Below are 114,568 nucleotides of genomic sequence, written 5' to 3'. Positions count from 1 at the left end.
CGTGTGCGTGGGCGGCGAGCATCCTGACGGGGCGTGGCTGGCGAACCTGATGTGCGAGCCCGATGCGCCGGCCGAGGCCGGATCCCGCTCGGCGACACGTCGACAGACGATTCAGCTTCTGGCTCGTGTGATCGCTACACACCCCGTCCGCCGCTTCACCCGCGACGTCGGCCATGTGCTCGCTTTCGGTGACTTCCTGACCACCGATGCCGTGACCAGCGGCATCGACGCGGCTGGTGCCTGGCGCGGAGTGGTGCTGCGGAACTACTCCGTCGGAGCGTGGCGCCGCCTGTGGTCCTGGCTCGTGGCGCAGGTCGACGGGCTGCTACCGATCGAGGAAGTGGCCGACCGCTTCGCCGCGGAGCTGCCCGACATGACGGTGGACGCGTTCCTGTCCTCCCTTCCCGCGACGCAGAGCACGACCGGTGCGCCGTTGCCCGCCGAGCACGACCTGCGGTGGGCGGATGATCCCTTGCCCCTCACCGAGCTGCGGGTGCTCGCCACCAGTGCCCGTCGAGTGGACGAACTCAGCGGTCGGGTCCGGGACGCGTTCCTCGGCCAGCGCGGTGTCGAGCTCAGCCCGGAATGGGTCCAAAGGCGGCTTGACGAAGCCCGGCCCATGAAATTGCGCGACGTCGCCCGCCGACTCACCTACGACCTGGTGGCGCGGTCGCAGCGGATCGCGCTGGCCAAGGCCCGCCGACGCGCCGATGGCTCGCTGTGGCTACCGACCCGGCTGCATGAGCGCGGCGGACTATTGTACCGGACCAGCCAGGAAGGGCGCGGTGACGTCGGCCTGCGGCTGGACCAGCTCGGGACCGTCCTGGCCACCTGCGGCGTACTGCACTACCACGACCAACACTGGTCGGTGACCACTATCGGGAGGGCTCTCGTTGAATGAGACCGCACCGGCGCCTGGAGTGGAGCCACTTACCGCGTTCGCCTCGCCGCTGACCCTCATCCTCGACGAGGAGCGCACCAGCGGACACGGCCTGGAAGAAGCGCTCTTCCTCAGCTTCACCGCCGATCTCGGCTTCTTCGAGGATGTCGCCCTCGGCGTCACCCAGGCCACTGGCGCACGCATCACCGTGGCGGGAGATGTCTCCATGGCCCGGAATGATCCCCGGTCCGTCCGGCGGGCCGGTCGCAGCTACCTCGCCGGTCTAGCGTACGCCCACGGTGCCGCGTTCCACCCCAAGCTGATGGTTCTGGCCGGACCGGATCACGCCACCATCGCCCTCGGCTCCGGCAACACCACCCTGGCAGGCTGGCAGGCCAACGCTGAGCTGTGGACGGTACTTCGGGTGGATGGCGACCAGAGTCCCCCCGCGATACCGGACCTCGCGGCATGGCTGCGCGACCTGCCGGAAAGGGTGAGGTTCTCCGCCGGTGTGCCACAGGCACTGGGTCGGGTCGCAGCGCTATTGGACCGGCTCCACCGCAACAGGACACCCACAGAGCCACAGGTCCGCGTCGTCAGCAGCCTGCGTTCACCCATCATCGATCAGCTGCCGCACGGGCCCGTCGACGAACTGGCCGTGTTCGCGCCCTTCTACGACCAGCGCTCCATAGCACTGCGGCAGTTGCTCGAGCGCTTCCGTCCGAGCCGGTTCACCCTCGCCTACCAGCCCGGACTCAGCGATCTCGACGGCCCGTCGGTCGCCGCCCTGGTGAAGGAATACGACGGACGCGTCATCAGCGACAACGACCAGCGGTACCGTCACGGAAAACTCGTCGAGTGGGCTTCTGGCGGGCAGCGGTGGGCTCTGACCGGCAGCCCGAACCTTTCCGCCGCAGCCCTACTGCTTTCCCAGGGCGAGGGCGGCAACTGCGAACTCGGCGTCATCGCCCCCATCACCTCCACCCTCCTTCCTGTCGGCACCGAGGAGCCCGCCGCCCGGCTGCGCACGGCCGTGCCTCTCCCCCGCCCCACCGCCGGCAGTGGACCGCTGTTGCTCGGCGCCATACGCGTATCGGAGGGCCTGGAGATCAGCATGGCCCGGCCCCTCTCCGACACCGCTCACCTGGAGTTGTCTCAGGCGGCAGCACCGCCGGAGGCATGGGAGCGCATTGCCGACATCCCGCACGGCCAGGCCACTCTGACGGTGACGGCTCCGGCGGATGCGGGCAGTCGTGCGCGCCTGGTCGTCGTCGACAGCGACGGCGTACCGAGCTTCGGCAACATCGTGTTCGTCGTCGACCCTGTCCGCGCGCTGCGCCGCATGGTCCCGGCCGAGTCTCAGGCTCCCACGACACAGCCTGCAGAGCTGTTCACAGACCCCAAGCTCGCCGAACGGATCCTGGGCGATCTGGAAACACTCCGTACGGGGCTGATCCCAGTGCCGGCGGGCGCCCCCGCGAGCAGGGGCAGCGACGGTATGACCGCGACGGCGCCGCTGGACGGCGACGAGGACGGCTGGGAGCGTTACCTGGACGAATGCGCAGGGCGCCTCGGGCACCCGCTCACGAGCTTCGCGCTCGGGCTTCCCCTGCCTACGGGCACCGACACACTCTTTCAGGACCTGCTGCCCGTCTCCTGGGACGAGCGGTTCACCGACGACATCGAAGCCGCTCTCGACGAGGACGACGCCGAGGCCGTGGCAGCGGAACACGCCCCCGAGGCAGTTGGTACCGAAACGGACACCGCCACACTGCCCGACCTCCGGCAGGCCGACCAGGAAGTCCGCCGCAGGTACCGGCGCTTGGTGGAACGCCTGGTGGCCTTCGCTCTCGCTCCCGCGCGGGGCCCTGTGGAACGCATGCTCGTCGTCCGGCTGACCCTGTGGTTCGTCGCGGCAGGCGCCTGGTCTCCGACATATACCGGCTGGGTTCCTCTGCTCTCCCGCGCCGTCCGAGCCATGGGCGAGCGTGTGCCCGAGCGTGTTGAGTCCCAGGTCGGCAGCCTCGCCGCAGTCGCCCTCGCCGTGCTCCGAAGCCACGCCCCACGCTACGAGATCACCCCTGAGACGCTCGCCTTCAACGAAGCTTCCCAGGCAGTCGGCCACCTGCTTCCCGCAGTGGATTCCGCGTACGTCACGGAATACACGGTGCTGCTCGACACAGCCTTCGGCCCTTCCGTCGACCAGGCCGCTGTGCTCGATGTCGCGTCGGATGTCGTCCAGGACGATCCCCTCGCCGACGCCGTATGGTCCCTCACCGAGAAGGGACGCGACGTACACCGCCACGGACAGCTCTTGCTCCACATCACCGGCCGCTTCAGCAACCCCGCACTGGTGGCGCTCGAAGCAGTCGGCGCCGCCGAAGACGCGCCCCTGGTCGGAGCCTGGGCCAACTCGGGCTCGGACTCCAGTGGGGGAGCCTGGGCTCTGGTCGTCTGGCGTCGGCCCGACCTCATCGTGGTCGATGCCCGCCGGCCCATTCCCCTCTGGCGGCACTACCGGCTCATTGGCCTGGTCGGGCCCAGAGCTCTCGCAGCACAGCGCAGCTTCGAATCCGCCGCCTCCGTACCCCACGGTCCTCGCAACCAGCCCTTCGAACTGGCTCACCAAGTCCTTTCGGACCTCCGCCTGGCCGGGCCCCGACCACCGCAGTGTGGGCCATAGCCTGGGTAAGTCTTTGCGTGTCCGTCTCGGAAGATCCGTGTCACGAACACCCGATCACCACGCACGCGCGTCCAGTCGTGGGCCAAGGTGCTCGCGGCATCGGCAGCGATGTGCACGTCGGTGCCGCGGCTCAGTAGCCGCGGCACCGCCCGCTTTCAGATCCCGGCGTGCAGGTGGGCCGCCCAGAGGTAGGGGGACGTTGGATATCGATCACGGGCCTTACGCACGGTGTGGTGCAGAGCACGAGCCGCTGCATCCGTGTCGAGGCCACCATGTTGGTCGGTGTCCCCGCCGAGCTCAACATAGAAATCAGCTGCCATATGCGAGGCCACCTCGTCGTTTATCTCCCAGAGGGTGCCGATGACGTGGGGAAAACCCGCGAGCTGAAAGGCCGCTGTGAGATGGATGGCCTCGTCGATCAGCTCCACGGATTCCATGAACGCTGTTCGGCACGCTGACAGGTAGGCCAGTTGGGCCGAGTCCATCCTCATTTCTGCAAGGCTCGCCACCGTGAGCGGATCACGTTCGTGGTCGTGCAGAAGCAACAGGCTCTGGGACGGGTCGTCGGGGTCGTGGGCACCGTGGCACGCGAAATGAACGATGCCGCAATCGGAGAGGGTCTTCAGGACCCGAGCCTTGGTCGGTCGTGTCTCCGGCCCGGGGACGGGCATGCCGTCTTCAGCCTCTGCATCCGGCTCCATAAGGAGCGTCGGCTCAGGCAGCAAGCCGCACAGCAGTGCGGCTTCTTCCGAGACGTGGTCCAGGCGGCCTTGGACGCCCGGGGTTGTGGGCATGGCCACGATCAGTGATCGGCTCACAGTCGGCGCGGTGGTGAGATGACGGCGCGCGTGGTGCAGTGCGCGGATAGTGGTGGTGTACGAGGAGACGACACGGTCCATGACTGTCGGCGGTTCCCTGTCTCTCAAACCCGCCCGGGGCGGCTCGGAGTGACGGCCGGCAGCGTGCAGGGGTAGCAGTGAGAGGAGCCCGCCAGGTGCCCACCAGACGCGGGGCCACGGCTCTCCGGGAGAGGGCTCACCGGTGAAACCGAGGCTACGCAATACCGGTTCGGCCGCCGCGTCCCACAGCCACTCCAAGACAGCGTGAAGCGTCGATTGCGCCTCTTTTCGAGTGAGGGGCGATGTGCGCGGATCCGCAACGGTTTCCAGGGCCCTGTGGAAGGTCTGTATCTGGTCGATGACGAGGTCGTACGTGAGGTCGGGCAGGTTCAGGGACTCGATTCCATCGAACGTCAACAGCAGTGCGTCGCTGCGGTAGTGGCTGACGTTGAAGCTCACCACTGGGCCGGAGGTGGCTTGTGCCAGGAGCTCACTGACGGCGGGGGGACGAGCGAAGCTGGCGAATCCGTCCTGCGTTCGGATGCTGTCCAGCGTGGCCTGAAGTTGGTCGGCGCGGCTGCGTCGTTGCTCCTCGGCATCGACTGCACGTACGGCGGCGCTGGCTTGCCCCTCGGGCTCCGAGGGGGAGGCCATTTCCATCGGCCGGTCGAGCTCGTCCCGAAGTACCTCGAAGCGATGGGCCAGGTCGGGATGGCACTCGCGAAGCTCTGCGAGATCACTCCGCATGTCCAGCGCCTGGCTGTGGAGGACGCCGCGTCCCACCTCGATCAACTGCAGTGCCCGCACTGCCCGATCAGCGGGTGTGCCTTCGTGAGAAGCAAGAGCCAGTGCCGCAGCGTCTCCGGCCAGCCCGGACCACTTGCCCATGGCGTGCTGCTGGTCGCCGCGGCTCAGCCGGCGGTCTGCCACTTCGGGCAGCAGGTGTACGGCACCTGCCAGGAGATCGGCTGCGAGATCAGGATCCTGCTGTCCGGTCATTGAGGCCGCTGCGTGAGCGGCCCGAATCCGAATCGAGGACCTGGCCCCGTCGGCCCGGGCGCCTTCCATGTGGACGGCCACGGCGCGATCGAAGTCGTGTCGCGAGTGAGTCCGCTGATACCGGCGATGCAGGGCCGTACCGAGCTGGAACAGGTAGTCGGCGCGCTCCGGATGTTCCGCGGGCGAGATGTCGAGCGCGGTCTGGCACGCAACCACCGCGTCATCCAGATCCACTACAGACCCGGTCATCTCGAACCTGGCGGTCAGCGCACCTCCCAGCAAGGACAAGTACCTCGGGCGCTCAGGGTGGTGGGACGGAACGGTGGCGGTCGCATCATGTCCCGCCGCGACCGCGCCGTCCAGGTCCTCAAAGCCTCCAGTGCGCTGGAAACGGGCGTACAGGGCGGTGCACAGATTCGCAAGGAAGCGAGGGCGGTCAGGACTGCGTTCATCCACAATGCCGAGGACCTCGCGGTTTCTTCGGATCACCTCGTCGAGGTCTCGAAGGTCCCCGTTCCGTTCGTAACGTTGCAACAACACTGTGCCGAGATTGGACAGCATCGCCGCCAAGGCGGAGTGCTCACGGGGCGCCGTATTCACAGCTTTGTGCGCGAACTCGATCGCGGCATCCAGGTCCGATAATGCCCCGGTGTGCTTGAACCGAGTCCACAGCAGCAGACCGACGTTGGACAGACGGGTCGGCCGGTCGAGGTGACCATCCGCGGTGGCCTGAGCGGAAGCGCGACTGGCAGTGACCGCCTGGTCCAGGTCGGCCATATCACCAGTGCATTCGAAACGCTGCCCGAGGGAGATGGCCAGGTTGTTGAGAACCGCGTTGAACTCGATCTGGTGCGGGGTGACTTCCCGGGAGGCAGCGCGGTTCATTTCTATTGCCGTATCGAGGTCGGATCTGTCGCCGCCAAGACGGTATCGCGCCAGGAGAGCTTGTCCCAGGCCGGAGAGACGAAGCCCACGAGCTCGGTGCCCCGGCGGGAGCATCTCGAGAGCTTCCCGGAAGGCAATGACAGATCGGTCCAAATACGCTGTTTCACCGGTTCGCTGGAATCGAGTCAACGTGACGGTGCCGAGCCCAGACAGGAACATGGAGCGCGCAGGATGTTCATCGGGAGCCGCCTCGACTGCGGCCTGGCAACACTCGATCGCGTTGTCCAGATCCGCCAGCACGCCGGTGCTTTCATATCGGCCGTGCCAGGCGGTCCCCAGATTGTGAAGAACTCCTGCCTTTTCGTGGTCCTCGGTACGGAGGTATGACGCTTCCTGGAAGGCTTCGATCGCCGCGTCCAGGTCCGACAGGATGCCTCTCTCCGTGAACCTGGTCTTCAGCGCGGTGCCCAGGTTGTTGAGTCCGCCAGCCCGGTCGGCAGGGGATCCCACGGAGGCTTGGACTGCCAATCGGCCGGTCTCGATCGCATCGTCCAGGTCCGCCGCCGCGCCTGTATGGGTGAAGCGCTGCATCAGCACACCTGACAGGTTGGACAGCATGACCGGCTGGTTCGGGTGCCCTGTTGCCGTGCTTTCCACTGCGCCCTGGGCAGCCTCGATCGCCGCGTCCAGATCCCCTGATTCGCCACCGGCGTCGAAGTGGGATTTCAGGATGACAGAAAGATTGGACAGCGTTTCCGCGTGCTCACTTGCTCCACGTGGAATAGCTCCTGCGATGCGCCGCAGGAGATCGGTCACTCTTGCGCGCAGCGCCGGGTCCGGCGAAGGGTTCACCCCTTGCTGGATCCTCCAGACGAAGGCGAGCGCGCGCTGGGCCACGTCTGGAAGCAGTTCGTCCGGCAATTCCTCCTCACCGGCACCGAACAGGAAGCAGGGCGTGAACTTGGCGACGGCCTCCTCTCTGTCCCGCTGCCCAGCCTCTTCGGGAAGTGCCCGGTACCTGAAGGCGTGCAACCAGCCGAGGACGTAATGACCTTCCAGGTCGGACTCGTCGTGTCGGAGTATCGCAGCAAGTTGGCGGGCCTCGACCAATGCTTCCGGCTCCAGCACCACAGCGAGATCTTGCTCGCGGGCCATCCGTTCCAGCCGTAAGCCCACTACAGCAATCCGCTTCTCCAGTTCGTCTTCCCTTGCGAAGTCCTGCTCACGACCCTGCATGAATCGCCCTGTCACTTCCCGTTCCTCGGTAGATCTGGTTGCTGCGCCGTTCAGGCCCGACAAGGCGAACCTTTGCATTCGATGGAGCTCACAAAACTGGTTCCGACACGGGCGCCGGACTGTTCAGCCGTCGCATGACCTCGCCACCCAGCAAAGGTCCCATCGGTTGTTCCTCGATGCGCAGCTTGTCGGCCAGGTCCGTCAGGTGAAGGCGCACGGATGCCTCCAGCAGCGCGGCATAGGTGTCCGCGGCCGTACGGAGGCGACGTGCCGAAATGATCAAGAGCGTGGCGCTGAGCGGTGCCGCGGGCCACCACCACCAGGCCAGAGGCAGATAGAGCAGGGCCCACCCACCGAGAACGGCAGCCCGTGTCAGTGCGGCGCGGCCCCTTCCGATCTCACCGCGTATCTCTTCCGACAGCAGGATCCAGAGATGTGGCCAAACGATGAGGAGATTGACGTGCGCGTCTCGGTCCAGCCGGACCGTCGCGGCATGGATTCGGTCACCGCTCCAGGTCGGCCGTTCAGGCCGTTCTACGGAGATGCGGTCGCATTTGCGCGCCGCACGATGACGCTCCCGGATCTTGGGCCGGTCAGCCGGACGCGGAGCGCGTTCCCGAAGCATCAGAGCTTCGTACTCTGCCCGCGCCTCGTCCCAGCGATGCTGTCTGCGTGCCACACGGTACTCGGCCAGCTCGCCGAACGGCCACGGCCAGACGCCCCAGCCAGCGGCCAGGGCGACACGCTCGACAACGGAGCCGAGGGACTGGGCGGCCAGTCCGGCGGCGGCCGCGCCGGCCAGGATGGCAGCTAGCAGCACGACCTGGCCGCCCACCGTGGTGACTTGGGGAGCCTTGGCGGCGTCCGAGATCGCGTGGATGAGCTGGCCAACGTCCAGCGCGGCACTGTGCCCGAGGGTGTGTCCAGCTGCGGCGACCGCCAAGTACAGCGCGCCTGGTAGTACGAGCAGGGTCAGCCACCGCTCGGCCAGCTTCTTGCCGAGTTCGCCGAGAAGCACTCCCACTACGGGAGCCTCTCCCGGATCAGCGCCGTCGCGGCGGGGGCAAACTGGCAGCGTGGCACGTCGTCGTCCACTTCATGACCGGATCGACCGATGCACAGCTGCAAGGGGCACCGGTACACGACGTCCAAATCAGCAACACCGGCCGGCATCGCGCTACGGCCTGATCCCCCATACACCCCCGATGGGTCGCCTGCGCGTCGAACCGCTGCGTGCAACGCGTCCAAAAGGGCAGCGAGCGAGACGTCGTCCGCGGGCGGCCTGCCGACTGCGGCTTCGACAGCACGCAAGGCGGCGGCGTCCTCGTCGAGCAGCGTGGCGAGTTCGTCCCGATGCCCACACACGTACGACAGTGCCTTGGCGATCCTCAAGCCGACTACTTCCGCCTGGCTCGTCATGCAGAACCCCGCCCCCTGTTCCTTGTTGATCCACCAGGCAGCCATTCTTGCTCCACATGTGAAGGTGCACGCCCGGGTTCGGCCAACTCGCTCTGGCAGAGCAGGGAGGCGTCGAGGTCCTTGAAAGGACGGTTCAGCCGATCTCCTCTGCGCGAGCGATGCGTAGGCGGCGGTGCACCCCGCGCCACGCGGCCGCTGACACCGCACGGCGTCGTACAAATTCGCTTGCGTAACGCGGCGTGCTGAAGCGCCCGTCGCGCTGTCACCCCGCCGCTTGGGAGAAATCTGGGAGAAGATCTTCTCCCAGAACCCCCACGGGACCACCCGAGACCAACCACCGCCAAAGTGCTGACCTGCACAAATACCACCCACAGCAGGTGGCCAACGTGATCGATCCTCATTCGGGACGAAGAGGTCGTGGGTTCAAATCCCGCCACCCCGACAGAGAAACACCAGGTCCCCAGCCTCCTCACGTGAGGAGGCTGGGGACCTGCTTCGTTTGGCCATTGCCGCTGCGGACCAGCGTCGAAGATCTCGTCCATGACCGCGGCGCCGGTCTGGATCACGGGCCGGATCTGCTTCCGCCGGGACTCCTCCGCCACGGCCGTCCCGGAGTGCCCGACGAGCCGGGGGATCACTTCCAGCGGGACGCCACGGTCGGGCAGCAGGGACACGAAGTTGTGCCGGAGCTCTTGGGGCGTCCACTCGTCGGCGTTGATCCCGTCGATGCCGGGTGAGCGCCCGCGGCTCCTCGGTACGGGCACCGGTCGGCAGGGCGGCGCCGATTCACGCGTACATCGAGGTCCCCTCGGCACATTGAGCACGGCCTCGGCCTGAGCGAAGGTGAGCGCCTTGGAGGGGCACCCGGCTTGCCCCTGGGGCACCGGGCACAGCTCGACGACGTGCGCTTCACCTACACCTCGTCCCGGGCCATGGCCCACTCGACCCCGCAGACGTCATCCGCGGGCGCGAGACGATGCCTCCGGCGGGGGATCGGCCGGCACAGGGATGGTGGGGGCGCCGTTCCCGGCCGCGGGCCCGCTGGGGCGTGCGCGGGGGGACCTCAACCGTCCACCGCCGGCCCAGGCAGAGCCGAGCGGGACTCCGCCCACCCGGGAGTTCCACTCCTCCGTCAACGATAATGACGAAAAGCGACCGAGGATGGGAGCTTGTCGACACCTACCACGACTTTACAATTGCTATGAATGGTGCGGAGCCTGTCCATACCAGCAAGGCCGGTGACGTTTACCTCGGCATCCTTGTCGGTCAGGTGCAGCACTCGCAGATTGTGGAAACATGAAAGCCAACCCAGATCGCCTCCCCCTGCCTCTCTGGTGAGCCATAGCTGCCAGAGCGTCGACGGGTCGATGTTGTCTCTCAACTGCTCGGCCGACAGTGGGGCATCAACGCGGATCATCGGTCTACCACCCATCTGGTGCAGCGCCTGAAGTTCTTGCAGGCTTGAGGCCGAGAAGAAGAGATCCGCCTCGTTCAGGTGGGCAATCACCTCGTCGCCATACCGCTTCGTGTCGAACCGATGCCAGGCATTGGCGAGCTGCGTGCGCATCACTACATCGCGCGAACGGCGATACGCAGCCATGATGGGGATCGCCTGATCCGTTCCCACCATGGAAGCAATCAGAGCAGTGTAGCGAGCCTGAACGCCGGTGTCATTCGAGTCGACAGGAAGGAATTCCAGCACAATTGGCCCGACTTCGCCGAGCGCCATCACGTCATCCATGTCTTGTGGTGGGAATAAGGCAGTAGCCCTTTTTTCGACAGCGCTGCGCACCTGGGGGTCCAACTCAGTTGCGTGCTCCAGGCACGCCATCGCCAGGAGGTGAAGTCGAGCCCGGGTGGCGCGTGATTGACAGACATCTCCATCTGCAATGATGTGCCCGATCAGCTCGGCCCGCTCATGTGGACGAGCGTGCGCCACAGCCATGCGAAGCACATCTTCCCACTGACTGGAACCGGCGTTGGACACAAGAAGGCCGATATCCCACTGCTCTACGGCCCTCTTCGCCCCCAAGTAGTCCTGGAACGTGCGATGAATGAAATCGATGCGACCGGCACTTGGTTCACGCAGAAGACCGCTACGCATGAGCAGGTGCCGAAAGACTTGTCGCGCGTCTCCTTGCGCGGCAGCCGAGGCGACCGAAGGAAGCGCGTCCGAAATGATTCGCTCGGCCACACTGCGGTCCATCTCCGCGCGGTTATTGCGAATCAGCCAGTGGGCGATCTTCTGAAGAAGCTGAATCCTCGGCTCTTCTCTGAGGTGGATCCCGTCCGGCTCGCCCATATCGCGCTCCCGGTCTCGCCGGTAAAGCATGGAGAGCGCGGCTTCGTAGAGCTCTTTCCTCCCTTCGGGAAGAAAGGCGCGCCGATCCCTGTGGAGCGCGCAGATCAGACCGCACATCAAAGGGTTGGTCGTAAGGCGACTCAGGTCCTGCTTGGACCTTACGGCCGCGAGGAGCGAATCCCTGAAAGAGTCCGGAGCACCCGCTGCCGTATGCCACCGGTAAATGAATGACGCAACATCGCTGTACCCCATAGGGGCCAGCATCAGCTCAGCAAAGCCTTGAACCTTCAGCCAGTCTTCCGGAACAGCTGAAGGGCGCGACGTGGTGAGCCATAGATTCCCAGAGAAGCTGCCAAGTAGATCCTTGATCCAGGTATGCGCCCTGTCGCGTTCCGCTTCCGGGATTTCGTCGACCCCATCGATCATGACGAGCGCCCGGCCGGCCGACAGGACCCTCTCCATCCATCCATCAGGCTGTACACCCGACAATGGGCAACCCACCGAAGAAAGGAACTGACTCGGCAGCGGCAATGTCTCGCCCGCGCGACTGACACTGCGCAGGGGAAGCACGACAGGGATTCGCCCTCTCAAATATTCGAGCGAATCATTCAGATTCTGAGTAGCTGCGCTGACGGCGAGCCACTGAATCAGTGTGGTCTTTCCTGAACCAGCCACTCCCCGCAGCATCACCCGAGGTGTTTCCGCGAGCATCTGGTCCGAGGGCACGTCGGTGTGAACCGTGACGTAGCTCGAATTGACCGGCACATCACTGTGACCTGCGATATCCAGTTGCCTTGACCCCGCATGCAGGGTCAGGTAGGCAGTGTCGATCGGCCACTGTCCTGGGGCTTCGGTCAGGTCGATCCCGTAAATTGTGAGGTGCGAGTGTTTGTGCGCCACATAGGCGAGGTATCTCTCTTCGAATTCGGCGTCTTCCATCAACCGATCGGCGTGCCGGTTCTCCGCAACGCCGACCGGTTGATGGAAGTGATACTCCGTAACGTGTTGATCCCGACCGGCTTGGTAGATGCGCCCTTCGGCGGCCGCACTCGCATGCAGGTGCGGCGCTGCTTCGTCTTCCCTCCGCCGGCCTTCCGTGTTCATCGCTCACTGATGAGCTGGTACACCCGGAAAAAGGTCGACGTGCCTTCCCACCCGTCCGTAGCCATGGCCGGGACGACGACTGTACGGCCCGCGCCGGCCAAGGCGATGAGTGTCGGGTCCACCTTGTTCCCTCCCCCGCTCCGTCCAGTCAGCTGATGGTAGCTGTCAAGTCCTGCACCGGTCTGGCGCTTCGGCACAGGTGTGCCGGCCCGTGTCACTCCCGCTCCCACCTCAGGCTCTCCTTGAAGTCGGCGATCTCGGCGACGATCGCGGAGATGAAGTTCGAGGCGTCCGCGGCGTTGCCCGGCCGGGGTTGGGGAGCGTCTTGCGCGATGGGCGGGGTCAGGAAGGTGGTGGTGTCGGGCACGGTCGGCGGCAGGGGCCGGGCTCGGTGGAGGATGAGCATGTCGGCCACCAGGCAGGTCACCTCCCCTTCCGCCGTGCGTCCGATCCAGACCGGGTACGAGCCGTCGCCCATGCCGCTGTGGTAGGCGATCAGGTTGGTCCCGGTGTCGGGATCGGTGGTCTCTCCCGGTGCGCACCCGTGCTCGCACGCCGCGGCCAGGACGTCTCGCCCTGCCGCGTCGAGGAACGCCGCCATGCCGCTGTCCACTCCGAAGCCGTAGAACTCCCCCTCGCCCAGCAATCGCGTGTCCTGACCGGGTCGGACGGCGAGTTCCCAGCTCACGGTGGGTTTGTCGAGGACGCGCAGCATGGCGGCGGTGTTCTCGCCGCACCCGCGGCCGTCCCACTTCATGGTGGCGGTCACCACGGGATACTCGCCCGGCGGCACCGGCACGGTGAAGGGTTGGTCCCGTTCGTCGAGGGTGGCGGGGTCCGCCGCCATGACCGAGCCGGTGGGCAAGCGCAGGACACCGGCCGTCTCCGGAGAGGTGACGGTCGCCGTGCCGAACCCTTCGTGGGCGAAGCGACTGCCCGGGGTGAACAGAGCCTGCAGGTGCCGGGGGCGGAGCCCTCTCGGGACGGACCACGTTCCGGCCGGGGAGTCGGGCTGCTCCTCGCGGGCGGCGGGTGTGAGGGAGGGGGTGTCGTCCGTGTCGAAGCCGAGCATCCGGGCGTCGGCATACGCCGTCCAGTCGCCGAACCGCGCGCGGCGCAGGGTCCGGTGCTGTTCGGGAAGGTCTCGGACGGTGTGCAGGCTGCCGCCGTGGTCCAGTTCGACACGCGCCGTCTCGCTGTCGGGTCGGGCCGTGAGGGTGAAATGCCAGCCGTTCTCCGGGAACTCCGGCTCGTCGGCGGACGTGTGGCGCCACTCCTCATAGCGGCGCAGGTGCAGCAGTCCCGCCGCCAACTCCCGGTAGTCGTAGCCGCGGACGCGTCGTTCCCGTTCGTCGAAGAGGAACACTCCGAGGTAGTGGTCCCTCCAGCTCACCTGGAGCAGCGCCCGTTGCCGGCCCTCGCCGCCGAGCAGCACCGCGTACGGCTCTCCTGCCTCGTCGCGCTCGCGCGCCCGGTCCTCACTCATCGTCCCCACGGGCTGCCGCGTCCGCGGATTCCATCCGGCGCAGTGGACGACCTCGATCCGCGTACGCACGCGTCCCCCTCTTGTTCCGACGGCCGCCACACCGTAACCGGCACCTCCGACATCCGTGCGGGCCCTGCTGTCAGGGGCAGTCGAAGCGCCAGTCCCAGGGGTGGCCGGGGCACTGCCGGCAGTGGAAGAAGTAGACGCCGCCGCAGTCGCCCAGCTGGATGTCGCCGGTGATGGTCAGCAGGTGTGCCATGCGGTGTCCGCTCGCGCAGTCCGGCCAGTCGGCGGGTTGTGTCCAGGCGGGCCAGCCGCCGGCCTTCGTCGCGATGAGGTGGGAGCCGGCCGGCCGCGGGGAGCCGTCCGCCGGTGACGGGAGACGGCATGCGCCGGGCGGGCACCGCGCCCGGGACGATCTCGGTGTGGTTGCGCGGGTCGGACCCGTACGTCCAGTGCCCCTCCTGCGCGCAGTACGGCCACGGCTCGTCCGCGGACCACAGCGGTGTGCCGCCCAGCGAGCTCTCCCGCTCGCCGGGGTCGCCGGGTTCCGGGTTGAGGAGGGTGGCGACCCGGGCGAGGTCCGCGTACTCCGACCGTGCGTGCCGTGGCGTGGGGTGGATTACGGGGAGGGTGGGGAGTGACGTAGGGTGCCGTCGGTCATGGCCCGTTGGGGCACTCACTTCTTGCAGGGGGACGGTCATGGGCGGCGCCGCGCGCATGGGGCACACGCCGTTGCCGGGGATCGGTGTGCGGTACGACCTGGCCACGCGGGAGGGGCGGCGGCTGTCGGTGATCGCGCATCTCGACGGGTCCCGGACGCTGAACACCTACCGCACGGACGACCCGGACGCCACCGCGCTGTCGCTGCGGATGACCGCCGAGGAGGCGGGGGCGGTCATAGACGCCGTGATGCCCGCCCACCACAGCCCGAACCTGCTGGCGACGGCCGAACTGGGCCTGGTCGCCGAGCGGGTCGAGCTGCCGGCGGGGTCGCCGTGGAACGGGCGGCTGCTCGGGGAGACCCGGATGCGCACGGAGACCGGTGTGTCGGTGGTCGCCGTGCTGCGCCGGACCGAGGCGATCCCGTCTCCGGGGCCGGACTTCCGGCTGGCCGGCGGTGACACCCTGATCGTGATCGGCACCCGTGAGGGTGTCGGGGTGGCCGCCGGGATCCTCGACCCGAGGTGACGCGCCGGGCCCGGCCGGTGTCCGGGGCGGTCAGGCGTGGGCGTGGGCGGTGTCCTGCGAGCGGTCCGTGTCCGCGGGAGCGGCGGGGTCCGCCGGGGGTGCGGCCGGGCCGCGGGTGAGGCGGCGGGCCAGGGGCTCGGTCCAGCGGGCGGTGAGCGGGCCGATCACGACCAGGAGCAGCACGTACGCCGTGGCCAGGGGGCCGATGCGGGGCTCGACGCCGACGGCGAGGCCCGCGATGACGATGGAGAACTCGCCGCGCGCGACCAGGGTGCCGCCCGCGCGCCAGCGGCCCGCGCCCCGGATTCCGGCGCGGCGTGCCGCGTACCAGCCGGTGGCGATCTTCGTGAGCGCGGTGACGACGGCGAGGAGCAGGGCCGGCAGGAGGACGGGCGGGATGTCGGCGGGGTCGGTGGACAGGCCGAAGAAGACGAAGAAGACGGCGGCGAACAGGTCCCGCAGCGGGGTGAGGAGGCTGCTCGCGCCCTCGGCGACCTCGCCGGACAGGGCGATGCCGACGAGGAACGCGCCGACGGCGGCGGAGACCTGCAGTTCCTGGGCGAGTCCGGCGACCAGGAGGGTCAGGCCGAGGACGACCAGCAGCAGCATCTCGGCGTTGTCGGAGGAGACGGCCCGGCTGATCAGCCGGCCGTGGCGCAGGGCGAGGTAGAGGACCGCGCCGACGGTGCCCAGCGAGATCAGCAGGGTGACGGAGCCGCCGGCCAGGCCGGCGCCGGCCAGCAGGGCGGTGAGGATCGGCAGGTAGACGGCCATGGCGAGGTCTTCGATGACGAGGACGCCGAGCACCACGGGGGTTTCGCGGTTGCCGAGCCGGCGCAGGTCGCCGAGGACCTTGGCGATGACGCCGGAGGAGGAGATCCAGGTGACGCCGGCCAGCGCGACGGCGGCGACCGGGCCCCAGCCGAGGATCAGTGCCGCCACGGCGCCGGGCACCGCGTTGAGGACGAAGTCGACGGCGCCGGAGGGGTATTGGGTCTTGAGGTTGGTGACCAGTTCCGAGGCGCTGTACTCCAGGCCGAGCAGGAGCAGCAGCAGGATGACGCCGATCTCGGCGCCGGTGGCGGTGAACTCCTCGCTGGCTTGCAGGGGGAGGATGCCGCCGTGGCCGAAGGCGAGTCCGGCCAGGAGGTAGAGGGGGATGGGCGAGAAGCCCATGCGTCCGGCGAGGCGGCCCAGCAGGCCCAGGGCGAGAATGATCGCGCCGAGTTCGATGAGCATGGCGGCGGTGTTGTGCACGGGCGTCGGTCCTCCGGTTCGGTGACGGCGGCGTCAGTGCCTGGGGATGGCGAGAGGTGACTGCGGGGCGTGGCTGCGGGCGGCAGCGGCAGAAGTGGGCGGCGCCGCGGCGGCGCCCCGGCGGGCGGGGCCGGGTCGGCGGAGCGGCGGCCCGTGTTCAGACAGGGGGCACCCAGCGGCGGGTGCGGGCCGGGATCAGGCGCCGGTGAGGGCGGTACCCGGTTCGGGCACGCTGTCGCGGGCGGCGTTGTCGATGCGTACGGGCCGGTGCATGTCACGTCGGCGCATGTCACGTTCCCCTCGTCGCATCCGAGATCCGCTTCTCACGAACTGAGCGCATGGCCGCTCAATGGAGCGTCAGGACTCGGTTAAGAAGTTTACCGTACGACGAAATACTTATACATCGCATGCGCATCGTTATCGGGGGAAAAACGCACGGTCGGCGGTGGTGCGACGCCCCGTTCAGCCGTCACTCATGCTCGGAGCCCCCTGCTCACCGAGCCACCGGGCCAGTTTCCCCTGACGGCCGATGGCGCGCAGTCGGCGTTCCGCAGCCTCGCGGGTCAGGGGGGTGGTGATGAGCAGGAGTTCGTCGCCGGCGCGCAGCACGGTCTCCCGGTCGGGGACCAGGGTGGTGCCGTCCCGGACGATCAGGGTGACGACGGTCGGCGGCGGCAGGCGCAGTTCGAAGACGGCGACGCCGTGCAGCCGGGAGTCCGGCGGGATGGTGACGGTGAGCAGGTCGGCGTCCAGGACGTCGAGGGGCGCGGTCTCCACCTGGATCTCGCGCAGCGCCCCCGTACGGACCAGCCCCAGGCGCCGGGCCACGGCGGGCAGGGTCGGGCCCTGGATCAGGGTGAACATGATGACGAGGACGAACACGATGTTGAGCACGTCGCGGGCCCCGTCGACCCCCGCGACGATGGGGAACGTGGTGAGCACGATCGGCACCGCGCCGCGCAGGCCCGCCCAGGAGATGAACGTCTGCTCGCGCCAGGGGATCCGGAACGGCAGCAGGCACAGCACGACGGAGATCGGGCGGGCGACGAGCAGCAGCACCGATCCGATGACGAGGGCCGGGATGATCGCGGAGGTCAGTTCGCTGGGGTCGACCAGCAGGCCGAGCATGACGAAGAGGCCGATCTGGGCCAGCCAGCCGACGCCTTCGGCGAAGGACCGGGTGGCGGCGCGGTGCGGCAGCTGGGCGTTGCCGAGCACCAGGCCGGACAGGTAGGCGGCGATGATGCCGCTGGCGTTGACCGCTCCGGCGGCGGCGAAGGCGATGATGCCGAAGCCGACCGTGGCCAGCGGGTAGAGCCCGGTGGCGGGCAGGGCGATGTGGCGCAGCGCGGTGACGCCCAGGAGTCCGATCAGTACGCCCAGGGTGCCGCCGACCGTGAGCTGGAAGAGCAGGTTGCCCACGAGGGGGCCGGGGCTCGGCAGGTCCGCGGTGGCGGTGGAGAAGACGAGGACCAGGATGATGGTCGGGGCGTCGTTGAAGCCGGACTCCGCCTCCACCAGTCCGCGCAGTTTCTCCGGCATCGGCAGCGCGCGCAGGACGGCGAACACGGCGGCGGCGTCGGTGGAGGAGACGATCGCCGCGAGCAGCAGCGCCAGCTGCCATTCCATGCCGAGCAGGAAGTGCGCGCCGGTCGCCGTCACCGCGACCGAGAGGGCCACGCCCATGGTGGCGAGGACGCCGGCGGGGGCCAGCTGGCGCCGGACGTCCTCCCAGCGGGTGCTCAGGCCTCCCTCGACGAGGATCAGCCCCAGGGCCGCGGTCCCCAGGGCCTGCGCGAGCTGGGCGTCGTCGAACTCCAGGCCGAGCCCGTCCTCGCCGGCGATCACGCCGACCGCGAGGAACAGAAGCAGGCTCGGCAGACCGACGCGGTGGGCGGTGCGGGCGGCGGCGATGCTGGCCAGCAGGACGGCGCCGCCGATCAGCAGCGTCACGTACAGCTCGGACAGGGTCATCGCACGGTCCCCGTGCCGTTCGTGTCCCCGCGGTCAGGAACCGCGCGGCGGCCGGTCGCGGCGGTGCCGTGTCCCGCGGTGCGGGTCGAACATCTCCCCGGCGACACCGGCCAGGACCAGCCCGGCGGCGATGAGCAGCCCGTGGGCCAGGGCGATGCCGGTACCCAGCACGGCCAGCGCGACGGCGAGCAGCAGCCAGGCCCGGGCGTACCGGTACTCGCGGGGCCGGCAGGGGCGGCCGTGTCCGAGGCCGTGGGCGAACCGTGGGTCCTCGTGGTGCAGACGGGCCGAGATCTCGTGGAGCCGTTCGTCATCGGGTCCGTCCATGGCCCTCTTCTCGGCCGCCACCTCGCGGCAGGGCGCGGCGGGAAGGCGTCGGCGCGGTCTCCGGTGTGATCCATCTGCTCTCCTCTCGCATCCCGTGCCTCACGATCACACCAGGACGAAGTAGCGCAGCCACACATACGCGGCCGCGACGGTGACGGTGACCGCGGTGACGATCAGTCCGTACCGGCTGAACTGCCAGAACGAGATGTGGTGGCCCTCGCGTTCGGCGATGCCGATGACCACGACGTTGGCCGAGGAGGCGATGATCGTGGCGTTGCCGCCGAGGTCCGCGCCCAGCGCGAAGGCCCACCACAGCATCCCCGCCTCGTCGGCTCCGCCGGAGGAGGCCACGATCTCGCTGACGATCGGGCTCACCGACGCCACGAAGGGGATGTTGTCGATGATCGCGGAGGGCACCACGGAGCCGAAGACCAGCGCCATGGCGGTCCCCAGCAGGTTGCCGCCGGTGGCCTCGGCCGCCATCTCCCCCAGGTCGCCGATGACGCCGGTCTGCACCATCGCGCCGACCATGACGAACAGTCCGGTGAAGAACGCCAGCGTCTCCCACTCGACGTCCTTGACCACGTCACCGGGGCTGAGCCGGGAGACCGCGAGCAGCAGCAGGCCGCCGCTGACGGCCACCACCGACGGCTCCAGGTGGAGCACGGTGTGCAGGACGAAGCACGTCATCACGGCGAGGATCACCACACCGCTGACGGCGAGCAGCCGGGCGTCCTTGATGGCGTCCTTGGGGTCCAGCTCCATGACGGACGCGGCCCGTTCGGGGTCGTAGCGGAACGCCTTGCGGAACAACACCCGGCTCATCAGGACGAACACGATCATCAGGACGACGACGATCGGCGTCATGTGGATCAGGAAGTCGTTGAAGGACAGGTCGGCGCGGGAGCCGATCATGATGTTGGGCGGGTCGCCGATGAGAGTCGCGGCGCCGCCGATGTTGCAGGCCATCACCTCGGCGACGAGGAACGGCACCACGGGCACGCCGAGCCGGCGGCAGACCAGGATCGTCACCGGTGCGATCAGCAGCACGGTGGTGACGTTGTCCAGCCACGCGGAGAGGAAGCCCGTCGCCACGACCAGCAGCACCATCAGCCGGTACGGTCTTCCGCGCGCCCGGCGGGCCGCCCAGATGGCGATGTACTCGAAGACGCCGGTGCGTTTCACCACGGCGACGATCAGCATCATGCCGAGCAGCAGGAAGATGACGTTCCAGTCGATGCCGGCGTCCTCGGAGAAGAACGCGTGCTCGGCGTCGGTCGCCCCGATGAGCAGCATCACCACCGCGCCGCCCAGCGCGGCGGCGACCCGGTGCACCCACTCCGTCGCGATCAGCACGTAGACGGCGGCGAAGACGGCCACCGCCAGCCACGCCGTGAGGCTCACCGCGCACCGCGCGGTGCGGATCCCACCCTTCCGGCGGTTCGGGACGAGTGTTCCCACGAGGCCGCCGAACGGCACAGCAGCAGCACCGACGGGGCCGGGACGGTCACTGCGTCGGTGTGGCCGGGTCGCTGCGTCACCGCGTGCATCAGGGCGCGGGCTCCTCTCATGATCCGGCAGCCCGCGCGGTCCGCTCCGTGAGCGGTACCTGATGTGCGGAACGTGTGGGGGCAGGCCGGGGAGTGTGTTGATCACACCCTCGCCCGGGGGCGGAATCGCGGACCATCGGGGACGGCACCCAAATGGTGTGGGGGTCCGACCCGCACGGATGCCGTGGAACGTGGGTGTTGTCCCCGATGGCCGCTCAGGGGGCGGCGGCCGCCCGCTGGGCCGGCGGGCGCCGTGCCGGCGGCCGGTTCAGGCCACGGTGAGGACGGTCTTGCCGCGGGCGTGTCCCCGTTCGACGTGGCGCACGCCCTCGGCGGCGTCGGCCAGCGGGAGGGTCCGGCCGATCACCGGGGTGAGGCGGCCGGATCCGATGAGAGCGGTGACGGCGAGCAGGTCGTCCCGGGCGGGGCCGGAGGGGACCGCCGGGAGGATCACCCGGAGATTCTGCCGGGTGACGGTATTGAGGGCGGCCACGCGCAGCGCCGTGCCCATCGCCCCGAGCACCCGGCCGGGCGTGCCGCCCCCGTTGGCCACCAGGGTGCCGGCCGGAGCGAGCACCCGGCGCAGCCGGGACGGCGGGTGGTTGCCGACGTTGTCGAGGATGACGTCGTAGTGACCGGGCCGCCCTTCGGTGCAGTCCTCGCGGGTGTGGTCGACGACGTGGGCGGCGCCCAGTGACCGCACCAGGCCGGTGCTGCCCGTACCGCACACGCCGGTGACCTCGGCGTCGAGGGCCGCGGCGAGCTGCACGGCGAACGTGCCCACGCCACCGCCGGCCCCGTTGACCAGGACCCGCTGTCCCGCCCGGACCCGGCCCACGGTCCGCAGGCCGCGCAGGGCGGTCACCGCCGCCACGGGGACGGCGGCCGCCTGCTCGAAGGAGAGGCCCGCGGGCTTGGCCACCAGCAGGTCCGGGGTGGTGAGCGCGTACTCGGCGAACGACCCGGGGCAGAAGCCCAGCACCTCGTCGCCGGGCCGGAGTCCGCGCACGCCGGCGCCGACCGCCGCCACCTCGCCGGCCGCGTCGAGGCCGGCCACCCGGGACTTCGGACGGGTCAGCCCCATGCCCGGGGTCAGCCGCGCCGCGTACGGGTCGCCGCGCAGCATGTGCCAGTCGTACGGGTTGACCGCGGCGGCGCGCACCCGCACCAGTACCTGACCCGGGCCGGGTCGGGGGCGGTCGATGTCCGCCGGCCGCAGGCTGTCCGGCGGCCCGAAACGGTCCTGAACGATTGCCTTCATCGGGTCTCCCTCGCGTGTCCTGTCGGCGGCTCCCGGCGGGTGTACGCCGTACACCACCCAGGATGGGTGTACGCCGTACACCCGACAAGGGGGAGGACGACGATCCCGGCAAGTGGGAGATGACGATTCCGGCGGGCGGTGGTCGGCGCTTCCCGGCGGGCGGGAGCCGGCGGGTCCGGTGAGAGGGACGGCAGGGGGCGCCGCGGGTCAGCTCGCGGAGCGCAGGCGCTCCAGGCCGTCCAGGGTCAGGTCCAGCGCGAACTCGAACTCGAACTGGTCGTCGCAGCCCGGTCCGACGACGGACTCCCGGTCGTGGGCGACCGCCATGGCCAGCTCCGTGATGTGCGGATAGCGCGCCGCCATCTCCTCGGGCGGCAGCGCGTCGGGGTCCGGCTCGCGCCCGGAGGCGTCCTCGAACAGCTCCTGGGAGAAGCCCAGCACCCGGCTGCCCATGACATGCATCGCGTGATGCACCAGCTCGACCGGGAACCCCCCGGCGCGGAGGATCCCGATCATCGAGTCCAGATACGCCAGCACCGCGGGCGTCGGGGCGGTCCGGGCCTTCAGCCGCGCCTCGATGACCCCGGCCGCCCACGGGTGACGCAGCAGCATGCGGCGGGCCGACAGCACCCGCAGCCGCACGGCGGACTTCCAGTCGGCGCCCACGGCCGGCGGGTCGATCTCCGCGACGACGAGGTCGATCATGCCGTCCAGCAGCTCGTCCTTGTTCGCGACGTGCTTGTACAGCGCCATGGGGACGACGCCGAGCCCCTGCGCGATCTTCCGCATGCTCAGCGCGTCGGCGCCGCCCGCGTCGGCGAGGGCGACGGCCGCGGACAGGATCCGCTGCCTGCTCAGGGGCGCGCGCCGGTGGAGGGTGTCGGCCTGCCCGGACATCCCCGCCCTCCCTCTCCCGCGCCCCGGTCCGCCGGGTGCACGACGTCCGCCCGCGGTGTGGGCGCCATGCTAGTTCCCGGACGCGCCGGCCGGAGACGCCCGCTCCCGGAACGGCACGGGCCGGGCGGGCCCGCCGCCGGTCACGCTGGCGGCCGCTCCCGTCGTCTGGTGTGGTGGTGGTTCGGGGAACCGCGGCCCGGGAAGGATCCACGACATGATCATTTTTGGCACCAAGGGGTATCTGCACCAGCTCGCGATACTCACGCTGGTGTGCGCGCAGTGCGGGAACCCCTCCGCGCACACGCTCAGGAAACGGGTCACGAAGTTCACCCTGTTCTTCGTGCCGCTGTTCCCCGTCTCGACGAAGTACGCCACGCAGTGCACCTTCTGCGGCGCCGAACAGAAGGTGACCGAGGAACAGGCCGAGCAGCTCCAGGCCCAGTCCCTCGGCGGCGGACAGGAATACGGGCAGCGGCAACAGCAGCAGCCGTACCGGCCCTAGCCGGCGCGACGCCGACCCCTGCCGGGGCCGCCGGAGCCGCCGGGGCTCCGCCGACGGGCCCCGGTCCACGTGTGTTCACGTGACACCTGGAACCACGCGCCGCGATGAGGCAGTCTCTTGACCCGTGGTGAGTCTGCTTCCCAACCCCGCCCCGCCCGGTGACCCCTCCGCGCACATGGTGGTGTGCGGGGACGACGGGCTCGCGCACCGGCTCGCCGCCGAACTCCGCGGTGTCTACCGCGAGCAGGTGACCCTCGTCGTCCCGCCCGCGGGACGCTCCGTGCGCCGGCCGGTGGCCGGACGGGCCCGGGCGGCCTCCGCGGCCCTGCTCGACCGGGTCGTGACCGCGGTCAACAACCGGGGCAACGGCGGCTCCGACGACACCCTGGCCCCCGGCGAGCGGATCGTGGAGGCCGCCGAGCCGACCGAGGCCGCACTCGCCGAGGCGGGCGTGGACCGGGCCGCCGCGCTGGCGCTGGTGTACGACGACGACGAGACCAACATCCGGGCCGCGCTGAACGCCCGCCGGCTCAACCCCCGGCTGCGGCTCGTGCTGCGGCTCTACAACCGGCGGCTCGGCCAGCACATCGAGGAACTACTGGACCAGGCAGCCGAGTTGGCGGGCGACACGGCTCCGGGACGGGGCCACGCCGGGGCCGACATCTCCACCACCGTGCTGTCCGACTCCGACACGGCCGCGCCCGCGCTGGTCGCCACCGCGCTCGTCGGCACGAGCAAGGTCGTCGACGCGGAAGGACTGCTGCTGCGGGCCGTGGAACGCCGGCCCCCGGCGCCCGGCGAAGTGGCCTCCCCCGGGCTGTGCACCCTGGCGCTGCTCTCCGCCACCAGCAACGACCCGGCCGGGGACGAGGGTTCGGAGGACAGCGGCGACCAGGGGCCGCGGCTGCTGCCCGACGCGGCGGAGGTGGCGGCGGCCACCGGGCGCGGGACGGTGGTGCTGGAGCAGCTGTCCTACTCCGGACCGCCGTTGCCCGCCCGGCGGGGCGGGCCGCCGTTCGCCTCGCTGTTCTCGCGGCGGCTGCGGTGGTCGCTCGCCGGACTGATCGCCGCGGTGGTCGCGCTCGCCGTCGCGCTGACGGTGGTGACCCGCGACAACCCGCTGCACGCCACCTACGTCACGCTGCTCGACCTGTTCGCCATCAACGAGCCCGCGCACAGCGAGTCCAAGGGGCGGCAGATCCTGCAACTGCTGTCCATGGGCGTCGGACTGCTGCTGCTGCCGGTGCTGCTGGCGGCCGTGCTGGAGGCGCTGGGGACGTTCCGTACGGCGTCGTCCCTGCGGAAGCCGCCGCGCGGGCTGAGCGGGCACGTGGTGCTGCTCGGACTGGGCAAGATCGGCACGCGGGTGCTGACGCGGCTGCGGGAACTGCACATCCCGGTGGTGTGCGTCGAGGCGGACCCGGAGGCACGGGGGATGGCCACCGCACGGCGGTTACGCGTGCCGGTGGTGGTCGGGGACGTGACGCAGGAGGGCGTACTGGAGGCCGCGAAGATCCACCGCGCGGACGCGCTGCTCGCGCTGACCAGCGAGGACACGACGAACCTGGAAGCGGTGCTGTACGCACGGTCGGTACGGCCGGACCTGCGGGCGGTGCTGCGGCTGTACGACGACGACTTCGCGAAGGCGGTCTACCGGACGCTGCGGACGGCGCACCCGGGTGCGCTGACACGGAGCCGGAGCGTCTCGCACCTGGCGGCGCCCGCGTTCGCCGGGGCGATGATGGGACGGCAGATCCTGGGCGCGATACCGGTGGAGCGGCGGGTGCTGCTGTTCGCGGCGGTGGTCGTCGGCGGGCATCCGCAGCTGGAGGGGCGGACGGTCGGGGAGGCGTTCCGGGCCGGGGCCTGGCGGGTGCTGGCGCTCGACACGGCGTCCGCCTCCGGCGGTGGGAGCCGCTGGCCGGAGGTGCCGGGGGCGGGGCTGGTGTGGGACCTGCCGGACACGTACGTGCTGCGGGCCGGGGACCGGGTGGTGCTGGCGGCGACCCGGCGGGGGCTGGCGGAGTTGCTGGGCCGGCGCCGGGGGGCGGGAGCGGCGGGACGCTGATCCGGCGCGGGTGGGGCGGGGTGAGTTCAGTCGCCCCTGCCGGCGGTGCCGTACGACCGGACGTTGATCCGACGCCGGGGCCGGGCGGGGGGCGGGTTCGCTCGCCCGCGCCGGCGGGGGGCACCCCCCGGCCCGCAGCCGCGGGAGCTGCGGGCCGGGGGGTGTGGCTACGCCGGGAGGTGTCTGGCGGCGAAGTCGAGCTCCAGGCGGATCTGCTTGATGCGTTCGTCGACGACCAGGGAGCCGTGGCCCGCGTCGTAGCGGTAGACCTCGTGGACCGCCTCGCGTGACTCCAGGCGCTTGACGTAGTTCTCGATCTGCTGGATGGGACAGCGCGGGTCGTTCACGCCGGCCGAGATGTAGACCGGGGCCTTGACCCGGTCGACGTAGGTGATGGGGGAGGACGCCTCGAAGCGTTCGGGGACCTCCTCCGGCGTGCCGCCGAGCAGCGTGCGGTCCATCGCCTTCAGCGCCTCCATCTCGTCGTGGTAGGCCGTGACGTAGTCGGCGACCGGGACCGCCGCGATGCCCAGCGCCCACGCGTCCGGCTGCGTGCCGAGACCGAGCAGCGTGAGGTAGCCGCCCCAGGAGCCGCCGGTGAGGATCAGCCGGGCGGGGTCCGCCAGGCCGGAGTCGACCGCCCACGCGCGGACCGCCTCGATGTCCTCCAGCTCGATCAGGCCCACCCGGTGCTTCAGGGCGTCGGTCCAGGCGCGCCCGTAGCCGGTGGAACCCCGGTAGTTGACGCGGACCACCGCGTAGCCGTGGTCGACCCAGGCCGCCGGGCCCGCCGCGAAGGAGTCGCTGTCGTGCCAGGTGGGGCCGCCGTGGATGTCGAAGACCGTGGGGAGCGGGCCGGTCGCGCCGGCCGGCTTCTGGACGAGCGCGTGGATGCGGCCGCCGGGCCCCTCCACCCACACGTCCTCCACCGGCACCGAACCGGGCGACTTCATCCCGGGCGGGTCGAGGACCACTCCGCCCGCCGTGGACCGCACCACCGGCGGCTGCGCCGCCGACGACCACAGGTACTCCACGCTGCCGTCGGGGCGGACCGTCGCACCCGAGACGGCGCCGCGCGGGGTGGGCATCTCCACCAGTCGGCGCTCGGCCAGGTCGTAGCGGAACAGCTCGCCGCGCGCCTCGAAGCCGTGCGCGATGAGCAGCCCCGTGCCGTCCGGGTACCACTCGGCGCTGACGTCGCCGGGCAGTTCCAGCGCGAGGTCGCTCTCCTCCCCCGTCGCCACGTCCCACACCAGGGGCTCCCAGCGGCCGCGCCGCTGATGCCCGATGAGCAGCCGGGTGTCGCCCTCCACCGGGGCGAAGCCCAGCACCTCCAGGCCCAGCTCCTTCGTGCCGCCCTCGGTGTCGTCGAGCTCGGCGACCGTCGTGCCGTCGGGGCGCATCACCCGCAGCGCGGAGTGCATGGCGTCCCCGTGCTCGGTGTGCTCCACGGCGATCAGCGAACCGTCGTAGGAGAGGTCGCCGACGCCCGCCGACTCACGGTGCCGGTACAGCTCCACCGGCGCCTCGCCGGTGCGGACCAGGTGGATCGTCGTCCCGTCCTCGTCCGTGGAACGGCCCACGACCGCCGTACGGCCGTCCCGGCCGAGCGCGAGACCGGCGGGGTAGGACGGGTCCAGGCCCGGGGCCGCCGGCTCGTCCTCGCCGCCCGTGAACCGCTGCCGCCGCCAGACGCCGAACTCGTCGCCGTCCTTGTCGTCGAACCACCAGATCCACTCGCCGTCCGGCGAGAGCACGCCGTCCGTCGTGCCGTTGGGCCGGTGCGTCACCTGACGCTGATCACCCGTCGAGCGGTCCCACGCGTACAGCTCGTAGGTCCCCGTGGCGTTCGACACGAACAGGGAGCGGTCGGGGGCGTCCTCGGCCCAGTCGGGCAAGGAGACCCGGGGCGCCCGGAAGCGCTTCTCCCAGTCGGGCATCCCCTCGCCCTGTCCGGCTCGATCGGTCTGGTGGTCCGCCCGGCCCGGCGCGTCGGACCCGTTGCTCTCAGTCATGACCCCATCTTGCCCGTCCGCGGGGCATTCCACCGACACGGTCCCCAGCCCTGTGGACAACCTCCACCGGATCCGTCACCGCCCCCGCACCCACCCGCGTCGGCGGGCCCCCCGTCCAAGGGCCGGGGCCGCCCGCCCCGGCCCGTGGACGTCGTCGCCGGGCCGGGTCAGGTGGTCACCCGGCCGCGGTGTCAGGAGGACACCCGGCTGCGGTTCACGGCCGGTGCGCGGAAGACGGACGCCCTCTCCTCCTTCGCCGCCGACGCCTCCGGGCTCGTCCGGCGATCACCGGCGATCACCGGCTTCCGGCCCGAGCCGTACGGGCCGCCGACGGGCCGCGAACATCTGGTCGAGCGGTCATGGACGCGCCGTCCGCGGCGCGGACGTCCCCCGTCCCCGTACCGACCCCGCGGGCCGGGAACCGGGCGCGGACCCGTACCGTTAAGGGCGTGTACCGGTTTCTGCTGACGCCCCGCTGGTGGGGGATCAACGTCTTCCTGCTGCTGTCCATCCCCTTCTGCATCTTCATGGGGTCCTGGCAGCTGGGCCGGTTCGAGGACCGGGTGGACAATCACCGCGACGCCGAGGAGCGGGTCGTCTCGGACCAGCGGGAGGAGGCCCGGCCGCTGGACGGTCTGCTGCCCGTGACCAAGGCCACCTCCGGCAAGCAGACCACCGCGAGCGGCCGGTACGACACCGAGCTGCTCGTGCCCGACCGGACGGTGGACGGCGAGGACGGCTACTACGTCCTGACGCTGCTGCGCACCGACACCGGCCGCGCCCTGCCGGTCGTACGGGGATGGCTGCCCGGCGAGCCCGACCCCGCGAAGGTGCCCGCGCCGCCCTCGGGCGAGGTCACCGTCACCGGCGCGCTCCAGGCGTCCGAGACCCCGGGCAGCAACGGCGTCAGCGCCCGCGGCGGCCTGCCGGAGGGCCAGACGGCCGCGATCAGCTCGGCCTCGCTGGTCAACCTGGTGCCGTACGACGTGTACGACGCCTGGGTCACCCTCAACCGCGGGGATTCCGGCATGAAGGCGGTACCGGCGTCCGCGCCGGGCGGCACCGGGCTGGACCTGAAGGCGTTCCAGAACCTCGGCTACACCGCCGAGTGGTTCGCCTTCGTCGGCTTCGTGATCTTCATGTGGTTCCGTCTGCTGCGCCGCGAGCTGGAACTCGCCCGCGACGCGGAGCTGGGCCTCGCGGAGGAGGGGGCCGGCGACGCCGACGCCCCCCGTCAGCCGGCGGGTGCCAGCAGCCCCGTCCAGTAGACCGTCCCCGCGCACGCGTTGCCCACGGTCGTGGTGGCCGAGCCGGAGCCCGTCGACGCCGTGTAGGACACCGCCACGCTGCCCTCGGTCCCGCCGTCCGCCCGGACCGTCTGCGTCGTCGTGCCGCCTTCGGTGCCCGCCGACGCGCCGGTCGTCGTGGTCGGATCGCCCGAGGGCGTCGGGTCGGGCGAGGGCCCGCCGGTGCCGCCGCCCGGCGTACCGCCCGGGGTGGGGCAGGTCTCGGAGGGCACCCAGGCGAACCGCACCTCGTAGGCCGCGCCCGGCTCGAGGACCAGCTGCCCCGCCTCCTGGGAGGGGTCGGGCAGCCCGGCGGCCGCGTCCCCCGCCACGTGCCGTACCGAGCCCACCTTGGCGGACGAGGCGGCACCCTGCGCGGTGACGCCGACGACGCCGGGGCCGTCGACCGTGCAGCCGGCCGTGGAGACGTTGGTGACCCGGAAGGAGCCGTAGACCGCGCCCGTGGAGTCGGGAGCGGCGCTGCTCGCCGCCGCCGGGCCGAGCTGGGCGGCGGTGCATGCGGGCACCCCGGCGGACGTGCCGGCCGAGGGGTCGGCGCCCTCGGACGCGCCCGTACCGGAACCGGTGCTCGTGCCGCCCTTGTCCTCGTCCTTCTCGTCGCCCTCGGTTCCGCCGCCGACCTCGTCCGAGGAGCCGCCCGCGGTGCTCTCGCCGCCGCTGGGGTCCTTGCCGTGACCGGTGCCGCCCTGCGCCTGCGAGGCGTGGCCGACGGCCGACGGGTTGGCGTCGGAGCCGGCGGTGGTGGTGACGTGCACCAGGGCGGGGACGGCCGTGCCGACGAAGAGGGCGGCGGCGGCCATGCCGACGAGGGCCTGGCGTTTGCGTGCCCGGCGGGCGGGGACGGCCCGGCGCAGGTAGTCCAGGGTGCCGTCGCCCGGCTCCACCTCGCGCACCGCCTGCCGCAGCAGGGTGCGCAGTTCCAGCTCGTCCGAGTCGAGCCCTTCGGGGCCTCGGTCGTCCAGGCCGTGGTTCACAGTTCCGTTCCCAGCGTGCGTGTGCTTCGGCTCTTGCCCGTGCGGCGTCACGAGCCCGCGCAGCCGCGCCGGCCCGTCCCCGGTCTCCCGGGCGCCTCCGGTGTCCCGCCCGGTGCCGGTGTCCCCCGCGTCCCCAGCGTCCCGTCCGGTGCCGGTATCCCGCTCGTCGTCGGTGTCCAGGGCGTCCCCGGTCTCCGGTACGCCCTCGGTCTCCCGTCCGGCACCGGCCGTGCGGTCGGTCTCCGGCTCGCGGTCCTCGCGACCCGCGTTGCTGCCGTCGCTCATGCCGACGCCCCCATGGCCACCCGCAGCGCCGCGATGCCGCGCGAGCCGTACGCCTTGACCGAGCCCAGCGAGATGCCGAGCGTCTCGGCGACCTGAGCCTCCGTCATGTCCGCGAAGTAGCGCAGCACCAGCACCTCGCGCTGGCGGCGCTGGAGGTTCTTCATCGCCTTGATGAGGGAGTCGCGCTCCAGCTGGTCGTAGGCGCCCTCCTCCGCGCTCGCCATGTCCGGCATGGGCTTGGAGAGCAGCTTCAGGCCGAGGATGCGGCGGCGCAGCGCGGAACGGGACAGGTTGACCACCGTCTGGCGCAGATAGGCCAGGGTCTTCTCCGGGTCCCGGACGCGTTTGCGGGCGGAGTGGACGCGGATGAACGCCTCCTGGACGACGTCCTCGCACGAGGCGGTGTCGTCGAGCAGCAGCGCCGCGAGGCCGAGCAGCGAGCGGTAGTGCGCGCGGTAGGTCTCGGTGAGGTGGTCGACGGTGGTGCCGGCCGCCACGACGTCGTCGGTGCCGTCACGCTGACCGGGTATGCGGGCGGGCCGCGCTGCGGGCATGCGGGCGATCACCGGCATGCCGCCGCCGGACGCACCGGGCATGCGGGGTCGGAGAGCCTGGCGGGGCGGCCGGAGGGCCGTGCCGCGCGGCGCTGTGAAGTCGAGTACCTCAGCCACGCCAGTTGGACACGCTTCCCCCCGTAAGGGTTGTACGTGCCGGGCGTCACTTCTGCGCCGGCCGGAGCCGGCCGCCCGCCCGCGTCGGGCAGCACCACCGACAGCGCATCAAATGCCCTCATGCGACCCGCTCTTCCCCTGTGTCCCATATGAACGGACGTCCCCACGTCCGGTTCCAGACGTCCCCACGTCTGAAAGGCAGCGTCCCCGCGCCCCGGAACGGGTGACCGCAAAGACGCTCCCCGCCCTCCGCTCGGTTGCGGAGAACGGGGAGGTGAATCCTGGTGCAATCCTCGGTTGCCGTACCTGCGGTGACAAGTGGTCCAGACCGAGAACCCGGCGCGCGAGACTTACACAGATCCTACAAACGAATCCTCTGTGATCCAGAACTTTTTACTGCCCGGCCCCCACGAGCTCGGCGATCTGTGCGGTGTTGAGCGCCGCGCCCTTGCGCAGGTTGTCCCCGCACACGAACAGCTCCAGGGCCGTGGGGTCGTCCAGGGCCCGCCGTACCCGCCCGACCCAGGTCGGATCGGTGCCGACGACATCGGCGGGGGTGGGGAACTCCCCCGCGGCCGGGTTGTCGAACAGGACGACGCCGGGGGCGGTGGCGAGGATCTCGCGCGCCCTGTCGACGGTGACCTCGCCCTCGAAGCGGGCGTGCACGGTGAGGGAGTGCGTGGTGACGACGGGGACGCGGACGCAGGTGACCGCCACGGGGAGTGTGGGCAGGCCCAGGATCTTGCGGGTCTCGTCGCGGACCTTCATCTCCTCGGAGGACCAGCCGTCCTCGCGCAGCGAACCGGCCCACGGCACGACGTTCAGCGCGACCGGCTCCGCGAACGGACCGGTGTCGTCCCCCACGGCCCGCCGTACGTCGCCGGGGTGGGTCCCCAGCTCCGTGCCGGCCACCAGGGACATCTGCCGGCGCAGGGCCCGCACGCCCGCGAGTCCGGCACCGCTGACCGCCTGGTACGAGGAGACGACCAGCTCGCGCAGGCCGAACTCGGCGTGCAGCGCGCCCAGCGCGACGATCATCGACAGGGTGGTGCAGTTCGGGTTGGCGACGATCCCGCGCGGGCGCCTGCGCACGGCGTGCGGGTTGACCTCGGGCACGACGAGCGGCACGTCCGGGTCCATGCGGAAGGCGCCGGAGTTGTCGACGACCACCGCGCCCCGCGCGGCGGCGACGGGCGCCCACTGCTCGGCGACCTCGTCGGGGACGTCGAACATCGCGACGTCGACCCCGTCGAAGGCCTCCTCGGTGAGCGCCACGACCTCCACCTCTTCACCGCGCACGGCCAGTTTGCGGCCGGCCGAGCGCGGGGAGGCGATGAGCCGGATCTCGCCCCAGACGTCCGCCCGCTGGGACAGGATCTGGAGCATGACCGTGCCGACGGCCCCGGTCGCTCCCACGACCGCGAGCGTCGGCCGCCCGGAACGTCCGGGTCCCTCGGGTCGGGCCATCAGCGGCCGGTGCCTCCGTAGACCACGGCCTCGTCGCTGTCGGAGTCCAGTCCGAAGGCGGAGTGCACGGCGCGGACGGCCCCGGGCACGTCGTCCTTGCGGGTGACGACCGAGATGCGGATCTCGGACGTCGAGATCAGCTCGATGTTGACGCCGGCGTCGCTGAGCGCGGTGAAGAAGTCGGCGGTGACGCCCGGGTTGGTCTTCATGCCCGCGCCGACCAGGGAGATCTTGCCGATCTGGTCGTCGTAGCGCAGGGAGTCGAAGCCGATGGTGCCCTTGTTCTTCTCCAGGGCGTCGATGGCCTTGCGGCCCTCGGTCTTCGGGAGGGTGAAGGAGATGTCCGTCAGGCCCGTGGAGGCGGCGGACACGTTCTGCACGACCATGTCGATGTTGATCTCGGCGTCGGCGATCGTGCGGAAGATCGAAGCCGCCTCGCCGGGCTTGTCCGGCACGCCGACGACCGTGACCTTGGCCTCGGAGGTGTCGTGCGCGACACCGGAGATGAGAGCCTGCTCCACCTGCTTGTCCCCTTGCTTCGTCGGCTCGCTGCTGACCCACGTGCCCCGCAGTCCGCTGAAGGACGAGCGGACGTGGATCGGGATGTTGTACCGGCGGGCGTACTCCACACAGCGGTGGAGCAGCACCTTGGAACCGGAGGCCGCCAGTTCGAGCATGTCCTCGAACGAGATCCAGTCGATCTTCTGGGCCTTCGTCACCACGCGCGGGTCGGCGGTGAACACGCCGTCGACGTCCGTGTAGATCTCGCAGACCTCGGCGTCGAGCGCGGCGGCGAGGGCGACGGCGGTGGTGTCGGAGCCGCCGCGGCCGAGCGTGGTGATGTCCTTGGTGTCCTGGCTGACGCCCTGGAAACCGGCGACGATGGCGATGTTGCCCTCGTCCACCGAGGCCTTGATCCGGCCCGGCGTGACATCGATGATGCGGGCTTTGTTGTGGACCGAGTCGGTGATGACACCTGCCTGGCTGCCGGTGAAGCTCTGGGCGTTGTGGCCCAGGTTCTTGATCGCCATGGCCAGCAGGGCCATGGAGATCCGCTCTCCGGCAGTCAGCAGCATGTCGAGCTCCCGCCCGGCAGGGATCGGGGATACCTGCTCGGCGAGATCGATCAGCTCGTCCGTCGTGTCGCCCATCGCGGAAACCACGGCGACCACCTGGTGGCCGTTCCTCTTGGCTTCCACGATCCTCTTGGCGACGCGCTTGATGCCTTCGGCATCGGCTACGGAGGAGCCTCCGTACTTCTGCACGACAAGGCCCACGTGCGCTCCTCGCTCAGTCCGTCGTTATCCACAGTCCGCACACATATGTGTGCGCCGCGGTCGGTCAAGTCTATCGAGCGTCCGAAAAACCCCTCCGCGATATCGCATGATGAGACATCCGGCCGCTCACGCAGGGGGCTCATGCCCAACCCGGAGCACCCCACTCGGAAAAGCGACCCGCGTCACACCCGGGCCCGGCCGGCGAGGTCTCCGGGGCGGCGCCCACGAGGGCCGGCACGGGCGGGGCGGTCAGGTGACCGGGCGCATGCCCAGGGGGACTCCGATTTCCTGGACCATGACGCGGCCCGCCTCGAATTCCAGGGTGTCGTCGCCCATGCCCTGGTCGGTGTCGAGGCCGTCGAGTTCGGCGAGGGGCTGGTTCAGGCGGACGTGGGCGACCACCGACTGCAGGGCGCGCAGGGTGGCGGACGCCGTGGAGCCCCAGTTGGAGAAGTAGGAGAACTGCCACCACCACAGGGCCTCCGTGGTGCGGCCCGCCTTGTAGTGGGCCATGCCGTGGCGGAGGTCGGTGATGACGTCGGTGAGGTCGTCGGAGATACGGGCCGGGACCGGCGCCTTGCGGGGCTCGTAGGGGTCGAAGACCTCGGAGTAGACGTCGACCGGTTCGAGGAGACGGGCCAGGTTCTCGCGGAGGTGGTCCACGTCGGCCTCGGGGCCCAGGTCGGGCTCGTAGCGCTCGTCGGGGACGATGTCCTCGTGGGCGCCCAGGCGGCCGCCGGCCAGCAGGAGCTGGGAGACCTCCAGGAGGAGGAAGGGGACCGCCGAGTCGGGCTCGTCGCCCTTCGCGACCTCCGTGACGGCGACCAGGAAGCTCTCGATCTGGTCCGCGACCTGGACCGCGAAGTCGTCCGGGTTCCGGTCGGTCGCGTGCAGCGTGGCGTCAGACATCTAGGAGTCGTCTCCCCTCGAAGGCGCGGCCGAGGGTCACCTCGTCCGCGTATTCCAGGTCGCCGCCCACCGGGAGGCCGCTGGCCAGGCGGGTGACCTTCAGGCCCATGGGCTTGATCATGCGGGCGAGATACGTGGCCGTGGCCTCGCCTTCGAGGTTCGGGTCCGTGGCCAGGATGAGTTCCGTGACCGTGCCGTCGGCGAGACGGGCCAGGAGTTCCCGGATCCGCAGATCGTCCGGGCCCACCCCGTCGATCGGGCTGATCGCCCCGCCCAGCACGTGGTAGCGGCCCCGGAACTCACGGGTGCGCTCGATGGCCACCACGTCCTTGGGCTCCTCCACCACACAGATGACCGCGGGGTCGCGGCGCGCGTCGCGGCAGATGGCGCACTGCTCCTCCTGCGCCACGTTCCCGCAGGTGACGCAGAAGCGGACCTTGGCCTTGACCTCCGTCAGCGCGTGCGCGAGGCGCCGCACGTCCGTCGGTTCCGCCTGCAGGATGTGGAAGGCGATCCGCTGCGCGCTCTTGGGACCGACGCCGGGCAGCCGCCCCAGCTCGTCGATGAGGTCCTGGACCACGCCTTCGTACAACGGACTGCCGTCCTTCCCAGTGGTGCTTCAGTACGTACGGTAGAGGCCCGCGGGCCTTCTTAGTAGGGGCGTGAAGGTCAGAAGGGGAGACCGGGGATGCCTCCGCCGCCCAGGCCCTGGGCGAGCGGGCCGAGCTTCTGCTGCTGGAGGGTCTGGGCGTTCTCGTTGGCCGCCTGGACCGCCGCGACGACCAGGTCCGCGAGGGTCTCGGTGTCCTCCGGGTCCACCGCCTTCGGGTCGATCTTCAGGGCCCGCAGTTCGCCGGAGCCGGTGACGGTGGCCTTCACCAGTCCGCCGCCCGCCTGTCCCTCGACCTCCGTACGCGCGAGTTCCTCCTGCGCCTGGGCGAGGTCCTGCTGCATCTTCTGGGCCTGCTGGAGCAGCTGCTGCATGTTGGGCTGGCCACCACCGGGGATCACGATTCAGCTCCTTGGTCGGTCCGTCGGTCCGTCTATCACGGTTTTGCCGTTCGGCACGAGCCTACGTGGTCGGACCGGCCGTCGCCCCGCCACTCTTTCGAGTGAGTCCTGGAAGGGGCCCTATACCGGATGACGGCCTACTTCCGGGGGAAAGGGCGCCCGAACCCCCGGCGCCGCCACCCGTTGGGAGGTAGGAAGGTGCGGGCGCGCGAGCACGGGGCGTCACACTCCACACACGGAACGTACGCGAGGCCGGCGGGGGCGGCGGGAATCAGCAGGGGTCCGCAGGGTCGGTGCAGTAGGGAGATACCGGGTGGGTCAGCCGGAGATGCAGCCCGAGGGTCGGTCCGGGGACCGGCGGGGCGAGGAGGCGGCCGGAGAACGGCCGGGTGATCCGGCCGGGCGCGAGTTCCCGCTCGGGGACTGGGGCGACCCGGCGTCCCGGCTGGACGAGTTGTACCGGTGGGTGGAGCGCGGGGCGCTGGACACCGCCGCCTGGTACCTGGAGGACCGCGCGTGGAAGCGGCGGTGCGCGTGGGCGCTGCGGGCCGGCACCGCGGGGGGCGCGCTGGCCGGGGCGGCGCTGCCGCTGCTCGGTCTGACCGGGGTGGCCGACGGGACGGCGCCCTGGGGGTATCTGGCGCTGCTGGTGGCGGTGGCGTGTGCCGCCGGGGACCGGTTCTTCGGGATGACGTCCGGCTGGATGCGGGACGTGGCGACGGCGCAGGCCCTTCAGCGGCGGCTGCAGACGTTCCAGTTCGACTGGGCCTCGGAGTGCGTCCGCGAGGTGCTGGGGCCCACCGAGGGCACGGCGAGCGAGGCGGCCGAGCGGTGCCTCACGGTACTGAGGCGGTTCTCGGAGGACGTCACGGAGCTGGTGCGGATCGAGACGGCCGACTGGATGATGGAGTTCCGCAGCGGGGGCGCGCCACTGGGCGTGCGGACGGCGATGGCGGTCGGAGGGCGCCCGGAGGGGCCCCTCCCGCACGGTCGGCTCCCGTCGCCGCCGGGACCGGCCCGCCCCAACATGCCGCGTCAGCGCCCGCCGGAGCCGCGCTGAGCCCGGCCGTGCGCGCCCGTGAGAGTGTGCCCGCCGGAGCCGCCCGTCAGGGTGTGCCCCGCGTCCGCGGGAGTTCACCGGCGTCCGCCGACGCTCAACCAGCGCCTGGAGCAAGGGACTCGGTCAGTCCCGGGTGTAGGTGAGCTGTTCGCCGCTGCCGGTGTTCACGCGCTGCAGGGAGCCGTCGGGGAGCAGGGTGATGCGGCTGGCGGCGCCCGGGGTGCAGGAGCCGCTCGGGCCTGCGGTGACGGTGGACGGGCCGAGGTCCAGCCGTCCGCCGGAGCTGCCGGTGAGCCGGGCCTCGAAGACGCAGTGGTAGGTGCCGTTCCCGGTGGGCCCGTCGGCGACCAGGGACATCACCGTGTCGCCGATCCCGCCCTGCTGGACGGTGAGCCGGCGGTCGTGCCGCCCGCCGGCGTTGTCGATGGTGGCGGACCAGGTGCCGAGGAGGTCCGCCGGGACCGTGCCGTCCGCCGGCGCGGAGGTGGTGGGCCGCCCGGTGTCGTCCGTCCGCCGGTCGTCCGGCGCGTCCGCTCCGGTGGTCCCCGGCGCGCTGCCGGGCGTGGCGGGGGCCGACGGGTCGCCGCCGGCGCGGTCCTCGCCCGTGCCGCCGCTCATCAGCGCGTACACGGTGCCGCCCGCGGCGAGCGCGACGACCAGCGCGATCACCACGAGCAACGCGGTGGAGCGGTTGTCCCTGCGCGGCTCGGGCGCCGGCGGGTAGGCCGGGATCATCCCGGCCGGGGGCGGGCCGTACGGCGGGGTGGGGCCGGCGCCGTAGCCGTTGTACGGGTGGCCGTACGCGTGGGGCTGCGGGTGCGGGTGGGCCTGGCCGTAGGCGCCGGGCGGGGCGGGGCCGGGCGGCGGGGTGGGGCCGTTCTGCCCGTTCTGGCCGGCGACCAGGGTGGGGAGGTGGTTCGCGCCCGGCTGTCCCGGCGGGGGCGGGACCGGGGTGCCGGAGGGTGGGGGTGCCGCGGAGTCGTCGGCGGCGCGGGCGTGTTCGGGGGCGCGGGCGTGTTCGGGGGCGTCACCGGCACCGGCGTCACCGGCGGGTTCCGCCGGCGGGACCGGGTCCGCGGCCGGCGGTGTGGGCCGGCGGGGCGCTTCGGGGTCCTCCGTGTCCAGCAGCCGTACCGCGTGCCGGCCGAGCTGGGCGACCAGGGCGCCCGGCAGCCAGGGGTCGCGGGAGCGGCCGCCGACGACGGTGTCCTCCGCGCCGGTGCGTTCCAGCACCTGGTCGAGGGTGGGCCGCGCGGCCGGGTCCTTGTGCAGGCAGTCGCGTACGAGCCCGGTGAGGCCCTCGGGCATCCGCTGCAGGTCGGGTTCCTCCTGGGCGATGCGGAACATCAGGGCGTGCACCCCGCTGTTGGCGGTGCCGAAGGGCAGCGCGCCGGTCGCGGCGTAGGCGAGGACCGAGCCGAGGCAGAACACGTCGCAGGCGGGCGTGATGCGGTCGCCGCGCACCTGCTCGGGCGCCATGAACCCGGGCGAGCCGACGAGCGCGCCGGTGCGGGTCAGACCGCCGTCGGTGACCGTCTCCAGCGCCCGCGCGATCCCGAAGTCGATGACCCGCGGACCGTCGATGGTGACGAGCACGTTGGACGGTTTGAGGTCGCGGTGGACGATCCCGGCGGCGTGGATGTCCTTCAGCGCGTGTGCGAGACCGGCGGCGAGGATCCGTACCGACCGCTCGGGCAGCGCCCCGTGGTCGTGGCCGACCACCTGCTGGAGGCTCGGTCCGGCTACGTACCCGGTGGCGACCCAGGGCACGGGTGCCTCGGTGTCCGCGTCCAGCACCGGCGCGGTCCAGTCGCCGCCGACCTGGCGTGCGGCCCGCACCTCCTGGCGGAAGCGCGCCCGGAACTCCTCCTCGCGGGCCAGTTCCTCGCGGACCAGCTTCACGGCGACGGTGCGTCCCCGGTCGGAGCGGGCGAGGTAGACCTGTCCCATCCCGCCGCCGCCGAGCCGCGCCAGCAGCCGGTACGCCCCGATGTCCCGCGGATCCCCGGCCCCGAGCTTGTCCATCGCCGCGCCGCCTTCCCCCGTGCAGTGAGCAACGGATCGAGGATAGTGCGGGGCGGGTGCCCGGTGAGCGGGGTGCCGTCTACGGTTCCGTAACAGGCGGACCGATCCTGTCGAGCACCTCGGACAGCCGCTCCAGCGCCTGTACCGCCCGGTCGAGCCCGTCCTCGCCGTACTCCTCGGCGTACTCGCGCGCCAGGCGCTCGGCGAAGGCCGCGTGGCCGGGGTCGATGCGGCGGACCGCGGCGAGGCCCTCCTCGGTCGGGGCGAGGAGCTTGGCGCGCCGGTGGGCGGGATTGGGCCGGTACTCGGCCAGTCCGCCGTCGACCAGCAGATCGGCGACGCGCTGCACGCTCTGCCGGGTGATGCCCATGGTCCTGGCGATCCCGGAGACCGGCAGCGGCTCGCCGAGGACGGCACCGAGCACCTGCCGGCGGGCGGCGCTGATGCCGGCGGGCCGGGCCAGTTCCTCCGCGACCGCGAGGAACCGGCCGTTCAGCCGGAAGGTGCCGAGCGCGCCCCGGCTGAGCAGGTCCTGCTGTCGGCGGCTCACCGGCTCAGCGCCTCCTCGTACGCGGCGTAGGCGTCCGGGTCGGAGTCGTGGAACAGCCGGTACCAGGCGTCGGTCACGGTGTCGTCGTAGGCGCCGAGCAGCCGGAAGACCTCGCGGGCGAAGGCGACGGGCTCGGTCGGTCCGGCGGTGACGAGACCGCCGTCGGTGACCGCGTCCGCCTCGACGTACCGCCCGGCGCCGGCGTATCCGGTCAGGGCGAGGTAGGGGGCGGCGCCGCTGGTGTGCGCGCGGTCGTCGAGCAGCCCTTCCCGGGCGAGCCCGGCGGTGGCCCCGCAGATCGCGGCGACGGGCACACCGGCGTCGAGGAAGGCGCGGGCCGCGTGGGCGAAGGGGGCGAGGTCGTCTCCGTCGTCCCAGCGGGCGGCGCCGGGGAGGATCAGCAGGGAGCTGTCCGCGGGGCGCAGCGCGTCGAGCGCGAGGTCGGGCAGCACGCGCAGCCCGCCCATGCTGGTGACCGGTCGACAACCTGTCGCGGAAAGGCCCCGACCGCAGACAGGCCGCCGATGTCGCGGCGACGCCCGCCCCCCTTACCCTCTGCGGCATGACTCCTCAGCCGAACCCCGAGGTCGGGACCGCCGTCAAGGCCGCCGACCGTGCGCACGTGTTCCACTCCTGGTCCGCACAGGAGCTCATCGACCCGCTCGCCGTCGCCGGGGCGCAGGGGTCGTACTTCTGGGACTACGACGGCCGGCGCTACCTCGACTTCGCCAGCGGGCTCGTCTTCACGAACATCGGCTACCAGCACCCCAAGGTCGTCGCCGCGATCCAGGAGCAGGCGGCCCGGATGACGACGTTCGCGCCCGCGTTCGCCGTGGAGGCCCGCTCGGAGGCGGCCCGGCTGATCGCCGAGCGGACCCCCGGCGACCTGGACAAGGTCTTCTTCACCAACGGCGGCGCCGACGCCGTCGAGCACGCGCTGCGCATGGCGCGGCTGCACACCGGGCGTCCCAAGGTGCTCTCCGCCTACCGCTCGTACCACGGCGGCACCCAGCAGGCCGTGAACGTCACCGGTGACCCGCGCCGCTGGGCCTCCGACAGCGGCACCGCCGGGGTCGTGCGCTTCTGGGCTCCGTTCCTGTACCGCTCGCGCTTCCACGCCGAGACCGAGGAGCAGGAGTGCGCGCGGGCCCTGGAGCACCTGGAGACGACGATCGCCTTCGAGGGGCCGTCGACCATCGCCGCGATCATCCTGGAGACGATCCCGGGAACGGCCGGGATCATGCCGCCGCCCGCCGGTTACCTCGCCGGCGTCCGCGCACTGTGCGACACGTACGGCATCGTCCTCGTCCTCGACGAGGTCATGGCCGGCTTCGGACGGACCGGCACGTGGTTCGCGGCCGACCTGTACGACGTCGTCCCGGACCTGATGACCTTCGCCAAGGGCGTGAACTCCGGCTATGTGCCGCTCGGCGGTGTCGCCGTCTCGGGGGCGGTGGCCGAGACGTTCGCCAAGCGGCCGTACCCGGGCGGTCTGACCTACTCGGGACACCCGCTGGCCTGTGCCGCCGCCGTCGCGACGATCAACGTGATGGAGGAGGAGGGGGTCGTCGCGGGCGCGGCGGCCCTCGGCGCGTCCGTCGTGGAACCCGGGCTGCGCGCACTGGCCGAGCGGCACCCCTGTGTGGGCGAGGTGCGCGGCGTGGGCATGTTCTGGGCGCTGGAGCTGGTGCGCGACCGGGAGACCCGGGAGCCGCTGGTCCCGTACAACGCGTCCGGTGAGGCGAACGCCCCGATGGCGGCCTTCGCCGCCGCCGCGAAGGAGGCCGGCATCTGGCCCTTCGTGAACATGAACCGCACGCACGTGGTGCCGCCGTGCAACGCGAGCGAGGCCGAGCTGAAGGAAGGGCTGGCGGCGCTGGACGCGGCCCTGACCGTCGCGGACGGCTACGTGGCGTAACCGGCGGGACGGGCCGGGACGACCCGGTACGGGGCGGGCGCGGGACGGTCTCCGTCCCGCGCCCGTTCGAACATCCGCGCCCACCCGAAGGCGTAAGGTGGCGTGCCCGTGCCCCCTGCGGCGCGCACGCCACTCGAACGCGACGAGGGAGACGCCCCGACCATGCCCGGCATCACCGGCACCGGCGCAGTGACCCGCAGCACCCTGCGGCAGCAGATCGCCGACGCGCTCCGTGACGAGGTGCTGGCCGGGCGGCTCCAGCCGGGGCAGGCGTTCACCGTGAAGGAGATCGCCGAGCAGTACGGGGTGTCCGCGACGCCCGTCCGCGAGGCGCTGGTCGACCTGACGGCGCAGGGGCTGCTCGACGCCGACCAGCACCGCGGTTTCCAGGTGCGCGCGTACTCCGCCGACGACTTCCGCGGCATGGTGGAGGCCCGCCGTCTCGTCATCGACGGGATGTTCCGGGCACTGTCCGCCGGTCACCCGGCCTCTCTCCTGCCGGACGAGCCCCGGGTCGCCGTCGCCCTCGCCGGGGTGCGCAGGCGCGGCGAGGAGGCCCAGCGCGCGGCCCTCGCCGGTGAGGTCACCGTCCTCATCGGCTACGACCTGCGCTTCTGGCGCGAGCTGACCGCCGTGTTCGGCAACCCGCACCTCACCGACTTCCTGCACCGGCTGCGCGCCCAGGGCTGGGTGTACGCGGTGCAGCGGCTGCGGCGGCTGCCCGATGTCCGGGGGCGGCTGTGGTCCCGGCACACCGAACTGGTCGACGCGCTGGCGCGCCGTGACACCGAGGCCGCCCGTGCGATCGTCGAGGCGTACGACGCGCACTCGCTGTCCCTCGTCGAGGGGCTGACGCCCGGCGGGGATGGGTAAGGGACCCGCACCACGGGTTCCCCGCACGGGAGGCGCCCGCCGTCCCGGGCCCGGTTACCCTTCCCTGACCGGGGCGACCACCTCGTCCACCCCGACGACCGCGCGCTGCGAGGAGCCCTCTTTTGGCCTGTGACCTGTGGCTGGTACCGCTCGTCGACGTGTTGTGCCACACGCCCGACAACCCCTTCGCCGAGGAACTCGCACAGTACAACGCGGTGCTGGCCGAGGCGGGACTCCCCCCGGTGCCGGTGTACCAGTACATGCCGGGACTGACCGGCGAGGTGGCCCCGGTCGCGGGGTTCGACTACGACGCGCTGCACTTCCTGCGGCGCGTGTACCTGCTCCAGGTGTGCGGTTTCCCGGTCACGCCGGTGGACGAACTCGGCGGCGACTACGAGCAGTTGCTGGAGATGTTCGAGGCGACGGCCCAGCAGTCGCACCTGGTGTGGCACTACGACCACGCGGGCGCGTACGTCCCCGTCGACTTCCCCGGCCCCCTCTCCAGCGACGAACTCCTCGCGGGTGGAGGCCCGTTGGGTTCCTCCCACGCGCTGCTGCGCGAACTGGAGCTGGTCGCCCCGTCGATCGGCATCGACCCGGCGAACCCCCCGGCGGCTCCCGAGCCGCCGCGCGGTCCGACGGAGCTGGAGGAGCCGGCCGTCCCCGCCCCGTACGACCCCAGCCCCTTCGCCCGCGAGCGTCACGTCTGGCTGGGCCTGCACGCGGCGGCGACCCGGAGCCTGGCGCAGGGCTCGATGATCGTGTTCAGCTGACTCCGCCCGGGCTCGCCCCCGGGGAGAGCCCCTTCCGCGGGTCCTCCGCGTTCATGACGGGGCCGGCCGGGGCCGTGACGGCGAAGCCACCGGCGCCGTCCCCTGCCGGGGGGCACCGGTGGCTTCGCCGTGGACGGGCCGTTCTACAGGAACGAGTTGATCTCGATCGTCTCGTCGCGGCCCGGGCCCACGCCGATCGCGGAGATCGGGGCGCCGGACATCTCCTCCAGGGCCTTGACGTACGCCTGGGCGTTCTTCGGGAGGTCGGAGAACGACTTCGCCTTGCTGATGTCCTCGCTCCAGCCGGGGAGCATCTCGTAGACCGGCTTCGCGTGGTGGAAGTCGGACTGCGAGTAGGGCAGCTCCTCGACGCGCTTGCCGTCGATCTCGTAGGCGACGCAGACCGGGATCTGCTCCCAGCCGGTGAGGACGTCGAGCTTGGTGAGGAAGAAGTCGGTGAGGCCGTTGACGCGGGTGGCGTAGCGGGCGATCACCGCGTCGAACCAGCCGCAGCGGCGGTCACGGCCGGTGGTGACACCGCGCTCGCCGCCGATGCGGCGCAGCGCCTCGCCGTCCTCGTCGAACAGCTCGGTCGGGAACGGTCCCGCGCCGACGCGGGTGGTGTACGCCTTCAGGATGCCGATGACCCGGCTGATCTTCGTCGGGCCGACGCCCGCGCCCGTGCAGGCGCCGCCCGCGGTCGGGTTGGACGAGGTGACGAAGGGGTACGTGCCGTGGTCGATGTCGAGGAGCGTGCCCTGGCCGCCCTCGAAGAGGACCACCTTGTCCTGCTCCAGCGCCTCGTTCAGCACCAGCACCGTGTCGGCGACGTACGGGGCGAGCTTGTCGGCGTAGCCGAGCAGTTCCCCGACCACCTGCTCCACGGCGATCGCGCGCCGGTTGTAGAGCTTGGTGAGCATCTGGTTCTTGGCGTCGAGGGCCGCCTCGACCTTCTGGGTGAGGATCGACTCGTCGTAGAGGTCCTGGACGCGGATGCCGACGCGGTTGATCTTGTCGGCGTAGGTCGGGCCGATGCCCCGGCCGGTGGTCCCGATCTTGCGCTTGCCGAGGAAGCGCTCGGTCACCTTGTCCACCGTCACGTTGTACGGCGTGATGATGTGAGCGTTTCCGCTGATCAGGAGCTTCGACGTGTCGACGCCTCGCTCGTTCAGACCGCTCAGCTCGGAGAGCAGGACCGACGGGTCGACGACGACGCCGTTGCCGATGACCGGCGTGCAGCCGGGAGACAGGATTCCGGAAGGGAGCAGGTGGAGGGCGTACTTCTGATCGCCCACGACTACCGTGTGGCCGGCGTTGTTGCCGCCTTGGTAGCGCACCACATAGTCGACGGAGCCACCGAGCAGGTCCGTCGCCTTTCCCTTGCCTTCGTCACCCCACTGAGCACCGAGCAGCACAAGTGCGGGCACGCGCGTACACCCCTTCCGGGCGGGGCATGTCCAAGGTCAAGGGCGCGTACGGAGGATCACCGCCGTGTGCACCGCGCGACCACCGTTGGCCGCCGACCGTCGGACCGGATGCCCCGGAATAGACGAAGCCCCAGGCGCAACAGCGCAAGGGGCTCTTGCACAAAGATGCTACCCGAGGAAGCGAGGCATGGCCGAGGTGGCGACTTCCAGGACCTTTTCCGCGACGTCCGATCAGCTCCTGGTAGTCGTCGATCCGGTCGCCCGGCGGGCGGACGGCGAGTCCGTCCGGATCGCCAAGGACGTGATCGGCGCGGGTGCGGCGGGCACGAAGGTGTGCCTGCCGGACGGTCCGGAGGAGTTCGCGCGGGCGCTGGCCCGGCGCGGGTCGCGGCGTCCGGTGGTGGTCGGTGACGACCGGGCGCTGGTGCGGGCGGTGGAGCTGCTGCACCGGCAGCGGGAGCTGGCCGCGTGCGCGCTGTCCCTGGTGCCGGTGGGAGGCGCGGTCGCCCTCGCCCGGTCGCTGGGGGTGCCCACGGGGGCGGTGGCGGCGGCGCGGGCCGTGCTGGAGGGGGCGGAGCGGCGGATGGACCTGCTGGTGGACGACAGCGACGGGGTGGTGCTCGGCACGCTGCGGATCCCCCCGGTGGGGGGTGTGGCATCGGTGCGGGCGCCGGGGGCCGGGGTGGGCGGCCCGTGGCTGCGCACCTGCCGGTCGCTGGTACGGACGCTGGTGCCGGCGACGCGGCCGGCGGGCACCGTCTCGGCGCTCGAGGCGGGGCCGACGCGGCTGCGGGTGGAGGTCGACGGGGAGACGCTCGTCGACCTGGGGCAGCCGGTGGAGGGCGTCACGGTCGTGCCCGGCACCTCGGGGAGGGCCCGGGTGGAGGTGCGTCCGGCGTCGGTGGGCGCGGAGGCGTCCCCGCTGTCGGCCGAGGGCGGCACGGTGACCGTGTCGGGCGCGCACTTCCGCTACCGGGCGGACGCGGTGGTGTCGGGTCCGGTGCGGACCCGGACGTGGGTGGTGCGGGAGGGCGCCTGGGGACTGACGGTGCCGAGGAGGTAGCGGGGGTGCCGTCTCAGGGAGCGGTGAACCCGGTGGTGTCCAGGACGCAGCCGAACGGTTCGGGGATCGGCAGCTTCTCCCCGAAGGGCTTGGTGCAGCGGGCCTCGTACCCCTTGGCGGACGGCATGGAGAAGACCGTGGCCTGCTCCTCCTGCATGTCGAGGAGCAGGTAGACGGGGACGCCCGCCTTCCCGTAGGTCACGACCTTGTCCGTCAGGTCGTCGTCACGGGTGGAGGCCGAGGTCAGTCCGGCGACGAGTGACAGGGCTTCGCCGTCCAGCTCGTTGCCGGTGCTCCGGCTGGCGCTCCGGTGCGCGACGTGGATGTCCGGCCCGTACGCCCGCTCCACCCCCGGGAACACGTACAGGAAGGGCCCGTAACTGACGCGGTGCCCCTCGGGGACGTGCTGTCGAAGCTGCTCGCACACCAGCTCCATGACGTCGAGGTAGTACCCCTTCGACCACGGCGACACGACGATGTTCCCCCTGATGATCTCGGCCGCGTAGCCGTCGGGTACGTCCAGCTCGTCGAGGGTCCTCAGCAGGCCCTCGAAGCTGTCGGGCTCGGTGCCGGTTGTCGTCGGTCGCTCAGCCATGACTGTCATGATGCGCCCTCCCCGTGATGCGGACCAGCCACCACTCAGAGTATCCGATCAGTCACATGCCGGAGTCGCTTTCCGTTTCTCCTCATCCCCGCCCGAACCGCTCCTCCCGGTGCGCCCGCCAGCGGTCCATCATCGCCTCGACCTCCTTCTCCACGAACTCGAAGAAGGCCAGCGTCTCGGCCAGCCGGCGGCCCGCGGGGGTGTCCGGGCCCAGGCTGCCGACGCCCTCCCGGAGGGCCTCCTCCCAGCGTCTGATGACGGTCTCGCGGTTGGTGAGGGCCTCGTACCACTGGTCGCCGTGGACCCGGTACCGCTCCCGGCGGGAGCCGGGCTCGCGCTCACGGGAGACCATGCGCTGCCGGGCCAGGTAGCGCACCGCTCCGGACACCGCGGCCGGTGAGATCTTGAGCTGTTCGCCCAGTTGGGCCGAGGTCAGCACGCCCGTGTCGGAGGCGAGCAGGGCACCGAAGACGCGGGCGGGCATCCGCGGCAGCCCGGCTTCCACCAGTTGCGCCGCGAAGTGCTCCACGAACCGCGAGACCGCCTCCGGGTCCCGGGCCGACCCGCTGGGTTCCGCCATGATCCGACCCTCTCCCCTGCTCAGGCATCCCGGATCAGTCTAGTCAGCGTTCATACGCTTCCTTAACTTCACAAAGTTGTGAATGCCGCGTACGTTCCGAGGCATGACGAAGGCCATCACGGTGTCCGGACTCCACAAGTCGTTCGGCCGCACGCGCGCGCTCGACGGTCTCGACCTGGACGTCGAGCCGGGCGAGGTCCACGGCTTCCTGGGCCCGAACGGATCCGGCAAGTCCACCACCATCCGCGTCCTGCTCGGCCTGTTGCGCGCCGACTCGGGTGCCGTCCGGGTGCTCGGCCGCGACCCGTGGGCGGACGCCGTGGAGCTGCACCGCCGCCTCGCCTACGTCCCCGGCGACGTCGAGCTGTGGCCGGGCCTGACCGGCGGCGAGGCCATCGACCTGCTGGCCCGGCTGCGCGGCGGCCTGGACCGCAGGCGCCGCGCCGAGCTCGTCGAGCGCTTCGACCTCGATCCGACCAAGAAGGGCCGCGCCTACTCCAAGGGCAACCGGCAGAAGGTCGCCATCGTCGCCGCGCTCGCCTCCGACGCCGAACTGCTCGTCCTGGACGAGCCGACCGCGGGACTCGACCCGCTCATGGAGGTCGTCTTCCAGGACGTCATCGGCGAGGCCAAGGCAGCCGGCCGGACGGTCCTGCTCTCCAGTCACATCCTGGCCCAGGTGGAGAAGCTCGCCGACCGGGTGAGCATCATCCGGCTGGGCCGCACCGTCCAGTCCGGCAGCCTCGGCGAACTGCGCCACCTGACCCGCACCACCATCGAGGTGGAGACCGAACGGCCCGCGACCGGCCTCGCCGCCCTGCCCGGTGTCCACGGCCTGCGGACCGTCGACGAGGCCACCGGCCGGATCCGCTTCGACGTCGACGGCGGCCGGGTCGACGGCGCGGTCCGCAAGCTCACCGAGTTCGGCATCCGCAGCCTGATCAGCCACCCGCCGACCCTGGAGGAGCTGATGCTGCGCCACTACGGCGACGAACTCGCCGCCAACGGGCACGGCACCGGACGGGACACGGACGGGGAGCCGCGATGACCTCCGCGACCACCGCCCCCGGCACCCGGGCACCCGCCGCACCGGCCACGGGCGGCAACACACTGGCCGGGACACGGACACTGATCCGCTTCGCCCTGCGCCGCGACCGGGTCCGGCTCCCGGTGTGGATCGGGGCGCTGGTCCTCGCCACGCTCACCACGGCGAACAGCTTCCGGACCCTCTACGGCGACCCGCAGGACCGGGCGAACGCCGTCGCCGGTGTGGACAGCCCGGCCGGCCTGGCCCTGTCCGGCCCTAGCCACTACCTCGTCGACGACGGCTTCGGCTCCCTCCTGAGCCACCAGATGATCGGCTTCACCGCCGTCCTCGTCGGCCTCATGAGCGTGCTGACCGTCACCCGGCACACCCGCGCGGAGGAGGAGACGGGCCGCGCCGAGCTGGTGCGCTCCACCGTCGTCGGCCGCCACGCCCACCTCGCCGCCGCCCTGTCCGTCGCCGTCCTGGCCGACGTCGTCCTCGCCCTGCTCCTGGCCGCCGGCCTGACCGGGCTCGGCATGGAGGGCATCGACGCGCAGGGCTCGCTGGTCTACGGCTGCGCCCACGCCGCCGCCGGCCTCGTCTTCGCGGCCGTCGCCGCGGTCACCGTCCAGTTCACCGCCCACACGCGCGGGGCGTCCGGCATGGCGCTGGCGGTCATCGGCGCCGCCTACGTGCTGCGCGCCGCCGGCGACAGCGGGGAGAACGGCGCCCTGTCCTGGCTGTCCCCGATCGGCTGGGTGCAGCGCAGCTACCCGTACGTCGACAACCGCTGGTGGCCGCTGCTGCTGTGCCTGGTGTCCGCGGTGGCGTGCGCGGCGGCGGGGTTCGTGCTGTCCACCCGGCGCGACGTGGGCGCGGGGCTGCGCCCGGAGAAGGCGGGAGCCGCCACGGCCTCCGCCGTGCTCGCCACCCCGGTCGGCTTCGCCCTGCGCCTGCACCGCGGCATGCTGACCGGCTTCGGCACCGGCCTGTTCCTGATGGGCGCCATGTACGGGTCGATCCTCGGGGAGGCCGAGGACATGCTGGCGGGCATCGAGGAGATCGAGGAGGCCCTGGAGCGCATCGGCGGGGCGGGCGTCGCCGAGTCCTTCGCCTCGATGGTCATGGCCGTCCTGACGGTCGTGGCGGCGGTGTACGTCGTCATGGCGGCCCTGCGGCCCCGGTCGGAGGAGACGGCGGGCCGCGCCGAACCGCTCCTGGCCACCGGCCTCTCGCGCTCCCGCTGGGCCGGCGGCCACCTGGCCGTGGCGACGGGCGGCGGCACGGTCGTCCTGCTGCTGGCCGGGCTCGGCTTCGGCATCGCCGGCGCGGCCTCGACCGGTGACGCCGGGCTGCTGCCGGACCTGGTGGGCGCGGCCCTCGCGTACGCGCCCGCCCTGTGGGTCACGGCCGGGGTGGCCGCGGTGCTCTTCGGCTGGTTCCCGCGAGCGGTCCAGGCGGCCTGGATCGTGCCGGTGTACGCCTTCGTGGTCGGCTACCTCGGCCAGATCCTCCAGTTCCCGGACTGGATGGACGACCTCTCCCCGTTCGGTCACGTCCCCCGGCTGCCCGCCGCGGACATGGACTGGACTCCGCTGCTCTGGCTGACCCTGGTCGCCGCCGGGCTGATGTGGCTGGGCCTGGCGGGCTTCCGCCGGCGGGACCTCGACATGAAGTGACCGCGCCGGGCGGCCCCGCACGGGGCCGCCCGGACGCCGGCTCAGACCTCGACCGCCAGTCCTTCCAGTCCTCTGATCACGAAGTTCGGCTTCCTCGTCGGCTCCGCCGCGAGCCGCAGCGTCGGGGCCCTGTCCAGCAGGGCCGTCATGGAGGCGGCGAGTTCGATGCGGGCCAGGGGTGCGCCGATGCAGTAGTGGATGCCGGCGCTGAAGGAGATGTGGGGGTTGTCGGCGCGGGTCAGGTCGAGGCGGGAGGGGTCGGCGAAGACCGCCGGGTCGTGGTTGGCGGAGCCGAAGAGCATGGCGATCTCCGCGCCCCGCGGAATGACCTGGCCGTCGATCTCGATCTCGTCCAGGACCCAGCGCTCGAAGAGCTGCAGCGGGGTGTCGTAGCGCATCAGCTCCTCCACGGCGGAGGGGACCAGGGAGTGGTCCGCGCGCAGGGCGGCCAGCTGGTCGGGGTGGCGGAACAGCGCCCACCAGCCGTTGACCGTGGAGTTCACCGTCGCCTCGTGGCCCGCGTTGAGCAGCAGCACGCAGGTGGAGATCATCTCCTGCTCGGTGAGCCGGTCGTCGTCCTCGTCGTGGGCGGCGATCAGCCCCGAGATCAGGTCGTCGCCGGGGTTCTTCCGGCGCTCGGCGATCAGCTCGCGCAGGTAGTCCGAGAACTCGACGGACGCCCGGACGGCCTTGCGGGCCGTCTCCGCCGACGGGTTCAGCTCGTACATTCCGCAGATCTCCGCCGACCAGGGGCGCAGCGGGGCCCGGTCGGACTCCGGGATGCCCAGCATCTCGGCGATCACCGCGACCGGGAGGGGTTCGGCGACGTCGGTGAGCAGGTCGCCGCCGCCCGCGTCGACCAGCCGGGAGACCAGCTCCCCCGCGAGGCCGGTGACGTACGGCTTCAGCCGCTCCACCGTGCGCGGGGTGAACGCCTTGGACACCAGGCGCCGGATCCGGGTGTGGTCCGGCGGCTCCAGGTCGAGCATGCCGTGGTCGTTGAGGGTGTGGAACGGTTCCTGCTCGGGCGGCGGGGCCGTCCGGCCGAACTCCTCGTGGGTGAAGCGGTGCTGGTACGTCCGTCCCAGACGGCGGTCGCGCAGCAGGGCCGAGACGTCCGCGTGGTGCGCGACCAGCCACTGGTTCGTCGGCTCGAAGTACCGCACCCGGCCCTGCCCGCGCAGCTCGGCGTAGGCGGGGTAGGGGTCGGCGACGAACGCCGGGTCCCACGGGTCGAAGGCGAGGTCGTCAAGGGCTGCCATGACCGGACGGTAGCCCGGCGGCACCCCCGCTGACCAGGGTCAGCCCGGGGTGACCAGCCGCGCCTCGTAGGCGAACACCGCCGCCTGGGTGCGGTCCCTGAGGCCCAGCTTCACCAGGATGCGGCTCACGTGCGTCTTGATCGTCGACTCGGCGACCACCAGCCGCTCGGCGATCTCCGCGTTGGACAGGCCCTGCGCGATCAGCACCAGCACCTCCGTCTCCCGCTCGGTCAGGTCGCCGTACGCGGCCTGCGCCGACGGCATCAGTCGCGGCGCCTCGGACAGCTTGGAGAACTCGGTGATCAGCCGCCTGGTCACGGTGGGGGCGAGCAGCGCCTCGCCGGACGCGACGACGCGCACCCCGTCGGCGAGCTGACGGGCGGAGGCGTCCTTGAGGAGGAAGCCGGAGGCGCCCGCGCGCAGCGCCTGGTACACGTACTCGTCGAGGTCGAAGGTGGTCAGCACGAGCACCTTCGCCGCGCCGTCGGCGGCGACGATCTCCCGGGTCGCCTCGATGCCGTTCAGTTCGGGCATGCGGATGTCCATCAGGACGACGTCGGGGGCCAGTTCACGGACCCGCTCGACGGCCTCCCGGCCGTTGACCGCCTCGCCGACGACCTCGATGTCCGGCATCGCGTTGAGCAGCACCGAGAACCCCTCGCGCACCATCATCTGGTCGTCGGCGATCAGCACGCGGATGGTCATGCGTCACCTTCGATCACCGTGGCGACCGGCAGGAACACGGCGACCTCGTAGCCGCCGTCGGCGGACGGCCCGGCCGTCATCTCGCCGTTCAGCATGGCGACCCGCTCGCGCATGCCGGTGATGCCGTGACCCGCCCCCGGCGAGGGCTTCACCAGGTTCGGCTCGGGCGCCGGGCCGTTGACGACGCGGACGCCGAGCCCGCCGAGGACGTACCCGATCTCGACGCGGGCGCTCGCGCCGGGCGCGTGGCGCAGGCTGTTGCTCAGCGCCTCCTGCACGATCCGGTACGCCGACAGTTCCACCCCCTGCGGCAGCTCCCGTACCGCGCCGGTCACCACCTTCTCCACCTCCAGGCCGGCACCCCGCACGTTGACGAGGAGGGCGTCCAGGTCGGCGAGGGTGGGCTGCGGGGCGTCCGGGGCCTCGTAGTCCTCGGCGCGCACCACGCCGAGGATGCGGCGCAGTTCGGTGAGGGCGGCGACGGCGTTCTCCCGGATGGTGGCGAAGGCCCGCTCCAGCTCCGGCGGCGGGTTCTCCACCCGGTACGGCGCGGCCTCGGCCTGGATGGCGACCACCGACATGTGGTGGGCGACCACGTCGTGCAGCTCACGGGCGATGGTGGTGCGCTCCTCCAGCCGGGTGCGCCGGGAGCGTTCGTGCGCGGTGACCGTCTGCTGGGCGGTCACCTCCTGCTGGGCGATGTGCCGGACGTGCCAGAGGGAGACCACGAGCAGGGCGAGGGCGGACAGCACCATCATGGGCCCGCTGTTGGTGTAGTAGTACGAGCCGCCGAGGAAGACGTCCGAGACGAAGGCGTAGGCGGCGGTCAGCAGCCACATCCCGGCGGCGGTGCGGGGCCGGGTGCGCAGGGCCACGACGACCAGGACGCCCAGGTGGCAGACGAAGGCGCCCGGCATCCACGGCCAGTCCCCCGAGCCGCCCGTGATCACCGCGACGACCGGTGTGACCGCGAGCGACAGCCAGAACGCGCCGACCGGCCGGACCAGCGTGCAGAGCACCGGGAGCGCGCACAGCACACCGACCAGGAGAGCGGCCACGTCTCCGCCGGGCAGGCCGCTCGACAGCGTTCCGGCCGCCAGGGCGAGCAGCGCGATCGTCCCGACCACCGCGTGCGGAAGGTGTGCCGTGGCCTCCCGGAACCGGCCGGGCAGCCGGCGGAGGAACGGGCCGTCCGTGCGGCGGGGCGGCAGCGGGCGGTAGGCGAAGGGGTCACGGAACAGGTCCTGGCGCAGTCCCCGGAGGGACTGCCGGGCCAGCCGGTACTCCGGGCTGCGGGTCCCGGCCCCCTCCCGGTCGCCGCGCGGGGCGTCCCAGGGCTGCTGCTGGTGCGTCGTCTCGGTCACGCTCACACGGTAGGCCGACCGGGTGGTGGCGGTCGTCCCCGCTGAGACGGGTATCGGGGCGTCCGTCTCAGGTACTACGCAGGTCACCCGGGGGTGTCCGCAGGGGCGGACCGTCCCGGCTCGTACGAACGCCGCCCGCGTACGGTCCCGGGTACCGGGGGTACGGCACCGCCCCGCGCGGCAGGGCCGCTCACCAGGCGAGCTGGGCGATCTCCTCCGCCACCACCGCGCACGCGTCCGCCCCCGGGTCGATCAGCGGGAAGTGCCCGACGTCCTCCAGCAACGTCACCCCCACCACCTCCCCCGCCTTCGCCGCCGCGTCCGCGAACGACTCGGCGACCGCCTGCGGGACGTCCGCGTCGGTGCGCCCCTGCACCAGGGTGGTGGCGATCCCGGTGGGCAGCAGCAGCGCCGGGTCCGTGTACGGCCGCCGTTCGGCGAAGTGGTCGTCGCCGCCGAGGAGTTGCCGTACGGCGCCTCCGCACACCCCCAGCTTGTCCGCGACCTCGAAGTCCGCGATCGGCGCGAGCGCGACGACACCGCGCAGGGACGCCGGACCACCGGTCCGCCATGCGCAGTCACGCGGCAGCACGTGCCGGGCGGCGGCCCACAGCGCCAGGTGTCCGCCCGCCGAGTGGCCGGTGAGCACGATCCGCCGGGGATCGGCCTGCGGCAGGTGCTCCCGTATCAGCCCGGGCAGCGCGTCCATCGCGGCGGCCACGTCGTCGAACGTGTCGGGCCACCGCCCGGCGACCGGGTCGCCGCCGTCCGCGTCCCCGCGCCGGTACTCGACACTCGCCACGGCGAAGCCCCGCCCGGCCAGGAACGCCGCGAACGGGCTGATGTGGCGCCGGTCGTACGGCGCCCGCCAGGCGCCGCCGTGCAGGACGACCACCACGGGCGCGGGCCCCGGCCCGCCCCGGCCGCGCGGACGGTGGAAGTCGATCAGCTGGTCCGGGTGGTCGCCGTAGGCCGCCGTGACGTCGGGATCCACGGGCGGGCGGGAGAGAGCCGACTCCTCCTCGGCGGCGGCCCGGGCGGCTGCGACGTCCTCCGTCATGCTCAACCTCTCAGCGGTGCAACGTAGGTGACGGACCGACGGGTACGCGGCCGTTTGGCCGGGACGGTATCAGCCCGCGCACGCCCTCCGACATGCGGATGTCACGCACGGTCAGCCCGCCCGGGGGCCGGCCTGCGCGGCAGCGGCCCCCGGACCGGGCCTACGCCAGTTCCTCCGCCAGCACCCGCGCCGCCCGCTCCACGTCCGCGAAGGCGACGTACAGCGGGGTGAACCCGAACCGCAGCACGTCCGGCCGGCGGAAGTCGCCGACCACGCCGCGCGCGATCAGCCGCCCCATCACCTCACCGGCGTCCGGGCAGCGCAACGCGACCTGGCTGCCCCGCTCCGCGTGGGCGCGCGGTGTCACGCACTCCACCCGGCCCTCGGGCAGGTACGCCTCGACGCACTCCAGGAAGAAGTCCGTCAGCGCGAGCGACTTGGCGCGCACCGCGTCGACGGAGACGCCGTCCCAGACCTCCAGCGCCGCCTCCAGGGCGAGCATGGAGAGGATGTCCGGGGTACCGACCCGCCCGCGCACCGCGCCCGCCGCCGGCTCGTACTCCGGGCGCATCCCGAAGGGCTCCGCGTGGGAGTTCCAGCCGGGCAGCGGCGAGTCGAAGCGGTCCTGCAGAGCCTCGCGCACGTACAGGAACGCCGGTGAACCGGGCCCGCCGTTCAGGTACTTGTAGGTGCAGCCGACCGCCAGGTCCACGCCGTGCCCGTCCAGCCCGACCGGCAGCGCTCCCGCGCTGTGGCACAGGTCCCAGACCACCAACGCGCCCGCCGCGTGGACCGCCGCCGTCAGCGACGGCAGGTCGTGCAGCCGGCCGGTGCGGTAGTCGACGTGGTTGAGCAGCACGGCGGCCGTACGGTCCCCGAGCGCGCCCGGCACCTCGGACGGCGGGACCGGGCGCAGCGTGCAGCCGGTCATCCGGGCCGCCGAGTGGGCGATGTAGCCGTCCGTGGGGAAGGTGGTCGCGTCGACCACGATCTCGTCCCGCCCGGCACCGGCCGACCGGGCCAGCCGCACCGCGCCCACCAGTGCCTTGAACACGTTGACGCTGGTCGAGTCGCCGACGACGACCTGCCCGGCCGCGGCGCCGACCAGCGGGGCGATCCGGTCGCCGATCCGCTCCGGCGCCGTCCACCAGCCGCCTTCCGTCCAGGACCGGATCCGCAGCTCGCCCCACTGCCGGCGCACCACGTCCTCGACCCGTCCGGGGACGGCCACGGGCAGCGCGCCCAGCGAGTTCCCGTCGAGGTACACCCCGTCGTCCAGCACGAACTCGGCGCGCTTGGCAGCGAGTTCGTCGGCCCCGTCGAGCTTCTCCGCCTTCAGTGCCTGCTCAGACATAGGACCGCGCCGTCCACAGCTCGGGGAACACGCTCTTCTGCGCCCGTTTCTCCAGCCAGGCCACCCCGGCGGAGCCGCCCGTGCCGGTCTTCGCGCCCATCGCACGGCGGGTGGCGACCAGGTGGTCGTTGCGCCAGCGCCACACCAGCTCGGCGACATCGGTCAGCGCCTCACCGAGACGCGCCACCTCGCCGCGCTCGTCACCCGAGTAGACGGCCGTCCAGACCGACTCCACCTCCGCCGACGGCTCGTACCGGCGTGTCACGTCGCGCCGCAGCACGTCCTCGGGGATCGCGTGCCCGCGCCGCGCGAGGAAGCGCAGCACCTCGTCGTACAGGCTCGGCTCGTGCAGCGCCTTCTCCAGCTCGGCGTGCACCCGCGGCGCGCCCCGGTGCGGGACCAGCATGGAGGCGGACTTGTCGCCGAGCAGGAACTCCATGCGCCGGTACATCGCCGACTGGAAACCGGATCCCTCGCCCAGGGCACCGCGGTAGGAGTTGAACTGTGCCGGGGTGAGTCCGCTCAGCGGCGTCCAGGACGCGTTCAGCGCCTCCAGCTCCCGCACGGACCGCTTCAGCGCGTCGACGGCGGTCGGTACGTCGTCCTGGCGCAGCGCCTTCGCCGCGGTCTCCCACTCGTGGACGATGACGGTGAACCACAGCTCCATCACCTGGGTGGTGACCAGGAAGACCATCTCTCCGGGATCGTCGGAGAGGGTGTGCTGGAGGTGGGTGAGGACGTCGGCCCTGACGTAGTCCTCGTAGGGGGTCGTCCCCTGGAAGTCGAGATGCGGGGTCTCGGGCTCGTGAGCCTCGTGGGACATCGCTGTCTCCTGTACATGTACTCCGGGTAGCGGTCCGCCCCTGCCGTTACCGGCACGGGGGCCCCGGTCCCCACGGTGCATCCTCCGTAATCGTCACCCGGAACCGCAAGGCCCGCCCGTCGGCGGGCGGGCCGGGGCGGCGGCCGCTCCGCCCGGGACCCGGGCCGTCCGCGGCGCTGCGCCCCGCGCGGCGCAGCGGTCAGCCGAGGACGGGGAAGTTGGTCCGGAAGGTGCCGCGCGGGTCGCGCTCGTGCTTCAGGGCCCGCAGCCGGCCCAGCGCCTCGGAGGTGAAGGCGCCGGCCGCCCGCTCGCCGGGGGCGAGGAAGGTGTACGGCTTGCGGCCGCTGGTGTGCGGGGTGAGGGCGGCGGCCAGTTCGCGCTGCCGCTCCCGGACGTCCGCCGCCTGCCGGGGGGTACCCGCGATGCCGAAGGTGTACAGCAGGTACGGCTCGGTCAGTCCCCCGCAGGCGCCGGCGTCGGCCGGGGGCCGGGCCAGCGCTCCGCCGAGGTGGCGCAGCTGCACGCTCAGCAGCGGGTCGATCGGCTCCGCGAGCAGGCACCGGGCGACGTCGTCGGTGAGCTCGGTGAGCAGTTCGGCGCGGGAGGAGCCGGGGCCGGGGTCGGTCGGTTCCGCCGTGATGGTGCCCAGCTCGGCGACCGGGAGCGGGCCCCGGGAGTCGCTGATCCGGCCGCCGATCTTCTCGAACGCCCGCATCAGCGCCGCGCCCTCCCCGGCCGGGCCCAGCCAGGTGGCGTCGACCGCGACCATCGCGGGGGCGCCGGGGAACCGCAGCAGGTCGTACCAGACGGAGAGCCCGTCCGGCGCGCCGGCGGTCACCTCGCGGTACGCGTCGAGCACGGCGGGCGCGGCGGCGGCCGGCCACAGCATCCGCCCGCCGTACAGCTCGTGAGCCGGGTACAGGTCGAACTCGACCGCGGTGACGACGGCGAACTCGCCGCTGCCGCCGCGCAGCGCCCAGAACAGTTCGGGGTCCGACGCGGCGGTCACCTGCCGCCGCGCGCCCTCGGCGTCCACCACGTCGAACGCGCGGACGCTGTCGGCCGCGAAGCCGTGGGCGCGACTGAACCAGCTCAGCCCGCCGCCCAGGGTGTACCCGGTGACGCTGACCACCGGGGAGCTGCCCGCCAGACCGGTCAGCCCGTGCGGACTCGTCACCGTCAGCACCTCGCCCCACCGCACGCCCGCGCCCACCCGGGCCAGCCGCTCGCCGGGGCGGATCTCCACACCGCCCAGGCCGCCCGTGCGCAGCAGGATCGCGCCGTCCGTGTCGCCGGAGGCGCCGTGCCCGCTGGGCTGGGCCAGCACCGCGAGACCCCTGAGGCGGGCCCGGCGGACCACGGCGGCGACGTCGTCGGCGTCGGCCGCGTCCACCACGGCCACCACCCGCTGGTCCACCGCGAGGTTCCAGGGGCGGCGCGCGGCGTCGAAGCCGTCGTCGCCGGGGGTGAGGATCCGGCCCTTGACGGCGGCCCGCAGATCGTTTCCGATGGTCATCCCGATGTCCCTCTCGTCCGTCCCGCTGTGCGATGCCGCTAGCTTCGGCCCGTCCGTCTGGGGTCGAGCTGGGATCGGGTTGAGGTCATGGGCCGCGGTCGCGGGGGAGCGGCCGGGAGGGGGTGCGTCGTGTCGGAGAACCTCGCGTTCCGGCTGTTCGGGGCCGTGGAGGTGGAGGACGAGGCCGGGGGGACGCTGGACCTGGGCACCCGCAAGCAGCGGGCCCTGACCGCGATGCTGGCGCTGGAACCCGGCCGGGTGGTGTCCCTGGACCGGCTGATCGACGAGCTGTGGTCCGGCGAGCCTCCCGCGCGGGCCACCCGCACCCTCCAGGCGTACGTCGCCCACCTGCGCAAGGTGCTCGAACCGGGCCGTCCGCCGCGCACCCCGCCCCGGCTGCTGCTCACCCGCGAGCCCGGCTACCTGCTCGCCGCGGCCCCGGGCCAGGTCGACCTGGAGCGCTTCACGGCGGCCGCGGAGGAGGGGCGCGCGGCGCTGGCCCGCGGGGGCCACGCCGAGGCGTTACGCCTGCTGGACGGGGCGCTGGAGCTGTGGCGCGGGGATCCGCTGGGCGAGTTCACCGACGAACGCTTCGCCCGGCCGGTGGTGTCCCGGCTGGCCGAAGTGCGGGCGTCGGCGGAGGAGGACCGTTACGAGGCGAGGCTCGCGCTGGGCGGGGCGGCCGCCTGCGTGCCCGGCCTGGAGGAACTGACCGGACGCCAGCCCTACCGCGAGCGCGGCTGGGCCCTGCTGGTGCTCGCCCTGTACCGCGCCGGCCGCCAGGCCGACGCGCTGGCGGCCCTGCGGCGGGTACGCGCCCTCCTCGACGGCGAGCTGGGGCTGCGGCCGGGGCCCGAACTGCGGGACCTGGAGCAGGCGGTGCTCCACCAGGCGCCGGAGCTGCGGCTCCCGCCGCCGGAGCCGCCCGCCCCCTCCCCCGCGCCCCGGCCGCCCGCGGGGGCCGACGGGCTCGTCGCCCGGGACAGCGAGCTGGAGCTCGCCGAGCGGACGCTGTCCGCCGCGCGGCGCGGCACCGGGGGTGTGCTGCTGGTGGCCGGGGAGGCCGGCATCGGCAAGACCCGCTACGCCGCCGAGGTCGCCGAGCGGGCGCGGGCGCGCGGCTTCACCGTGGCCCGCGGCGGCTGCGTCGACGGCACCGCGCCCGCCTTCTGGCCGTGGGTCCAGGTGCTGCGCGAGGCGGCCGGTGACGCCGCCGGGCACCTGCTGACCGACCCGGTGTCCGCGGCGGATCCCGACGCCGCGCTGTACGAGCGCTACGAGCGCGTCGTGTCCGCGCTGACCGCCGGGGCCGAACCGCTGCTGATCGTCGTCGAGGACCTCCAGTGGGCCGACGCCTCCTCCCTGCGGCTGTTGTCCCACGTCACCGGCGCCGTCGCCCGACGGCCGGTGCTCGTGCTCGCCACCTGCCGTCCCGAGCCCGGCGACCACCCGGGCCCCCTGCGTGACACCCTCGGCGCGCTGGCCCGTCTGGAGGACACCGCGCGCGTGGAACTCGCGCCGTTCACCGAGGCCGACGTCGCCGCGTACCTGCGCGCCCGCGGGCTGGCCGGGCACCGGTCGCGGGCGCTGCTGGCCCGCACCGGCGGCAACCCGTTCTACCTGGGCGAGGTGCTGCGGCTGGGGCGGAGCGAGGGCGGGGACGACGCGCTGCCCGCCGGGGTCAGGGACGTCATCGAGCGGCGGGTGGCCCGCCTGCCGGAGGAGACCGCCCGCCTGCTCCGCGCCGCCGCCGTGGCCGGCGCCGAGACGGACGCGGAACTGCTCGCCGCCGTCACCGGCCTCCCCGTCGAGGACGTCCTGGACGGGCTGGAACCGGCCGTCGCCACCGGTCTGCTCGTCGAACCGCCGGCCGGCCCCGACTACCGCTTCGGCCACGCCCTGGTGCGCGAGGCCCTCTACGCCGGGCTGCGCCGCTCGGACCGCGCCCGCCTGCACCTGCGCGTCGGTGAGACGCTGGAGCCGCTGCTGCCGCCCGCCGAGGCCGCCGTCCTGGCCCGGCACTTCGCCGCCGCCGCGCGGGTCGGCGGCGCGCCCCGGGCGGTGGCGCACGCGTCGGCCGCGGCCCGGCACGCCACCACGCAGCAGGCGTACACCGAGGCCGTGGACCTGTGGGAGCTGGCGCTGTCGGTCCTGCCGCCGGGCGGGCCGGACGCGGAGCGGGCCCGGCTGCTCACCGAGCTCGGCCAGGCCCGCCGCTCCGCGGGCGACGCCACCGGCGCCGGCCGGGACCTGGACGCCGCCTTCGCCCTGGCGGACGCCTGCGGCGACCGGCGGGCCCTGACCGGCGTCCTCACCGCCTTCGCCGCCCCCACCCTGTGGAACTGGCGCCCGTACGGCACGGTCGCCCAGCCGGTCGTGCGGGCGATCGAGGACCTGCTGGCCGGGCCGCTCGACGACCGCGACCGGGCCGCCCTGCTCGGCGCCCTGGGCGTCGAGCTGCACTACAGCCCGCGCCGAGCCGAGGGGGAGCGGCACGCGGCCGACGCGGTCCGGCTGGCCCGTGGCCTCGACGACCCGGAGCTGCTCGCCCGCACCCTCGGCAACTACCTCCTGGCGAGCTTCGCCCCCGGCCGCAACACCGAACGGCTGCGCGCCGCGGCGGAACTGGCGGCACTGCCCGCACTGCCCCGCTCCACCGAGCTGATCGCCCGCGCCTTCGCGATGGCCTGCCTGCTGCGCGCGGGCGACCTCGCCGGGTGGGAACGGGAGCTGGACCGCTGCCGCCTGCTGCTCAAGGAGGCGCCGCGTCCGGAGCTGGAGTCGATCGTGAAGGTCGCCCAGACCGCCCGCGCCGTCCTCGACGGACGGTGGGCCGAGGCGGAGGAACTGGCCGGCACCTACTCCTCCACCCGCTTCGCCGCCACGCCGTGGGGCGCGCGGTGGCGGACCCTGGTCACCACCTACACCAGCAGGCGCGCCCAGGGCCGGGGCGCGGAGGTCGCCGCGGACCTGGTGGCGGCCGCCGCCGAACCGGACATGGTCCCGCTGCGCCCGGTGGCGGTCCTGGCCACCGCCGAGGCCGGCCGCACCGACGAGGCCCGTGAGCTGCTCACCCGCTGGGGCTCGGACGTCGCGGACGACTGGACGGCCGACTTCCTGCTGCCCGTGTGGGGCCTGGTCGCCGCCCGCCTCGGCACCCCCGACCCCCGGCACCTGTACGACCTGCTGGCGCCGCACGCCGACCAGTTCGTCGTGGCCGGCATGGGCACCGCCGCCTGGGGGCCGGTCCACCTCGTCCTGGCCGCCCTGGCCGGCCGCCTGGGCCGCCCGGGCCTCGCCGCCGAGCACACCGCGGCGGCCCGCGCGCTCCACCCGCGGCCCGCCCCGGCGCCCGCCGGCGAGGTGGCAGACTGACCCACATGACCACGCACCAGAACCTCCTCGGCGGACCGGAACCGACCCACCTCCCCGAGAACGAGAAGGCCTACGCGCTGCTCGCCGACGAGTCCGCCCCGCCGGCGCGGGTGGCGGCGGACTACCCGACGTTCTCCCTGGCGTGGGCGATGCTCGCCGACGACGCCTACCAGGCCGACCGGGTGGTCGAGTCGTACGCGTACGCGCGCACCGGCTACCACCGCGGGCTGGACGCGCTGCGGCGGGCCGGCTGGAAGGGTCACGGCCCGGTCCCGTGGAGCCACCGCGGCAACCGCGGCTTCCTGCGCTGCCTCGCCGCACTGGCGCGGGCGGCCGGGACGATCGGCGAGACGGACGAGGCCGAGCGGTGCTGGACCTTCCTCAAGGACAGCAGCGAAGAGGCGTACACCGCGCTCAAGCAGTAGCCGGGGGCCGGCTCCGGGGGTGTCCCGCACCCCCTGGTAGCCGGGAGTGGGCTCGGGGGGTGTCCCGCGCCCCCTAGAGCCGCTTCCCGCCCGCTCCCCCCTCCGCCTCCAGCGGCGGCACGGCCACGCTGCCGTGGGTGCGGCACTCCGGCCGGCGGCAGTCGGGGGTGGGGCGGCGGACGGTCGCGAAGGCGAGGGCGGAGCCCGCCACCAGGACGACCGCGCACAGCACCATGGCCCTGCCGAACGCCTCGTCGAAGGCCGCGGGCACCCGGTAGGCCTCCGGGCCCATCCCGGCGAGCAGCGGCAGGGCCGCCACCGCGACCAGGCCGGCCGCGCGGGCGGCGGCGTTGTTGATGCCGCTGGCCAGGCCGGCCCGCGCGGTGTCCACGGAGGCGAGGACGGTCGCGGTCAGCGGCGCCACCAGGGTGACCATGCCGAGGCCGAGCACCAGCAGCGCGGGCAGCACCTCGGTGGCGTAGGAGGCGCCCGGCCCGACCCGCAGCATCAGCAGCATTCCCGCCGCGCACAGCAGCGGCCCGACGGTGAGGGGGATGCGCGGGCCGATCCGGTCGCCGAGTTCACCCGAGCGGGCGGAGAGCAGCAGCATCAGGGCGGTCGTGGGCAGCAGGGCCGTGCCGGCGGCCAGCGCGGACCAGCCGACGACGACCTGGAGCTGGAGCGCGGCGAGGAAGAAGAAGCCGCCGAACGCCGCGTACACGCACAGGGTGACGACGTTGACCGACGCGAACTGGCGGGAGGCGAAGATGCCGAGCGGCATCATCGGGTGCGGGCGCCGCTTCTCGACGAGGACGAAGGCGACCGCGGCGGCCAGTCCGGCGACGGCGGACACGGCGACCATCGGCGATCCCGACTCGGCCTCGATCAGCGCGTACGTCACCAGCGCGAGGGCGATCGCGCCGAGCGCGGCGCCGAGCACGTCGAAGCGTCCCTCGGCCTTCCCGCCCGACGACTCCGGTACGTGCCGCACGGCGATGGGGGCGCACACCAGGGCCAGGGGCACGTTGATCAGGAACACCCAGCGCCAGCCGGGCCCGTCCACCAGCCAGCCCCCGACGAACGGGCCGACCGCCGCGCCGATCCCGCCGAACCCGGACCACAGGCCGACCGCGCGGCCCCGGTCGTCGGGGTGGACGGAGGCCTGGATGAGGGCGAGCGAGCCGGGGGTGAGGAGCGCGCCGCCGACGCCCTGGAGCGCGCGGGCGGCGATGAGCATCCCGGCGTTCGGGGCGATCCCGCACAGCAGCGAGGCCGCGGCGAACCACAGCACCCCGACGACGAACACCTTGCGCCGCCCGAACCGGTCGCCCAGCGCCCCGCCGAGCAGGATCAGCCCGGCCAGCGTGACCATGTAGGCGTTGACGGTCCACTGCAGGGCGCCGAGGTCGGCACCGAGGTCCTGGCCGATGCGCGGGAGGGCCACGTTGACCACGGTGGAGTCGAGCAGGGCCATGCTGGAGCCGAGGACCGTGGTGAGCAGGATCCACTTGCCCTGCGGGGAGGACAGCCGGACGTCGGGCATGCGGCCGAGCATACGGAAGGGCCCGGCACCGCGAGCGGTACCGGGCCCTTGCGCGGCGCGGGCGGGTTACTTGATGCGGGTGCCCGTCGAGCGCAGGTTCTGGCAGGCCTCCACGACGCGGGCCGCCATGGACGCCTCGGCGAGCTTGCCCCAGGTACGCGGGTCGTAGGTCTTCTTGTCGCCGACCTCGCCGTCGACCTTCAGGACGCCGTCGTAGTTGCGGAACATGTGGTCGGCGACCGGGCGGGTGAACGCGTACTGGGTGTCGGTGTCGATGTTCATCTTCACGACGCCGTTCTCCAGCGCGGTGAGGATCTCCTCCGGGGTGGAGCCGGAGCCGCCGTGGAAGACGAAGTCGAACGGCTGCGCGCCGGCCGGCTTGCCGTACTTGGCGGCGACGCCCTCGTTGAGCTCCTTCAGCAGCTCGGGACGGAGGACGACGTTGCCCGGCTTGTACACGCCGTGCACGTTGCCGAAGGACGCGGCGAGCAGGTAGCGGCCCTTGTCGCCGAGGCCGAGGGCCTCCGCCGTGCGGACCGCGTCGTCGACCGTGGTGTAGAGGGAGTCGTTGATCTCGTGCGAGACGCCGTCCTCCTCGCCGCCGGTCGGGGTGATCTCGACCTCGAGGATGATCTTCGCGGCGCGGGCGCGCTCCAGGAGTTCCTGGGCGATGGACAGGTTGTCCGCGAGGGTCTCCGCGGAGCCGTCCCACATGTGGGACTGGAACAGCGGGTTGCGGCCGGCCTTGACGCGCTCCTCGGACACCGCGAGCAGCGGGCGTACGTACCCGTCCAGCTTGTCCTTCGGGCAGTGGTCGGTGTGCAGGGCGATGTTGACGTCGTACTTCTCGGCGACGATGTGCGCGAACTCGGCCAGGGCGACCGCGCCGGTCACCATGTCCTTGCTGTGCTGGCCGCCCAGGAACTCGGCGCCGCCGGTCGAGATCTGGACGATGCCGTCGCTCTCCGCCTCGGCGAAGCCGCGCAGTGCCGCGTGCAGGGTCTGCGACGACGTGACGTTGATGGCCGGGTAGGCGAACTTCTCCGCCTTCGCCCGGTCCAGCATCTCGTTGTAGACCTCGGGAGTTGCGATGGGCATCTGTCCGCTCCTTAAGCGTGCGGTGTGGCGTGCTGCGTACTGTCGGCCCTGACCTGGAACCTTGGAAGCGACGTCATTGTCGGCCTCATCCTCCCAGACTTGCCCGGCTGGTCGACGGTGCAGGTCAAGTCGTTATGTCGGGCGATATCCGGCCGGGCGCCCCCGGGGTGCCCCGCGGGGCACCGCGCGGCCTCGGTCCCGGTCGGGCCCGTGGTCTCAGTCGAGGCCGAGCTCGTCCTTGGAGTAGGCGAAGAGGTACGGCACCCCGGCGCCCTCCTGGATCTTCTCGGCGGCACCGGTCGCCCGGTCCACGATGGTCGCGACGGCCACGACCTCGGCACCGGCCTCGCGCACCGCCTCGACGGCGGTCAGCGGGGAGCCGCCGGTGGTGGAGGTGTCCTCGACGACGAGCACCCGGCGGCCCTTGATGTCCGGGCCCTCCACGCGCCGCTGCAGTCCGTGCGCCTTGGCGGCCTTGCGGACCACGAACGCGTCCAGCTTCCGGCCCCGCGCGGCGGCGGCGTGCAGCATCGCGGCCGCGACCGGGTCGGCGCCCATGGTCAGCCCGCCCACCGCGTCGAACTCCAGTTCCGCCGTCAGGTCCAGCAGCACCTGCCCGACCAGCGGCGCGGCCTGCCCGTCGAGGGTGACGCGACGCAGGTCGACGTAGTAGTCGGCCTCCAGACCGGAGGAGAGCGTCACCTTGCCGTGCACCACGGCCTTGTCCTTGATCTGCTGCAGCAGCGCGCCGCGCGTGTCCGTCATGCCTGCCAGCTTAGAGGCGGGTCCAGGTCCACGTGGTCGAGGCCTCCAGCGGCTCCAGGGGGGTGACCAGGCGCGGGTGGGTGTTCAGCCCGTTGGGGGGCCCGGTCTGCGGCTCCACGCACACGGCCTCGCGCTGTTCGTCGTACACCACGACCCACTCCTCGCGGCTGGTCACCTTCAGCTCCAGCCGCTCCGGCCAGGTGAGGGTGACGTCGACACCGCCGGGCATCCCGAAGCAGTCGTCCCACGGCCCCGGCTGCGGGTCGGTGCGCCGCCCGGTGGGCAGGTGGTCCTCACCGCGCTCCTCCTGCCAGGCGGGCGCGAAGCCGATGCTCACGTCCGCGCCGCCGAGGCTGCGGTGGAACCACGGGTGCCAGCCGATCTGCGCCGGGAAGGACGACTCGTACGTCTCCACGCTCATCGTCAGCGTCAGCGCGTCCTCGCCGAGCGCGATCTGCTGGGTGACCCGGCCCGGGTACGGCCACGGCTCGGCCAGGTCGTACGTGAGGACGGCCTCGTCGGTGGTCTTGCGGGCGACGCGCCAGGCGGCGTCGCGGGCGGTGCCGTGGATGGCGTGCGGCGGGGCGTTGAGCGGCATCTGCCGCACGGTGGCGCCGTCATGGAAGCGTCCGTCGCGGATCCGTCCGCACCAGGGCACCATCGGGAAGCACCCGTAGCGCTCCCCCTGCCGCAGCAGTTCGACGCCCCCGACCCGCAGCCCACCGACCCGCCCGCCGTTGCCCGGCAGCACGTCCACTTCCGCGTCGCCCGCGGTCAGCGTGATGTGTTCGTTACTCACGCCGACGACCCTACTGGGACGATCAAGACCGCCTGCCCACGACCACCCTCGACCAGCCACCCGGCGACCAGCCGTGACGGGACGACCGCCACCGGGGGTCAGTGGCGTTTGCGCAGGGCCCGGATCGCGACCACGGCCGAGGCGACCGCGAGGGCTGCCGCCGGGGCGGCCCAGCGCAGCGTCGCGGGGGACGAGACCGTCTGCGGGGCGGGGACGGGGGCGTAGCGGCCGCGGGGCGGGGCGTGGTCCACCTCCTCTGCGCTGCGTCCGATCATCGTCCTGCGGGCGTGGGCGGCCTCCGCGACGCGGTCCTCGCCGTCCTCGTCCTCGTCCCCGTCACGGTCCAGGTCGTCCTGCGCGTCCTGGGCGTCCTGTGCGTCCTGGGCGTTTTGCGCGTCCCCGGGGCCGGGGGGCGGGGTCGTCTCCGCGTCCGGCGCGGGGGCGGGCGGCGGTGGTGTGTCCTCGGCGTCGGGGGTGGTCTCGAAGTCCGTGGTGGCCCGGGGCTCGAAGTCGCCGGTGGAGAGCAGTTCCGGCGACTCGGGTTCCCCGGCGGTGCCGGACGGCTCGGGTGTCTCCGCCGCCACGCGTCCCAGGTTCTCCCCGAAGCGGTTCAGCAGGCGGGTCACCGCCGCCGCCACCGCTTCCGGGGGCAGGTCGGTGACGCGGCCGTCGGCCGTCGCCGTGCCGGAGACGGTGAGGGTGGTGCCGCCGTCCGCGGGCCGCAGCCGCAGCCGCAGTGCCGGCCGCACCGAGCCGCTGCCCCGGGTCTCCGACGCCTCGCCCTCGACGGTGTAGGAACCGTCGTCCCGCGCGGACACCCGCAGGGCACCGCGGTAGGTGACGGAGTGGCTGCCGACGCGGACCTTCAGGCGGCCGGCGACGGGGTCGGCGCCGGCGCCGGCGTCGTGCTGGAGCCCGGGCACCGCCCGGGCGACCCGCGCGGGGTCGTCCAGCACTTCCCTGAGCCGCTCCTCCTCAACCGGAACGAACACCTCGTGCTCCATGAGTGCGGAGCCTACCCAGACGACGCCGGGCTGCACCCCCGTGTGCGGGAAGTGGCGGCGCGTCGGTGCGGAACGCGGTAAGGGGCTCAGTCGCTGTAGCGGGGGTGGAGCAGGGTGGACGGTTCCGGTCCGCGCACCCGGGTGCGTTCGGCGGCGCGGGCGTCGGCCGCCAGGGAGGCGTCGGTGAGGGTGCGGGGGTGCGGTCCGGCCGGGTCCAGGCGCGGCTCGGGCGGACGGTGGAGCGCGGCCAGCACGAACCCCCAGTCGCGGTGGGCGTGCGCGGTGCTCCGGGAGCCGCGGTCGGGTCCTGCGGCGAAACCGGCCTCCCGGCCGCGCACCCGGTACGCGGCGGTGCGGAACCCCGCCGCGCGGAGCGTGGCGTCCACCGTCCAGAAGTCGCGGGGCCGGTGCGCCACCGCGCCCCCGTGCACCACGAGCCGCCCGCCGGGCGCCAGCACCTGCCGGGCCAGCCCGTAGAACTCCTGCGAGTACAGCTTCGTGCTGGCGGTGATCCCCGGATGCGGAAGATCGGAGACGATCACGTCGTACGCCGCCGGGGCCGCACCCCGCAGCCAGTCGAAGGCGTCCGCGGTGGTCACGCGGACCCGGGGGTCGTCGAGGGCGTGCGCGTTCAGCGCGGAGAGGGCCGGGTCGTGGCGGGCCAGCCGCACCACGCCCGCGTCGAGTTCGACGACGTCGACGCGGCGGACACCGCTGTGGCGCAGCACCTCGCGCGCGGCCAGCCCGTCCCCGCCGCCGAGGACGAGGACGCGGGCGTGCGGGCCGTTCATCGCGGGGTGCGCCAGCGCCTCGTGGTACCGCAGTTCGTCCCGGCCGCTGACCCGCAGCCGCCCGTCGAGGTACAGGTTCAGCGGCCGCCCCTCCTGCCCGCCGGTGATCAGCACCTCCTGCACGTCCGTGTGCACGGCGACCCGTACGTCCGGGCCGTACATGGCGTGCCGGGCGGCCCGCTCGAAGTCGTCGACGAGGACGGCGGCGGAGCCGAGGACCACGAGCACGCACACGTTGGCCGCCACCAGCAGCCGGCGGGCGCGGGGGGTGAGGTCCTGCCGGAACAGTCCGAGGACCAGCGCCCCGCCGACGACCGCGTTGACCGCGCCCGTGATCAGCGCGCCGGTCAGCTGCCCGAGCAGCGGCAGGAGGAGGAACGGGAAGGCGAGTCCGCCCACCAGCGCGCCGACGTAGTCCGCGGCGGACAGGTCGGCCACCGCGCCGCCCGCGTCCTGCCGCCGGATCCGCTGGATCAGCTCCATGAGCAGCGGCACCTCGGCCCCGATCAGCAGCCCGGTGGCGAGGGAGAAGGCGACCAGCAGGGTGCGCGGGCCGCTCGCCCAGACGCCGCCCCAGTCACCCGTCCAGGCGAACACCGCGTACAGGGCCATCGCGCTGCATCCGCCGACCAGTGCCAGGGCCGCCTCGACGGCGCCGAAACCGGCCGCCGCGCGCCGCCGCAGCCGCTTCGCGGCCAGGGAGCCGATGCCCATCGCGAAGACCATCACGGACAGCACGACGGAGGTCTGGGCGACGGAGTCGCCCATCAAGTACGTGGCCAGCGCGACCAGTTCCAGCTCGTACACCAGGCCGCAGGCCGCGCAGACGAACACGCCCGCGAGGACCAGGAACCGCCCGGTGTCCTGCCGGACGGGCAGTCGCAGCGAACTCCCCGCGTCGCCACCGGGCCCGTCCCAGGACTGCGCGGAGCCGGGCGGTGCGGGGGCCTGCGACTCGATCACCCCAGCGACGTTACGTCACGGCCTCATCGCGCAACGTCACCCACACGCGTGATGTTTGTTTAACCCTGCCCCGCACCGGAACGTGCCGGTGTCCGCACCCCGACCCGGGTCCGTGTGGCCACCAACTGCCCGTCCTGCGGATACGCGTGCCAGGTCCGCCAGTGGACCCGGCCCTCGCGCCGCTGGGCGAGCATCGCCGTGAACGCGTGCGGACTGCCCGGGAACACCCCGGCGAGGCCCTGCGGATGGTCGGAGACCAGGGCGAGCAGTTCCTGCGCCCGGCCCGCGAACGACGCCGGGGTCAGCACCTCCACCCGGGCGGCGAACTCGTACTCCCAGTCGCCCACCCGCTTGGCCACGCCCAGCGGAAGCGGCGTACTGCTGCCCGGAATGCACGCCACCGTCTCCGAGCACACGCCCCGGTCCTCCTCCACCAGCACTTGGTGGGACGCGCCGAGCAGGCGCAACTGGAGCTTGGCACCGGTCAGTTCCAGGTCGAGCGTGGCCAGCGCGGGAAGCGGCTCGCGCCCCAGGGCCCAGGCGAGATCGGCCGCGCGCGTGTCGGAATAGGCGGTGTTCAGGGTCGTGAGCATGGATCGGCTCCGCAAGCGCACATGGAGAAGGAGGAGAGATGGGTCCGCGCGCCCCGGTCGCACCGGGAAACTCGGCCCGTCAGCCCGGTCGCCCGGCCGGAGGAAGGGTCCGAGGGGAGCCCGATGGCTGCGCTGGTGATTTATAGGGAATCATGAACTGTGCTGCCACCACAGCGTTTTTACCCAACTTCGTGGGCTTTCCATCCCCTCGGGGGCTCTCCAGCTCACCTGTTCAACCCCCACGTACGCCCCCGAGTGACGGCGTACGCCTCCGCGCGTTCCGTCCGTGCACCCCCGCCCGGAACCGGACTCCGAGCCACCGCTCGACGGGAACGGCGGGGCCCGCCCAGGTGCGGACCCCGCCGACGCGGATGCGCCTTCCCCCGACAGGGAGGCGAGCTGCCCCGTGTCAGCCCCCTCCGCCGCCGCATCCGCCGCCCCCGCACGACGACCCGCCTCCGCAGGACGAGCCACCGCCGGAGGACGATCCACAGCCGCTTCCCCCGCCGCCCCCGCTGTCGCCGGCCCACCAGCCGCCGCTGCTCCCGCCGCTGCCACCGCTCGCGCGGCTCCTGCCGCGCCGCCCCCTGGACACCGTCGCGGGACGCCGCACCGGCCGGAACACCGCCTTACGCGCCGCCCTGCGCCGCCCGTACGCTCCGACACCGGCGAACAACACGACGACCACAGCCAGGCTGACACCGAAACCCATGGCGCCACCCTCCTCCCGATCCCCCGTGAACCCCCGTAGCAGCCCCCCGTGGGCGCCCAGCTCACGTGCGTGACCGGGAGATGCCCTCCGCCCACGCGGCCCAAAGCAGAGTTGAGGAAGTCCAGAGGTTCGGCGCAGGATGGCCGCCATGACCTCCAGTGCGCGCCCCCTCCTCAACCGCCGGCTCGCCGAGTTCGGGACCACGGTCTTCGCCGAGATGTCCGCCCTGGCCCTGCGGACCGGGGCCATCAACCTGGGTCAGGGGTTCCCCGACACCGACGGCCCCGAGGAGGTCAGGGAGGCCGCCGTGCGGGCCCTGCGGGACGGCCGCGGCAACCAGTACCCGCCGGGCCCCGGCGTCCCCGAGCTGCGCACCGCCGTCGCCGCACACCAGCAGCGCCGCTACGGCCTGTCCTTCGACCCCGACACCGAGGTGCTGGTCACCGCGGGCGCCACCGAGGCCATCGCCGCCGCCCTGCTCGCCCTGGTGGAACCCGGTGACGAGGTGATCGCCCTGGAGCCGTACTACGACTCCTACGCGGCCTGTGTCGCCATGGCCGGCGGCACCCGCGTCCCCGTCACGCTCCGCCCGCGCGAGGGCCGTTTCCGCCTCGACCTCGACGAGCTGCGCGACGCCGTCACCGACCGCACCCGCCTGCTGCTGATCAACACCCCGCACAACCCGACCGGCACCGTCCTCACCCGCGAGGAGCTGACCGCGATCGCCGAGCTGGCCGTCGCACGCGACCTGCTCGTGGTCACCGACGAGGTCTACGAGCACCTGGTGTTCGACGACGCCGAGCACATCCCCCTGGCCGGCCTGCCCGGCATGCGGGACCGCACGGTCACCATCTCCAGCGCCGGCAAGACCTTCTCGTTCACCGGCTGGAAGGTCGGCTGGATCACCGCCGCCCCGCCCCTGGTCACGGCGGTCCGCTCGGCCAAGCAGTACCTGACCTACGTCTCCGCCGGTCCCTTCCAGTACGCCGTCGCCGAGGCCCTCGCCCTGCCCGAGTCGTACTTCACCGACTTCCGCGCGGACATGCGGACCAAGCGCGACGTCCTCGCGTCCGGCCTGGAGGAGGCGGGCCTCGCCGTCTACCGCCCTTCCGGCACCTACTTCGTCACCGCCGACATCCGCCCCCTCGGCGAGAGCGACGGCATCGCCTTCTGCCGCGCCCTCCCCGAACGCGCGGGCGTCGTCGCCATCCCGACGGCCGTCTTCTACGACCACCAGGACATGGGCGCCCCGTTCGTCCGCTTCGCCTTCTGCAAGCGAACCGGCGTACTGGAGGAGGCCGCGGGCCGCCTCAAGACACTGCGCACCTAGCCAGTGGGCGCGGAGGGCATCGGGCGTCGGGACATGCCGACCGCGGAGCGTCGCGGCCTCCGTCGTCCCGTGGATGACGTTCCAGCCGCTCAGCGGAGGGACGCCGACCCGATCGCCTTCTTCCTCGGCGTCCAGGTGGCGCACCCACGGGAACACCTCGGGCAGCGCCAGCAGAAGCGACTTGGCACCGTCGTCCTGATTACTGATCGCACTCTGATGTCTCTCGCGCGAGAGGGGCCGCTCCACTCAGCCCGCCGCGCGCAGCAGCCCTCCGGTGAGGTGGCCTCGGCAGTCGCGGCAGTGGCCGGGGGTCGGGGCGCGGAAGGCGCGCTCGCAGCCGTCGCAGGTCTGGAAGGGGGGCGTGGCCGGGCGGTCGGAGGCCGCCGGGGGTGGCGCGGGCAGCGGCGTTTCCCGGAGGCGGAAGGCGAGGATGCCCGCCGGGCGGGTGAGGAAGCGGTCGGGGAGCCCTGTCGTGAGGATCGCGGTGATCCGGGAGGGTGCGACTCCGGCCGCCAGCCACTCGGTGACGGCGGGCGCCAGACGCACGGCTTCCCGCTCCGACACGACGAGCCGGGGATCGACGCGGCGGAGGGAGGTCAGGACGGCGACCGCCTGCGGGTCGGCGTCGGCGAGGCACGCCTGCTCCTCCGGCCGGTCCGGAGCGGCGACGCGTACCGCCTCCGCCGTGAGCGGTGCGGGGGCGGGACGCTTCCGGGGTGCGCGGGGGGCCGGGCGTTCAGGCGGACCGTCCGGGTCCGGGTCCGGGTCGGGAGTACCGCCGGGTACGTCGTAGAAGTACGTCCGGGTGCGGATCTGCCCCGAGGGCAGCCGCTCGCGGCGGCGCTCCAGGTAGCCGGCGGCTTCCAGTTCCCTCAGGGCCCGGGAGATCAGGATCTCGCCCTCGGTGAAGTGCCCGCACAGGGCGGCGATGCTCACGGGGGCGCCGTCGGGCAGGGAGGCGATGTAGGCCGCGACGCCGATGGTGACCGCGCTGCCGCGCCGCTGGGCGAGGGCGTTGGCGATCACGGTGAAGTCGGCCGTGAGGCGGGTGCGTACGTGGATCACGCCGGAGGACGGAGCTCCGGCGTCGGCGCGCAGGGGCGCGTTAAACTGCGTGTCAGCCATTGGGAAGGGTGGTACTTCCTGATCGGTCAGGCCCTCGATCGGGATGCCAGTCCCGGCCGGGGGCCGTCTCTGTCGGCGCTTGTCGCGGTGAACGTAACCGCCCGCCTCCCGCGCCTGCAAGCCGGTCACCCGCACGAGTGACGCGGGCCTTCCGGCGGGGAGGGTGGGCGGGCGGGTAGTTCTCTCTCCCGGTTCTTTGGGGAGGTCAGTGGCCCACCGGACCCTCGCGGACAAGGCCCCGGCGGGCCCGGAAGACGGACGGCCGCCAGGGCCCGGCCGGCTCAGGAACGGCGGTGTTCCGCCCGCAATCCGCCCAGGAAGGCGGCCCAGGACGCGGCCTCGAAGCACAGCGCGGGCCCGTGCGGGGCCTTGCTGTCACGGACGGGGACGGCGCCGGGGAATCCGTCCGCCACCTCCACGCAGTCGCCCCCCGCCTGATTGCTGTAGCTGCTCCTGCGCCACGCGGCGACGCTCAGACCGGGACGGGACGTTCGCTCCATGCTGGTCGTCCTCTCAGAGGCAGTGATGTCCAGCCTTCAGCCCGCCTATGAAGGCGGCCCAGGACGGGGCTTCGAAGCACAGCGCGGGCCCGTGCGGGGCCTTGCTGTCACGGACGGGCACGACGGCGGGGAATCCGCCCGCCACTTCCACGCAGTCGCCCCCCTCTTGGTTGCTGTAGCTGCTCTTGCGCCACACGGCGACGCTCAGATCGGGACGGGACGTTCGCTCCACGATGGTTGTCCTCCCTCACGGATCGGATCATGTCCAGTGACATGAGCGGGGGCAGAGCTGCCGCCCGCAGCCGATCGTAAGTGAGCACGAGACTCCTGACCTCGCTTGGTTCCTCGATGAGTTGGCCGTAGTGGGCGCCTTCCGTGTAGGCGACCTCCGCGCCGTCCGGCAGGGTGAGGACCGTGAGGGAGCCGCCCATCACCTCGTGCTCACCCTGGTCGAACGGCAGTACTTGGACGGTGATGCAAGGCTTCGTCCCGGTCTCCAGCAGCCGCGCCAACTGCTCCCGCATCACCGGCAGACCGCCGACCGGACGCTTGATCACCGCCTCGTCGAGGACCACCCACAGCTCCGGTCGATCGGACGAGCTGAGTCGCTCCTGGCGCCCCATGCGCAGGGCAACCCGCTCGGCCAACTGCTCCTCACCGCTGAGCGTTCGACCGACCTTGAGCACGGCCCGCGCGTAGTCCTCCGTCTGCAACAGACCCGGCACCACATGGGCCGCGTACTGCCTGATGGCCACCGCCCGCTCCGAGTACTCCATGAACTTCCGCGACCAGTCCGGGAACGCCTCCCGGTACACGTACGGCCACAGCTCGACCAGCAGGTCGTCCGCACCGAGGGCCGCGTCCAGCGCACGCGCCAGCTCCAGCGTCGGCTTCGCCCCCGACGCCCGCTCGATCTGCGTGATGCGGGTGCTCACCACGTGTGTCCTGGCGCCGAGTTCGGCCTGCGTGAGTCCGGCCGCCGTACGGAGCCTGCGCACCCGTGCACCGAACAGCGCGGCCATCGACGCGCCGGGGTCGATTCCGTTGGCCAAAGCGTCACTTCCGTTCCTTATGGCCTGAAAGGTAAGCCCGCGCCCCCTGTCGAGCGTAGGGCGATCCGACGAACCTTGAACACGGAAAGCAACGACTCGTGCACGCCGCGGGACATCCTCGGCTCGATGGAGAAGGACGGACGCGACCGTGTTCACAGGAGAGACCGCCCCGGACCTCGTCACGCTCGTCGACGAAGCGAGTGGACTGCCCGCGGCAGCCGCGCAGTTCACCTCCACTCCTCGGGGCGCGCGGCTCGCCCGGCGGTTCGCCGTCCGGTGCCTGGAGGCGTGGGGACACCCGCCCGCGTCGGACGTGTCGTGCGCGATCGCCCTCGTCGCCGGCGAACTCGCCGCGAACGCCGTGCGGCACGGCCGGGTCCCGGGCCGGGACTTCGGTCTCCGGCTCACCCTCGACGAGGTGGCGGGTCTGGTGCGGGTCGAGGTCGCGGACGCCGCCGCCGCGAAGCGGCCGCCCGTCTCCCTGCCTCAGGCCCCTCCCGAAGGGGAGTCCGGCCGGGGCCTGCTCCTGGTGGACGTCCTGGCCGTGCGCTGGGGCTGGGAGCTCCGTGAGCCCGTGGGCAAGACGGTGTGGGCGGAGTGCGCCGTGCCGACCTGCTCGCGGACATGAAGGAGCCCGGCGTCGGCGGACGACCCTGGGGGTCGGCCACCGGGCCGGGCTCTCCCTGCGCACGGCGCGTACGTCGCCGTACCCGCCGAAGCGGCGTTACCCGGGACGGACTACTCGTCGTCCCCGGGCTTGTCCGCGTCGTTGATGTCCTGCTCCAGGCCGAGCTGCTCGACCAGCCACTTGTCGAACTCGATCGCGGCCCGCACCCAGCTGACCGTCGAGGAGACGAAGTGCTCCAGGCTGACGCCCATGCCGATCAGCGTCTGGGCCTCACCGATGAGACGGACCGTGCCGTCGTCGTGGGTGTGGGTGTACACCTTGGGCCACAGGGTGCGGCGGTTCCAGTCGTCGATGGACTCCAGCAGCTGGGGCTTCTCGTCGATCTGGTGGGGCCGGTCGTAGAACGTCCGGACGGAGAAGATCTGCTGGTCGCCCTCCCCGCGGAACATGAAGTAGGTACGGAACTGCTCCCACGGCGCCGCGAGGTCACCCTCGTCGTCGACGACGTACTTGAGTTCCATCTGGTCGAGGAGCTGCTTCACCAGGTCCTGATCCGGGACGACGGGGCCCGCCGGTCCTTGCGGCTGCGGCTCGGGCTGGCCCCCGAAATTCGGAATCGAGGACGGGTCGATGGTCATACTGGGACACTCCTGCGGTCGTCTGGCGTCCGGTCGTCGCTGAGACCAGACGTACACCCCCCACCCTCTCTCCATTGGCCCGTGCCGGGCAACCTGCCCAGGCCGACAGCGGCCATAGAAATCGGCCGTCGGTGCGAGCGGGCGGGTCCCGCCCCGGCCTCCCGGCCGGGGCGGGACCCGGGGGCTACAGCGTCTTCCCGGCCGCCGGCCCCACCAGCAGGCCGTCCTCGTAGCGGTCCACGCGGACCGTGTCGCCGTCCTTGATCTCGCCGGAGAGGATCTCCTTGGCGAGGCGGTCGCCGATGGCGGTCTGGACGAGGCGGCGCAGGGGGCGCGCGCCGTAGGCGGGGTCGAGGCCCTCCTCGGCGAGCCAGGCCAGCGCCTCGGGGCTGACGTCCAGGGTGAGGCGGCGTTCGGCGAGGCGGCGGGCGAGGGACTTGAGCTGGAGCTCCGCGATGCGTTCCAGTTCGGGCTTGGTGAGCGCGGAGAAGACGACCAGGTCGTCGAGGCGGTTGAGGAACTCGGGCTTGAAGGAGGACCGGACCACCTCCAGGACCTGCTCCTTCTTCTCCACCTCGGTGGTCAGCGGGTCGACCAGGTACTGGCTGCCGAGGTTGGAGGTGAGGATGAGGATGGTGTTGCGGAAGTCGACCGTGCGGCCCTGGCCGTCGGTGAGGCGGCCGTCGTCGAGGACCTGGAGCAGGATGTCGAAGACCTCGGGGTGGGCCTTCTCCACCTCGTCGAGGAGGACGACGCTGTAGGGGCGGCGGCGCACGGCCTCGGTGAGCTGGCCGCCCTCCTCGTAGCCGACGTAGCCGGGGGGCGCGCCGACGAGGCGGGCGACGGAGTGCTTCTCGCTGTACTCCGACATGTCGATGCGGACCATCGCCCGCTCGTCGTCGAAGAGGAAGTCGGCGAGGGCCTTCGCCAGCTCGGTCTTGCCGACACCGGTCGGGCCGAGGAAGAGGAAGGACCCGGTGGGGCGGTCGGGGTCGGCGATGCCCGCGCGGGAGCGGCGCACGGCGTCGGAGACGGCGCGTACGGCCTCGGTCTGGCCGATGAGGCGCTTGCCGAGTTCGTCCTCCATGCGCAGCAGCTTCTGGGTCTCGCCCTCCATGAGGCGGCCGGCCGGGATGCCGGTCCAGGAGGCGACGACGTCGGCGATGTCGTCGGCGCCGACCTCCTCCTTGACCATGGTGTCCCTGGCCGCTTCCTCCTCGGCCTCGGAGGCGGCCTCCAGGTCGCGTTCCACGCCCGGGATCTCGCCGTAGAGGAGTTTGGAGGCGGTGTCGAAGTCGCCGTCGCGCTGGGCGCGTTCGGCCTGACCGCGGAGTTCGTCGAGCTTCTCCTTGAGTTCGCCGACGCGGTTGAGGGACTGCTTCTCCTTCTCCCAGCGGGCGGTGAGGCCGCGCAGTTCCTCCTCCTTGTCGGCGAGGTCGCGGCGCAGGCGCTCCAGGCGTTCGAGGGAGGCGGCGTCGGTCTCCTTGCCGATGGCGAGTTCCTCCATGCGCAGCCGGTCGACGGCGCGCTGGAGTTCGTCGATCTCGACGGGTGAGGAGTCGATCTCCATGCGGAGGCGGGAGGCGGCCTCGTCGACGAGGTCGATGGCCTTGTCGGGGAGGAAGCGGGAGGTGATGTAGCGGTCGGAGAGGGTGGCGGCGGCGACGAGGGCGCTGTCGGCGATCTGGACCTTGTGGTGAGCCTCGTAGCGGCCCTTGAGTCCGCGGAGGATGGCGATGGAGTCCTCGACGGAGGGTTCGGCGACGAGGACCTGCTGGAAGCGGCGCTCCAGGGCGGGGTCCTTCTCGATGCGCTCGCGGTACTCGTCGAGGGTGGTGGCACCGACCATGCGGAGTTCGCCGCGGGCCAGCATGGGCTTGAGCATGTTGCCGGCGTCCATGGCGGAGTCGCCGCCCGCGCCGGCACCGACGACGGTGTGCAGTTCGTCGATGAAGGTGACGACCTGACCGTCGGACTCCTTGATCTCGGCGAGGACGGTCTTGAGGCGTTCCTCGAACTCGCCGCGGTACTTGGCGCCGGCGACCATGGCGCCCAGGTCGAGGGCGACGAGCCGCTTGTCCTTGAGGGACTCGGGGACGTCGCCCTTGACGATGCGCTGGGCGAGTCCTTCGACGACGGCGGTCTTGCCGACGCCGGGCTCGCCGATGAGGACGGGGTTGTTCTTGGTGCGGCGGGACAGCACCTGCACGACGCGGCGGATCTCCTGGTCCCGTCCGATGACGGGGTCCAGCCTGCCTTCGCGGGCGGCGGCGGTGAGGTCGGTGCCGAACTTCTCCAGGGCCTTGTACTGGCCCTCGGGGTCGGCGGTGGTCACCCGGCGGGCTCCCCTCGTCTTCTGGAAGGCGTCCTGCAGTTTCTTCGCGGTGGCGCCCTGCTGGGAGAGCACCTCCCCGGCGGCTCCGCCCTTGGCGGCGATGCCGATGAGGAGGTGTTCGGTGGACAGGTACTCGTCGCCGAGGTCGCGGGCGCGGGCCTGCGCGTCGGCGATGACGGCGAGGAGTTCCCGGTTGGGCTGGGGCGGTGCCACCGTGGAGCCGGTGACGCTCGGCAGTCCGGCGAGGACGCGCTCGGCGCCGGAGCGCACGGCGGCCTGGTCGGCGTCGACCGCGGCGAGCAGGTCCGTGATGTTCTCGTTCTCCTGCCCGGTGAGCAGGGCGAACAGGAGGTGGGCGGGGGTGAGGTCGGGGTGTCCCTCGGTCACGGCCCGGTTTCCGGCGGCGTTGATCGCGTCCCGGCTCCGGTTGGTCAGCTCGGCGTCCACGTGTCCGTTCTCCTTCTCGGTGACCCTTCAGTGACCCTCAGCGGTCTTCGTGGCTGACTCGGTCAGCGTACACAAACTTGAGTCTATTCCACTCAAGGTGGTGCGGGGAGTGCGACAGGGCTAAGTTCCCGGGTCATGGCCTTCACGTATTCGGTGGATCCGGGCGATCCGGACGCCTCGTACCTCAGCTTCTGGCGCGAGAGGCACCTGTGCACGCTCACCACCCTCCGTCCGGACGGCACCCCGCACCTGGTACCCGTCGGCGTGACATACGACCCCGGGGCACGTCTCGCCCGGGTCATCACCAACGGGTCGAGCGCGAAGGCGCGCCACGTGCGGGCGGCGGGGGACGAGGGCGCGCCCGTCGCGGTCTGCCAGGTGGACGGCAGGCGGTGGGCGACGCTGGAGGGGCGCGCCGTGGTCGTCACGGAGCCGGAGCGCGTCGAGGAGGCGGTGCTGCGGCACGCGGAGCGCTACGGGCGGACGCCGTCGCCGAACCCGGCCCGGGTGGCCATCGAGATCACCCTCACACGGGCGCTGGGGCGCCCGTGAGGCGGGCGGGGCGGCACGTACCGCCGAGCGATCCCTTCCGGCCATCGGGAGATCGCCCGAAACCCGGAAATGTCCCGTAAAACTGCAGCGGCGTCACCGTGTTCAGGTCACGGTGACGCCGCTGCGGGGGGAAGCACCTGCGCGATCTTTTACGACGGGGGAATCGCGTCAGGCACTGCGGGGGGTGGCCGAGATGGTCCGGGCGGCAGGCGAGTCGGACTCCACCTGCCGATGGTCACGCTGGTCCAGGTTCACAAAGATCATTCCGTACCGGATGGCACAGCGCACGGGCTTCGGCGCGCCCCTGGGCCGTCGCAGGCACCGGTACGCCCGTACGTCTCCGTCCTCGTCGCGGGTGACCACGACCGGCTCGCCGAAGACGGTCACCATCAACGAGTCACCGCTGTGGGGGATGGCGGTGACCAGGTCGATGAAGTGCCAGCCGGATCGGTAGGCGGTCGCCATCTCGCGGCGAAAGGACCGGTCGTCGGGTGGTGTGGTCATGGCTCAGCCCCACGAACTGTCGTTCGCGAGCTGCGGCACCACCGGGCCCCAGCTGCTGTCCGGGGGCACGGACTTGGCCACCACCACTGGTCCCCAGCTGCTGTCAGCCCGTACGTCGCCCTTCGTGCCGGCCAGGCCACTCAGCACTCCGAAGGCCATAACGGCAGAGAAGGCGGCGACAAGTACCGAGCGAAGCTCTCTCTTACGCATAGTCGGCTTCGTCCTCACTCGAAAGTCACCCTTCCCCCGTCAAGTACGACGATGGCTCATTCGGGCACGTCATGGCCACACAATCGGTGCATCATGTTCCTGCATGTTCAGGACCCTGGGGGGTGGAGATTTGACAACGAATCGGACTAATGAGACGCATCCCCATGCGGTGACCGAACTGTGCGAGGCCGGAGGCCGTCTCTATGCCGACGCACTGCGGGCGGGCCGCATCCCGCGCGCGGACGCGGATCCCGCCCCCTGCCTGATGGAACTCGCCCTGCTGCACCCCGATCCCGACGACCCCACCTGGCTGCGCCCGGTGGCCCCGGCGGTCGCCCTGGCGCAGCGGCTCAACCCCCTGGAACGGGAGATCACCGAGCGCCGGCGGATGTCGATCGAACTCGCCGACGCCTTCGAGCCGTTCATGACCCTCAGCGCCCAGACCACGATGAGCACCCACTCGATGACGGTGCTGGAGGGCTTCGACCGGATCAACGCCGCCCTCGACCTGGCCACGTCCCAGTGCCGCTCCGAGATGCTCTCCGTGCAGCCGGGCGGCCGCCGCCTCGAACACACCCTGGCCCAGGGGCTGGAGCGCGACCACGAGATGACCGAGCGGGGGGTGCGGATCAGGACGCTCTACCAGCACACCGCCCGCCACAGTCCCGAGACGCTGGCCTACGTCGCCCGGTTCGACACCGCCAAGGTGGAGTACCGCACCATCGACGAACTGGTGGAGCGGCTCATCATCTGCGACGAGACCGTCGCCTTCATCCCCATCCGCGACGACCGGCAGGTCGCCCTGGAACTGCGCCACCCGGGCCTCATCCGCTACCTGATCAAGGTCTTCGAGTTCATGTGGACCCGCGCGGTGTCGCTGAACGCGGGCGCCCCGTACGAACCGGCCTCGGACGGCCTGACGGACATCCAGCACTCCATCGCCAAACTGCTCGTCGAGGGCCACGTCGACGAGGCCATCGCCCGCCGCCTCGGCATGAACGTCCGCACGTGCCGCGCCCACATAGCCAAACTGGCCTCCGCTCTCGGCAGCGGCAGCCGCGCCCAACTGGGGTACCTGATCGCACAGTCGGGAATCCTCGAACAGGACCAGTGAGACCGGGGAGGTGCGTACCGCGTGACCGCGCACGAGCACGAAGCGGAGGACCTGTGCGAGGCGGGCGCCGAGCTGTACGCCCGGGTGCTGCGTGAGGGTCCGCTGCCCGCCGAGGAGGCCCGCGGGGTCCCCTGCCTGATCGACGCCGGGCTGCTCCAGCCCTCCCTCGACGATCCCGGACTCCTGGTGCCCGTCCCCCCGGCCGTCGCCCTGCACCGGCTGCTGCGGCTCTCCGGGGAACGCGTCGCGGCGGAGCGCCGGCGGGAGGAACGCCTCACGGCGGCCCTCCAGCCGCTCATGCGGGCCGGCGCACTGCCCGCGGAGGAGCCGCTCACCCCGTCGCTGCGTGTCCTCAGCGGCACGGAACGCATCAACCGTGCCCTCACCGAGGCCCTGGCGCAGGGGAAGGAGGAACTCCTGTGCATGCAGCCGCACGGCAACTACCACCGCTCCGAGGGCGCGCGGGCCGCCCAGGCCGACGCGATGGTGCGCGACCAGAGGTTCCTCGACCGCGGCGGCCGGATCCGCGTCCTCTACCCGCACACCCAGCGCCACATCCCGCTGGTCGTCGCCCGCTGGGAGCAGCTGGACGGCGACGCCGAGGCACGCACCCTGGACGAGATCGCCGGCCGCCTCATCCTCATCGACCGGGCCGTCGCCTACATACCCGGTGAAGGCAACGGGGAACGCAGCATCGCGCTGGAGATCCGCCGGCCGGCCATCGTCACGTACCTGGTCAACGTCTTCGACCGCTTCTGGCGACTGGCCACCCCCATGCACCCCGAGGCCGTCCGGCCGCCCTCCCTGGGCGGCGTCACCGCCCGCCAGCGCGCGGTGGCCCGCTTCCTCGTCGAAGGCCACACCGACGCCGTCATCGCCGACCGCCTCGGCATGAACATCCGCACCGCACGCGTCCACATCGCCAAGCTCGCCGCGACCCTGGGCAGCGGCAGCCGCGCCCAGCTCGGCTACCTCATCGGGCAGTCGGGGATCCTCGACCGGGCAGAGTGACCGCCGCCCCCCGGAAGCCGTCCAGGCCCGTCTGCGCGATCCGCACCCCCAGCTGCGTACGGCTCGCCGCCCCCAGCGTCTCCGACAGGCGGGCGATGTGCGCCCGGCAGGTACGCACGCTGATGCCCAGGCGTTCGGCGATCACCGCGTCCTGGTGGCCCTCCGCGAGGAGCGCCGCGATGGACTGCTCCCGGTGCGAGATGCCCTCGATACCGGTGTCGGGCAGCGGGGCGGTCAGCGGGATGGCGAGCCGCCACAGCCGCTCGAAGACCGTGCCCAGGTACTCCACCAGCGCCGGGTGGCGCAGCTCCAGCGCCATGGTGCGCTCGGCGTTGGCGGGGATGAAGGCGACCGTGCGGTCGAAGAGGATCAGCCGCTCGATCACCTCGTCCAGGGTCCGCGCCTGCACCGCGTCCCCCATCTGCTCCAGGTAGGACATCAGCCCGTGCCCGTGCCGGGCCACGTGCGTGTACAGGTCCCGCATCCGCACGCCCCGGCCGCGCAGCGCCGTCGCCCGGTGCAGGCCCTCCGAGAGTTCCGCCTCGCGCCGGATGCCGCCCGGCTGGACGGTGAGCACCTCGGTCGTGCACGCCTGCGTCGCCTCGTCCATGGCCGCCTGGATGCGCGCGAGGCCGTCCAGCACCCGGATCGCCGGGCCCTCCGCCGCGGCCGGCGAGGGCGGCACCTGGCGGCCCAGGCCGGCGTACCACTCGAAGGCCTCCACGGCCGAGCCGACCCGGCGCTGGCTCGCGCTCACCTCGTCGTACATGCCGCGCAGCAGCCGGGTCATGACCTCCTGCGGGGCGGTCGGCACCAGCCAGTCCATGTCGTCGGGATCCGGATGCAGCAGGGCCAGTTCCAGCAGACAGGGCACCGGTGCCGCGTCCCGGCGCGGCAGCCGTCCGCGCCGTACGGCCCGGGAATACACGCGATCCCCGGCCTCGCACAGTCGGTCAGCACCGTGTGGATGCCCGTCCGTCCCGTGCCCGGCCATCGCCTTTCCCACCCCCGGTCCCCGCCCCTCGGTCGTGTCGGTCCGCCCCGGGGCACTCGCTTTGCAGCGCAACTATGCGCGGACCGCCCCGCCTCCGCAACGTCGGCCGTCGGGCCGCACAGGAACGACTGCCCCGGGAACGACGAAGGCCACCCGCCGGTCGGGGGACCGTCGGATGGCCGAAAAGCGGGGGTGCGGCTACTTCAGCTTGATCGCCGCGCACGCCTCGCGGTACTCCGCCGTGCAGATGTCGGACACCTCGTAGATCCCGTCGGCGACGACGGTGGCCTCGATGTTGTCCTTCGTCAGGGCGACCACGGGCACGAGCTGCGCCGGGATGTCCTTGTCGGTGGGGCTGTCCACCCGGTCCCGGGTCAGTGCGTCGAACTGGATGTCCCGGCCCTGGACCTTCGCCACGGCCATCTCCGCGGCGCTCTCGGCCTCGTCCGGGTAGGACTTGTAGACGCTCATGTACTGGTCGCCGGCGAGGATCCGCTGCACCGCGGTGAGGTCGGCGTCCTGGCCGGTGATCGGGGGCATCTTGGTCACGCCGGCGGCGCGCAGCGCCTTGACGATGCCGCCCGCCATGCCGTCGTTGGCGGAGTAGACCGCGTCGATGCCGTCCGCGCCGATCGCCTCGATCGCCTCGGCCATGTTGGCCTTCGCGTTCTCCGGCTCCCAGTCCTTGGTGTCGTAGGACTTGGCGATGGTCACCTTGCCCTTGAGCTCGGAGAGCGCGCTCGCCTTGAACTGCTTGGCGTTGGGGTCGGTCGACGAGCCGTTCATCATCACGATCTTGTCGGTGATGCTGATGTCTTCGCCGAGCGACTCCAGCAGGGAACGGGCCTGCACCTCGCCGACGAGGGCGTTGTCGAAGGAGATGTACGCGTCGATCGGGCCCTCGGCCAGCCGGTCGTAGGCGATGACCGGGATGCCCGCGTCCTTGGCCTTCCGCACGCTGCTCGCGATGTCCTTGGAGTCGACGGCGTCCAGCACGATGACGTCGACCTTGTCGTCGATCATCTGCTGCATCTGGCTCGCCTGCTTGTCGGCCTTCGACTCGGCGTTGGCGTACTCGACCTTGCCCTTCTTGTTGGTGAGGGACTCGACCTTCGTCTTGAAGATGGGGTAGTCGAACTGCTCGTAGCGCGCGTTCGCCTTCTCCGGCAGCAGCAGGCCGACGGTGATGTCGTCCCCCTTGGCCGGGCTCGCGTCGTCACTGCTGCCCGTCGCGTCGAGCATGCCGCAGCCGGCGAGCATGACGGCCATCGAGGTGACGGCCACGGATATGGCGATACGACGCATGCGAGGGCTCACTTCAGGTGCGTTTTGGACGTGGGCACAGCTTTGCGTCCCATGTGACTGAAAAGCCAACGCTTCAGCCCCCACCGGAGTCAAGGTCAACCACTTAACGAGATGGACACAACACAGTGCGCCGAACTCGTGGAAGACCTGCGGATACGCGGCAAGGATCATCGGGACACGCAGCCATACCATAATCACAAATATGTTCGCGCATAAGGGAAGGGGTCCGGAGGTTCACGAACCCCCGGACCCCTTGGCCCACTTGACCTGCGCCGTCAGTCCTGCTGCTGCCGCTTCGGCCGCCACACCACCAGCGCGCTGGTCTGCTGCACCTCCTGGTACGGCACCAGATCGCGGCGGTAGGAGGCGTGCACCGCGGCCTCGCGCTGACGCATCGCCGCCGCCGCGCCGTCGAGCGCGTCCTCCATCTCGGCCACCCGGGCCTGGAGGGCCGCGACCTGGTTCTCCAACTCGATGATGCGCTTGATTCCAGCCAGGTTGATGCCCTCGGTCTGCGACAACTCCTGCACCTGACGGAGCAGTTCGATGTCCCGCGCCGAATAGCGCCGACCCCGGCCCGCCGTGCGGTCCGGCGACACGAGACCCAGCCGGTCGTACTGGCGCAGCGTCTGCGGGTGCAGACCGGAGAGCTGGGCCGCCACCGAAATGACGTAGACCGGGGTGTCCTGGGTCAGTTCATACGGATTGCGTCGACGGCCGTCCATCTGAAATCAAGCTCCCTTCGCGGCCTGGAACAGCTCCGCCCGCGGATCCTCGTCCGCGGTCGCCTCGCGATACGCCTCCAGCGCGTCACGAGCCTTCCCCGACAGGTCACCCGGAACACTCACCTCGACGGTGACCAGCAGATCCCCGCGGGTGCCGTCCTTGCGGACCGCGCCCTTGCCCCGCGCCCGCATGGTGCGGCCGTTGGGCGTGCCCGGCGGCAGCTTCAGCGTGACCGGCGGGCCGCCGAGCGTGGGGACCCGCACCTCCCCGCCGAGAGCCGCCTCCGGATACGTCACCGGGACGGTGACGGTGAGGTTGTCGTCCTTGCGGCCGAACACCGGGTGCTCGCCGACGTGCACGACGACGTACAGGTCGCCGGCCGGTCCGCCGCGCTCGCCCGGGGCTCCCTTGCCGCGCAGCCGGATCCGCTGGCCGTCGCTGACCCCCGCGGGGATGCGCACCTGCATCGTCCGCGAGGACTTCGCCCGGCCGCTGCCCTTGCAGATGTCGCAGGGCTCCTCCGCGATCAGCCCGCGGCCCTTGCAGTCGGGGCACGGGTCGGTGAGCGAGAAGCCGCCGCCGGAGCCCCGCGCCACCTGCCCGGTGCCGACGCAGGTCGGGCACACACGCGGTGTGCCGTTCTTGTCGCCGGTGCCCGAACAGGCCTTGCAGGCCGCCTGCGACGACATCCGCAGCGGAACCGTCGCACCCTCGATCGCCTCGGTGAAGCTCAGCGTCACCTCGGACTCGATGTCCTGGCCGCGGCGCGGCTGGGTACGCGTGGTCCCCGTGCCGCCGCGGTTGAACAGGCCCCCGAAGACGTCACCCAGGCCGCCGCCGAAGCCGCCGCCCGCCTGGCCGCCGGCACCCTGACCCCCGAAGAGGTCACCCAGGTCGAAGTTGAAGGAGCCGCCGCCCGCGGCGCCCGGCCCCGGACGGAACCCGCCGTTGCCGAAGAGCGCGCGCGCCTCGTCGTACTCCTTGCGCTTCTTGGGGTCGCCGAGGACGTCGTTCGCCTCGGAGATCTCCTTGAACCGCTCCTCCGCCTTGGTGTTGCCCTTGTTGGCGTCCGGGTGGAACTCGCGGGCGAGCTTCCGGTACGCCTTCTTGATCTCGGCCTCGGTGGCGTCCTTGGGGACGCCGAGGACCTTGTAGAAGTCCTTCTCGATGAAGTCCTTGGTGCTCATCCCCGACGTCCCTCCTTCCCTGCGTCAGTTTCCGCGTCAGCCCTCCTCGGGGCCACCGCTCTCCTTGTTCTCCGAGCCGTCCTGCGCCTCGGTGCTCTCCTCGGCCGGCTTGACGGTCTGCGCGCCCGGCTGGGGCTCGGCGACCGCCACCCGCGCGGGGCGGATGGTGCGCTCGCCGATGCGATACCCCGGCTGGAGAATCGCCACGCACGTCGTCTCGGTGACGTCCGGCGCGTAGCTGTGCATCAGCGCCTCGTGGATCGTCGGGTCGAAGGGCTCGCCCTCCTTGCCGAACTGCTGGAGGCCCAGCTTGGCCACCGTGGACTCCAGCGACTCCGCCACCGACTTGAAGCCGCCGACCAGCTCGCCGTGTTCGCGGGCGCGGCCGACGTCGTCGAGCACGGGCAGCAGCTCGGTCAGGAGGTTCGCCACGGCGACCTCCTTGACCGCGACGCGGTCCCGCTCGACCCGGCGACGGTAGTTCTGGAACTCGGCCTGCAGGCGCTGGAGGTCCGCCGTGCGCTCGTTCAGCGCCGAGCGGGCCTGGTCCAGCTGCGCCACCAGGGCAGCGTTCTCACCCGTGTCCCCGGCCGGGGCCGCCTCCTCCTCGGAGGGAGCGGCGGCGGCCTTCGGCTCGGTTTCCTCGGAGGGGACGTCGGGCTGCTGCGACTGCTCGTCGAAGCCCGGGGTCTCCTCGGTCACGCCGCACCGTCCTTGCGGTCCTCGTCGACGATCTCGGCATCGACCACATCGTCGTCCGCCTTCGCCTCACCGGCGGACGCGCCACCGGCGGCCTGGGCGCCTTGGGCGCCCTGGGCGTCGGCGTACATCGCCTGGCCCAGCTTCTGGGAGACGGCCGCGACCTTCTCCGTGGCGGTGCGGATCTCGGCCGGGTCCTCGCCCTTGAGCTTCTCCTTCAGCTCGGCGACGGCGGTCTCGACCTCGGTCTTGACGTCACCGGGGACCTTGTCGGCGTTGTCGCTGAGGAACTTCTCCGTCTGGTAGACGAGCTGCTCGCCCTGGTTGCGCGACTCGGCGGCCTCGCGGCGGGCGTGGTCCTCCTCCGCGTACTTCTCGGCCTCCTGGCGCATCCGGTCGACCTCGTCCTTCGGCAGCGAGGAGCCGCCGGTGACGGTCATCTTCTGCTCCTTGCCGGTACCGAGGTCCTTCGCCGTGACGTGCATGATGCCGTTGGCGTCGATGTCGAAGGACACCTCGATCTGCGGGACGCCGCGCGGCGCCGGCGGCAGACCGGTCAGCTCGAACATCCCGAGCTTCTTGTTGTACGCGGCGATCTCGCGCTCGCCCTGGTAGACCTGGATCTGCACGGACGGCTGGTTGTCCTCGGCCGTGGTGAAGATCTCCGAGCGCTTGGTCGGGATCGTGGTGTTGCGCTCGATCAGCTTGGTCATGATGCCGCCCTTGGTCTCGATGCCGAGGGACAGCGGGGTGACGTCGAGCAGCAGGACGTCCTTGACCTCGCCCTTGAGCACACCGGCCTGGAGGGCGGCGCCGATGGAGACGACCTCGTCCGGGTTCACACCCTTGTTGGCCTCCTTGCCGCCGGTCAGCTCCTTGACGAGCTCGGCGACGGCGGGCATACGGGTGGAGCCGCCGACGAGGACCACGTGGTCGATCTCGGACAGCTGGATGCCGGCGTCCTTGACGACGTTGTGGAACGGCGTCTTGCAGCGCTCGAGCAGGTCCGCGGTCAGCTGCTGGAACTGGGCGCGGGTCAGCTTCTCGTCGAGGTGCAGGGGACCCTCGGCGGAGGCGGTGATGTAGGGGAGGTTGATCGTGGTCTCGGTGGACGAGGACAGCTCGATCTTCGCCTTCTCGGCGGCCTCGCGCAGACGCTGCAGCGCCATCTTGTCCTTGGCCAGGTCCACGCCGTGCCCGGACTGGAACTGCTTGACCAGGTAGTCGACGACGCGCTGGTCCCAGTCGTCACCACCGAGGTTGTTGTCACCGTTGGTGGCCTTCACCTCGACGACACCGTCGCCGATCTCCAGCAGCGAGACGTCGAACGTACCGCCACCGAGGTCGAAGACCAGGATGACCTGCTCGTCCTTGTCCAGGCCGTACGCCAGGGCGGCGGCCGTGGGCTCGTTGACGATGCGCAGCACGTTCAGACCGGCGATCTCACCGGCCTCCTTGGTGGCCTGGCGCTCGGCGTCGTTGAAGTACGCCGGGACGGTGATGACCGCGTCCGTGACCTTCTCGCCCAGGTACGACTCGGCGTCGCGCTTCAGCTTCTGCAGCACGAAGGCGCTGATCTGCTGCGGGTTGAAGGGCTTCCCGTCGAGCTCGATCTTCCAGTCGGTGCCCATGTGGCGCTTGACCGACCGGATGGTCCTGTCGACGTTGGTGACCGCCTGGCGCTTGGCCACCTCGCCGACCAGCACCTCACCGTTCTTGGCGAAGGCGACGACGGACGGCGTGGTCCTGGCGCCCTCGGCGTTGGTGATGACGGTGGGCTCGCCGCCCTCCAGAACGCTGACGACGGAGTTAGTCGTGCCCAGGTCGATGCCGACCGCACGTGCCATTGTGATTCCTCCAGCTGACTTGAGTGGAACAGACTCAAGCATGCATGACGACCGCCGCAGGGTCAACAGAGCTGAGTCCGCACGACTCAACTCTTATCCGCTCCTTACACGCAACTGGCCCGTGACCTGCGCGGATTCACTGGAGGAGCGCTGCCGGGCCCGGAATGCCGGGGGAACGGGCAGACGCACGAGCACCAGGACGGCCACGACGACGGCCGCCACCACCCACAGCACCGCGCCCCCGGACAGCCGTCCGGTGTGCACGCCCACCCCGACCAGTACCCCGCCGAGCGAGGCCACACCGAGCAGCACGGCCACGGCCCGGGGAGCGACCCCCAGCCGGCGCAGCCGGTGCCCGACGTGGTCCGGCCGCCCGCGGGTGACGGGCCACCGGGCCAGCCGCCGCGCGAGCAGCACCAGGACGGCGTCCGCGCACACCACGGCGGTCAGCGCGAACAGCACCCCCGCGCCGGCGCCGACCCCCTGACCCGCCCGGACGAACACCGCCGCGGAGGCGATGGTGAACCCCGTGAACAGCGACCCGGCCGCACCCAGACCCGCCCGCGCCGGGTGCCAGTTGTGCAGCAGGAACCCGGCGAGCGCGGCGGCCAGCACGCTCAGCAGCACCGCGACCCCGTCCATCAGCTCGGCCGCCGCACAGGCCGCCACGGCGAACGCCGTCACCGTCCCCACCGAGCCGGCCAGCCCGTCGGCGTGGTCCAGCCCCCGGAACGCGGCGGTCACGGCCACGATCCACACCGCGGCGAGCACCCCGCCCGCCACCCCGGTCTCCCCGTACGGCACGACGAGCGCCGCCGCCACGGCCGTACCGGCGAGCGGGACCCACCGGCGCAGCCGCCACACGTCCACGGCCAGCCCGAGCACGCCCACCCACGCGGCGGCGGTCAGCTGGCGCCCGACCCCCGTGCCGAGCGGCGCGAGGCCGGCCGCGTCCCCGGCGGCCGCGACCAGCCCGGTGACCAGCGCGACGGCCGCTCCCCCGGACAGCGGCAGCGCCCTGCGGCGTCTGCGGTCGAGGATTCCCAGGCGCAGGGCGGGGGCCCGCAGCGCCGCCGTGAGGAGGGCGGACAACAGCAGGGCGGTGGCGGCGGCGACGATCCCGTAGAGCACGGATATAAGTTAGGGGCGTATGGACCGATTTCGCGTGAATAACACGATCTGATCCCGGACGCCATCCGGGACGGCCGCCGGGGCACCTCCCGGGGCGCCTCCCGGGGCGTCTCCCGGGGTCGCCCGGGTAGGTGACCCTCAGCGATTCAGATCACCCCGTGCCCGGCTACAGTGCGGCCGGAGATAGGGGTAGTCTCAAACGGACTGCATAAGTTACCGCTTAGTAATCTCGGGGAAGCCGTCACGGAGCCCCCGGGAACACCCCGACATCCCTCTCGAAACCCTCGCAGGCCCGAGGAGCCCCCATGCAACTCGCCGCGATCATCGTGTCGCTGGTCCTGGCCGTGATCGGCGTTGCGCTGCTCGCACGCGCGATCGGCCAGTTCGTCCGGTACTTCAAGCTGGGCCAGCCGGTCCCGGCCGGCGCCCGGACCGACAATCCCTACCAGCGCAGTGTGACCCTGGTGAAGGAGTTCCTCGGCCACACCCGCATGAACCGGTGGGGCATCGTCGGCATCGCCCACTGGTTCGTCGCCGTGGGCTTCCTGACGCTGCCGCCCACCCTCGCCCAGGCCTTCGGCCAGCTCTTCCAGGCCGACTGGGTGCTGCCGGTCATCGGCGGCTTCCTGCCGTTCGAGATGTACATCGAGTTCATCGGCGTCATGACCGTCCTCGGCATCGCCGTCCTCATCGCCATCCGGCTGCTGAGCCTGCCGACCCGCCCCGGCCGCAAGTCCCGCTTCACCGGCTCCAAGTCCGGCCAGGCGTACTTCGTCGAGGCCGTCATCCTCACCATCGGCCTCGCCATCTACGTACTGCGCGGACTCGAGGGCGCCCTGCACCACGTCGACAGCTACGAGGCCGCGTACTTCGCCTCGTACCCGCTGGTCCTCGCCTTCGACGGCCTGTCCGTCGAGACGCTGCAGAACCTGGTCTACCTGGTCGCCACGATCAAGATCGGGACCTCGTTCGTCTGGATGATCGTCGTCTCCCTCACCCTCAACATGGGTGTGGCCTGGCACCGCTTCCTCGCCTTCCCCAACATCTGGTTCAAGCGCGAGTCCGACGGCGGCACCGCCCTCGGCGCCCTCCAGCCGATGACCTCCGGCGGCAAGCCCATCGACTTCACCGACCCCGGTGACGACGACGTCTTCGGCGTCTCCCAGGTCGAGCAGTTCTCCTGGAAGGGCCTGCTCGACTTCTCCACCTGCACCGAGTGCGGCCGCTGCCAGTCCCAGTGCCCCGCCTGGAACACCGGCAAGCCCCTCTCCCCCAAGCTCCTGATCATGTCCCTGCGCGACCACGCGCACGCCAAGGCCCCCTACCTGCTGGCCGGCGGCGGCAAGACCATGGAGGGCGAGGAGAAGGCGTCCGAGGAGCAGCTCGCCGGCGTGCCCGCCGCCGCCCTCGCCGAGGCCGAGCGCCCGCTCGTCGGCACCGCCGAGGAGAACGGCGTCATCGACCCCGACGTCCTGTGGTCCTGCACCACCTGCGGCGCCTGCGTCGAACAGTGCCCCGTCGACATCGAGCACGTCGACCACATCGTCGACATGCGCCGCTACCAGGTGATGATCGAGTCCGCGTTCCCGTCCGAGGCGGGCACGATGCTCAAGAACCTGGAGAAGAAGGGCAACCCCTGGGGCCTGGCGAAGAAGCAGCGCCTGGAGTGGACCAAGGAGGTCGACTTCGAGGTCCCGGTCGTCGGCAAGGACATCGAGGACCTCACCGAGGTCGAGTACCTGTACTGGGTCGGCTGCGCCGGCGCCCTGGAGGACCGCGCCAAGAAGACCACCAAGGCCTTCGCGGAACTGCTGCACATCGCCGGCGTCAAGTTCGCCATCATGGGCGGCGACGAGAAGTGCACCGGTGACTCCGCCCGCCGCCTCGGCAACGAGCCCCTCTTCCAGGAGCTCGGCATGGAGAACGTCTCCGCGCTGAACATGGCCTTCGGCGAGGAGACGGACGACGAGGGCAACGTCACCGAGGAGTCGAAGAAGCCCAAGGCGGCGAAGAAGATCGTCGCCACCTGCCCGCACTGCCTCAACACCCTCGGCAACGAGTACCCGCAGCTCGGCGGCGACTACGAGGTCATCCACCACACCCAGCTGCTCCAGCACCTGGTGGACGAGGGCAAGCTCATCCCGGTCACCCCGGTCGAGGGCCTCATCACCTACCACGACCCGTGCTACCTGGGCCGCCACAACAAGATCTACACGCCCCCGCGCGAGATCATCGGCAAGGTCCCGGGCCTGCGCAACGAGGAGATGCACCGCCACAAGGAACGCGGCTTCTGCTGCGGCGCCGGCGGCGCCCGGATGTGGATGGAGGAGCGGATCGGCAAGCGCATCAACAACGAGCGCGTCGACGAGGCCCTCGCCCTCAACCCGGACATCGTCTCCACCGCCTGCCCGTTCTGCCTCGTCATGCTCACCGACTCGGTCAACGGCAAGAAGAACGACGGCAAGGCCAAGGAGTCCATCCAGGTCGTCGACGTCGCCCAGCTGCTGCTGGAGTCCGTCAAGACCCCGGTCGACCCGGCCGGCGAGGACGAGAGCGAACCCGCTCCCGAACCGGAGCCGGTGAAGTAGCGAGCAGGTTCACACAGCGCAGGGGCCGTCCGACCGGGCGGCCCCTGCGCCGTGTTCGCCCCCGGCCCTCCCTCCCCCGGAGGACACGCCCCCGGCCGCCCCCTCCGCACGACGGACACCCCGGCTGACGACCCCTTAGGGGATGTCACAGCTCGGCCGCAAAGCCCCGCCCGAACGCCACCGCCCGGCACGCGGCAGGCCGGGAGCAGGTACGTTCGTTGACGTGGCTGGATTCAGGATCGGACGCGGCCGGAACAACAACGGCGCTCCCAACGCGCGACCGCAACACCCCCCGCACGGGCAGCAGACGCCGCCGGGGCCGTCGTACGGCTACCCGCAGGCTCCGCAGCCACCGTCCTACGGACCGGGCGGCGGGGGCGGCAGCCCGTGGCCGCAGCCGCACGGCGGCCGCGGCGGACACGGAGGACACGGAGGGCACGGCGGCCCGGGCGGCTACGGCGAGCCGGAGTACTTCGGCGACGGCGCCTACCCTCCCGGCCCCCACGGCGCCCCCCACGACCCGTACGCGGCGAACAACCCCGGCCACACCCAGGCCTTCTCCCTCAACGACGACCACTACACCCAGGGCGAGACCTACCACGCCGGCTCGACCCCGCCCCCCGGCCCGGTCGGCCCCCGCCTGCGCTGGAAGGACCTGCTGAAGGGCATCGTCCTGTCCCCCGCGCAGACCTTCCTCCAGATGCGCGACTACGCGATGTGGGGCCCCGCCCTCGTCGTCACCTTCCTCTACGGCCTGCTCGCCGTCTTCGGCTTCGACGGCGCCCGCGAGGACGCCATCAACGCCACCCTGACCAACGCGGTCCCGATCGTCCTGACGACGGCCGTCGCCCTGGTCCTCAGCGCCTTCATCCTCGGCGTGGTCACCCACACCCTGGCCCGCCAGCTCGGCGGCACCGGCGCCTGGCAGCCCACGGTCGGCCTCTCCATGCTGATCATGTCCATCACGGACGCGCCGCGCCTGGTCGTCGCCATGTTCGCCGGCGGCGACGCCTCCTTCGTCCAGCTCCTCGGCTGGGCGACCTGGGTCGCGGCCGGCGCCCTGCTCACCGTCATGGTCAGCCGCTCCCACGACCTCCCCTGGCCCAAGGCCCTGGGCGCGTCGGCGATCCAGCTCATCGCCCTGCTGTCGATCGTGAAGCTCGGCACGTTCTGACCCACCGGGCCACACGCAGAAGGGGCTCCCCGCCACGCGGGGAGCCCCTTCTCACGTCCCGCTGCCGCCCTCAGGCGTCAAGCACCTGCCCGTCCCGCCGCACCACCGGCGGCTGAACGATTGGGCTGACTTGACTTGATGACGGTAGTAATCTGACCCTCCTCAGGAGGCAGGGGGAGGGCCGACCGTGGCGCGCAAGGTGGGGGTATACACCCGGATCTCGCGAGACGACGAGGGCGAGTCGCTGGGAGTCGCCAGGCAGCAGCAGGACTGCGAACGTCTCGCGGATCTCCGATCGTGGCAGGTTGTGAAGACCTACGAGGACAACGACGTGTCGGCGTTCAAGCGCAACGTCGTGCGCGACGAATTCGAGCTGATGCTGAAAGACCTCCGCGCCGGCCTCATCGACGGCATCGTGGCCTACGACCTGGACCGCCTCGCCCGACAGCCGCGGGACCTGGAACGCCTCATCGAGATCTTCGATGAACGGCCACGCCTGGAGTTCGCCACCGTCACCAACGACATCAACCTCGGATCGCCGGACGGCCGCACGATGGCCCGCATCATGGTGGCGTTCGCCAACAAGTCGTCGCACGACGCGTCGCGGCGGATCAAACGCAAGCACCTGGAGTTGGCCCAGCAGGGCAAGGACAGCGGTGGACCGGCGCCGTACGGCTGGAGGAAGGAGGACCGCACCAAGGTCGACCCCGAGGCAGCCGCAGCCATCCGCGAGGCACAGCGCGAGATCCTGGCAGGCGTACGTATTGGGACCATCCGGACCCGATGGCAAGAACAGGGCTTGGGCAACCCGAGGGCAGGAACGAAGCGCATGGCCCATCACCACGTCGAGCAGATCCTGACCAGCCCAAGACTCGTCGGCTACCGGACGTATCACGGTGAGATCCTGCTCGGCGAAGACGGTGAGCCGATCAAGGGCAATTGGGAGCGAATCAACACGCCGGGAGAGTGGGAGGCCGTACGCGCAGCAGTCGCCGAGCGGAAGCAGAAGCACCCGGGCAGGTCGCTCGCCCGTAAGTACCTGCTGTCAGGCATCGCCCGCTGTGGACTGTGCAAGACCAAGATTCGAGGGCAGATCAATGGCCAATGGAAGCCAGGGTCGAAAGCCACGAAGTACACGTACCAGTGCTCAGTGGTCAACGGCGGTTGCGGAAAGGTTGGCCGGGTTGGCGAACCCGTCGACAGGCTGATAGCTCAGCTCGTGCTTGAAGAGCAGCGCGAGCGAGCGGCAGTCACCGCCGTACCAGCCGGGCGACGATGGTCGCGCGAGGACGAGTTGGAGCAGGTCACCCAGGACATTGGCCGACTCCTGGAAGCCGAAAGATCGCAGCAGATCACCGTGGCCACACTCTTGCAGCTTCTGCCGGCCAAGGAGCGGATGCGCGACGAGCTGAAGCTAGAACGGGCCCGTTTCTACAAGGAGCAGAAGCAGGCCGAGGCCAAGGGAGATGCAGCAAACCTGACCGTGGAAGAGTTCTTCGCGCTGCCCATCGAGCGTCAGCAGGAGATCGTGTTGCACAACCTCACTGCCGTGATCATCCATCCAGCCGGACGGGGACGTCGGAAGTTCGACCCCAACCTGATCGAACCGGTGTGGCGATGAAGGTCAGGCCCGCCCTTGCAATACGACGGCGCGGCATACCCACTCCTCGTCGCGCTCGGGGGCACGGCGAAGACGAACTCGGCGACCCCTCGATGTTCGTCAACAAGTGACGGTCTTGCGCGGGTACGCCGGATAAGACGTTGAGAGCAAGCTTCTCGATTGGGCTGGCGATCGGGCCCACCGTGCGCCGCTCCTGGCTTCGGCCCGCTCCGCCGACGCGCGCCCAGGTGTGGATAGGGCCGGAGGCCATGAGTCGATCACCGCAGAGAGCGGCCCACGAACTAGGACGATGCCTCTGGCGGGGGATCAGCCGGCACGGGGAGGGAAGGGCACCATCGCCGACTGCGGGCCCGTAAGGGCGTGCGCGGGGAGCTCCCGTCCCGCTGGGGTAAGTGGTGCACATGGCAAGTTGCTTGCAGCTGTCTCAATCCGACACATGCCTAGCTGTGCCTACACCGGGCAGCCATGGTCGTCGGGCACAAGGACGGCCCCCGACCATCTCCCCCAGGTCAGGGGCCGTCCTTGCTCTCAGCGCGGAGGAGGTGGGATTTGAACCCACGGTTACATCGCTGCCACGACGGTTTGCAAGATCGCTCGCCTCAGCACATAGCAAGCGGCTCAATGCAGATTAGAGGGCTTCCTTGTTCCCCTTCGGCGCCTCTCCCGACTTATGTACTGGAGGCAAGACGCTCCACGGGAAGTTGATCCACTCATCGGTCCGCTTCCACACGTACTCGCACTTCACCAGCGACTGCGTCTTCTCGTAGATGACGGCGCTGCGCACCTCGGCGACGGCGTCGAGGCAGAAGTCGCGGACCAGCTTGAGCGTCTTGCCGGTGTCGGCGACGTCGTCGGCGATCAGCACCTTCTTGTCGGTGAAGTCGATGGCGTTGGGCACCGGCGCGAGCATGACGGGCATCTCGAGCGTGGTGCCGACCCCGGTGTAGAACTCGACGTTCACCAGGTGGATGTTCTTGCAGTCGAGCGCGTACGCCAGCCCGCCCGCCACGAACACCCCACCGCGCGCGATGCTCAGCACCACGTCCGGCTGGTACCCGTCGTCGGCGATGGTCTGGGCGAGTTCACGGACGGCGACGCCGAACTGCTCGTAGCTGAGGTTCTCCCGCACGCCGCTCACACCTGCGTCCGGTGGAAGTTGAGGTACGACCGCGAGGCCGTCGGCCCCCGCTGCCCCTGGTACCGGGACCCGTACCGCTCACTGCCGTACGGGTGCTCGGCCGGCGAGCTGAGCCGGAACATGCACAGCTGCCCGATCTTCATGCCGGGCCACAGCTTGATCGGGAGCGTCGCGAGGTTGCTGAGCTCCAGCGTCACGTGCCCGGAGAACCCGGGGTCGATGAACCCGGCCGTGGAGTGCGTGACCAGCCCGAGCCGCCCGAGCGAGCTCTTCCCCTCCAGGCGCGACGCCAGATCGACCGGCAGCGAGATGACCTCGTACGTGCTGGCCAGCACGAACTCACCGGGATGCAGGATGAACGGCTCGTCGCCCTCCGGCTCCACCAGCCGCGTCAGGTCGGACTGCTCCACCGACGGGTCGATGTGGGGGTACCGGTGATTCTCGAACACCCGGAAGAAGCGGTCGAGGCGTACGTCGATGCTGGAGGGCTGCACCATGGATTCGTCGTAGGGATCGATCCGCACCCGCCCGGCGTCGATCTCGGCCCGGATGTCCTTGTCTGAGAGAAGCACGCCCCGAGAATACGCAAGGCGCGCGGAACGCCCACCACCGGCCGTCCCGCGCGCCCGCGCCTTCTGTCTTTTCCGCCCGTACTACTGCCTCTGCAGGCTGACCTGCACGACGCTGCGAAGCCGCGCACAGCGCGGACACCGCACGAGCCGGCCGGGGCCGAGTCGCTCGGCCTGCTGCATCGGGAACGAGGTGGCGGTGAACACGTGCCCATCGGCACAGCGGACGACGGTGCGCTCCATCAAGTCCAAGAGTCCCTTCCCCAAGAACCGCGCCTGGCTTGCTGCCCTGACGACAAAAGCCACGTTACGGGATGAAAGGAACGACCCTCCAGGCGGCACCCCGGACCCACACCGCCGCTCCACGGTACGCCCCGACGACTTCCCCCCGCAGCCGCTTCCAATCCCTGAAACACCATCAGGCCCCCGGGCCTTGAACACCGGGAGCCTGCCATGGGGTAGAGTGAGCGAGCGTCCGGACACCACTCGTACGGCGGGGTCTGGATCTTTCGCGGGTGTAGTTTAATGGTAGAACATCAGCTTCCCAAGCTGAGAGCGCGAGTTCGATTCTCGTCACCCGCTCCACGAAGAAGGCCCAGGTCACAGACCCGGGCCTTTCTGCTGTGCTCTGCGATCACTCGCCGCGTGCCACATTCGTGCCAGAAGGCCTGTCGGGCTGCTTCTCCCTGGCAGCGGCCCGCGCCTTCCGCACGGTGGCATCCAGCCCGGCGGCGACCTCCTCTTGCCTCTCGTCGTCGGAGTGCTGATAGATCAGCGCCGCCTTCTCCGAGGGCTGCCCGGCACGGACCATGGTGTCTTTGAGCGTGGCACCGGAGCGCGTGGACAGGGTGTGCCCGGTGTGCCGGAGATCGTAGAACCGGAAGCCCTCTGACATGCCGACGGCCTCACGCGCCTTCCGCCACTTCCGCCCGAAGGTGCTGCGCCGGAAGGGAGCGCCCTTCTCCCCGACGAAGATCAGCCCGTCCGGGCCCGGCTCGGCGTAGCTCTCCAGGTGCCAGCGGAGCTCCCGGCGGAGGAACGCGGGAAGAATCGCAGTCCGGGTGCCCGCCTCGGATTTGGTGTCGCCCTGGACGCGACGCCCGTTCATCCGTTCCGGCTCGGCGAGGCGGACGCGGACGCGGAGGTTGTTGAGGTCGACGTCTCGGCGGCGGAGGCCGGCCAGTTCTTCCGGCCGCATCGGACCGTACGCGCCGAGATGGACCATGAGCCGCCACCGCATGCCTACGGCTTCGGCGAGGGCGTCGACCTGGGCAACGGTCGCGATGCGCCGCTCAGCCGCTGTCGGGTCTCAGATGATGCTTGACGATTCGGCGTCAGGTGATGCTTGACGTCTGACCTAGACATCGTGGCTTACTGGCTGCCATGACGGACCGTTTCCCTGAGATCACCTCCGTGGAGGAGTTCATCCGGCTGCGGGAGAGCGAGGACCCGGCGGAGTACAACCGCTCGGCGTGGGCAGCCATGCCGCTTTCAGTCTGGTGGGACCTGGTGCGCAACCGTCCCGACATGCGTGTCTGGGCTGCCCATAACAGGACGGCGCCGTCGGACATCCTGGCCGAGCTGATCAAAGATCCGGATTGGCGGGTCCGAGACCGGGTGGCCAGCAAACGCAACTGCCCGCCTGAGCTGCTGGAACTGCTGGTCGACGATCCGCATGACGCCGTGCGGAGGCTCGTAGCAAACCATCCGCACTCGCCGTGGCCGGCGGTTGCGGGCTTGGTTGATGACCCGTGGCCGGTCATTGCTCAGGAAGCCCGCGCCCGACTGGCCAACTGGCCGTCCAAGCAGCCGTCCGGACCTTCCTGACACGGCGATCACACGATCTTTCGGCGGTTGTGTTCGCCGGACTTGCGGACCACTGTGATACCGCTGCTCGACCACGCTCAGCTCCACCAGCACGGCCCCGGCCCTCCCTGCACGCGTATACGACGCGCACGCCAAGCCGAAGCAAGCGGTGTCAAACATCAAGTGAAGCCACAACGTCAAGCATCAACCGAGACAAGACACTCCGCTGCACCCCTGTATGGCGCTCTGCCACGGCGAAGAAGACGACAGCCGAGCCGGGTGGTCTGGGGCTGCTCCAACCAGCATGCCTGGTGGAGGTGAGCCGACCGCCCGACCAACGACGCCCGACGGGGCGTAGGTCAGCAACTCTGTCCGGCCACCGCAGCAGTCGACGACACAAGCAGGAGCGAGCCGGGAACGAACTCCTTAAAGCGGTGCTCACCTTCCGCTTAGGGCCAGGGCGTGAAGCCGGCGGACAGGTTGAGGTGGAAGGGGGATCCTGAAGCCGTTGGAATCCAGCCCTCGCACAGGGCGCGTTCGATGGCTCGGGCAACGGCAGAGGGCAGTACCGCTTCAGCCTCGCGCCCGATCCAGTTGCTCGGGTGCGCCTGATTGGTGGTGACCACAAGCGTCGTCCCCGGAGCGTCCGCGTGCTCGACCGCGTACGTGCACGGTGACCAGGCCAGGCCCTGAGCGTAGGTCGGCCGACGACGCAACCGCCAGCGGTAGGCCGTGCCATCCACGACGATGCGCCGTGCGCCCTTACGCCCCAGTGTCATGACTCCCCCTCGATATGGAGGATGCTAGCGACTCCGGCTCTGCTGTCCGTAGAAGGCAGACGTGCCAGACCCGTGCCAGATCGTGCGGGGAACCACGGGGAACACCGGGTACCGGTCCCCCACACAATCGGACGCCGGCAGCGCTCCCGCCCAGGTCAGCCGGACAATCGCCCGTAGATCACCTCAGCTTCCCAAGCTGAGAGCGCGAGTTCGATTCTCGTCACCCGCTCTTCTTCGAGCCCCAGGCCATCGGCCTGGGGCTCGATCATTGGGGCGCCGTTGCCGCACCCGAATCATGGGGCGTACCGAGAACACGAGTTCCCTGAGGCGCCAGGCCGCTCACCCCGCTGCACGGCACCGACCCGCGCTTTCACCGAGCACTCGTCACGGGAGGCCGCATGTCCCTTGGGGGAACGGGCGCTTGACTGCGGAGGGTCCTGGGTCAGAGCGGGAGATCGTCGGGGAGGACCCGGAATGCCTTGTGGTGGCCCAAGGGGCGTACGGCCCGGAAGTCGCGTCGGTCGAGGGTGAGGATCGCGTCCGTGTCGTAGTCGGCGGCGAGCGCCACGTTGACCGCGTCGGCGAGGTCGAGGTCGAGCGCACGGTAGCGGACACGGACGGACTGGGCGGCGCCCAGGTGGTCCTCCGTGATCTCCGGCATGACGACACGCCCTCGGCCCATCCAGCGCCGGAGGTCGTCGACCGCGCCGAGGGCGGCCTCCCTGCCCAGCTCACGCGTGGCGACGTGATCCAGCTCGGCCAGCAGCAGCGGGGACATGACCAGGAGGCCGGCCGCCATGATGGCCTCGTTCGCCGCCTGGTGGTCCGGGTGAGCCGAGTCGAGGGCCGCCAGGAGGCCGGACGTGTCGGCGATGACGATGATCACGCGGCGGTTCCGGAATCCGGGCCGGTCTCACGACGGACGGCGTCGGCGACCGCGTCGCGGACCTCCGACCTGGAAGGCGTGCGCCCCGCCCCCTCGAAGGTGCGCGAGAACAGCGGCTCGTCCCAGACCCTGTTCGCCATGGCCGCCAGGTGGATGCCCTGGCGGATGATCTCGGCTTCGCTTATTCCCCGGCGCTTCGCGGCCTCCTTGATGATCGCCAGGTCTTCGGGGTCGGCGTAGACGTTCGTGCGCTTCATGGACATGTACCAAGGGTAGTCCATGTACCAGATTGACACACCCAGGCCTCGTCCTTCGGTTCCAAGGGCACCGCATCATGTTCCGGTCCTGGGCGGGGGCCGGTGGTCAGCCGGAGGGCTCCTGCGGGGTCGGTGCTTCCGGTCGCGCCCGTGGCCGGGGCACGACGGGGCAGGCGTGGTCCGACTCCGTCATCGTCCATCCGTCCCCGAGCACATGGAGGCTGAGGGACAGGGCGGAACGGGGCGCGGTGCCTCCTTCGGCTTCCGCGTGGTGCACCGTGCACGTCAGCTGGAGCATGGCCCGACGGCTCAGCGGAGCCGTCCTGCCGAGGAGCTGGACGAAGAGGATGCCGTCGGCGACCACCACCCGTGGCGCGTCCGTCAGGCGGGGCAGCTCCGTGGTGGCCGTCGCGGTCCCGTTCGCGGCCGGACCCTCGAACAGCAGGTGCACGACGGCTTCGAGGTTCCCGGCGTCGTCGATCCGGTGGGGATAGGGCGTCAACTCCCCGTCGCGCAGGAAGAAGAGGGAGACGGTGGTGCGCGAGGGTGGTGTCGCACTGGGGGAGACCATGCCGCTCGCCGGCGCACCGGTCTCGATGACACCGGACGGGGGGACTCCGCACGCCGTGAGCGCCATCGCGGCCACGGCCGTGAGCCCCGACAGCAGCGCTGCCGTCCGCGAGCCCTTCACCGGGTGCCCCCGTCGGCCTCGGCCTCGGTGTCGGTGTCGGTGTCGTCGCGGTGCAGCGGGAGGTCGACCGTGAACACCGCGCCGCCCCGGGGCAGGTTCGCCGCCCGGATGCGCCCCCCGTGCAGGCGCACGTTCTCCGCCGTGATGGCCAGACCCAGCCCGCTGCTCTCGCTCCTGGCCCGTGAGGTGCTCGCCTTGTAGAACCGCTCGAAGATGTGCGGCAGGGCCTCCTCGGCGATCCCCGGTCCGTTGTCGGTCACCTCGATGACGGCCCACGCCGTGCCCGCCCCGTCCACCCGTACTCCCATGGTCAGCCGCACGGGCGGCTCTCCGTGCCGCAGCGCGTTGCCGATCAGGTTGGCCGTCACCACGTCCAGTCTGCGCGGATCGACGCGCGCACGGAGCTCACCCGGTCCGGGCAGCCGGGTCTCCACCTGTTCCGGCCGCCACCGGGAGGCGACGGTGCGCCGTACGGACTCGGCCAGGTCGATCTCGTCCCGGTGGAGTTCGGCCGCCCCCGCGTCGAAACGGGAGATCTCCATCAGGTCGTTCACCAGTCGGCTCAGCCGGTTCGTTCCCTCGCTGATGAGCCGCAGCGCCTCACCGGTCTCCCCTTCCCCCTCCAGGTCCAGCACGTCGGTGACCGCCGACATCGCCGCCAGCGGCGTGCGCAGCTCGTGGGAGACGTCCGCCACGAAGCGGCGCCCCCGGGCCTCCAGGCGGCGCAGCTCCCCCACGGTCCGTTCCAGTTCGGCCGCCGTCTCGTTGAACGACTGGGAGAGGTCGGCCAGTTCGTCGGATCCGGTGACGTCCAGCCGTACGTCGAGGTGCCCCGCGGCCATCCGGCGCGTCGCCCGGCGCAGCGCCCGGACGGGTCGCAGTACGCCGCTCGCGGCGAGCAGCGCCAGGACGACGGCGAGGCACAGGGCCACCAGGGTGGCCCGCTCGATGCCGCTGACCATGGCCTCGACGTACCCCTCCTCGGTGGTCTGCGGGACCTCCAGGTACATCACGAACCCGGAGAGCCTGGGCTCCGTGCCCTCGCCCGAGGTGTACGTGACGGGCATGCCGACGACGAGACGAGGACGCCCGTCGACGTTCATCCGCTGGAACACCGCGGCACGCCGGTCCCGGACGGACCGGAGCATGTCAGGGCTCGGCTCGGTGAAGCCGGCGCTCGGCGCGTAGGCGCGGTGGCCGCCGTACGCGGCCATGACCCGCCAGCCCGAGGAACGGTTCGCGTCCCACACCTGGTCCGCCGCGAACTGGAGGTCCGCCTGGTCCGGGACGAGGGGGAGGGAGGGCGCGACGGCGTCGACGCTCCTGCGGAACTGGTTGATGACGGAGTCCTGGCTCTGCTGGAGCACCCCCGTGCGCGCCTCGCGGAAGGCGAGGGCCCCGGTGCCCAGGGAGCTGGCCATGGCCACCAGGACGAAGGACGTCAGCAGGCGGGGGCGCAGGCCGCGCAGGGGGAGCGGGATACGCGCCAGGGCCGCCCGGAGGAACGGCCGGGGGCCGGCACCCGGTACGGCGGCGGGGGGCTCTTCAGCCGTGGGGGCCTCGGGTGCGGTTCTCCGCTCCCCGGCGGCCTTCCGCGTCCGTACGGTCCGCCGTGCCCGCGGTGTCCGCCGTGTCCGCGTGGACGTGCGGTCGCTCACGAGGTGCCGAAGCGGTAGCCGAATCCGCGTACGGTCTGCACGTATCGGGGATCCCTGCCCTCACCGAGCTTGTTGCGCAGGCGCTTCACGCAGGCGTCCACGAGCCGTATGTCGCCGTGGTAGCTGTGTTCCCAGACCGCTTCCAGCAGTTGCTGTCGGCTGAACACCTGGCCGGGCGAGGCCGACAGGGTCAGCAGCAGCCGCAGTTCGGAGGGGGCGAGGGTGACGGGTTCGCCGCGGTGCGTCACCACGAGCCCGGCGCGGTCGACGACCAGCTCGCCGTGCGTCTCCGCCCGGGGCCGGGTGCCGTCCGGCAGCGACGCGTCCTGCCGGCGCAGTACGGCCCGTATCCGCGCGTCGAGCACCCGGGCCTGCACGGGCTTCACCACGTAGTCGTCCGCGCCGGTCTCCAGTCCCACGACCACGTCGATGTCGTCTCCCCTGGCCGTCACCATGATGATCGGCACCTGGTCGCGTTCCCTGATCCGGCGGCACACGTCCAGGCCGGAGATGCCGGGCAGCATGAGATCGAGCACGACGACGTCCGGCCGGAAGGGGAGGAGCTGTTCCAGCCCTTCCTCACCCGTTTCCACGGCCAGGACCTCGTGCCCCTGGTGCCGCAGACCCAGTCGGACGGCCCTGCGGACATCTTGGTCGTCTTCGACGATCAGGACCCGTGGCATTTCGGCAGTGTAGGCAGGCCGGGCGCGGCGACGGTCCGGAGGAAGACTCCTCTCCGCCCGCCGTTACACAACGATCACACGGGCCGGGGAGCACGGGGCGCCGTTACCTTTTCGTGACAGTGCCGGCTCATCGCGATCATCTGGAATCACCAGATTGAGCTGCCATGCATTCGGCACGACAGCGGCAGTCCGCACCCCCCACCGGCAGCGCCGCGGCCGGTCACCGCGCCGGCCACCGCGCCGGCCGCCGGCGCCGGTCCTCCCGTCGCCGGGGGCGGCCGCACCGGCGGGGCCGGAACCTGCTGGTCGGCCTGCTGGTGGTCGCCGGCCTCCTGGGCTCGGCGGCGTTCCTCCTGGGAGGCGGGCGGAGCGACGCGTCGAGCGGTGCGCCGCAGCAGCGGAGCACGCACGTCACCGCCACTCCCCCACCCGTCGCCACACCCCCTCCCACTCCCACACCGACCCCCTCCCCGTCCGCGAGCCGGACCGAGATCGACGTCCCCCCGGCGGGCAGCGGGAGGTTCGTCACCGCGCAGGGCGGTGGGGCGGCGGTGGGCAGCGGCTCCCGTCCGGTGCGCTACGTGGTGAAGGTCGAGACCGGACTCGACATCTCAGCGTCCCAGGCGGCGAACGAGATCGCCGACATCCTCGCCTCCCGGCGGGGCTGGACCCACGACCCGGACAACGCGTTCCAGCTGGTGGGCGCGGGATCGCCGCACGACCTCACAATAAGGATCGCGACACCGGCGACGGCGGACGCCCTGTGCTGGGCGGGCATCCAGCAGGACACCGGAGGCGAGTACAACTGCGAGGTTCCCGGAGGGGTGGTGGTGAACCTCAAGCGCTGGGTCAAGGGCTCGCCCACCTTCGACGGGCCGATCGACGAGTACCGGGCGCTGATCATCAACCACGAGATGGGGCACTTCCTCGGCCACTCGCACGTGACCTGCGGGGGCGCCGGGCAACCGGCCCCCGTGATGATGCAGCAGATCAAGGGCCTGCACGGCTGCGTCGCCAACGCCTGGCCCTACGACGAGAAGGGGGACCTCGTCACCGGGCCGCCCGTCTGACCGGCGCCGGGCCCCTCGCGGGGCCGGGCCTCACCGGTGCTCGGGGTTCTCGTAGTCGTGGCGGCAGCCGGCGTCCCAGGCGGTGCGCTGGTTTCCGTAGGCGGGGATACCGCCGAGATCCTTCAGCGCCCGGGCGAGGTGCAGCATGTTCCAGGTCATGAAGGTGGTGTTGCGGTTGGTGAAGTCGTTCTCCGGGCCGCCCGAGCCGGGGTCGAGGTAGGAGGGGCCGGGGCCCGCCTCGCCGATCCATCCGGCGTCCGCCTGCGGGGGGATGGTGTAGCCCAGGTGCTGCAGGCTGTAGAGGACGTTCATCGCGCAGTGCTTGACACCGTCCTCGTTGCCGGTGATCAGGCAGCCGCCGACCCGCCCGTAATAGGCGTACTGACCGGCCTCGTTGAGCAGACTGGAGCAGGCGTACAGGCGTTCGATCACTTGCTTCATCACGGAACTGTTGTCGCCCAGCCAGATGGGGCCCGCCAGCACGAGGATGTCGGCCGCCAGGACCCGCTGGTACAACTCCGGCCAGGCGTCCGTCTTCCAGCCGTGCTCCGTCATGTCGGGCCACACCCCGGTGGCGATGTCGTGGTCCACCGCCCGGACGACGTCGACCCGCACTCCCTGCGCGTCCATGATGGCGACGCTGCGGTCGACCAGTCCCTGGGTGTTGCTCGGCTCCGGCGACCGCTTGAGGGTGCAGTTGAACACCAGGGCACGCAGGTCGTCGTACCGGGCCGGCGGAGCGTCGGTGGCGGGCGACGAAGTGTTCACACGGTCCTCCTCGAGCCTTGCCGCCCCATGGTGCGCCGCGGCATGTCCGAGTTCAGCCTGTGGGCCGGCCCCGGCAGGCGCCACCACAGGGCATCCGAACGGCCCTCCAGGGGCCGGCCCCGGGCTGGAGTGCCGCTCTCCGGCTCTCTCGGACGGCCCCCGGCCGGACACGGTCACGCGCCACGCCCGCTCCGCCGTGCCCGGCCGCTCGGACGCCGTTCGCGACCCGACCGCAGGTCACACGCCCGTGTCCGCGAGGGTCCGAAGCAGTCACCGCTCGACCCATCGCTGCAGGCGGGCGCAGGCCACCAGCGCGCTGCCGTCTTCGGTGAAGTAGAGCAGGAAGGTCCACTTCTGGTCGGCGGAGTCCATCAGCCCTCCGCGCACCGGCCCGCGGTACTCGCTGAGGATCCGCACCATGCGCTCCAGGCCGAGAGGTTCGACTCCGCGCAGCCGCATGCGCCGGAGCCTGAGTGCGTAGACCCCGGCATGCTGCTCCGAGGGGAGCGCCGAGTCCCGCACCGTGTAGGTCGCGCCGCTGCGCAGTGCGGCCAGAGCAGCCGCGGACGCCGCGTCGTCACCGGTCAGCAGGTGCTCCAACACGTGCCGTTCCACTGGTCACCCCCACGGGAATCCTGCGGTGCGGCAGCCGGGTGGCGCAAGCCCGGTCGGCGCGGCGGCGACCGCCCGTTCGTTCATCCACGGGCGACCGCTCCGAGCCAGTCGGTGAGCGTGGAGAAGTCGGTGTTCGTGAGGCCCTTGGCGGGGTCGACGCGGTGGAGCAGTGCGGGTGCGGGGTGGGCGGCTTCGACCCACAGGAGTACGGGCTCGGCCACCCGCCCCGTCCAGTTGCTCGGGTGCGGCTGGTCGGTGGTGACCAGGAGCGTCGCTCCCCGGGTGTCCGCGCGCTCGACCGCGAACGTGCACGGCGACCGGGCCAGGCCCTGGGAGTAGGTCGGCCTGCCTCGAAGCCGCCAGCGGTAGGCCGTGCCGTCGACGACGATCCGTCGTGAGCCCTTGCGGACCAGCGCCATGTCTCCCCCTTCCGGACGAACTGACGGTACTTCGGCGGGGAGGTCGCCCGCGCGGTCACCGCAGGGGAAAGCGGGCCTCCAGGAGGTAGTGGGACGGGGGGAGGTGGGTGTGGGTGAGGGTGCCGCCTGCCGCGGTGATGCGTTCGGTCAGGCTGCGCAGGCCCAGGCCGGGGGTGGTCGGCGGGGTGGTGCGGGGGGCGCCGTCGTTGGTGACGGTGAGGCGTACCGCTCCGGCGACGGTCTCGACGGCGAGGTGGCAGCGGCGGGCGCGGCTGTGGGTGAGGACGTTGGCGACGGCTTCGCGGACGGTGGTGGCGAGGACCGTCTGCAGGGGGGCGGGCAGCGCGGTGTCCGGCAGGGTGACCTCGGTCTCGACGCCGGCCGACCGGAGCAGGTCCCGGTTCGAGGCGAGTTCCGTCTCCAGGGAGAGGCAGTGGTAGCCGTGGGCCACCCGCCGCGCCTCCTCAAGGATGCCGCGCAGTCCCGAGAGGGCCTGCGTGAGCTGGTCGCGTGCGGTGTCCGGCCGTCCGTCGAGGTGACGGTGCGCCAGCTCGCACTGGAGGGTGATCGCGGACAGGCGCGGGCCGAGCAGGTCGTGCAGGTCCCGGGCGAAGCGGATCCGTTCGCGTACGACGATGCGGCGCGGATCGGTCACGACGGCCGTTGCCGTGGTCTCGGTCGCCTCGCTCATGTCTCCCCCGTTCCGCCGCGTACCCGGCTGCCGCGGCTTTCCCGGGAGCTTCGCCCGGCCCGCTATCACTGAGCTATACGGGCTCGGCGGGTCGGTCGGCGCGGTGGTAGACAGGGCGCGGGGCCCCGGGACGAGGGGGAGCCGTGCGACGGGAGGGGGAAGCCGTGCAGCGGATCGTGCTGGCCGAGGACATGCACATGATCCGGGTGGCGCTCGCCGCGCTGCTCGATCTGGAGCCGGACCTGGAGGTCGTGGCGCAGGTCGGCAGCGGGAGCGAGGTGCTGCCCGCGGTGCTCCGCACGGGGGCGGACACCGCGGTCCTCGACATCGACATGCCGGGGATGGACGGGATCGCCGCCGCCGCGCTACTGCGGGACCAGGCGCCCGGGTGCCGCACGCTGATCCTCACCGGGATGGCGCGGCCCGGCACGCTGTGGCGGGCGCTGGACGCGCAGGTGGCGGGGTTCCTGCCGAAGGACGCCTCACCCGACGAACTGCTCGACGGGGTGCGCAGGGTCGGCGCGGGCCGGCGGGTGATCGATCCCGAACTGGCCATGGCCGCTTGGGAGATCGGCGACAGTCCGCTGACCGAGCGGGAGGTCGAGGTGCTCGCCCGGGTGGCGGAGGGGGCCGACACCGCCCAGATCGCCGCCACCACCAGCCTCTCCGTGGGGACGGTGCGCAACTACCTCACCACGGTCGTGAACAAGCTCGGCGCCCGCAACCGCGTCGACGCGCTGCGCATCGCGCGGGACAACGGCTGGCTGGCCTGACCCGGGCGGTGCCGTATAGGCCGTTTATCGGGGGGCGCGCTCTACTGGCGCCATGCCAAGGACACGACGGGTGCGGGGGCGGAGCGCGGTCGCCGAGGGCGCGGCCCGCCGTCGCGACCTGCACGCGCAGGACCGTACCGCGCCGCACTGGGCGCTCGACTACGCGCGGCGGCTCGCCGACCGGCATCCGCCGCAGCACCGCATCCTGATCCAGACCAGCATGTCGCCGACCGGCTACTTCCACGTCGGGAACTTCCGGGACACCGTGTGCGCGCACCTGGTGCACCGGGCGCTGACCCGGATGGGCCGCCGGTCCGCGATCCTGCTGAGCTTCGACGACTACGACCCGGTGCGGGAGAGCCAGGCGGCCCGGGACCCGGAGCTGGCCGGCCACGGGGGGCGGCCGCTCGCGGCGCACCGGGAGCGGGCCACCCGGATCTGCCGGGCCTACGTCGCGGAGCTGCGGGCGGCGGGCATCCTGCCCGCCGGGGCCGACGCGGACGGGCGGATGCCGCCGGGCGGGGCGTGGGAGACGCACTACCAGTACGAGCGCTACCGGGCCGGTGTCTACCGGGAGCTCCAGCGCCGTTACCAGCGGGACGCGGGGCGGCTGGCCGGACTGCTCGGCAGGGCGGACGGCCGGGACCTGTTCGCGGTGTACTGCCTGCAGTGCGGCCGCGGCACCACCGAGATCCACCGGCTGGACGCCGCGTCGGCGCGCTACCACTGCCGGTCCTGCGGCGCACGGCTCACCGTGACCGGGCCGGAGCGGGTCAAACCGTCCTGGGCCCTGGACTGGACGCTGCGGGTCGCGCACGAGGGCATCGACTGCGAGCCGGCCGGCCAGGACCACTGCAGCGCGGGCAGCACCATGGACCGCACCCGGCCGGTGTACGACGGGTACCTGGGCCTGGCGCAGCCGGTGATCGTCCCCTACGGCCTGGTGCGCGGCGGGCGCGGCACGGGCAAGATCTCCGGATCGAGCGGGGACGGGCCGTACGTGCGTGACCTGCTCGCGGTGCATCCCGCGCCGATGGTGCTGTGGCTGTACGCGCACCGCAACTGCCTGGCGGACCTGCGGATCGGGTTCGGGGCGGACGTGTTCTTCGGCGCGTACGACGCGTTCGACCGGTTCCTGCGGGCGGTGCCCGGTGACGGGCGGGCCCGGGTGCTGTGGGAGTTGCTGAGCGACGAGGACCCGGCGGCCCGCGCCGCCCTGCCCAGGATGCGTACCGTCGTCGGGGCGCTGTACGCCCACGGCGGTGACCCGGAGGCGGCGCTGGCCCATCTGACGCGGCGGCACGACGGCTGCGACCGGGGGCTGCTGGCCGAGCGGGTCGCCCACGCGGGTGCCTGGCTCGCCACGCACGGAGCCGGCCGCTACGGGGGCGAGGCGGGGCCGGCCGCGGCGCCGGGCCGGGCCGTCGACGTGCTCATCGAGCAGTTGAGGGCGCACACCGGTCCCGGCGCGCCCCGCGCGGAGCGGACCGTCGCGGAGTTCCGGGAGATCTACCGGGCGCTGTTCGGCACGGAGCGCGGGCCCCGGCTGGACACGCTCGTCGACGCGCTCGGCCCGCGGGCCGTCGCCGACGCGCTGGCCGCCTATCGCGAGAACGGCGAACGGCCGCTGCGGGAACGGGTGTTCGCGTCCGCCGGGCAGCCCGCCCCACCTCGGTCCGTGTCCGTGCGGGAGGAGGTCGCGGTCCGTGCGGGTTGAGATCTTCACGCCCGGCGGCGGGCCCGTACCCGACGGCTGGGACGCCTTCGTCCGCTCCCTCGGGGGCCCCGCTCTGTGGGACGGGCCGCTGCTGGAGGCCGCGGCGCTGGGCAGCCCCCGGCCCGTGTACGGCGGGCTGGTGCGGGACGGGGACGAACCGGTGGCCGCGTTCTGCGGGCGGCTCGGGGTGCGGCCGGTGCTGCCGAGGTACCGGCCCGCGGGGCGGGCCCTGACGCCGGGCTGGTTCCAGGTCCACCTGCCGAACAGTTTCAGCGCGGGCCGGCTGTACGCCCCCGGGCTCGACGCCGGGGGCCGGCGCGCCGCGACCCGCGCCTTCGAGCGGGCGCTGCGCCGCCGGCTCGGCGCGCGCTGCCTGGGGGTGCTGCACCTGGACGCCGAGGCACGGGAGCTGGAGGTGCTCGGCGGTCCGCTGCGGCTGACCCGTCCCACCGCGCCCACCATGGTCCTGCGCAACCGCTGGGGGTCGACGGACGCCTACCTCGCCGGGCTGCCGCGTGCCAGGCGCCGCCGCCTGACGGCGCTGCGGCAGCGGATCGACGACCACGCCGGTCTGACGGTCGGCACCGGTCTCCCGGCGATCGACCCGGTACGGGCGGGACGGCTCGACCAGCTGACCCGGATGAAGCACACCCGGCGTCCGGCCGGGGTCGTGCCCCTGCTCCCGGTCTACTTCGAACGGCTCAACGCGCATCCGGGCGCCTGCTACTTCGCCCACCTGGACGGGGAGCGTGGGCTGCCCGTCTCCTTCGACCTGGTCCTGGAGACACCGGCCGGCTGGGCGACGACGGTGACCGGCTCGGACAGCACCCGCGACCTCTACTTCGACCTGTACCTGCGGGAGATCGACCGGATGATCGCCCTCCGGGTGCCCGCCCTCGCACTCGGCCCCGGCATGGCCGCGCTCAAGGAGTCGTTCGGCGCGGCCGCCGTCGCCCGGTACGCCGTGGCGGCCCCGTTCTGACCCGCACCACCGCACCACCCCGCCGGCTTCCGCCGCACCACCGCTTCCCCACTCCGCACCCCGCGCCCGCGGGACGTGCGGACCACCGACGAACGAGAAAGAGCACCATGGACTTCACCACCGCCCTGGACCGTCACCTCGCCGCGATCCGCGACCGCGACGTGGACGCCTTCCTGCGCACCGTGCACCCCGACGCCACGCTCATCCTCCCCAACGGCCACACGGTCACCGGGACCGACGAGATCCGGTCCTTCCACGAGGGCTGGTTCCAGGACCCCGACTGGAGCATGACGACGGAGACCGTCCGCACCCTCGAACTGGCGGACACCGCCGTCGTGATCCTCGCCGTCGACTACCGGGACCTGGACGCGGAGGGCCGGCCGTACGCGCTGCGCCATCTGCTCAGCCTGGTCTTCGCCCGCGGCGGCGGGGAGTGGCTGCTCGTCCACGACCAGAACACCTCGTGCTGAGATGCGCCTCACCCAGCCGTACGACCGCACCGTGCACCGTGCGCTGCGCACGGTGCCGCACTACCGCGAGCGGTACGCCGCCACCGGGACGCTGCCGCCGCTGACCCGCGACGAGGCGCGGCTGCGGCGGCACCTGCTGATGCCGCTCGACGCGGCGCTGCTGCCGCGCCGGGACCCCGGCCGCCCGCCCCGCGACCACGTCGCCGAGCTGCGCGAGGCGCTCCGGATCGCCGGGCACCCCGTCCGGGGCGTCGACGTGTACGAGGTGGCGCGTTCGCTGCGCGACCCGGTGAGGGCGTACGGGACCACCTGGCGGGTGCTGCTGGACGCCACCGCCGAGACCGACGGCGGGCCGACGCGGCGGGCGCTGCCCGAGGGGCCCGCGCTCGTGGTCGGTGACCCGGGGTGGGCGGACGGTCCGTACCCGGACGGTGTGGTGGGCGTGGCACGCTTCGGCCTCGCGGCGGCGGCCGTCGCCCCGCCGGCCCCGGGCTCACTCTGGTACGAGCCGTGGCTCGGCTACCTGGGCGCGGTGGCCCCCGACTGCGGCGAGCTGCACCTCGACACGGCCCGGGTGCACGCCCGCGCCCTGGACGGCAGCACCGTCCTCACCCTGCTGAGGCGTCGCCGTCCCACCTTCGTCCACGCCGAGCCGGAGGGTGGCGGGGCGTTCCGTCCGGAGCGCTGCCCCCGCCACGGCGGTCCCGTCCTGCGGCCCGTCCGGAGCCCACGATGACCCCGACCACCCCGACCACTCCGACCCCGTCGGCCGTCTCCCCCGTCATGCGCCTGGGCCCCGTGCTGGGCAGCCTGCTCCGCGCCCACCGCCTGGAACGGGCCGGCGCCGCCCGGCTCGCCGCCGAGCAGCGGCGGCTCCTGGTGCGTCTGGTCCGGCACGCGCAGGCGCACGTGCCGCGCTACCGTGAGCTGATCGCACCGGGCACGGCGGCCGCCTTCCGGGGTCCCGAGGACCTGCCGGCCCTGCCCGTGCTCGACCGGACCGAGCTCCACGACAGCGCCCCCGAGCGGTTGCTCGCCGAGGGGTTCACCACCCGCAACACCAAGGCGGGCACCACCAGCGGCTCGTCCGGCGTGCCGATCACCATCCGCAACTCGGAGCGGGACCTGGGGTATCTGCGCGCCTCGTACCTGTACGACATGCTCGCGTCGGGGCTGCGGCCCTGGGACCGGATGGCGTACTTCCGGGTCAATCCGTTCCTGCGCCACCCGCTGGAACGGTTCGGTCTGCTGCGCAGCTTCCACATCGACACGAGCAGGACCCTGGACGAGCAGGTCGAGGCGTTCCTCGCGGCCCGCCCCACCTTCCTGGTCGGTTTCCCCAACGTGATCGCCTCCGTGGTGGAGGAGCTGGAACGGCGGGGGGAACGGCACCGGGGTGTGCACCACGTGCTGTTCGGGGGTGAGCGGCTCACGCCGACCGCGCGGGCCCGGGTGCTCGGCCATCTGGGCGCCCGGTTCCACGAGGTGTACGCCTCCGTCGAGGTGTTCACGGTGGCCCGCACCTGCCGGCGCGGCGCGCTGCACCTGCGCTCCGCGGACGTGGTGGTCGAGCTGGAGCAGGAGGACGGCACCGCCGTGCTCGCCGACGGCAGCCGCCGCGTCGAGGGCGAGATCCTGGTGACCCGGCTGCACAGCGAGGCGATGCCGCTGATCCGCTACCGGCTCGGCGACCGGGTGACGGTGGGTCCGGACACGTGCGGCTGCGGGCGCCGCACCCCGGTCGTGGAGCGGGTGCAGGGCCGCAGCCAGGACCGGTTCCGGGGCCGGGACGGACGGGAGTTCTACGCCGACTTCCTCACCTACAAGGTGCAGGACTTCCCCGAGGTCGCCCGCATGCAGCTGGTGCAGGAGCGGCCCGCCCAGGTCACCGTCCGTACGGTGCTCGCGCCGGGCGCGGACGACTCGGTGACCGGGCGGATCCGGCGGGCGGTGCGGGACGCGGTGCCCGACTTCGACGTGGAGGTCCACCGGGTCGAGGAGATCGCCCCGGAGCCCAACGGCAAGATCAAGATCGTGAAGGTGCGGGCCCGGGGGACGGACTGACGCGGTCCCCCGGTGGTGCGGCCGTGACGCGGGGTCCCCGTCACGGCCGCACCGCCGCGCTCAGATGGTGCGCCGCTCCTCCAGGGCCGCCCGCCAGGACGGGGGCAGGTTGCGGACCACCTCGATGCCCGAGAACACCGACGGCTCCTGCGGGCCCACCTCCTTGACCCAGGCGGCCATGCGCCCGATGCCCTCCTCCAGCCCGACGGGCGGGCCGGGCGTGCCGAAGACCTTGCCCGCCTTCTCGTGCGTGGCGTACGCGTCGCGCACCTCGTTGCGCTCCGGGAGGTGGCGGACGCGCAGCTCCACCCCCATGGCCTCGCAGACCGCGGCGGCGATGCGGTTGACGCTGTAGACGCGGTCGCCGCCGATGTTGAAGATCTCGTTGTACGCCCCGGGCAGCTCCACCGAGCGGGCGATGGCCGGCGCCACGTCCTTGATGTAGCTGAAGGCCCGGGTCTGCTCGCCGTCGCCGAAGACCGTGAACTCCTCGCCGCGCAGGGCCTGGTTCATGAAGATGCCGATGACGTTGCGGTAGCGGTCGCCGATGTTCTGGTACTCGCCGTAGACGTTGTGCGGGCGGAAGATGACGTACGGGAGGCCGAACATCTCGTGGCTGACGCGCAGTTCCTGCTCCACGGAGAACTTCGCGATGCCGTACGGGTCCTCCGGCGCCGGCACCAGGTCCTCGCTCATCGGCAGCTGGTTGGCCCCGTACACCGCGATGGACGACGTGAACACGAAGCACTTCACGGTGCCCGCGTTGACGGCGGCGTTGATCAGGTTGACGCTGCCGACCACGTTGTTCATGTAGTTGAAGCGCTTGATGAAGTGGCTCAGGCCCTCGGCGGCGTAGGCGGCGAGGTGGAAGACGTAGTCGATGCGGTGGGCGGCGAAGACGGCGTCGACGACCTCGGGGTCGCAGACGCTGGCGTGCCGGAACTCGGCGCCGTCCGGGACGTTGGCGGCGGTGCCGCCGCTGAGGTCGTCGAGGACGATCACGCGGTGGCCGCGGGCCAGGAGTTCACGGGTGACGTGGGAGCCGATGAAGCCGGCCCCTCCGGTCACGAGCGAGACGGGGGAGGCGGGGGTCACGGTGTTCATGCGGAGTTCCTTTCCAACTGCTCCCGCTGGGGGGAGGCGGCGAAGCGGAGGGGGGCGACGGGGGCTGCCGACGGCCGCCGGGACAGCTTGAGGAGATGGAGCGCGGGGCCGGTCATCACGGTGGTCAGCAGGGCCATCACGACCAGGACGGTGAAGGCGTTCTGGTTGATCAGTCCCGCGTCGAGCCCCGCGCGGAGCACCACGACCTCGGTGACGCCCCGCGCGTTGAGCAGGACGCCCAGACCGAGCGACATCCGCCAGGACAGGCCGCAGGAACGGGCGGTGAGGCCGGTCCCGACGAGCTTTCCGGCCACGGCCGTGACGACGGCGACGGCCCCGGCGACGAGCAGCGCGCCGTTCGCGGTCACCCGGGTGAGGTCGACCGTCATGCCGACGGACACGAAGAACAGCGGCAGCAGCAGCCGCCGGTTGAGCGTGTCCAGGCGCAGCTGCACGGCGGTCAGCTCACTGCCGGAGCGGTGCGGCACGAGCAGACCGGCGAGGAACGCCCCGAAGATCGAGTGGACGCCCATCAGATCGGTGACCCGGGCGAGCGAGAAGGCGAGCAGCAGCAGCGCGAGGAGACGGGCCGTGGACGGCACTCCCACCCGGTCCGCCCAGCGGTCGGCGGCCCGCGCCAGCGGCCGGCCGAGGGCCAGGACGGCCACCGCGAACGCCGCCGCGAGGAGCACGGTGCCGCCCGCGCCCCAGACGCTGCCCGCTCCGGCCACCGCCAGGGCCGTGGCCAGGGCGCACCAGGCGATCACGTCGCAGGCGGCCGCGCAGGTCATGGCCATGGTGCCGAGCGGGTGCCGGGCCAGGCCCGACTCCTGCACGATCCGGGCGAGCACCGGGAAGGCGGTGATGCTCATCGCCGTACCGAGGAAGATCGCGAAGGGTACGAACCCGATCCCGTCGGCGGCGAACTCCCGGTACACCAGGCCCGCGGAGACCACCCCGAGGGCGAACGGGACGATCATGCTGCCCTGGCTGACGGCGCCCACCACCCGGCCGCTGCGGCGCAGCTGGGAGGCGTCGAACTCGGAGCCGACCGCGAACATGAACAGGATCAGGCCCGCCTGGGCGAGCAGGCCGAGCACGGGCTCCGCCGACTCCGGGTAGAACAGTTCGGTCGCGGCGGGCCAGAGTCCGGCCAGGAAGGACGGGCCGAGCAGCAGGCCGGTGGCGATCTCCCCGATGACCGGCGGCTGGCCGAGGCGACGGGCGAGGAGACCGCCGCCGAACGCGGCCGCGGCGACGGCGGCGATGGCGGCCACCACTCTGAGGACCGTCTCGCCGGCGTGCGCGGCGGCGGCCGGCGGGGCGCCCCCGCGCGCCGTCTCCGCCGCGACCGGGTCGGGGGCACCGATCCCGAGCCCGAGCACGGCGAGGAGCACGCCCAGGGCGACGGCCGAGAGCAGCAGGGGGTAGACGATGCCGCGCCATGCGGGAGTCCCGGCGCGGCGGGTGCGGTCGTCGTTCATCGGAGGACTCCTGGGTTGTCGGGGGCCGGGGCCGCCACCGGCGCGGCGGGGGCGGCCGGGGCGGCGGCTTCGGCCTGCGCGGCGCGGGCGGCCGGTTCGGCCCGATCGGCCGGGGTGGCAGGCGCCGTCAGCGCGGCAGGCGGGGCGGGTGCCCTCGACGCGGCAGGCGCGGGTGCCGCAGGCTCGGCGAGTGCCGCAGATGCTGCGGGTGCGGAGACGGTCGACACGGCGGACGCGGCGGGCGCGGCTGGGGCGGTCGGCGTCGAGGGCGCGACGAGGGCTACGGGTGCCGCAAGCACAGCGGGTACCGCGGACGCGGCGGATGTCGGCGCGGCAGGCGCGACAGGTGCCGCAGATGCCACTGGTGCGACCGGTGCGGCGGGGACCGTCGACGCGGCGGGCGCGACCGTCGCGGCAGGCGCGTCGACGGCTACGGGTGCCGCAAGCGCAGCGGGTACCGCGGACGCGGCGGATGCCGTTGGCGCGGCAGGCGCGCCAGGTGCCGCACATGCCACTGGTGCGACCGGTGCGACCGGTGCGGCGGGGACCATCGACACGGCGGGCGCGGCGGGCACGACCGACGCGGCAGGCGCGGCGACGGCTACGGGTGCCGCAGGTCTGGCGGGCACCGCGGACGCGGCGGATGCCGTTGGCGCGGCGGACGCGACAGGTGCGGCGAGGGCTGCGGGCGGGGTGGGCGGGCGGCGGGGGCGGGAGGT

Annotated in this window: 98 protein-coding genes, 1 tRNA gene and 4 pseudogenes (1 of these 103 running past the window's edge); 32 read left to right on the top strand and 71 right to left on the bottom strand. The window is 71.9% G+C overall.

The genetic code is table 11. From position 1 onward, the window contains the following. A protein-coding gene (locus IE172_RS08085) for a hypothetical protein (protein WP_190096393.1) crosses the window boundary here: on the top strand, positions 1–901 show its 3' portion. 623 nt of this gene lie to the left of the window's left edge; 901 of the gene's 1,524 nt are visible here — the last part of the coding sequence; its start codon lies beyond the left edge, outside the window; it ends in the stop codon at positions 899–901. Next, entirely contained in the window at positions 894–3,563 is a 2,670-nt protein-coding gene (locus IE172_RS08080; RefSeq protein ID WP_190096392.1) for a hypothetical protein, read from the top strand. The genes IE172_RS08085 and IE172_RS08080 overlap by 8 nt, the downstream gene beginning before the upstream one ends. A gap of 155 nt (positions 3,564–3,718) precedes the next feature. On the opposite strand, the gene IE172_RS08075 is transcribed toward IE172_RS08080, so the two are convergent. The 6 genes and pseudogenes from IE172_RS08075 to IE172_RS08055 all read right to left on the bottom strand — a co-directional run bounded on the left by IE172_RS08075 (position 3,719) and on the right by IE172_RS08055 (position 13,902). Beyond that, positions 3,719–7,537 (bottom strand): CHAT domain-containing protein, encoded by a 3,819-nt coding sequence (locus IE172_RS08075; protein WP_190096391.1) that lies wholly within the window; start codon positions 7,535–7,537, stop codon positions 3,719–3,721. 73 nt (positions 7,538–7,610) lie between these two features. Then, positions 7,611–8,540, bottom strand: a complete 930-nt coding sequence (locus IE172_RS08070; RefSeq protein WP_190096390.1) for a hypothetical protein — start codon at positions 8,538–8,540, stop codon at positions 7,611–7,613. Positions 8,541–8,545: 5 nt separating this feature from the next. Continuing rightward, positions 8,546–8,986, bottom strand: a complete 441-nt coding sequence (locus IE172_RS08065) for a hypothetical protein (RefSeq protein ID WP_190096389.1) — start codon at positions 8,984–8,986, stop codon at positions 8,546–8,548. 464 nt (positions 8,987–9,450) lie between these two features. Beyond that, positions 9,451–9,846: pseudogene (locus tag IE172_RS34405) on the bottom strand (hypothetical protein); the annotation flags it as partial. 227 nt (positions 9,847–10,073) lie between these two features. Further along, on the bottom strand, positions 10,074–12,347 hold the full coding sequence (locus IE172_RS08060; RefSeq protein WP_190096388.1) for an NACHT domain-containing protein: 2,274 nt from the start codon (positions 12,345–12,347) through the stop codon (positions 10,074–10,076). Between the two features lie 214 nt (positions 12,348–12,561). Next, a complete protein-coding gene (locus IE172_RS08055; RefSeq protein WP_190096387.1) occupies positions 12,562–13,902 on the bottom strand; it encodes a DUF4241 domain-containing protein in 1,341 nt (446 codons plus the stop codon). 651 nt (positions 13,903–14,553) lie between these two features. Here IE172_RS08055 and IE172_RS08045 point away from each other — a divergent pair. Next, positions 14,554–15,024 carry a cation:proton antiporter regulatory subunit gene (locus tag IE172_RS08045; RefSeq protein WP_190096513.1) on the top strand — a complete coding sequence of 157 codons (471 nt, stop codon included), beginning with the start codon at positions 14,554–14,556 and terminating at the stop codon, positions 15,022–15,024. Positions 15,025–15,054: 30 nt separating this feature from the next. Here the strand turns inward: IE172_RS08045 and IE172_RS08040 are convergent, their stop codons facing one another. From IE172_RS08040 to IE172_RS08015, 6 genes are all read right to left on the bottom strand, one after another. Beyond that, positions 15,055–16,281, bottom strand: a complete 1,227-nt coding sequence (locus tag IE172_RS08040) for a cation:proton antiporter (protein WP_190096386.1) — start codon at positions 16,279–16,281, stop codon at positions 15,055–15,057. A 462-nt stretch (positions 16,282–16,743) separates the two neighbouring features. Beyond that, the gene (locus tag IE172_RS08035) at positions 16,744–18,255 is read right to left on the bottom strand and encodes a potassium/proton antiporter (protein ID WP_190096385.1); all 1,512 of its coding nucleotides are present in this window, start codon (positions 18,253–18,255) and stop codon (positions 16,744–16,746) included. A gap of 33 nt (positions 18,256–18,288) precedes the next feature. Beyond that, positions 18,289–18,582: a DUF3040 domain-containing protein gene (locus IE172_RS08030; protein WP_190096384.1), complete on the bottom strand. Its 294-nt coding sequence runs from the start codon at positions 18,580–18,582 to the stop codon at positions 18,289–18,291. Positions 18,583–18,687: 105 nt separating this feature from the next. Continuing rightward, positions 18,688–19,986: an ArsB/NhaD family transporter gene (locus IE172_RS08025; protein ID WP_190096383.1), complete on the bottom strand. Its 1,299-nt coding sequence runs from the start codon at positions 19,984–19,986 to the stop codon at positions 18,688–18,690. Positions 19,987–20,400: 414 nt separating this feature from the next. After that, on the bottom strand, positions 20,401–21,393 hold the full coding sequence (locus tag IE172_RS08020) for an NAD(P)-dependent alcohol dehydrogenase (RefSeq protein WP_190096382.1): 993 nt from the start codon (positions 21,391–21,393) through the stop codon (positions 20,401–20,403). 207 nt (positions 21,394–21,600) lie between these two features. Further along, a complete protein-coding gene (locus tag IE172_RS08015; protein WP_190096381.1) occupies positions 21,601–22,290 on the bottom strand; it encodes a TetR/AcrR family transcriptional regulator in 690 nt (229 codons plus the stop codon). A gap of 214 nt (positions 22,291–22,504) precedes the next feature. On the opposite strand from IE172_RS08015, the gene IE172_RS08010 reads away from it, so the two are divergent. Both IE172_RS08010 and IE172_RS08005 read left to right on the top strand, forming a co-directional pair. Continuing rightward, positions 22,505–22,792, top strand: coding sequence for a zinc-ribbon domain-containing protein (locus IE172_RS08010; RefSeq protein ID WP_190096380.1), 288 nt, complete (start codon positions 22,505–22,507; stop codon positions 22,790–22,792). A 175-nt stretch (positions 22,793–22,967) separates the two neighbouring features. Further along, positions 22,968–24,860 (top strand): NAD(P)-binding protein, encoded by a 1,893-nt coding sequence (locus IE172_RS08005; RefSeq protein ID WP_190096512.1) that lies wholly within the window; start codon positions 22,968–22,970, stop codon positions 24,858–24,860. A 167-nt stretch (positions 24,861–25,027) separates the two neighbouring features. On the opposite strand, the gene IE172_RS08000 is transcribed toward IE172_RS08005, so the two are convergent. Beyond that, positions 25,028–26,875: a S9 family peptidase gene (locus tag IE172_RS08000; RefSeq protein ID WP_190096379.1), complete on the bottom strand. Its 1,848-nt coding sequence runs from the start codon at positions 26,873–26,875 to the stop codon at positions 25,028–25,030. A 449-nt stretch (positions 26,876–27,324) separates the two neighbouring features. On the opposite strand from IE172_RS08000, the gene IE172_RS07995 reads away from it, so the two are divergent. Continuing rightward, a complete protein-coding gene (locus IE172_RS07995; RefSeq protein WP_190096378.1) occupies positions 27,325–28,143 on the top strand; it encodes an SURF1 family protein in 819 nt (272 codons plus the stop codon). On the opposite strand, the gene IE172_RS07990 is transcribed toward IE172_RS07995, so the two are convergent. From IE172_RS07990 to IE172_RS07960, 7 genes are all read right to left on the bottom strand, one after another. Beyond that, complete coding sequence (locus IE172_RS07990) at positions 28,110–29,441, bottom strand: hypothetical protein (RefSeq protein ID WP_229885874.1); 1,332 nt, start codon at positions 29,439–29,441, stop codon at positions 28,110–28,112. The two genes, IE172_RS07995 and IE172_RS07990, sit on opposite strands and share 34 nt — an antisense overlap. Continuing rightward, positions 29,438–30,013, bottom strand: coding sequence for a SigE family RNA polymerase sigma factor (locus IE172_RS07985; RefSeq protein WP_190096510.1), 576 nt, complete (start codon positions 30,011–30,013; stop codon positions 29,438–29,440). The genes IE172_RS07990 and IE172_RS07985 overlap by 4 nt, the downstream gene beginning before the upstream one ends. A gap of 492 nt (positions 30,014–30,505) precedes the next feature. After that, complete coding sequence (locus tag IE172_RS07980; RefSeq protein ID WP_190096377.1) at positions 30,506–31,579, bottom strand: aspartate-semialdehyde dehydrogenase; 1,074 nt, start codon at positions 31,577–31,579, stop codon at positions 30,506–30,508. Continuing rightward, positions 31,579–32,856, bottom strand: coding sequence for an aspartate kinase (locus IE172_RS07975; RefSeq protein ID WP_190096376.1), 1,278 nt, complete (start codon positions 32,854–32,856; stop codon positions 31,579–31,581). The genes IE172_RS07980 and IE172_RS07975 overlap by 1 nt, the downstream gene beginning before the upstream one ends. 249 nt (positions 32,857–33,105) lie before the next feature. Beyond that, complete coding sequence (locus IE172_RS07970) at positions 33,106–33,765, bottom strand: DUF5063 domain-containing protein (RefSeq protein WP_190096375.1); 660 nt, start codon at positions 33,763–33,765, stop codon at positions 33,106–33,108. Further along, a complete protein-coding gene (gene recR / locus IE172_RS07965) occupies positions 33,758–34,357 on the bottom strand; it encodes a recombination mediator RecR (RefSeq protein WP_190096374.1) in 600 nt (199 codons plus the stop codon). The genes IE172_RS07970 and recR overlap by 8 nt, the downstream gene beginning before the upstream one ends. Before the next feature lie 77 nt (positions 34,358–34,434). After that, a complete protein-coding gene (locus tag IE172_RS07960) occupies positions 34,435–34,776 on the bottom strand; it encodes a YbaB/EbfC family nucleoid-associated protein (RefSeq protein ID WP_190096373.1) in 342 nt (113 codons plus the stop codon). Positions 34,777–35,089: 313 nt separating this feature from the next. Between IE172_RS07960 and IE172_RS07955 the strand changes: the two genes are divergently transcribed. Further along, the gene (locus IE172_RS07955) at positions 35,090–35,836 is read left to right on the top strand and encodes an SLATT domain-containing protein (protein ID WP_190096372.1); all 747 of its coding nucleotides are present in this window, start codon (positions 35,090–35,092) and stop codon (positions 35,834–35,836) included. Between the two features lie 123 nt (positions 35,837–35,959). Here IE172_RS07955 and IE172_RS07950 read toward each other — a convergent pair whose 3' ends face one another. The 3 genes and pseudogenes from IE172_RS07950 to IE172_RS07940 all read right to left on the bottom strand — a co-directional run. After that, positions 35,960–37,861, bottom strand: coding sequence for a serine/threonine-protein kinase (locus tag IE172_RS07950; RefSeq protein WP_190096371.1), 1,902 nt, complete (start codon positions 37,859–37,861; stop codon positions 35,960–35,962). Between the two features lie 79 nt (positions 37,862–37,940). After that, positions 37,941–38,411, bottom strand: coding sequence for a MarR family winged helix-turn-helix transcriptional regulator (locus tag IE172_RS07945; protein WP_190096370.1), 471 nt, complete (start codon positions 38,409–38,411; stop codon positions 37,941–37,943). Next, a pseudogene (locus tag IE172_RS07940) lies at positions 38,408–38,890 on the bottom strand (DJ-1/PfpI family protein); the annotation flags it as partial. The pseudogene IE172_RS07940 and the gene IE172_RS07945, both read right to left, overlap by 4 nt. A gap of 83 nt (positions 38,891–38,973) precedes the next feature. Here IE172_RS07940 and IE172_RS07935 point away from each other — a divergent pair. From IE172_RS07935 to IE172_RS07925, 3 genes are all read left to right on the top strand, one after another. Continuing rightward, on the top strand, positions 38,974–40,329 hold the full coding sequence (locus tag IE172_RS07935) for an aspartate aminotransferase family protein (RefSeq protein WP_190096368.1): 1,356 nt from the start codon (positions 38,974–38,976) through the stop codon (positions 40,327–40,329). Between the two features lie 162 nt (positions 40,330–40,491). Further along, positions 40,492–41,202: a GntR family transcriptional regulator gene (locus IE172_RS07930; RefSeq protein WP_190096367.1), complete on the top strand. Its 711-nt coding sequence runs from the start codon at positions 40,492–40,494 to the stop codon at positions 41,200–41,202. A 122-nt stretch (positions 41,203–41,324) separates the two neighbouring features. Beyond that, positions 41,325–41,975, top strand: a complete 651-nt coding sequence (locus tag IE172_RS07925; protein ID WP_189557486.1) for a putative DNA-mimic protein — start codon at positions 41,325–41,327, stop codon at positions 41,973–41,975. Positions 41,976–42,118: 143 nt separating this feature from the next. On the opposite strand, the gene IE172_RS07920 is transcribed toward IE172_RS07925, so the two are convergent. Then, positions 42,119–43,402, bottom strand: a complete 1,284-nt coding sequence (locus tag IE172_RS07920; protein WP_190096366.1) for an adenylosuccinate synthase — start codon at positions 43,400–43,402, stop codon at positions 42,119–42,121. A 187-nt stretch (positions 43,403–43,589) separates the two neighbouring features. Between IE172_RS07920 and IE172_RS07915 the strand changes: the two genes are divergently transcribed. Beyond that, complete coding sequence (locus IE172_RS07915) at positions 43,590–44,465, top strand: diacylglycerol kinase family protein (protein ID WP_190096365.1); 876 nt, start codon at positions 43,590–43,592, stop codon at positions 44,463–44,465. A gap of 13 nt (positions 44,466–44,478) precedes the next feature. Here the strand turns inward: IE172_RS07915 and IE172_RS07910 are convergent, their stop codons facing one another. Continuing rightward, complete coding sequence (locus IE172_RS07910) at positions 44,479–45,069, bottom strand: Uma2 family endonuclease (protein WP_431986529.1); 591 nt, start codon at positions 45,067–45,069, stop codon at positions 44,479–44,481. An 82-nt stretch (positions 45,070–45,151) separates the two neighbouring features. Continuing rightward, positions 45,152–45,649, bottom strand: coding sequence for a GbsR/MarR family transcriptional regulator (locus tag IE172_RS07905; protein ID WP_190096363.1), 498 nt, complete (start codon positions 45,647–45,649; stop codon positions 45,152–45,154). Between the two features lie 103 nt (positions 45,650–45,752). On the opposite strand from IE172_RS07905, the gene IE172_RS07900 reads away from it, so the two are divergent. After that, positions 45,753–46,697: an ABC transporter ATP-binding protein gene (locus tag IE172_RS07900; RefSeq protein ID WP_190096362.1), complete on the top strand. Its 945-nt coding sequence runs from the start codon at positions 45,753–45,755 to the stop codon at positions 46,695–46,697. Beyond that, positions 46,694–48,355, top strand: coding sequence for an ABC transporter permease (locus IE172_RS07895; RefSeq protein WP_190096361.1), 1,662 nt, complete (start codon positions 46,694–46,696; stop codon positions 48,353–48,355). The genes IE172_RS07900 and IE172_RS07895 overlap by 4 nt, the downstream gene beginning before the upstream one ends. Positions 48,356–48,396: 41 nt before the next feature. Here IE172_RS07895 and IE172_RS07890 read toward each other — a convergent pair whose 3' ends face one another. From IE172_RS07890 to IE172_RS07860, 7 genes are all read right to left on the bottom strand, one after another. Beyond that, on the bottom strand, positions 48,397–49,617 hold the full coding sequence (locus IE172_RS07890; protein ID WP_190096360.1) for a cytochrome P450: 1,221 nt from the start codon (positions 49,615–49,617) through the stop codon (positions 48,397–48,399). A 39-nt stretch (positions 49,618–49,656) separates the two neighbouring features. Then, the gene (locus IE172_RS07885; RefSeq protein WP_190096359.1) at positions 49,657–50,322 is read right to left on the bottom strand and encodes a response regulator; all 666 of its coding nucleotides are present in this window, start codon (positions 50,320–50,322) and stop codon (positions 49,657–49,659) included. Next, entirely contained in the window at positions 50,319–51,686 is a 1,368-nt protein-coding gene (locus tag IE172_RS07880) for a sensor histidine kinase (RefSeq protein ID WP_438817007.1), read from the bottom strand. The genes IE172_RS07885 and IE172_RS07880 overlap by 4 nt, the downstream gene beginning before the upstream one ends. Before the next feature lie 190 nt (positions 51,687–51,876). Then, the gene (locus IE172_RS07875; protein ID WP_190096357.1) at positions 51,877–52,746 is read right to left on the bottom strand and encodes an alpha/beta hydrolase; all 870 of its coding nucleotides are present in this window, start codon (positions 52,744–52,746) and stop codon (positions 51,877–51,879) included. A 160-nt stretch (positions 52,747–52,906) separates the two neighbouring features. Next, positions 52,907–54,100 (bottom strand): kynureninase, encoded by a 1,194-nt coding sequence (gene kynU, locus IE172_RS07870; RefSeq protein ID WP_190096356.1) that lies wholly within the window; start codon positions 54,098–54,100, stop codon positions 52,907–52,909. After that, positions 54,093–54,923 carry a tryptophan 2,3-dioxygenase family protein gene (locus tag IE172_RS07865; protein ID WP_190096355.1) on the bottom strand — a complete coding sequence of 277 codons (831 nt, stop codon included), beginning with the start codon at positions 54,921–54,923 and terminating at the stop codon, positions 54,093–54,095. Before IE172_RS07865 ends, kynU begins: the two co-directional genes overlap by 8 nt. Positions 54,924–55,122: 199 nt before the next feature. Further along, positions 55,123–56,439 carry an FAD-binding oxidoreductase gene (locus tag IE172_RS07860; protein WP_190096354.1) on the bottom strand — a complete coding sequence of 439 codons (1,317 nt, stop codon included), beginning with the start codon at positions 56,437–56,439 and terminating at the stop codon, positions 55,123–55,125. 129 nt (positions 56,440–56,568) lie between these two features. Here IE172_RS07860 and IE172_RS07855 point away from each other — a divergent pair, with 129 nt between their 5' ends. Both IE172_RS07855 and IE172_RS07850 read left to right on the top strand, forming a co-directional pair. Next, positions 56,569–59,814, top strand: coding sequence for an ATP-binding protein (locus tag IE172_RS07855; RefSeq protein ID WP_190096353.1), 3,246 nt, complete (start codon positions 56,569–56,571; stop codon positions 59,812–59,814). Positions 59,815–59,819: 5 nt separating this feature from the next. Next, on the top strand, positions 59,820–60,239 hold the full coding sequence (locus tag IE172_RS07850; protein WP_190096352.1) for a DUF3151 domain-containing protein: 420 nt from the start codon (positions 59,820–59,822) through the stop codon (positions 60,237–60,239). A 73-nt stretch (positions 60,240–60,312) separates the two neighbouring features. Here the strand turns inward: IE172_RS07850 and IE172_RS07845 are convergent, their stop codons facing one another. The 7 genes from IE172_RS07845 to IE172_RS07815 form a co-directional block, all read right to left on the bottom strand. After that, on the bottom strand, positions 60,313–61,782 hold the full coding sequence (locus IE172_RS07845) for an MFS transporter (RefSeq protein WP_190096351.1): 1,470 nt from the start codon (positions 61,780–61,782) through the stop codon (positions 60,313–60,315). A 66-nt stretch (positions 61,783–61,848) separates the two neighbouring features. Beyond that, the gene (gene fbaA, locus IE172_RS07840) at positions 61,849–62,880 is read right to left on the bottom strand and encodes a class II fructose-bisphosphate aldolase (RefSeq protein WP_190096350.1); all 1,032 of its coding nucleotides are present in this window, start codon (positions 62,878–62,880) and stop codon (positions 61,849–61,851) included. A gap of 216 nt (positions 62,881–63,096) precedes the next feature. Then, complete coding sequence (gene pyrE, locus IE172_RS07835; protein WP_190096349.1) at positions 63,097–63,645, bottom strand: orotate phosphoribosyltransferase; 549 nt, start codon at positions 63,643–63,645, stop codon at positions 63,097–63,099. A gap of 10 nt (positions 63,646–63,655) precedes the next feature. After that, complete coding sequence (locus tag IE172_RS07830; RefSeq protein WP_190096348.1) at positions 63,656–64,444, bottom strand: aldose epimerase family protein; 789 nt, start codon at positions 64,442–64,444, stop codon at positions 63,656–63,658. A 98-nt stretch (positions 64,445–64,542) separates the two neighbouring features. Then, a complete protein-coding gene (locus IE172_RS07825) occupies positions 64,543–65,448 on the bottom strand; it encodes an SRPBCC domain-containing protein (RefSeq protein ID WP_190096347.1) in 906 nt (301 codons plus the stop codon). A gap of 86 nt (positions 65,449–65,534) precedes the next feature. Then, the gene (locus tag IE172_RS07820) at positions 65,535–67,202 is read right to left on the bottom strand and encodes a polyamine aminopropyltransferase (RefSeq protein ID WP_190096346.1); all 1,668 of its coding nucleotides are present in this window, start codon (positions 67,200–67,202) and stop codon (positions 65,535–65,537) included. A gap of 59 nt (positions 67,203–67,261) precedes the next feature. After that, positions 67,262–67,795 (bottom strand): DUF2617 family protein, encoded by a 534-nt coding sequence (locus IE172_RS07815; RefSeq protein WP_190096345.1) that lies wholly within the window; start codon positions 67,793–67,795, stop codon positions 67,262–67,264. Positions 67,796–68,646: 851 nt separating this feature from the next. On the opposite strand from IE172_RS07815, the gene IE172_RS07810 reads away from it, so the two are divergent. Continuing rightward, positions 68,647–69,837, top strand: a complete 1,191-nt coding sequence (locus tag IE172_RS07810) for a pyridoxal phosphate-dependent aminotransferase (RefSeq protein ID WP_190096344.1) — start codon at positions 68,647–68,649, stop codon at positions 69,835–69,837. Positions 69,838–69,957: 120 nt separating this feature from the next. Here the strand turns inward: IE172_RS07810 and IE172_RS34400 are convergent. From IE172_RS34400 to IE172_RS07795, 5 genes and pseudogenes are all read right to left on the bottom strand, one after another. Further along, positions 69,958–70,047 (bottom strand): annotated as a pseudogene (locus tag IE172_RS34400) (prevent-host-death family protein); the annotation flags it as partial. A gap of 36 nt (positions 70,048–70,083) precedes the next feature. After that, positions 70,084–70,962: a hypothetical protein gene (locus IE172_RS07805; RefSeq protein WP_190096343.1), complete on the bottom strand. Its 879-nt coding sequence runs from the start codon at positions 70,960–70,962 to the stop codon at positions 70,084–70,086. Between the two features lie 281 nt (positions 70,963–71,243). Then, positions 71,244–71,462 (bottom strand): DUF397 domain-containing protein, encoded by a 219-nt coding sequence (locus IE172_RS07800; protein ID WP_190096342.1) that lies wholly within the window; start codon positions 71,460–71,462, stop codon positions 71,244–71,246. A gap of 13 nt (positions 71,463–71,475) precedes the next feature. After that, entirely contained in the window at positions 71,476–71,658 is a 183-nt protein-coding gene (locus tag IE172_RS34395; protein ID WP_229885872.1) for a DUF397 domain-containing protein, read from the bottom strand. Beyond that, positions 71,570–72,484: a helix-turn-helix domain-containing protein gene (locus IE172_RS07795; protein ID WP_190096509.1), complete on the bottom strand. Its 915-nt coding sequence runs from the start codon at positions 72,482–72,484 to the stop codon at positions 71,570–71,572. Before IE172_RS07795 ends, IE172_RS34395 begins: the two co-directional genes overlap by 89 nt. A gap of 178 nt (positions 72,485–72,662) precedes the next feature. On the opposite strand from IE172_RS07795, the gene IE172_RS07790 reads away from it, so the two are divergent. Next, on the top strand, positions 72,663–73,142 hold the full coding sequence (locus IE172_RS07790; RefSeq protein WP_190096341.1) for an ATP-binding protein: 480 nt from the start codon (positions 72,663–72,665) through the stop codon (positions 73,140–73,142). Between the two features lie 110 nt (positions 73,143–73,252). Here IE172_RS07790 and IE172_RS07785 read toward each other — a convergent pair whose 3' ends face one another. After that, entirely contained in the window at positions 73,253–73,780 is a 528-nt protein-coding gene (locus IE172_RS07785) for a YbjN domain-containing protein (protein ID WP_190096340.1), read from the bottom strand. 184 nt (positions 73,781–73,964) lie between these two features. Next, complete coding sequence (gene clpB / locus IE172_RS07780) at positions 73,965–76,562, bottom strand: ATP-dependent chaperone ClpB (RefSeq protein WP_190096339.1); 2,598 nt, start codon at positions 76,560–76,562, stop codon at positions 73,965–73,967. 135 nt (positions 76,563–76,697) lie between these two features. Here clpB and IE172_RS07775 point away from each other — a divergent pair, with 135 nt between their 5' ends. Beyond that, positions 76,698–77,114, top strand: coding sequence for a pyridoxamine 5'-phosphate oxidase family protein (locus tag IE172_RS07775; RefSeq protein WP_190096338.1), 417 nt, complete (start codon positions 76,698–76,700; stop codon positions 77,112–77,114). 168 nt (positions 77,115–77,282) lie between these two features. Here the strand turns inward: IE172_RS07775 and IE172_RS07770 are convergent, their stop codons facing one another. Both IE172_RS07770 and IE172_RS07765 read right to left on the bottom strand, forming a co-directional pair. After that, positions 77,283–77,618: a Rieske (2Fe-2S) protein gene (locus IE172_RS07770; RefSeq protein WP_190096337.1), complete on the bottom strand. Its 336-nt coding sequence runs from the start codon at positions 77,616–77,618 to the stop codon at positions 77,283–77,285. A 3-nt stretch (positions 77,619–77,621) separates the two neighbouring features. Continuing rightward, positions 77,622–77,777, bottom strand: coding sequence for a hypothetical protein (locus IE172_RS07765; protein WP_229885870.1), 156 nt, complete (start codon positions 77,775–77,777; stop codon positions 77,622–77,624). Positions 77,778–77,931: 154 nt separating this feature from the next. On the opposite strand from IE172_RS07765, the gene IE172_RS07760 reads away from it, so the two are divergent. Both IE172_RS07760 and IE172_RS07755 read left to right on the top strand, forming a co-directional pair. Next, positions 77,932–78,942, top strand: coding sequence for a helix-turn-helix domain-containing protein (locus tag IE172_RS07760; protein WP_229885868.1), 1,011 nt, complete (start codon positions 77,932–77,934; stop codon positions 78,940–78,942). Between the two features lie 21 nt (positions 78,943–78,963). Next, positions 78,964–79,953: a helix-turn-helix domain-containing protein gene (locus IE172_RS07755; protein WP_190096335.1), complete on the top strand. Its 990-nt coding sequence runs from the start codon at positions 78,964–78,966 to the stop codon at positions 79,951–79,953. Here IE172_RS07755 and IE172_RS07750 read toward each other — a convergent pair. From IE172_RS07750 to IE172_RS07720, 7 genes are all read right to left on the bottom strand, one after another. Next, positions 79,916–80,947: a helix-turn-helix transcriptional regulator gene (locus IE172_RS07750; protein WP_190096334.1), complete on the bottom strand. Its 1,032-nt coding sequence runs from the start codon at positions 80,945–80,947 to the stop codon at positions 79,916–79,918. The genes IE172_RS07755 and IE172_RS07750 overlap by 38 nt on opposite strands. A 198-nt stretch (positions 80,948–81,145) precedes the next feature. After that, complete coding sequence (locus IE172_RS07745; RefSeq protein WP_190096333.1) at positions 81,146–82,252, bottom strand: sugar ABC transporter substrate-binding protein; 1,107 nt, start codon at positions 82,250–82,252, stop codon at positions 81,146–81,148. Between the two features lie 275 nt (positions 82,253–82,527). Beyond that, complete coding sequence (locus IE172_RS07740) at positions 82,528–82,977, bottom strand: heat shock protein transcriptional repressor HspR (RefSeq protein ID WP_190096332.1); 450 nt, start codon at positions 82,975–82,977, stop codon at positions 82,528–82,530. Between the two features lie 6 nt (positions 82,978–82,983). Beyond that, positions 82,984–84,165: a molecular chaperone DnaJ gene (gene dnaJ, locus IE172_RS07735; RefSeq protein WP_190096331.1), complete on the bottom strand. Its 1,182-nt coding sequence runs from the start codon at positions 84,163–84,165 to the stop codon at positions 82,984–82,986. A 36-nt stretch (positions 84,166–84,201) separates the two neighbouring features. Then, positions 84,202–84,867 (bottom strand): nucleotide exchange factor GrpE, encoded by a 666-nt coding sequence (gene grpE / locus IE172_RS07730; RefSeq protein ID WP_190096330.1) that lies wholly within the window; start codon positions 84,865–84,867, stop codon positions 84,202–84,204. Continuing rightward, positions 84,864–86,711 (bottom strand): molecular chaperone DnaK, encoded by a 1,848-nt coding sequence (gene dnaK, locus IE172_RS07725; RefSeq protein ID WP_190096329.1) that lies wholly within the window; start codon positions 86,709–86,711, stop codon positions 84,864–84,866. The genes grpE and dnaK overlap by 4 nt, the downstream gene beginning before the upstream one ends. A gap of 93 nt (positions 86,712–86,804) precedes the next feature. Further along, positions 86,805–87,842 (bottom strand): MraY family glycosyltransferase, encoded by a 1,038-nt coding sequence (locus IE172_RS07720; protein ID WP_190096328.1) that lies wholly within the window; start codon positions 87,840–87,842, stop codon positions 86,805–86,807. 305 nt (positions 87,843–88,147) lie between these two features. Between IE172_RS07720 and IE172_RS07715 the strand changes: the two genes are divergently transcribed. From IE172_RS07715 to IE172_RS07705, 3 genes are all read left to right on the top strand, one after another. Further along, positions 88,148–90,430, top strand: coding sequence for a heterodisulfide reductase-related iron-sulfur binding cluster (locus IE172_RS07715; RefSeq protein ID WP_190096327.1), 2,283 nt, complete (start codon positions 88,148–88,150; stop codon positions 90,428–90,430). Between the two features lie 142 nt (positions 90,431–90,572). Next, positions 90,573–91,604 carry a Yip1 family protein gene (locus IE172_RS07710; RefSeq protein WP_190096326.1) on the top strand — a complete coding sequence of 344 codons (1,032 nt, stop codon included), beginning with the start codon at positions 90,573–90,575 and terminating at the stop codon, positions 91,602–91,604. 187 nt (positions 91,605–91,791) lie between these two features. Further along, positions 91,792–93,225 carry a recombinase family protein gene (locus IE172_RS07705; RefSeq protein WP_190096325.1) on the top strand — a complete coding sequence of 478 codons (1,434 nt, stop codon included), beginning with the start codon at positions 91,792–91,794 and terminating at the stop codon, positions 93,223–93,225. Positions 93,226–93,853: 628 nt separating this feature from the next. On the opposite strand, the gene IE172_RS07700 is transcribed toward IE172_RS07705, so the two are convergent. Beyond that, complete coding sequence (locus IE172_RS07700; protein WP_190096324.1) at positions 93,854–94,363, bottom strand: phosphoribosyltransferase; 510 nt, start codon at positions 94,361–94,363, stop codon at positions 93,854–93,856. Continuing rightward, entirely contained in the window at positions 94,360–94,935 is a 576-nt protein-coding gene (dcd, locus tag IE172_RS07695) for a dCTP deaminase (RefSeq protein ID WP_189557440.1), read from the bottom strand. Before dcd ends, IE172_RS07700 begins: the two co-directional genes overlap by 4 nt. 508 nt (positions 94,936–95,443) lie before the next feature. Here dcd and IE172_RS07690 point away from each other — a divergent pair. Beyond that, a tRNA-Gly gene (locus tag IE172_RS07690) sits at positions 95,444–95,517 on the top strand. A gap of 49 nt (positions 95,518–95,566) precedes the next feature. Here IE172_RS07690 and IE172_RS07685 read toward each other — a convergent pair. Beyond that, positions 95,567–96,235: pseudogene (locus tag IE172_RS07685) on the bottom strand (tyrosine-type recombinase/integrase); the annotation flags it as partial. 80 nt (positions 96,236–96,315) lie between these two features. Here IE172_RS07685 and IE172_RS07680 point away from each other — a divergent pair. Further along, positions 96,316–96,759, top strand: coding sequence for a hypothetical protein (locus IE172_RS07680; RefSeq protein ID WP_190096323.1), 444 nt, complete (start codon positions 96,316–96,318; stop codon positions 96,757–96,759). 428 nt (positions 96,760–97,187) lie between these two features. On the opposite strand, the gene IE172_RS07675 is transcribed toward IE172_RS07680, so the two are convergent. The 6 genes from IE172_RS07675 to IE172_RS07650 form a co-directional block, all read right to left on the bottom strand. Further along, complete coding sequence (locus tag IE172_RS07675) at positions 97,188–97,517, bottom strand: hypothetical protein (protein WP_190096322.1); 330 nt, start codon at positions 97,515–97,517, stop codon at positions 97,188–97,190. Between the two features lie 442 nt (positions 97,518–97,959). Further along, the gene (locus IE172_RS07670) at positions 97,960–98,403 is read right to left on the bottom strand and encodes a PIN domain-containing protein (protein ID WP_190096321.1); all 444 of its coding nucleotides are present in this window, start codon (positions 98,401–98,403) and stop codon (positions 97,960–97,962) included. Then, positions 98,400–98,666, bottom strand: a complete 267-nt coding sequence (locus IE172_RS07665) for a ribbon-helix-helix domain-containing protein (protein WP_190096320.1) — start codon at positions 98,664–98,666, stop codon at positions 98,400–98,402. The genes IE172_RS07670 and IE172_RS07665 overlap by 4 nt, the downstream gene beginning before the upstream one ends. A 100-nt stretch (positions 98,667–98,766) precedes the next feature. Continuing rightward, positions 98,767–99,351: a hypothetical protein gene (locus IE172_RS07660; RefSeq protein ID WP_190096319.1), complete on the bottom strand. Its 585-nt coding sequence runs from the start codon at positions 99,349–99,351 to the stop codon at positions 98,767–98,769. Next, positions 99,348–100,772, bottom strand: coding sequence for a sensor histidine kinase (locus IE172_RS07655; RefSeq protein WP_229885865.1), 1,425 nt, complete (start codon positions 100,770–100,772; stop codon positions 99,348–99,350). The genes IE172_RS07660 and IE172_RS07655 overlap by 4 nt, the downstream gene beginning before the upstream one ends. A 233-nt stretch (positions 100,773–101,005) precedes the next feature. Further along, a complete protein-coding gene (locus IE172_RS07650) occupies positions 101,006–101,692 on the bottom strand; it encodes a response regulator transcription factor (RefSeq protein WP_190096318.1) in 687 nt (228 codons plus the stop codon). A 164-nt stretch (positions 101,693–101,856) separates the two neighbouring features. Here IE172_RS07650 and IE172_RS07645 point away from each other — a divergent pair, with 164 nt between their 5' ends. Next, positions 101,857–102,762 (top strand): DUF3152 domain-containing protein, encoded by a 906-nt coding sequence (locus tag IE172_RS07645; protein ID WP_190096317.1) that lies wholly within the window; start codon positions 101,857–101,859, stop codon positions 102,760–102,762. A gap of 30 nt (positions 102,763–102,792) precedes the next feature. Here IE172_RS07645 and IE172_RS07640 read toward each other — a convergent pair whose 3' ends face one another. The 4 genes from IE172_RS07640 to IE172_RS07625 form a co-directional block, all read right to left on the bottom strand. After that, entirely contained in the window at positions 102,793–103,530 is a 738-nt protein-coding gene (locus tag IE172_RS07640) for a flavodoxin family protein (protein WP_190096316.1), read from the bottom strand. A gap of 270 nt (positions 103,531–103,800) precedes the next feature. Continuing rightward, entirely contained in the window at positions 103,801–104,133 is a 333-nt protein-coding gene (locus IE172_RS07635) for a hypothetical protein (RefSeq protein WP_229885863.1), read from the bottom strand. Positions 104,134–104,225: 92 nt separating this feature from the next. Then, complete coding sequence (locus tag IE172_RS34390) at positions 104,226–104,564, bottom strand: hypothetical protein (protein ID WP_229885861.1); 339 nt, start codon at positions 104,562–104,564, stop codon at positions 104,226–104,228. A 55-nt stretch (positions 104,565–104,619) separates the two neighbouring features. Continuing rightward, the gene (locus IE172_RS07625) at positions 104,620–105,255 is read right to left on the bottom strand and encodes a sensor histidine kinase (RefSeq protein ID WP_190096314.1); all 636 of its coding nucleotides are present in this window, start codon (positions 105,253–105,255) and stop codon (positions 104,620–104,622) included. Positions 105,256–105,419: 164 nt separating this feature from the next. On the opposite strand from IE172_RS07625, the gene IE172_RS07620 reads away from it, so the two are divergent. The 6 genes from IE172_RS07620 to IE172_RS07595 all read left to right on the top strand — a co-directional run bounded on the left by IE172_RS07620 (position 105,420) and on the right by IE172_RS07595 (position 111,261). Beyond that, positions 105,420–106,028, top strand: coding sequence for a response regulator transcription factor (locus IE172_RS07620; RefSeq protein WP_190096313.1), 609 nt, complete (start codon positions 105,420–105,422; stop codon positions 106,026–106,028). Between the two features lie 52 nt (positions 106,029–106,080). Then, the gene (locus IE172_RS07615; protein WP_229885859.1) at positions 106,081–107,745 is read left to right on the top strand and encodes a nucleotidyl transferase family protein; all 1,665 of its coding nucleotides are present in this window, start codon (positions 106,081–106,083) and stop codon (positions 107,743–107,745) included. Continuing rightward, a complete protein-coding gene (locus IE172_RS07610; RefSeq protein WP_190096312.1) occupies positions 107,735–108,727 on the top strand; it encodes a hypothetical protein in 993 nt (330 codons plus the stop codon). Before IE172_RS07615 ends, IE172_RS07610 begins: the two co-directional genes overlap by 11 nt. A gap of 107 nt (positions 108,728–108,834) precedes the next feature. Next, positions 108,835–109,197: a YybH family protein gene (locus tag IE172_RS07605; protein ID WP_190096311.1), complete on the top strand. Its 363-nt coding sequence runs from the start codon at positions 108,835–108,837 to the stop codon at positions 109,195–109,197. Position 109,198: 1 nt separating this feature from the next. Next, complete coding sequence (locus IE172_RS07600; protein ID WP_190096310.1) at positions 109,199–109,933, top strand: hypothetical protein; 735 nt, start codon at positions 109,199–109,201, stop codon at positions 109,931–109,933. Continuing rightward, complete coding sequence (locus tag IE172_RS07595; RefSeq protein ID WP_229885857.1) at positions 109,930–111,261, top strand: phenylacetate--CoA ligase family protein; 1,332 nt, start codon at positions 109,930–109,932, stop codon at positions 111,259–111,261. The genes IE172_RS07600 and IE172_RS07595 overlap by 4 nt, the downstream gene beginning before the upstream one ends. 60 nt (positions 111,262–111,321) lie before the next feature. Here the strand turns inward: IE172_RS07595 and IE172_RS07590 are convergent, their stop codons facing one another. Beyond that, a complete protein-coding gene (locus tag IE172_RS07590; RefSeq protein ID WP_190096309.1) occupies positions 111,322–112,365 on the bottom strand; it encodes an NAD-dependent epimerase/dehydratase family protein in 1,044 nt (347 codons plus the stop codon). Next, positions 112,362–113,849, bottom strand: coding sequence for a cation:proton antiporter (locus tag IE172_RS07585; RefSeq protein WP_190096308.1), 1,488 nt, complete (start codon positions 113,847–113,849; stop codon positions 112,362–112,364). Before IE172_RS07585 ends, IE172_RS07590 begins: the two co-directional genes overlap by 4 nt. Positions 113,850–114,568 lie beyond the last annotated feature (719 nt).

The sequence above is a fragment of the Streptomyces griseoflavus genome (genome assembly GCF_014649995.1).
Taxonomy (GTDB): Bacteria; Actinomycetota; Actinomycetes; order Streptomycetales; family Streptomycetaceae; genus Streptomyces; species Streptomyces griseoflavus.
The sequence above is the reverse complement of the archived record's forward strand: the minus strand, read 5'-3'. Positions and strand labels throughout refer to the sequence as shown.

Bases quoted from the DNA above. Each gene is read 5' to 3' on its own strand.
- IE172_RS08065 (WP_190096389.1), bottom strand. From the start codon at position 8,986: ATGGCTGCCTGGTGGATCAACAAGGAACAGGGGGCGGGGTTCTGCATG.
- IE172_RS08060 (WP_190096388.1), bottom strand. From the start codon at position 12,347: ATGAACACGGAAGGCCGGCGGAGGGAAGACGAAGCAGCGCCGCACCTG.
- IE172_RS08045 (WP_190096513.1), top strand. From the start codon at position 14,554: ATGGGGCACACGCCGTTGCCGGGGATCGGTGTGCGGTACGACCTGGCC.
- IE172_RS08035 (WP_190096385.1), bottom strand. From the start codon at position 18,255: ATGACCCTGTCCGAGCTGTACGTGACGCTGCTGATCGGCGGCGCCGTC.
- IE172_RS08030 (WP_190096384.1), bottom strand. From the start codon at position 18,582: ATGGACGGACCCGATGACGAACGGCTCCACGAGATCTCGGCCCGTCTG.
- IE172_RS08020 (WP_190096382.1), bottom strand. From the start codon at position 21,393: ATGAAGGCAATCGTTCAGGACCGTTTCGGGCCGCCGGACAGCCTGCGG.
- IE172_RS08015 (WP_190096381.1), bottom strand. From the start codon at position 22,290: ATGTCCGGGCAGGCCGACACCCTCCACCGGCGCGCGCCCCTGAGCAGG.
- IE172_RS08010 (WP_190096380.1), top strand. From the start codon at position 22,505: ATGATCATTTTTGGCACCAAGGGGTATCTGCACCAGCTCGCGATACTC.
- IE172_RS08005 (WP_190096512.1), top strand. From the start codon at position 22,968: ATGGTGGTGTGCGGGGACGACGGGCTCGCGCACCGGCTCGCCGCCGAA.
- IE172_RS08000 (WP_190096379.1), bottom strand. From the start codon at position 26,875: ATGACTGAGAGCAACGGGTCCGACGCGCCGGGCCGGGCGGACCACCAG.
- IE172_RS07990 (WP_229885874.1), bottom strand. From the start codon at position 29,441: ATGAGCGACGGCAGCAACGCGGGTCGCGAGGACCGCGAGCCGGAGACC.
- IE172_RS07985 (WP_190096510.1), bottom strand. From the start codon at position 30,013: ATGCCGGTGATCGCCCGCATGCCCGCAGCGCGGCCCGCCCGCATACCC.
- IE172_RS07980 (WP_190096377.1), bottom strand. From the start codon at position 31,579: ATGGCCCGACCCGAGGGACCCGGACGTTCCGGGCGGCCGACGCTCGCG.
- IE172_RS07970 (WP_190096375.1), bottom strand. From the start codon at position 33,765: ATGTCTGACGCCACGCTGCACGCGACCGACCGGAACCCGGACGACTTC.
- IE172_RS07950 (WP_190096371.1), bottom strand. From the start codon at position 37,861: ATGGACAAGCTCGGGGCCGGGGATCCGCGGGACATCGGGGCGTACCGG.
- IE172_RS07935 (WP_190096368.1), top strand. From the start codon at position 38,974: ATGACTCCTCAGCCGAACCCCGAGGTCGGGACCGCCGTCAAGGCCGCC.
- IE172_RS07930 (WP_190096367.1), top strand. From the start codon at position 40,492: ATGCCCGGCATCACCGGCACCGGCGCAGTGACCCGCAGCACCCTGCGG.
- IE172_RS07915 (WP_190096365.1), top strand. From the start codon at position 43,590: ATGGCCGAGGTGGCGACTTCCAGGACCTTTTCCGCGACGTCCGATCAG.
- IE172_RS07910 (WP_431986529.1), bottom strand. From the start codon at position 45,069: ATGACAGTCATGGCTGAGCGACCGACGACAACCGGCACCGAGCCCGAC.
- IE172_RS07905 (WP_190096363.1), bottom strand. From the start codon at position 45,649: ATGGCGGAACCCAGCGGGTCGGCCCGGGACCCGGAGGCGGTCTCGCGG.
- IE172_RS07900 (WP_190096362.1), top strand. From the start codon at position 45,753: ATGACGAAGGCCATCACGGTGTCCGGACTCCACAAGTCGTTCGGCCGC.
- IE172_RS07895 (WP_190096361.1), top strand. From the start codon at position 46,694: ATGACCTCCGCGACCACCGCCCCCGGCACCCGGGCACCCGCCGCACCG.
- IE172_RS07890 (WP_190096360.1), bottom strand. From the start codon at position 49,617: ATGGCAGCCCTTGACGACCTCGCCTTCGACCCGTGGGACCCGGCGTTC.
- IE172_RS07885 (WP_190096359.1), bottom strand. From the start codon at position 50,322: ATGACCATCCGCGTGCTGATCGCCGACGACCAGATGATGGTGCGCGAG.
- IE172_RS07875 (WP_190096357.1), bottom strand. From the start codon at position 52,746: ATGACGGAGGACGTCGCAGCCGCCCGGGCCGCCGCCGAGGAGGAGTCG.
- kynU (WP_190096356.1), bottom strand. From the start codon at position 54,100: ATGTCTGAGCAGGCACTGAAGGCGGAGAAGCTCGACGGGGCCGACGAA.
- IE172_RS07865 (WP_190096355.1), bottom strand. From the start codon at position 54,923: ATGTCCCACGAGGCTCACGAGCCCGAGACCCCGCATCTCGACTTCCAG.
- IE172_RS07860 (WP_190096354.1), bottom strand. From the start codon at position 56,439: ATGACCATCGGAAACGATCTGCGGGCCGCCGTCAAGGGCCGGATCCTC.
- IE172_RS07850 (WP_190096352.1), top strand. From the start codon at position 59,820: ATGACCACGCACCAGAACCTCCTCGGCGGACCGGAACCGACCCACCTC.
- IE172_RS07845 (WP_190096351.1), bottom strand. From the start codon at position 61,782: ATGCCCGACGTCCGGCTGTCCTCCCCGCAGGGCAAGTGGATCCTGCTC.
- fbaA (WP_190096350.1), bottom strand. From the start codon at position 62,880: ATGCCCATCGCAACTCCCGAGGTCTACAACGAGATGCTGGACCGGGCG.
- pyrE (WP_190096349.1), bottom strand. From the start codon at position 63,645: ATGACGGACACGCGCGGCGCGCTGCTGCAGCAGATCAAGGACAAGGCC.
- IE172_RS07825 (WP_190096347.1), bottom strand. From the start codon at position 65,448: ATGGAGCACGAGGTGTTCGTTCCGGTTGAGGAGGAGCGGCTCAGGGAA.
- IE172_RS07815 (WP_190096345.1), bottom strand. From the start codon at position 67,795: ATGCTCACGACCCTGAACACCGCCTATTCCGACACGCGCGCGGCCGAT.
- IE172_RS07810 (WP_190096344.1), top strand. From the start codon at position 68,647: ATGGCCGCCATGACCTCCAGTGCGCGCCCCCTCCTCAACCGCCGGCTC.
- IE172_RS07805 (WP_190096343.1), bottom strand. From the start codon at position 70,962: ATGGCTGACACGCAGTTTAACGCGCCCCTGCGCGCCGACGCCGGAGCT.
- IE172_RS07800 (WP_190096342.1), bottom strand. From the start codon at position 71,462: ATGGAGCGAACGTCCCGTCCCGGTCTGAGCGTCGCCGCGTGGCGCAGG.
- IE172_RS07795 (WP_190096509.1), bottom strand. From the start codon at position 72,484: ATGGCCGCGCTGTTCGGTGCACGGGTGCGCAGGCTCCGTACGGCGGCC.
- IE172_RS07785 (WP_190096340.1), bottom strand. From the start codon at position 73,780: ATGACCATCGACCCGTCCTCGATTCCGAATTTCGGGGGCCAGCCCGAG.
- IE172_RS07775 (WP_190096338.1), top strand. From the start codon at position 76,698: ATGGCCTTCACGTATTCGGTGGATCCGGGCGATCCGGACGCCTCGTAC.
- IE172_RS07770 (WP_190096337.1), bottom strand. From the start codon at position 77,618: ATGACCACACCACCCGACGACCGGTCCTTTCGCCGCGAGATGGCGACC.
- IE172_RS07765 (WP_229885870.1), bottom strand. From the start codon at position 77,777: ATGGCCTTCGGAGTGCTGAGTGGCCTGGCCGGCACGAAGGGCGACGTA.
- IE172_RS07760 (WP_229885868.1), top strand. From the start codon at position 77,932: ATGTTCAGGACCCTGGGGGGTGGAGATTTGACAACGAATCGGACTAAT.
- IE172_RS07750 (WP_190096334.1), bottom strand. From the start codon at position 80,947: ATGGCCGGGCACGGGACGGACGGGCATCCACACGGTGCTGACCGACTG.
- IE172_RS07745 (WP_190096333.1), bottom strand. From the start codon at position 82,252: ATGCGTCGTATCGCCATATCCGTGGCCGTCACCTCGATGGCCGTCATG.
- IE172_RS07740 (WP_190096332.1), bottom strand. From the start codon at position 82,977: ATGGACGGCCGTCGACGCAATCCGTATGAACTGACCCAGGACACCCCG.
- dnaJ (WP_190096331.1), bottom strand. From the start codon at position 84,165: ATGAGCACCAAGGACTTCATCGAGAAGGACTTCTACAAGGTCCTCGGC.
- dnaK (WP_190096329.1), bottom strand. From the start codon at position 86,711: ATGGCACGTGCGGTCGGCATCGACCTGGGCACGACTAACTCCGTCGTC.
- IE172_RS07715 (WP_190096327.1), top strand. From the start codon at position 88,148: ATGCAACTCGCCGCGATCATCGTGTCGCTGGTCCTGGCCGTGATCGGC.
- IE172_RS07710 (WP_190096326.1), top strand. From the start codon at position 90,573: ATGTCACAGCTCGGCCGCAAAGCCCCGCCCGAACGCCACCGCCCGGCA.
- IE172_RS07680 (WP_190096323.1), top strand. From the start codon at position 96,316: ATGACGGACCGTTTCCCTGAGATCACCTCCGTGGAGGAGTTCATCCGG.
- IE172_RS07675 (WP_190096322.1), bottom strand. From the start codon at position 97,517: ATGACACTGGGGCGTAAGGGCGCACGGCGCATCGTCGTGGATGGCACG.
- IE172_RS07665 (WP_190096320.1), bottom strand. From the start codon at position 98,666: ATGTCCATGAAGCGCACGAACGTCTACGCCGACCCCGAAGACCTGGCG.
- IE172_RS07655 (WP_229885865.1), bottom strand. From the start codon at position 100,772: ATGGCCAGCTCCCTGGGCACCGGGGCCCTCGCCTTCCGCGAGGCGCGC.
- IE172_RS07650 (WP_190096318.1), bottom strand. From the start codon at position 101,692: ATGCCACGGGTCCTGATCGTCGAAGACGACCAAGATGTCCGCAGGGCC.
- IE172_RS07645 (WP_190096317.1), top strand. From the start codon at position 101,857: ATGCATTCGGCACGACAGCGGCAGTCCGCACCCCCCACCGGCAGCGCC.
- IE172_RS34390 (WP_229885861.1), bottom strand. From the start codon at position 104,564: ATGGCGCTGGTCCGCAAGGGCTCACGACGGATCGTCGTCGACGGCACG.
- IE172_RS07625 (WP_190096314.1), bottom strand. From the start codon at position 105,255: ATGAGCGAGGCGACCGAGACCACGGCAACGGCCGTCGTGACCGATCCG.
- IE172_RS07615 (WP_229885859.1), top strand. From the start codon at position 106,081: ATGCCAAGGACACGACGGGTGCGGGGGCGGAGCGCGGTCGCCGAGGGC.
- IE172_RS07605 (WP_190096311.1), top strand. From the start codon at position 108,835: ATGGACTTCACCACCGCCCTGGACCGTCACCTCGCCGCGATCCGCGAC.
- IE172_RS07600 (WP_190096310.1), top strand. From the start codon at position 109,199: ATGCGCCTCACCCAGCCGTACGACCGCACCGTGCACCGTGCGCTGCGC.
- IE172_RS07595 (WP_229885857.1), top strand. From the start codon at position 109,930: ATGACCCCGACCACCCCGACCACTCCGACCCCGTCGGCCGTCTCCCCC.
- IE172_RS07590 (WP_190096309.1), bottom strand. From the start codon at position 112,365: ATGAACACCGTGACCCCCGCCTCCCCCGTCTCGCTCGTGACCGGAGGG.
- IE172_RS07585 (WP_190096308.1), bottom strand. From the start codon at position 113,849: ATGAACGACGACCGCACCCGCCGCGCCGGGACTCCCGCATGGCGCGGC.